100 protein-coding genes and 3 pseudogenes (1 of these 103 only partly in view) are annotated in these 112,125 nt (G+C 71.7%); 59 read left to right on the top strand and 44 right to left on the bottom strand.

Going from position 1 to position 112,125, the window contains the following annotated elements:
- From QMO56_RS12640 to QMO56_RS12595, 10 genes are all read left to right on the top strand, one after another.
- Positions 1-968: the 3' portion of an AMP-binding protein gene (locus QMO56_RS12640; RefSeq protein ID WP_283526202.1), read on the top strand. It extends 694 nt beyond the left edge of the window; 968 of the gene's 1,662 nt are visible here — the last part of the coding sequence; the start codon falls outside the window, past its left edge; its stop codon occupies positions 966-968.
- Positions 965-2,143: an acetyl-CoA C-acyltransferase gene (locus QMO56_RS12635; RefSeq protein WP_283526201.1), complete on the top strand. Its 1,179-nt coding sequence runs from the start codon at positions 965-967 to the stop codon at positions 2,141-2,143. The genes QMO56_RS12640 and QMO56_RS12635 overlap by 4 nt, the downstream gene beginning before the upstream one ends.
- Positions 2,144-2,157: 14 nt before the next feature.
- A complete protein-coding gene (locus QMO56_RS12630; RefSeq protein WP_283526200.1) occupies positions 2,158-3,348 on the top strand; it encodes an acyl-CoA dehydrogenase family protein in 1,191 nt (396 codons plus the stop codon).
- 76 nt (positions 3,349-3,424) lie between these two features.
- On the top strand, positions 3,425-4,567 hold the full coding sequence (locus QMO56_RS12625; protein WP_283526198.1) for an acyl-CoA dehydrogenase family protein: 1,143 nt from the start codon (positions 3,425-3,427) through the stop codon (positions 4,565-4,567).
- Positions 4,568-4,644: 77 nt separating this feature from the next.
- Positions 4,645-4,881, top strand: coding sequence for a hypothetical protein (locus QMO56_RS12620; protein ID WP_283526197.1), 237 nt, complete (start codon positions 4,645-4,647; stop codon positions 4,879-4,881).
- A gap of 383 nt (positions 4,882-5,264) precedes the next feature.
- The gene (locus QMO56_RS12615) at positions 5,265-5,723 is read left to right on the top strand and encodes a hypothetical protein (RefSeq protein WP_283526196.1); all 459 of its coding nucleotides are present in this window, start codon (positions 5,265-5,267) and stop codon (positions 5,721-5,723) included.
- Between the two features lie 3 nt (positions 5,724-5,726).
- Positions 5,727-6,272 carry a hypothetical protein gene (locus QMO56_RS12610; RefSeq protein ID WP_283526194.1) on the top strand — a complete coding sequence of 182 codons (546 nt, stop codon included), beginning with the start codon at positions 5,727-5,729 and terminating at the stop codon, positions 6,270-6,272.
- Positions 6,269-6,688 (top strand): outer membrane protein assembly factor BamE, encoded by a 420-nt coding sequence (gene bamE, locus QMO56_RS12605; protein ID WP_283526192.1) that lies wholly within the window; start codon positions 6,269-6,271, stop codon positions 6,686-6,688. The genes QMO56_RS12610 and bamE overlap by 4 nt, the downstream gene beginning before the upstream one ends.
- Positions 6,688-7,149, top strand: a complete 462-nt coding sequence (locus QMO56_RS12600; RefSeq protein WP_283526190.1) for a hypothetical protein — start codon at positions 6,688-6,690, stop codon at positions 7,147-7,149. The genes bamE and QMO56_RS12600 overlap by 1 nt, the downstream gene beginning before the upstream one ends.
- A 2-nt stretch (positions 7,150-7,151) precedes the next feature.
- On the top strand, positions 7,152-7,574 hold the full coding sequence (locus QMO56_RS12595) for a hypothetical protein (protein ID WP_283526188.1): 423 nt from the start codon (positions 7,152-7,154) through the stop codon (positions 7,572-7,574).
- A 129-nt stretch (positions 7,575-7,703) separates the two neighbouring features.
- Here the strand turns inward: QMO56_RS12595 and QMO56_RS12590 are convergent, their stop codons facing one another.
- Positions 7,704-8,348 (bottom strand): methyltransferase, encoded by a 645-nt coding sequence (locus QMO56_RS12590; protein WP_283526187.1) that lies wholly within the window; start codon positions 8,346-8,348, stop codon positions 7,704-7,706.
- A complete protein-coding gene (gene ubiA / locus QMO56_RS12585; RefSeq protein ID WP_283526185.1) occupies positions 8,345-9,280 on the bottom strand; it encodes a 4-hydroxybenzoate octaprenyltransferase in 936 nt (311 codons plus the stop codon). Before ubiA ends, QMO56_RS12590 begins: the two co-directional genes overlap by 4 nt.
- On the opposite strand from ubiA, the gene QMO56_RS12580 reads away from it, so the two are divergent.
- Positions 9,273-10,001 (top strand): 16S rRNA (uracil(1498)-N(3))-methyltransferase, encoded by a 729-nt coding sequence (locus tag QMO56_RS12580; RefSeq protein WP_283526184.1) that lies wholly within the window; start codon positions 9,273-9,275, stop codon positions 9,999-10,001. The genes ubiA and QMO56_RS12580 overlap by 8 nt on opposite strands.
- A gap of 54 nt (positions 10,002-10,055) precedes the next feature.
- Positions 10,056-11,399, top strand: a complete 1,344-nt coding sequence (locus QMO56_RS12575; protein ID WP_283526182.1) for a glutamate--cysteine ligase — start codon at positions 10,056-10,058, stop codon at positions 11,397-11,399.
- A 76-nt stretch (positions 11,400-11,475) separates the two neighbouring features.
- Here the strand turns inward: QMO56_RS12575 and QMO56_RS12570 are convergent, their stop codons facing one another.
- Positions 11,476-11,793, bottom strand: a complete 318-nt coding sequence (locus tag QMO56_RS12570; RefSeq protein WP_283526181.1) for a hypothetical protein — start codon at positions 11,791-11,793, stop codon at positions 11,476-11,478.
- A gap of 229 nt (positions 11,794-12,022) precedes the next feature.
- Here QMO56_RS12570 and uvrB point away from each other — a divergent pair, with 229 nt between their 5' ends.
- Both uvrB and QMO56_RS12560 read left to right on the top strand, forming a co-directional pair.
- Positions 12,023-14,221 (top strand): excinuclease ABC subunit UvrB, encoded by a 2,199-nt coding sequence (gene uvrB / locus QMO56_RS12565; RefSeq protein ID WP_283526180.1) that lies wholly within the window; start codon positions 12,023-12,025, stop codon positions 14,219-14,221.
- A 144-nt stretch (positions 14,222-14,365) separates the two neighbouring features.
- On the top strand, positions 14,366-15,529 hold the full coding sequence (locus tag QMO56_RS12560) for a putative sulfate/molybdate transporter (protein WP_283526178.1): 1,164 nt from the start codon (positions 14,366-14,368) through the stop codon (positions 15,527-15,529).
- A 108-nt stretch (positions 15,530-15,637) separates the two neighbouring features.
- Here the strand turns inward: QMO56_RS12560 and QMO56_RS12555 are convergent, their stop codons facing one another.
- Entirely contained in the window at positions 15,638-17,212 is a 1,575-nt protein-coding gene (locus tag QMO56_RS12555) for an FAD-dependent oxidoreductase (RefSeq protein ID WP_283526176.1), read from the bottom strand.
- Positions 17,213-17,417: 205 nt separating this feature from the next.
- Between QMO56_RS12555 and QMO56_RS12550 the strand changes: the two genes are divergently transcribed.
- Positions 17,418-18,410, top strand: a complete 993-nt coding sequence (locus QMO56_RS12550; protein ID WP_283526175.1) for an FkbM family methyltransferase — start codon at positions 17,418-17,420, stop codon at positions 18,408-18,410.
- Here QMO56_RS12550 and QMO56_RS12545 read toward each other — a convergent pair.
- Complete coding sequence (locus QMO56_RS12545; RefSeq protein ID WP_283526173.1) at positions 18,404-18,811, bottom strand: winged helix-turn-helix domain-containing protein; 408 nt, start codon at positions 18,809-18,811, stop codon at positions 18,404-18,406. The genes QMO56_RS12550 and QMO56_RS12545 overlap by 7 nt on opposite strands.
- Positions 18,812-18,885: 74 nt before the next feature.
- On the opposite strand from QMO56_RS12545, the gene modA reads away from it, so the two are divergent.
- The 5 genes and pseudogenes from modA to QMO56_RS12520 all read left to right on the top strand — a co-directional run bounded on the left by modA (position 18,886) and on the right by QMO56_RS12520 (position 24,595).
- Positions 18,886-19,653 (top strand): molybdate ABC transporter substrate-binding protein, encoded by a 768-nt coding sequence (modA, locus tag QMO56_RS12540; protein ID WP_283526170.1) that lies wholly within the window; start codon positions 18,886-18,888, stop codon positions 19,651-19,653.
- Between the two features lie 156 nt (positions 19,654-19,809).
- Positions 19,810-20,502 (top strand): molybdate ABC transporter permease subunit, encoded by a 693-nt coding sequence (modB, locus tag QMO56_RS12535; protein WP_283526169.1) that lies wholly within the window; start codon positions 19,810-19,812, stop codon positions 20,500-20,502.
- The gene (modC, locus tag QMO56_RS12530; protein WP_283526167.1) at positions 20,502-21,581 is read left to right on the top strand and encodes a molybdenum ABC transporter ATP-binding protein; all 1,080 of its coding nucleotides are present in this window, start codon (positions 20,502-20,504) and stop codon (positions 21,579-21,581) included. Before modB ends, modC begins: the two co-directional genes overlap by 1 nt.
- A 127-nt stretch (positions 21,582-21,708) precedes the next feature.
- Positions 21,709-22,080: pseudogene (locus tag QMO56_RS12525) on the top strand (YkvA family protein); the annotation flags it as partial.
- A gap of 394 nt (positions 22,081-22,474) precedes the next feature.
- Positions 22,475-24,595 carry an FUSC family protein gene (locus tag QMO56_RS12520; RefSeq protein WP_283526165.1) on the top strand — a complete coding sequence of 707 codons (2,121 nt, stop codon included), beginning with the start codon at positions 22,475-22,477 and terminating at the stop codon, positions 24,593-24,595.
- A 43-nt stretch (positions 24,596-24,638) separates the two neighbouring features.
- Here QMO56_RS12520 and QMO56_RS12515 read toward each other — a convergent pair whose 3' ends face one another.
- The 3 genes from QMO56_RS12515 to QMO56_RS12505 all read right to left on the bottom strand — a co-directional run bounded on the left by QMO56_RS12515 (position 24,639) and on the right by QMO56_RS12505 (position 28,618).
- The gene (locus QMO56_RS12515) at positions 24,639-25,910 is read right to left on the bottom strand and encodes an alpha-hydroxy-acid oxidizing protein (protein ID WP_283526164.1); all 1,272 of its coding nucleotides are present in this window, start codon (positions 25,908-25,910) and stop codon (positions 24,639-24,641) included.
- 284 nt (positions 25,911-26,194) lie between these two features.
- Complete coding sequence (locus tag QMO56_RS12510; RefSeq protein ID WP_283526162.1) at positions 26,195-27,481, bottom strand: MFS transporter; 1,287 nt, start codon at positions 27,479-27,481, stop codon at positions 26,195-26,197.
- Between the two features lie 3 nt (positions 27,482-27,484).
- Positions 27,485-28,618: a mandelate racemase/muconate lactonizing enzyme family protein gene (locus QMO56_RS12505; RefSeq protein ID WP_283526160.1), complete on the bottom strand. Its 1,134-nt coding sequence runs from the start codon at positions 28,616-28,618 to the stop codon at positions 27,485-27,487.
- Between the two features lie 82 nt (positions 28,619-28,700).
- Between QMO56_RS12505 and QMO56_RS12500 the strand changes: the two genes are divergently transcribed.
- The 4 genes from QMO56_RS12500 (at position 28,701) to QMO56_RS12485 (ending at position 33,855) form a co-directional block, all read left to right on the top strand.
- Entirely contained in the window at positions 28,701-29,435 is a 735-nt protein-coding gene (locus QMO56_RS12500) for a FadR/GntR family transcriptional regulator (RefSeq protein WP_283526158.1), read from the top strand.
- A gap of 107 nt (positions 29,436-29,542) precedes the next feature.
- A complete protein-coding gene (locus QMO56_RS12495; RefSeq protein WP_283526157.1) occupies positions 29,543-31,237 on the top strand; it encodes a M28 family peptidase in 1,695 nt (564 codons plus the stop codon).
- 80 nt (positions 31,238-31,317) lie between these two features.
- On the top strand, positions 31,318-32,124 hold the full coding sequence (locus QMO56_RS12490) for an IclR family transcriptional regulator (RefSeq protein WP_283526156.1): 807 nt from the start codon (positions 31,318-31,320) through the stop codon (positions 32,122-32,124).
- Positions 32,125-32,277: 153 nt separating this feature from the next.
- Positions 32,278-33,855 (top strand): ABC transporter substrate-binding protein, encoded by a 1,578-nt coding sequence (locus QMO56_RS12485; protein ID WP_283526154.1) that lies wholly within the window; start codon positions 32,278-32,280, stop codon positions 33,853-33,855.
- Positions 33,856-33,922: 67 nt separating this feature from the next.
- Here QMO56_RS12485 and QMO56_RS12480 read toward each other — a convergent pair whose 3' ends face one another.
- The 4 genes from QMO56_RS12480 to QMO56_RS12465 form a co-directional block, all read right to left on the bottom strand.
- Positions 33,923-35,332 (bottom strand): dipeptidase, encoded by a 1,410-nt coding sequence (locus QMO56_RS12480; RefSeq protein ID WP_283526153.1) that lies wholly within the window; start codon positions 35,330-35,332, stop codon positions 33,923-33,925.
- Between the two features lie 80 nt (positions 35,333-35,412).
- The gene (locus QMO56_RS12475) at positions 35,413-36,537 is read right to left on the bottom strand and encodes an ABC transporter substrate-binding protein (protein ID WP_283526152.1); all 1,125 of its coding nucleotides are present in this window, start codon (positions 36,535-36,537) and stop codon (positions 35,413-35,415) included.
- 243 nt (positions 36,538-36,780) lie between these two features.
- Positions 36,781-37,503: a TVP38/TMEM64 family protein gene (locus tag QMO56_RS12470; RefSeq protein ID WP_283526151.1), complete on the bottom strand. Its 723-nt coding sequence runs from the start codon at positions 37,501-37,503 to the stop codon at positions 36,781-36,783.
- Entirely contained in the window at positions 37,500-38,279 is a 780-nt protein-coding gene (locus tag QMO56_RS12465; protein ID WP_283526149.1) for a glycosyltransferase, read from the bottom strand. The genes QMO56_RS12470 and QMO56_RS12465 overlap by 4 nt, the downstream gene beginning before the upstream one ends.
- 129 nt (positions 38,280-38,408) lie before the next feature.
- Here QMO56_RS12465 and QMO56_RS12460 point away from each other — a divergent pair, with 129 nt between their 5' ends.
- The 6 genes from QMO56_RS12460 to QMO56_RS12435 all read left to right on the top strand — a co-directional run bounded on the left by QMO56_RS12460 (position 38,409) and on the right by QMO56_RS12435 (position 45,545).
- The gene (locus tag QMO56_RS12460) at positions 38,409-39,479 is read left to right on the top strand and encodes a COX15/CtaA family protein (protein ID WP_283526148.1); all 1,071 of its coding nucleotides are present in this window, start codon (positions 38,409-38,411) and stop codon (positions 39,477-39,479) included.
- Positions 39,476-41,713, top strand: coding sequence for a PAS-domain containing protein (locus QMO56_RS12455; protein ID WP_283526146.1), 2,238 nt, complete (start codon positions 39,476-39,478; stop codon positions 41,711-41,713). The genes QMO56_RS12460 and QMO56_RS12455 overlap by 4 nt, the downstream gene beginning before the upstream one ends.
- Complete coding sequence (gene tldD / locus QMO56_RS12450) at positions 41,710-43,137, top strand: metalloprotease TldD (RefSeq protein ID WP_283526144.1); 1,428 nt, start codon at positions 41,710-41,712, stop codon at positions 43,135-43,137. The genes QMO56_RS12455 and tldD overlap by 4 nt, the downstream gene beginning before the upstream one ends.
- Positions 43,138-43,145: 8 nt before the next feature.
- Positions 43,146-43,601 carry a GNAT family N-acetyltransferase gene (locus QMO56_RS12445; RefSeq protein WP_283526142.1) on the top strand — a complete coding sequence of 152 codons (456 nt, stop codon included), beginning with the start codon at positions 43,146-43,148 and terminating at the stop codon, positions 43,599-43,601.
- A gap of 158 nt (positions 43,602-43,759) precedes the next feature.
- Complete coding sequence (locus QMO56_RS12440) at positions 43,760-44,737, top strand: tripartite tricarboxylate transporter substrate binding protein (RefSeq protein WP_283526140.1); 978 nt, start codon at positions 43,760-43,762, stop codon at positions 44,735-44,737.
- Positions 44,738-44,762: 25 nt separating this feature from the next.
- Positions 44,763-45,545 carry an SDR family oxidoreductase gene (locus tag QMO56_RS12435; protein ID WP_283526138.1) on the top strand — a complete coding sequence of 261 codons (783 nt, stop codon included), beginning with the start codon at positions 44,763-44,765 and terminating at the stop codon, positions 45,543-45,545.
- Between the two features lie 64 nt (positions 45,546-45,609).
- Here the strand turns inward: QMO56_RS12435 and QMO56_RS12430 are convergent, their stop codons facing one another.
- The 3 genes from QMO56_RS12430 to QMO56_RS12420 all read right to left on the bottom strand — a co-directional run bounded on the left by QMO56_RS12430 (position 45,610) and on the right by QMO56_RS12420 (position 48,887).
- Positions 45,610-47,070 (bottom strand): amino acid permease, encoded by a 1,461-nt coding sequence (locus QMO56_RS12430; RefSeq protein ID WP_283526136.1) that lies wholly within the window; start codon positions 47,068-47,070, stop codon positions 45,610-45,612.
- A 126-nt stretch (positions 47,071-47,196) separates the two neighbouring features.
- Positions 47,197-47,934, bottom strand: a complete 738-nt coding sequence (locus QMO56_RS12425) for a TerC family protein (protein WP_283526135.1) — start codon at positions 47,932-47,934, stop codon at positions 47,197-47,199.
- Entirely contained in the window at positions 47,934-48,887 is a 954-nt protein-coding gene (locus QMO56_RS12420) for a lipid kinase (RefSeq protein WP_283526133.1), read from the bottom strand. The genes QMO56_RS12425 and QMO56_RS12420 overlap by 1 nt, the downstream gene beginning before the upstream one ends.
- Before the next feature lie 126 nt (positions 48,888-49,013).
- On the opposite strand from QMO56_RS12420, the gene QMO56_RS12415 reads away from it, so the two are divergent.
- Both QMO56_RS12415 and QMO56_RS12410 read left to right on the top strand, forming a co-directional pair.
- On the top strand, positions 49,014-49,733 hold the full coding sequence (locus QMO56_RS12415) for a phosphatase PAP2 family protein (RefSeq protein ID WP_283526131.1): 720 nt from the start codon (positions 49,014-49,016) through the stop codon (positions 49,731-49,733).
- A gap of 70 nt (positions 49,734-49,803) precedes the next feature.
- Positions 49,804-50,007, top strand: a complete 204-nt coding sequence (locus tag QMO56_RS12410) for a hypothetical protein (RefSeq protein ID WP_283526129.1) — start codon at positions 49,804-49,806, stop codon at positions 50,005-50,007.
- 72 nt (positions 50,008-50,079) lie between these two features.
- Here QMO56_RS12410 and QMO56_RS12405 read toward each other — a convergent pair whose 3' ends face one another.
- Positions 50,080-51,141, bottom strand: a complete 1,062-nt coding sequence (locus tag QMO56_RS12405; RefSeq protein WP_283526127.1) for an SDR family oxidoreductase — start codon at positions 51,139-51,141, stop codon at positions 50,080-50,082.
- Between the two features lie 89 nt (positions 51,142-51,230).
- The gene (locus tag QMO56_RS12400; protein WP_283526125.1) at positions 51,231-52,106 is read right to left on the bottom strand and encodes a LysR family transcriptional regulator; all 876 of its coding nucleotides are present in this window, start codon (positions 52,104-52,106) and stop codon (positions 51,231-51,233) included.
- Positions 52,107-52,237: 131 nt separating this feature from the next.
- Here QMO56_RS12400 and QMO56_RS12395 point away from each other — a divergent pair, with 131 nt between their 5' ends.
- The 5 genes from QMO56_RS12395 to QMO56_RS12375 all read left to right on the top strand — a co-directional run bounded on the left by QMO56_RS12395 (position 52,238) and on the right by QMO56_RS12375 (position 58,631).
- Positions 52,238-53,212, top strand: a complete 975-nt coding sequence (locus QMO56_RS12395) for a tripartite tricarboxylate transporter substrate binding protein (RefSeq protein ID WP_283526124.1) — start codon at positions 52,238-52,240, stop codon at positions 53,210-53,212.
- A gap of 178 nt (positions 53,213-53,390) precedes the next feature.
- Positions 53,391-54,389 carry a D-2-hydroxyacid dehydrogenase family protein gene (locus QMO56_RS12390; protein WP_283526123.1) on the top strand — a complete coding sequence of 333 codons (999 nt, stop codon included), beginning with the start codon at positions 53,391-53,393 and terminating at the stop codon, positions 54,387-54,389.
- Entirely contained in the window at positions 54,386-55,204 is an 819-nt protein-coding gene (locus tag QMO56_RS12385) for an enoyl-CoA hydratase/isomerase family protein (RefSeq protein ID WP_283526122.1), read from the top strand. The genes QMO56_RS12390 and QMO56_RS12385 overlap by 4 nt, the downstream gene beginning before the upstream one ends.
- Positions 55,201-57,297: an acetate--CoA ligase family protein gene (locus tag QMO56_RS12380; RefSeq protein WP_283526120.1), complete on the top strand. Its 2,097-nt coding sequence runs from the start codon at positions 55,201-55,203 to the stop codon at positions 57,295-57,297. The genes QMO56_RS12385 and QMO56_RS12380 overlap by 4 nt, the downstream gene beginning before the upstream one ends.
- Positions 57,294-58,631: an MmgE/PrpD family protein gene (locus QMO56_RS12375; protein ID WP_283526119.1), complete on the top strand. Its 1,338-nt coding sequence runs from the start codon at positions 57,294-57,296 to the stop codon at positions 58,629-58,631. Before QMO56_RS12380 ends, QMO56_RS12375 begins: the two co-directional genes overlap by 4 nt.
- 236 nt (positions 58,632-58,867) lie before the next feature.
- Here the strand turns inward: QMO56_RS12375 and QMO56_RS12370 are convergent, their stop codons facing one another.
- From QMO56_RS12370 to QMO56_RS12350, 5 genes are all read right to left on the bottom strand, one after another.
- A complete protein-coding gene (locus QMO56_RS12370) occupies positions 58,868-60,838 on the bottom strand; it encodes a TRAP transporter fused permease subunit (protein WP_283526118.1) in 1,971 nt (656 codons plus the stop codon).
- Between the two features lie 97 nt (positions 60,839-60,935).
- Positions 60,936-62,090 (bottom strand): TAXI family TRAP transporter solute-binding subunit, encoded by a 1,155-nt coding sequence (locus tag QMO56_RS12365; RefSeq protein WP_283526117.1) that lies wholly within the window; start codon positions 62,088-62,090, stop codon positions 60,936-60,938.
- 130 nt (positions 62,091-62,220) lie between these two features.
- A complete protein-coding gene (locus QMO56_RS12360; RefSeq protein WP_283526116.1) occupies positions 62,221-63,027 on the bottom strand; it encodes a hypothetical protein in 807 nt (268 codons plus the stop codon).
- A gap of 50 nt (positions 63,028-63,077) precedes the next feature.
- A complete protein-coding gene (locus QMO56_RS12355) occupies positions 63,078-64,796 on the bottom strand; it encodes an acyl-CoA dehydrogenase family protein (RefSeq protein WP_283526114.1) in 1,719 nt (572 codons plus the stop codon).
- 87 nt (positions 64,797-64,883) lie between these two features.
- Positions 64,884-65,552 carry a GntR family transcriptional regulator gene (locus QMO56_RS12350; protein WP_283526113.1) on the bottom strand — a complete coding sequence of 223 codons (669 nt, stop codon included), beginning with the start codon at positions 65,550-65,552 and terminating at the stop codon, positions 64,884-64,886.
- Positions 65,553-65,694: 142 nt separating this feature from the next.
- On the opposite strand from QMO56_RS12350, the gene QMO56_RS12345 reads away from it, so the two are divergent.
- The 9 genes from QMO56_RS12345 (at position 65,695) to QMO56_RS12305 (ending at position 76,249) form a co-directional block, all read left to right on the top strand.
- Positions 65,695-66,825 carry an ABC transporter substrate-binding protein gene (locus QMO56_RS12345; protein ID WP_283526111.1) on the top strand — a complete coding sequence of 377 codons (1,131 nt, stop codon included), beginning with the start codon at positions 65,695-65,697 and terminating at the stop codon, positions 66,823-66,825.
- A gap of 4 nt (positions 66,826-66,829) precedes the next feature.
- Complete coding sequence (locus QMO56_RS12340) at positions 66,830-68,560, top strand: iron ABC transporter permease (RefSeq protein ID WP_283526109.1); 1,731 nt, start codon at positions 66,830-66,832, stop codon at positions 68,558-68,560.
- Complete coding sequence (locus QMO56_RS12335) at positions 68,553-69,647, top strand: ABC transporter ATP-binding protein (protein ID WP_283526108.1); 1,095 nt, start codon at positions 68,553-68,555, stop codon at positions 69,645-69,647. The genes QMO56_RS12340 and QMO56_RS12335 overlap by 8 nt, the downstream gene beginning before the upstream one ends.
- A complete protein-coding gene (locus QMO56_RS12330; RefSeq protein ID WP_283526107.1) occupies positions 69,634-70,896 on the top strand; it encodes a CaiB/BaiF CoA-transferase family protein in 1,263 nt (420 codons plus the stop codon). The genes QMO56_RS12335 and QMO56_RS12330 overlap by 14 nt, the downstream gene beginning before the upstream one ends.
- A complete protein-coding gene (locus QMO56_RS12325; RefSeq protein WP_283526105.1) occupies positions 70,893-71,789 on the top strand; it encodes a CoA ester lyase in 897 nt (298 codons plus the stop codon). Before QMO56_RS12330 ends, QMO56_RS12325 begins: the two co-directional genes overlap by 4 nt.
- Before the next feature lie 384 nt (positions 71,790-72,173).
- Positions 72,174-73,190, top strand: coding sequence for a 2-keto-3-deoxygluconate permease (locus QMO56_RS12320; RefSeq protein WP_283526104.1), 1,017 nt, complete (start codon positions 72,174-72,176; stop codon positions 73,188-73,190).
- 10 nt (positions 73,191-73,200) lie between these two features.
- Positions 73,201-74,475 (top strand): four-carbon acid sugar kinase family protein, encoded by a 1,275-nt coding sequence (locus QMO56_RS12315; protein WP_283526102.1) that lies wholly within the window; start codon positions 73,201-73,203, stop codon positions 74,473-74,475.
- On the top strand, positions 74,472-75,482 hold the full coding sequence (gene pdxA / locus QMO56_RS12310) for a 4-hydroxythreonine-4-phosphate dehydrogenase PdxA (protein WP_283526101.1): 1,011 nt from the start codon (positions 74,472-74,474) through the stop codon (positions 75,480-75,482). Before QMO56_RS12315 ends, pdxA begins: the two co-directional genes overlap by 4 nt.
- An 8-nt stretch (positions 75,483-75,490) precedes the next feature.
- Positions 75,491-76,249 carry a DeoR/GlpR family DNA-binding transcription regulator gene (locus tag QMO56_RS12305; RefSeq protein WP_283526099.1) on the top strand — a complete coding sequence of 253 codons (759 nt, stop codon included), beginning with the start codon at positions 75,491-75,493 and terminating at the stop codon, positions 76,247-76,249.
- 225 nt (positions 76,250-76,474) lie between these two features.
- On the opposite strand, the gene QMO56_RS12300 is transcribed toward QMO56_RS12305, so the two are convergent.
- From QMO56_RS12300 to QMO56_RS12265, 8 genes are all read right to left on the bottom strand, one after another.
- Positions 76,475-77,572: a branched-chain amino acid aminotransferase gene (locus tag QMO56_RS12300; RefSeq protein ID WP_283526097.1), complete on the bottom strand. Its 1,098-nt coding sequence runs from the start codon at positions 77,570-77,572 to the stop codon at positions 76,475-76,477.
- Between the two features lie 166 nt (positions 77,573-77,738).
- Positions 77,739-78,920 carry a mandelate racemase/muconate lactonizing enzyme family protein gene (locus QMO56_RS12295; protein WP_283526096.1) on the bottom strand — a complete coding sequence of 394 codons (1,182 nt, stop codon included), beginning with the start codon at positions 78,918-78,920 and terminating at the stop codon, positions 77,739-77,741.
- A gap of 31 nt (positions 78,921-78,951) precedes the next feature.
- Entirely contained in the window at positions 78,952-79,890 is a 939-nt protein-coding gene (locus tag QMO56_RS12290; protein ID WP_283526094.1) for a 2-hydroxyacid dehydrogenase, read from the bottom strand.
- A gap of 31 nt (positions 79,891-79,921) precedes the next feature.
- On the bottom strand, positions 79,922-80,698 hold the full coding sequence (locus tag QMO56_RS12285; protein WP_283526092.1) for an SDR family NAD(P)-dependent oxidoreductase: 777 nt from the start codon (positions 80,696-80,698) through the stop codon (positions 79,922-79,924).
- Positions 80,695-81,810, bottom strand: a complete 1,116-nt coding sequence (locus QMO56_RS12280) for an ABC transporter ATP-binding protein (RefSeq protein ID WP_283526091.1) — start codon at positions 81,808-81,810, stop codon at positions 80,695-80,697. The genes QMO56_RS12285 and QMO56_RS12280 overlap by 4 nt, the downstream gene beginning before the upstream one ends.
- Before the next feature lie 68 nt (positions 81,811-81,878).
- A complete protein-coding gene (locus QMO56_RS12275) occupies positions 81,879-82,763 on the bottom strand; it encodes a carbohydrate ABC transporter permease (RefSeq protein ID WP_283526090.1) in 885 nt (294 codons plus the stop codon).
- The gene (locus QMO56_RS12270; RefSeq protein WP_283526088.1) at positions 82,756-83,757 is read right to left on the bottom strand and encodes a carbohydrate ABC transporter permease; all 1,002 of its coding nucleotides are present in this window, start codon (positions 83,755-83,757) and stop codon (positions 82,756-82,758) included. The genes QMO56_RS12275 and QMO56_RS12270 overlap by 8 nt, the downstream gene beginning before the upstream one ends.
- A gap of 3 nt (positions 83,758-83,760) precedes the next feature.
- A complete protein-coding gene (locus QMO56_RS12265; protein ID WP_283526087.1) occupies positions 83,761-85,074 on the bottom strand; it encodes an ABC transporter substrate-binding protein in 1,314 nt (437 codons plus the stop codon).
- 294 nt (positions 85,075-85,368) lie between these two features.
- Between QMO56_RS12265 and QMO56_RS12260 the strand changes: the two genes are divergently transcribed.
- The 3 genes from QMO56_RS12260 to QMO56_RS12250 all read left to right on the top strand — a co-directional run bounded on the left by QMO56_RS12260 (position 85,369) and on the right by QMO56_RS12250 (position 88,310).
- A complete protein-coding gene (locus tag QMO56_RS12260; RefSeq protein WP_283526086.1) occupies positions 85,369-86,109 on the top strand; it encodes a GntR family transcriptional regulator in 741 nt (246 codons plus the stop codon).
- A 290-nt stretch (positions 86,110-86,399) separates the two neighbouring features.
- The gene (locus QMO56_RS12255) at positions 86,400-87,605 is read left to right on the top strand and encodes an acyltransferase (protein ID WP_349362352.1); all 1,206 of its coding nucleotides are present in this window, start codon (positions 86,400-86,402) and stop codon (positions 87,603-87,605) included.
- 24 nt (positions 87,606-87,629) lie between these two features.
- A complete protein-coding gene (locus QMO56_RS12250; RefSeq protein ID WP_283526085.1) occupies positions 87,630-88,310 on the top strand; it encodes an SGNH/GDSL hydrolase family protein in 681 nt (226 codons plus the stop codon).
- 59 nt (positions 88,311-88,369) lie between these two features.
- On the opposite strand, the gene QMO56_RS12245 is transcribed toward QMO56_RS12250, so the two are convergent.
- Positions 88,370-89,485, bottom strand: a complete 1,116-nt coding sequence (locus tag QMO56_RS12245; protein WP_283526084.1) for a galactose oxidase — start codon at positions 89,483-89,485, stop codon at positions 88,370-88,372.
- A 205-nt stretch (positions 89,486-89,690) separates the two neighbouring features.
- Here QMO56_RS12245 and QMO56_RS12240 point away from each other — a divergent pair, with 205 nt between their 5' ends.
- On the top strand, positions 89,691-91,340 hold the full coding sequence (locus tag QMO56_RS12240) for an alpha-amylase family protein (protein WP_283526083.1): 1,650 nt from the start codon (positions 89,691-89,693) through the stop codon (positions 91,338-91,340).
- A 73-nt stretch (positions 91,341-91,413) separates the two neighbouring features.
- Here the strand turns inward: QMO56_RS12240 and QMO56_RS12235 are convergent, their stop codons facing one another.
- The 5 genes from QMO56_RS12235 to QMO56_RS12215 form a co-directional block, all read right to left on the bottom strand.
- The gene (locus tag QMO56_RS12235; RefSeq protein WP_283526081.1) at positions 91,414-92,340 is read right to left on the bottom strand and encodes a 3-keto-5-aminohexanoate cleavage protein; all 927 of its coding nucleotides are present in this window, start codon (positions 92,338-92,340) and stop codon (positions 91,414-91,416) included.
- A 3-nt stretch (positions 92,341-92,343) separates the two neighbouring features.
- The gene (locus tag QMO56_RS12230) at positions 92,344-93,270 is read right to left on the bottom strand and encodes a 3-hydroxyacyl-CoA dehydrogenase (protein ID WP_283526079.1); all 927 of its coding nucleotides are present in this window, start codon (positions 93,268-93,270) and stop codon (positions 92,344-92,346) included.
- Positions 93,271-93,469: 199 nt separating this feature from the next.
- The gene (locus tag QMO56_RS12225) at positions 93,470-95,977 is read right to left on the bottom strand and encodes a branched-chain amino acid ABC transporter ATP-binding protein/permease (RefSeq protein ID WP_283526077.1); all 2,508 of its coding nucleotides are present in this window, start codon (positions 95,975-95,977) and stop codon (positions 93,470-93,472) included.
- 5 nt (positions 95,978-95,982) lie between these two features.
- Complete coding sequence (locus tag QMO56_RS12220; protein ID WP_283526075.1) at positions 95,983-96,858, bottom strand: branched-chain amino acid ABC transporter permease; 876 nt, start codon at positions 96,856-96,858, stop codon at positions 95,983-95,985.
- Between the two features lie 90 nt (positions 96,859-96,948).
- Positions 96,949-98,187: an ABC transporter substrate-binding protein gene (locus QMO56_RS12215; RefSeq protein WP_283526074.1), complete on the bottom strand. Its 1,239-nt coding sequence runs from the start codon at positions 98,185-98,187 to the stop codon at positions 96,949-96,951.
- 125 nt (positions 98,188-98,312) lie between these two features.
- On the opposite strand from QMO56_RS12215, the gene QMO56_RS12210 reads away from it, so the two are divergent.
- Entirely contained in the window at positions 98,313-99,002 is a 690-nt protein-coding gene (locus QMO56_RS12210) for a GntR family transcriptional regulator (protein ID WP_283526072.1), read from the top strand.
- 109 nt (positions 99,003-99,111) lie between these two features.
- Positions 99,112-99,879: an SDR family oxidoreductase gene (locus QMO56_RS12205; RefSeq protein WP_283526070.1), complete on the top strand. Its 768-nt coding sequence runs from the start codon at positions 99,112-99,114 to the stop codon at positions 99,877-99,879.
- Positions 99,880-99,900: 21 nt separating this feature from the next.
- Here QMO56_RS12205 and QMO56_RS12200 read toward each other — a convergent pair whose 3' ends face one another.
- From QMO56_RS12200 to bla, 4 genes are all read right to left on the bottom strand, one after another.
- The gene (locus QMO56_RS12200) at positions 99,901-100,533 is read right to left on the bottom strand and encodes a hypothetical protein (protein WP_283526069.1); all 633 of its coding nucleotides are present in this window, start codon (positions 100,531-100,533) and stop codon (positions 99,901-99,903) included.
- Positions 100,534-100,594: 61 nt separating this feature from the next.
- Complete coding sequence (locus tag QMO56_RS12195) at positions 100,595-100,978, bottom strand: hypothetical protein (RefSeq protein WP_283526067.1); 384 nt, start codon at positions 100,976-100,978, stop codon at positions 100,595-100,597.
- 523 nt (positions 100,979-101,501) lie between these two features.
- The gene (locus tag QMO56_RS12190; protein ID WP_283526065.1) at positions 101,502-103,067 is read right to left on the bottom strand and encodes a D-aminopeptidase; all 1,566 of its coding nucleotides are present in this window, start codon (positions 103,065-103,067) and stop codon (positions 101,502-101,504) included.
- 338 nt (positions 103,068-103,405) lie between these two features.
- The gene (gene bla, locus QMO56_RS12185; protein WP_283526063.1) at positions 103,406-104,284 is read right to left on the bottom strand and encodes a class A beta-lactamase; all 879 of its coding nucleotides are present in this window, start codon (positions 104,282-104,284) and stop codon (positions 103,406-103,408) included.
- 102 nt (positions 104,285-104,386) lie between these two features.
- Here bla and QMO56_RS12180 point away from each other — a divergent pair, with 102 nt between their 5' ends.
- From QMO56_RS12180 to purQ, 6 genes are all read left to right on the top strand, one after another.
- A complete protein-coding gene (locus QMO56_RS12180) occupies positions 104,387-105,268 on the top strand; it encodes a LysR family transcriptional regulator (RefSeq protein WP_283526061.1) in 882 nt (293 codons plus the stop codon).
- Between the two features lie 103 nt (positions 105,269-105,371).
- Complete coding sequence (locus QMO56_RS12175) at positions 105,372-106,328, top strand: tripartite tricarboxylate transporter substrate binding protein (protein ID WP_283526060.1); 957 nt, start codon at positions 105,372-105,374, stop codon at positions 106,326-106,328.
- 140 nt (positions 106,329-106,468) lie between these two features.
- On the top strand, positions 106,469-107,233 hold the full coding sequence (gene purC, locus QMO56_RS12170; RefSeq protein ID WP_283526058.1) for a phosphoribosylaminoimidazolesuccinocarboxamide synthase: 765 nt from the start codon (positions 106,469-106,471) through the stop codon (positions 107,231-107,233).
- A 23-nt stretch (positions 107,234-107,256) separates the two neighbouring features.
- Entirely contained in the window at positions 107,257-107,499 is a 243-nt protein-coding gene (gene purS / locus QMO56_RS12165; RefSeq protein WP_283526056.1) for a phosphoribosylformylglycinamidine synthase subunit PurS, read from the top strand.
- A gap of 42 nt (positions 107,500-107,541) precedes the next feature.
- Positions 107,542-107,772, top strand: coding sequence for a hypothetical protein (locus tag QMO56_RS12160; protein WP_283526054.1), 231 nt, complete (start codon positions 107,542-107,544; stop codon positions 107,770-107,772).
- A gap of 58 nt (positions 107,773-107,830) precedes the next feature.
- The gene (gene purQ, locus QMO56_RS12155) at positions 107,831-108,529 is read left to right on the top strand and encodes a phosphoribosylformylglycinamidine synthase subunit PurQ (protein ID WP_283526053.1); all 699 of its coding nucleotides are present in this window, start codon (positions 107,831-107,833) and stop codon (positions 108,527-108,529) included.
- A 247-nt stretch (positions 108,530-108,776) separates the two neighbouring features.
- On the opposite strand, the gene QMO56_RS12150 is transcribed toward purQ, so the two are convergent.
- Both QMO56_RS12150 and QMO56_RS12145 read right to left on the bottom strand, forming a co-directional pair.
- Positions 108,777-109,070, bottom strand: coding sequence for a hypothetical protein (locus QMO56_RS12150; protein ID WP_283526052.1), 294 nt, complete (start codon positions 109,068-109,070; stop codon positions 108,777-108,779).
- Positions 109,071-109,376: 306 nt separating this feature from the next.
- Positions 109,377-110,492 carry a class I SAM-dependent RNA methyltransferase gene (locus tag QMO56_RS12145; protein ID WP_283526050.1) on the bottom strand — a complete coding sequence of 372 codons (1,116 nt, stop codon included), beginning with the start codon at positions 110,490-110,492 and terminating at the stop codon, positions 109,377-109,379.
- 482 nt (positions 110,493-110,974) lie between these two features.
- On the opposite strand from QMO56_RS12145, the gene QMO56_RS12140 reads away from it, so the two are divergent.
- Positions 110,975-111,388, top strand: coding sequence for a nuclear transport factor 2 family protein (locus QMO56_RS12140; RefSeq protein WP_283526048.1), 414 nt, complete (start codon positions 110,975-110,977; stop codon positions 111,386-111,388).
- Positions 111,389-111,563: 175 nt separating this feature from the next.
- Here QMO56_RS12140 and QMO56_RS12135 read toward each other — a convergent pair.
- Both QMO56_RS12135 and QMO56_RS12130 read right to left on the bottom strand, forming a co-directional pair.
- Positions 111,564-111,992, bottom strand: a pseudogene (locus QMO56_RS12135) (restriction endonuclease); the annotation flags it as partial.
- Between the two features lie 33 nt (positions 111,993-112,025).
- Positions 112,026-112,125, bottom strand: a pseudogene (locus QMO56_RS12130) (IS5/IS1182 family transposase); the annotation flags it as partial.

The raw sequence follows: 112,125 nt of genomic DNA, 5'->3' as shown, positions 1-112,125 counted from the left end.
AGCAGCGCGTGCTCGGCGTGCTGCCGCTCTTCCACATCTATGCGCTGACCGCCGTGCTGCTGCGCCAGATGGCCGACGGCAACTGCCTCTACCTCTACCCGCGCTTCGAGGCCGAGACGGCGGCGGCCGAGATCGAGCGCCACCGCATCACCGTCTTCCCCGGCGTGCCGACCATGTGGATCGGCCTGCTCAACCTGCCCGGCATCGAGGCGCGCGACCTTTCCTCGCTGAAGCAGTGCAGCTCCGGCGGCGCGCCGATGCCCTTCGAGGTGCAGCAGAAGCTGGAGGCGCTGCTCGGCCAGCGCATCGGCGGCGGCTGGGGCATGACCGAGACCAGCCCCGCCGGCGCCCGTCTGACCAAGAACGGCCCGCGCCGCCCCGGCATGATCGGCCTGCCGCTGCCGGGGATCGAGATGCGCGTCGTCGCCCTGGATGACCCGACCCAGGAGCTGCCGCCCGGCGAGCAGGGCGAGATCGCCATCCGCGGCCCCAACGTGTTCGTCGGCTACTGGAACCAGCCGCAGGAAAGCGCCGCCTGCTTCGACGACGGCTGGTTCCGCACCGGCGATATCGGCTGGATGGACGAACAGGGCTACTTCACCCTGGTGGACCGGCGGAAGAACATGATCATCTCCTCCGGCTTCAACGTCTATCCGGCGGCCATCGAGCAGGCGATCTACGAGCACCCGGATGTCGAGGAATGCATCGTCATCGGCGTGCCCGACGCCTATCGCGGCCAGGCGGCCAAGGCCTTCGTCAAGCTGCGCGACACCGCGCCGGTGCTGACGCTGGAGGGGCTGAAGCTGTTCCTGGCCGACCGCATCGGCCGCCACGAGATGCCCGCCGCGCTGGAGCTGCGCGGCGCATTGCCGCGCAGCCCGGCGGGCAAGCTGCTCGCCGCCCGGCTGCGCGAGGAAGAAGAGGAAGCGACGGCGCGAGGCGCCGGAACAGAGGGAACGCCCGCATGAGGGAAGCCGTCATCGTCTCCACCGCCCGCACGCCGGTTGGCCGCGCGGCCCGGGGCAGCCTGAACGTCACCCACGGCGCCGACATGGCCGCCCATGTCATCCGCCACGCCCTGCAGCGCGCCGAGGTGGCGCCGCCGGAGGTGGAGGAGGTCGTCATGGGCTGCGGCTACCCCGAGGGCGCCACGGGCGGCAACATCGCCCGCGCCGGCCTGCTGCGCGCCGGCCTGCCGGTGAGCACCGCCGGGCTGGTGGTCAGCCGCTTCTGCGCCTCGGGCCTGGACGCCATCGCTGCCGCCGCCCGCCGCGTGATGGTGGACGGCGTGGACGTCGCCGTTGCCGGCGGCGTGGAATCCATCAGCCTGACCGTGCCGAAGGTGGACCGCGCCGCCATCCGCAACCCGTGGCTGGTCGAGCACAAGCCGCATCTCTACGACAGCATGATCGAGACCGCCGACCTCGTCGCCGAGCGCTACGGCATCTCGCGCGAGGCGCAGGACGAATTCGCGCTCCTCAGCCAGCAGCGCACCGCCGAGGCTCAGAAGGCCGGCCGCTTCGACGAGGAGATCGCGCCGATGGAGGTGACCTGCGCCGTCACCGACAAGGCCAGCGGCGAGACGCGGATGGAGAAGCGCCTCTTCTCGCGCGACGAGGGCAACCGCCCCGACACCACCCTCGAAGGTCTCGCCAAGCTGAAGCCGGTGCGCGAGGGCCAGTACATCACCGCCGGCAACGCCAGCCAGCTCTCGGACGGCGCCAGCGCCTGCGTCGTCATGTCCGCTGACGAAGCGGCGCGGCGCGGCCTGAAGCCGCTCGGCATCTTCCGCGGCTTCGCCAGCGCCGCCTGCGAGCCGGAGGAGATGGGCATCGGCCCGGTCTTCGCCGTGCCCCGCCTGCTCAAGCGCCACGGCCTGACGGTGGACGACATCGGCCTCTGGGAGCTGAACGAGGCCTTCGCCTCGCAGTCCATCTACTGCCGCGACAAGCTCGGCATCCCGCAGGAGCGGCTGAACATGGATGGCGGCGCCATCTCCATCGGCCATCCCTTCGGCATGAGCGGCGCGCGCCTCACCGGCCATGCCCTGCTGGAGGGCCGCCGCCGCGGCGTCAGATACGCCGTCGTCACCATGTGCGTCGCCACCGGCCAGGGCGCCGCCGGCCTGTTCGAAATCCTCTGAAGCGAGGCAGCCCGATGGAACTCCGCTACACGCCTGAGGAAGTCGCCTTCCGCGACGAGCTGCGGCAGGTCTTCCAGACGAAGATTCCCGCCGAGATCCGCCGCAAGGTGAGCGAGGGACGCCACCTGGAGCGCGAGGACATCGCGACGGCGCACCGCATCCTGCACGCCGAAGGGCTCGCCACGCCGAACTGGCCGGTGCAGTGGGGCGGCAAGGACTGGACCCCCGTGCAGCGCTACATCTACACGGAGGAGATCCAGCGCAACGCGGTGCCGATGCCGCTCTCCTTCAACGTGGCGATGGTCGGCCCCGTCATCGCCAACTTCGCCCGCGAGGAGCAGAAGAAGAAGTTCCTCCCGGCGACGGCGAGCCTCGACATCTGGTGGGCGCAGGGCTTCTCCGAGCCCGGCGCCGGCTCCGACCTTGCCAGCCTCAAGACCAGCGCCCGCCGCGAGGGCGACCACTACGTCGTCAACGGCCAGAAGACCTGGACCACCCTCGGCCAGCACGCCGACTGGATCTTCCTGCTCGTCCGCACCGACCCGGCGGCGAAGAAGCAGCAGGGCATCTCCTTCCTGCTGGCGGACATGAAGACCCCCGGCATCACCGTCCGCCCGATCATCACCATCGACGGCGCCCATGAGGTGAACGAGGTCTTCTTCGACGAGGTGAAGGTGCCGGTCGAGAACCTGGTGGGCGAGGAGAACAAGGGCTGGGACTACGCCAAGTTCCTGCTCTCCAACGAGCGCACCAACATCGCCCGCATTGGCCTCTCCAAGGAGAAGCTCGCCCGCGTCAAGGAGCGCGCGAAGGAAACCCCCGCCGGCGACGGCACCCTCTGGGACGACCCCGATTTCCGCCGCCGCGTCGCCATCGCCGAGATCGAGCTGAAGGCGCTGGAAATCACCCAGATGCGCGTCGTCGCCGCGCAGCGCACGCGCGCGGCCGACAAGCCCGATCCGAACTCCTCGATCCTCAAGATCAAGGGCTCGGAACTGCAGCAGATGACCACCGAGTTGATGGTCACCGTCGCCGGGCCCTACGCCGCGCCGATGCCGTCGCATTCGCACAACGAGCCGCCGGTCGGGCCGGAATGGGCCGATGCCGTCGCGCCGCAGTTCTTCAACTTCCGCAAGGTCTCGATCTACGGCGGCTCGAACGAGATCCAGCGCAACATCATCGCCAAGGCCTTCCTCGGCCTCTGAGGGGGCTCCGCCCCCTCAAACTCCCCCGCCAGGAACCCCGGGGTTCCTGGACCTCCCATCAGAAGGAGACAACAACGTGGACTTCGACCTGACCGAGGAACAGCGCCTGCTCAAGGAAAGCGTCGATCGCCTGATGAGCGACGCCTACGGCGATTTCGAGAAGCGCAAGCACCACCAGGACCATCCGCAGGGCTACAGCCCCGAGCTCTGGGCCAAATACGCCGAGATGGGGCTGCTCGCCCTGCCCTTCACGGAGGAACAGGGCGGCTTCGGCGGCGGCCCGGTGGAAACCATGCTCGTCATGGAAGCCATCGGCCGCGGCCTCGCCGTCGAGCCCTACCTCGCCACCGTCGTGCTCGGCGGCGGCTTCCTCCGCCTCGCCGGGCGCGAGGACATGATCCCCGCCATCGCCGAGGGCAGCGCCACCCTCGCCTTCGCCCACACCGAACGCCAGTCGCGCGATGACCTCTTCGACGTCGCCACCACCGCCCGCAAGACCGACACCGGCTGGGTACTCGACGGCGCCAAGAGCGTCGTCCTGCATGGCGACACCGCCAGCCACCTGATCGTCTCCGCCCGCACCTCCGGCAGCCGGCGGGATCGCGAAGGCATCTCCCTCTTCCTGCTCCCCGCCGAGACCGCCGGCCTCAGCCGTCGCGGCTACCCGACGCAGGACGGCCTGCGCGCCGCCGAGATCACCCTGGAACAGGTGAAGCTCCCCGCCGAGGCTTTGCTCGGCGCGGAGGGCCAGGGCCTGCCGCTCATGGAGCGCGTGGTGGATGCGGCCCTTGCCGCCCTTTGCGCCGAGGCGGTCGGCGCCATGGAGGCGCTGCACGAGCTGACCATCGACTACCTGAAGCAGCGCAAGCAGTTCAACACCACCATCGGCAGCTTCCAGGCCGTGCAGCACCGCGCGGCGGACATGCTGGTGGCGCTGGAGCAGGCCCGTTCCATGGCGATGTACGCGGCGATGATGGCCGAGCACCCGGACGCGGCGGTGCGCCGCCCCGCCATCGCCGCCGCCAAGGCGCTGGTCAACCGCTCGGCCGACCTGATCGGCAAGGAGGCCATCCAGCTCCATGGCGGCATCGCCATGACCATCGAGTACAAGGCCGGCCACTACTTCAAGCGGCTGACCATGCTGGCCAACCAGTTCGGCGACACCGACCGCCACCTGCGCGTGGTGGCCGAGGCCGGCGGCCTGGACAACGCGGCCTGACGTGCCCCGGGGGAGGGCATGGCCCTCCCCTTCACGGAGACGTGACTTTCCCGCGCCGCCTGTGCCAGACTGCCGGCATGAGCAGCAGCTATCGTGCCCAGGCCATCTCCGGCCGCGTGGTCATCACCCACGACATGCCCACCGCCACCGTGATCTCCGAACTGGATGTCGAGCAGGCGGATCTTCTCCTGCAGCAGCTCCAGATCGCCGTCCGCAGAGTGTTGCGGGAGCGGGTTGCCGAGCCCCTGGCGGCCGACTCTTCGGCGCCGTTTCCCTGGCTGCCTGGCAGCGCTCCGGCGGCGCCTCTCGACTGATGGGTGGGACCCGGTCCTCGCCCCCCCGGCAAACAAGCGCCGGGCCGCGGGTGACGTTCCCGCTCACCCTGGCTGGAGCCTGCCGGGACGCGGGCGCGGAGCAAGGGCTGAGGCCTCAGCCCTTGCTCCGCGAGGCCCGCGGCAGCGCCTCGGCCACTCTCCAGGACCCTGAAAAGCCGCTTCCATCTTTGCCGAAGGTGGCGCGCCCAGAAGGCGAATGAGAGTTCGAATTTATTGACCCACGGTTGAATTCTCGTCATGTTTGTTCCGCTAATAACGTGGGTCGGTTTCCTGTGCGTGTACTGCGCCAAGTGATGCTGCTTCTTCCCCTCGCGGCCCTGGCGGCTGGTTGCCAGGACCCCGACTGGGCAAACCGGACGGCCTTGCAGGTCGGCGCCCCTCGCCCCGACGCGGCGGAGATCCGCGAGCGCCAGACCACGCTCTTCCCGGCGACCTCCGAGGAACGTCTTCTCGTCGAGGCCACCCAGGTCCTGCAGGATCTCGGCTTCACAATCGAGGAAAGCGCGCCGCGCTTTGGCGTCCTCGCAGGCTCCAAGGACCGGGATGCCGTCGAGACGCCACAGGTGGTCGGCCAGGTCGCGCTGATGGTGGCCTTCGCCGTGCTCGGCGCGCAGTACAACCCGGTCTGGGACACCGATCAGGTGATCCGCGCGACCCTCTCCACGCGGCAGGTGAGCACCCAGGAGACCAGCCTGCGGGTCTCCTTCGAGCGCATCGTGACGAACAACCGGGGCCTCAGCCGCGTTGAGGAACTCAACGCGCCCGAGTTCTCCAGCGGCTTTTTTGAAAAGGTCCGCGCGGGCCTCGCACAGCGGACCTGAACCATGCGCCAAGTTCTTCTTGCCCTTGCCCTCCTGGGGCCGGTGGCGGCCTGCGCCACGCCCGGAACGCAGTTCGTCCCCAGCCAGAAGAGCGCCGTCGAGCTGCGTGCGATGCAGGCGCGCACGGTGCCGGCCGACGCCGACGCCACGATGCGCGGCGTGATCGCAACCCTCCATGACCTGGGATACCGGATCACGCGCGTGGAACCGGAGGCGCGCACCGTGTCCGCCACACGGCGCACAAGTCTGCGGATGGCGGTGGTCGTGCAGCCGCGCGGTCCGGCTGAGAGCACGGTCCGCGCCAATGCCTCCATCGTCGCCCTCACCCGCGAGGCACAGGTGGACAGTCCGGAATTCTATCAGCGCGACTTCTTCGAGCCGCTTCAGGCCACGCTGAACCGCACGGTGGCGGCACTCCCCGCGGATGCGCCGCTGCCCGAGGCGCCGCGCCCCGTGGCTGAGTTGAACACCGCCCGGGAGCGCGAGGCCGCCGCCACCCGCGCCGCGGCCCCAACCGTCACGTCCCCTGCTGGAATGCAACTGCAATGAGCCTCCTCCACCGCCTCCTGCCGCTCGCCGCGGCCACCGTGCTGGCGGCGTGCACGCCGGCCAGCGAGCATGCCCGCGAGGTCGCCGCCGGCCGAGGCGCCGGCGACCGCCTGACCGTGGGGACCGTGCAGCGCGAGATCCGCCAGGGGATGAGCGGCGCCGAGGTCGCTGCGGTCCTCGGCTCGCCCAACATCGTCACCGGCGACGAGCATCGGCGCGAGACCTGGGTCTATGACCGGATCGCCACCGAGCAGGTTTATTCCAGCTCGTCCGGCGGGGTGAACGCGCTCTTCCTCGCGGGCGCGAGCGGCCGTTCGGGCGCCGCGCAGACCTCGCAGCGCTCGCTGACCGTCATCATCCGCTTCGATGAGAACGGCCGCGTGCGGGACTTCTCCTACCGGACCTCCTCCTTCTGATGCATCGGCGCAGGGCGGTTCTGGGCCTGGCGGCGCTTTCCGCCGCGGCGGGCGCCTGCGCGCCGACGGCCGAGCAGCAGGCGGCCGCCCTGGCCCCGGCCTCCTCGGCGGCGGCGGCCCGGTCGCGGCAATCGCGGCGTTTCGAGACCGGCGATCAGGCGCTGATGCTGCAGTCCGTCATCGGCGCCTTGCAGGATCTCGGCTTCACCATCGAGGAAAGCCAGGCGGCCACGGGCCTGGTCGTGGGCTCGAAGCTGGCCGGCGCGCGAGTTCGGGCGCAGGTTTCCGTCCGCTCCCTTCCCGGACAGGCCGGCACGTTGGTCCGGGCGACGTTCCAACGCAGCGTGGCCCGGCCCGGCGCGATGCTCGCCCTGGGCGAGACGCTGGATGATGCGGCGCTCTACCAGGGCTTTTTCGAGCGCGTCGCCCAATCTGCCTTTCTGACCGCCCACGAGATCTGACGATGCATCGCCCGGCTTTTGTTGCGCTCCTCACGCTGATACCTTTGCTCGGCGCCTGCCAGACGGACAGCCGACAGCAGGTCCTGGCGATGACGAACACCCAGGCAGCGCAGCGTGCGATCTCGACCCGCATGTTCGACACAGCCGACTGCCCGAAGGTGTTCCAGGGCGTTCTTGCTGCGCTCCAGGACCTCGGCTTCGTGGTGGACCGGGCCGACCCTGTGCTCGGCACCGTGTCGGCCACGCGCTTTGGCGAAGGGCTCGTGCGCCTCACCATCACGGTCCGGCCGGGCGAGGCGGGCAGGACGATCGTCCGCGCCTCGGGCCAGCTCAACCAGCATGAGCTCTCCGACCCGGCGCCGTTCCAGCGTTTCTATGAAGCGCTTTCGCAGGCGCTTTTCCTGCAGACCAACCAGATCGGCTGAGCCGGGCTTCCCCGGGGCGAGCGCCTGCGGCAGCGCGACAAACTGGCAGAAAAAGATGAGAGGGTCCGGGGGAGAATTCTTTCTCCCCTGGTTCTGAGCTCTGCCGGTCGAAGGGCAGGCCAGTGCCTCCTACTTCTCCACCCGATAGACTGTCACGTCCCGGCTGTCCCGGTCCTCCAGTTCCCGCGTCGTCGGCACGCTGAACCGCGCCAGTGCCACGAGCCCCGCCTTCGGCAGATAGGCCCGGCCCGGATCGGCCAGCAGCACCGCCGCCCCCTGGCCCGCGAGACCACGCAGCCAGGGCATGATGTGCCCGGTCATCGGCGCCTCGTAGCAGACGTCGCCGGCCAGCACCGTGTCCCAGCGGCAGGGCTGGCCGACCACATCGGCCACTGCCGTCTCCACCACCACCCCGTTATGCGCCGCGTTCAGCCGCGTTGCGGCGATGGCCAGCGGATCGATCTCCGCCGCCTCCACGACAGCCGCCCCGGCCCGCGCCGCGGCGATGGCGGCCAGCCCGCCGCCCGCCGCGAAGTCCAGCACCCGCCGGCCCGCCACCGGGATGGCGCCGTCCAGGACCAGCCGCGCCAGCGCCTGGCTGCCTGGCCAGGCGAAGGCCCAGAAGGGCGGCTCGATGTTGCGCTCGGCCAGCCAGTCCTCCGTCGCCTGCCAGATCGGCGTGATCTCGGTGGCGAGGTAGAGCTCGATCTCCGGCACCAGGGCGGGGCAGGCCAGCGCGGTATGGGCGGCGATGAAGCCTTCGGCCTCGCTCACAGCCGTCCCGCCAGGAAGGCCAGCGCCACCAGCAGGCCCACCTCGCGGTTGCGCTGGAACAGCCTCAGGCACAGCGCGGGGTCATGGATATCGAGTCGCCCGATCTGCCAGGCCAGCACGGCGGCGGGCAGCAGCATGGCCGGCCAGAACCACGGCCCCGCCCCGGCCAGCGCGCCGGCCAGCAGCATCAGCCCCACCATGCCGCCATAGCAGAACACCAGGAAGGGCCGGGTGCGCTCGCCGAAGCGGAGCGCCGTGCTGCGGACGCCGACCAGCGCATCGTCCTCGCGGTCCTGGTGGGCATAGATGGTGTCGTAGCCCAGGATCCAGAGGAAGGCGGCGGCGTAGAGCGCAAGGGCCGCCAGGTCCAGCCGCCCTGTCGCCGCCGCGTAGCCCATCGGCGCCGCCCAGGAGAAGGTCAGGCCCAGCACCGCCTGCGGGAAGTCGGTCACCCGCTTGGCCAGCGGATAGAGCGCCAGCGGCACCAGCGAGACCACGCCCAGCAGCCAGCAGAGCGGGTTGAGCTGCAGCAGGATGGCCAGCCCGATCAGCAGCAACGCCGCCAGGAAGGCCAGCGCCTGCTTCGGCCGCACCGCCCCGGAGGCCAGCGGCCGCCCGGCGGTGCGCGTCACCTGGCGGTCGAGATCGCGGTCCCAGAGGTCGTTCACCACGCAGCCGGCGCCGCGCATCACCACCGAGCCGATGCCGAACAGCAGCACGAGCCGCAGCCCCTCCCCCCAGCCCGGGGCCGCCATGGCGAAGGCCCAGAGGCCGGGGAGGAACAGCAGCCAGGAGCCGATCGGCCGGTCCAGCCGCATCAGCAGGGCATAGGGCCGCCAGCCCCGGGGGAGTTGCGCGACCCAGCCGCGCGCGCGGATATCGGTATGCGGAATCACCCCCCCATTAGCCCTGCCGGAGTGCCCGATGTCCATCCCACGCCTGTATGTCGAGGCCGATCTCAGCGACGGCGCCGAGGCCCCGGCCCTGCCCGGCCAGGGCCACTATCTCGGCCAGGTCATGCGCCGGCGGGAGGGCGACGCCGTGCTGCTGTTCAACGGACGGGACGGCGAGTGGCGGGCGCGCATCGCCAGCCTGCGCAAGGACCGCGCAGCCTTCCTGGCCGAGGCGCAGACCCGCCCGCAGCGGCCCGCCCCCGACCTCCGCCTGCTGCTCGCCCCGATCAAGCGGGACGCCATGGACTGGGTGGTGGAGAAGGCCACCGAGCTGGGCGTCCGGCGGATTCAGCCGGTCTTCACCGCGCGCTCCGTGGTCGGCCGGGTGAACGGGGACCGCCTGGCCAGCATCGCCCGCGAGGCGGCCGAGCAGTGCGAGCGGCTCGACCTGCCCGAGATCGCCCCGCCCCTGGACCTGCACGCCGCGCTGGACGCCTGGGACGGTGCCCCCCTGCTGGTCGGCGATGCGCGCGGCAAAGCACCACCGGTGGGCGTGGTTCTCGCCGGACAGTCGCTGCCGATCGGCCTTCTGGTCGGCCCGGAGGGTGGTTTCACGGAGCAGGAACTTGACGCGGTGCGCCGGCGCCCCTTTGTTTCACCGGCCGCGCTCGGCCCCCGGATTCTGCGGGCGGAGACGGCAGCGGTCGCGGGCCTCGCCGTGCTCCAGGCATTGGCGGGAGACTGGTCCGCTCCCACCTGAGTTCTTGAAGCCGCGCCGGGCCGCCGCCCGTGCGGGTGCGCACGGAAGGTTACGATGTCCAATCCCGGCGAGGCCGATCTCACGCCGATCACGTCCGTGCGGCAGCTGGCCGAGTGGTTCGCCCAGGGCAGCAAGCCCCGCTCCGCCTGGCGAATCGGCGTGGAGCACGAGAAGTTCGGCTTCCGCCGCGGCGATCTTTCGCCCCCGCCCTACGAGCCGCAGGGCATCCGCGCCATGCTGGAAGGCCTCCAGGCGCATGGCTGGACGCCGATTCTCGACAATGGCAACCCGATCGGCCTGAAGCGCGGCGAGGCCTCGGTCAGCCTGGAGCCGGGCGGCCAGTTCGAGCTGTCCGGCGCCCCCCTGGCCGGGCTGCACGCCGTCGCCGCCGAGCTGGAGAACCACCTGGAGGAGGTGCGCGCCGTGGCGGCGCCCCTCGGCCTCGGCTTCGCCCCGCTCGGTTTCCACCCGCTGGCGACCCGCGAGCAGATGCCCTGGATGCCGAAGGGCCGCTACACCATCATGCGCAACTACATGCCCCGCGTCGGGCGCATGGGGCTCGACATGATGCTGCGCACCTGCACCGTGCAGGTGAACCTCGACTTCGGCGACGAGGCCGACATGGTGGAGAAGCTGCGCGTCTCCCTGGCGCTGCAGCCCCTGGCCACCGCGCTCTTCGCCAATTCCCCTTTCCTGGAAGGCAGGCCGAACGGGCTGCGCAGCCTGCGCGGCCGCGTCTGGACCGAGACCGACCCGGACCGCACCGGCATCCCCGCCGTGGCCTTCGAGCCGGGCTTCGGCTTCGAGCGCTTCGCCGAGCACGTGCTCGACGTGCCGATGTACTTCATCATGCGCGAGGGGAAGTGGATCGACGCCACCGGCGCCACCTTCCGCCAGTTCATGGCGCGTGGCCTGCCCGGGCACCCGGAGATCACCGCCAACATGGGCGACTGGGCGGACCACGTGACCACTGTCTTCACCGATGTCCGCCTGAAGCGCTTCCTGGAGATGCGCGGCGCCGATGCCGGCAGCCCGGAGATGATGCAGGCCCTGCCCGCGCTCTGGGCCGGCCTGCTCTATGACGACGCGGCGCAGAAGGCCGCCTATGCCCTGGTACGGGACTGGACGGTGCCGGAGATGCAGGCGCTGCGGGTGGCCGTGCCGGAAGGTGCCCTCACCACCCCTTTCCGCGGCCGTCCGCTGCGCGACTGGGGCCGGGAGGTGGTGGACATCGCGCGGAGCGGGCTGCGCGCCCGTGCCCTGGACGAGGAACGCTACCTCGCGCCGCTGGAGGCCATCCTGGAAAGCGGCGAGACCCAGGCCGACCGATGGCTGCGCCGCTGCGCCACCGTCTGGGGCGGCGATGTCTCGCGTATCCTCGCCGAAGCGGCGGTCTGATCCGGAACCACCCTGGGAGGCGCTGCCTCCCCGGCCCCCGCGCTCCGTCCGGCCGTGAAGCCGGGCGACCGGCGTATCAGGCCACGCGCCATTGCCCCATGGCGGCGCTCAGGCCCGTTGCCCGCCAGGCGGCCTCGACCGCCGCCGTGGGATCGGCCACCGTGGCCCGCAGGGAAAGCCGGTCACCCTCGCTCAGCAGGACACGGATGCCTGCCGGGTCGCGCCGCAGCAGGATGGCCTTGTCCCCATCCTCCCAGGCGAGGGGGTTCAGCATCAGGATCACCTCGCCCGAGAAGTTGACATGCGGGAACACGCTCCATTCCCCCGGCAGGGCACGCGCGCCAGTGGTGATCTCGGCGATGTCCTGTTCGGTCAGGCTGGAAGCGTCAGGCAATTCGCACATTCTGTGCAGCTCCGCGGCGATGCAGTGGTCGATCGACTGGCTCACATCATGCCGGCTAATGGTGAATAACTCTTAAAGAAGGTAACCAGCTCACAAAAATATGCCCCACTGCCCGCCTCCCCGTGGCGGCGGCGGTAATGTTCCCTAAACGTCCCGGAGGGTGCTGGCGTTTCCGCGCCCCTGACCCCACATCCGGGCTCCGCCTTCCGGTAGGCACCGCATGAACCTGATCATCCCCGCCGCCACGCCCTTCCTGCCGCCCAAGCGCCCAGCCCCGCCGCCGACCCGGCGGCTGCAGGTCGTCTCGCCCTATGAGCCGGCGGGCGACCAGCCCACCGCCATCGCGCAAATGGTGGAAGGATTGCGGCAGGGCGAGCGGGACCAGGTGCTGCTCGGCGTCACCGGCTCGGGCAAGACCTTCAGCATGGCCAAGGTGATCGAGCAGGTGCAGCGCCCGACGCTGATCCTGGCGCCGAACAAGACGCTGGCCGCCCAGCTCTATGGCGAGATGAAGTCCTTCTTCCCCGAAAACGCGGTGGAATACTTCGTCAGCTACTACGACTACTACCAGCCGGAAGCCTATGTCCCGCGTTCCGACACCTATATCGAGAAGGACGCGCAGATCAACGAGCAGATCGACCGGATGCGGCACAGCGCCACCCAGGCGCTGCTGGAGCGCAGCGACGTCATCATCGTCGCCTCGGTTTCCTGCATCTACGGCATCGGCTCGGTCGAGCTCTACTCCAACATGGTCGTCAAGCTGCAGGTGGGCGGCCGCATCGGCCGCGAGCAGTTGCTGAAGGCGCTGGTCGAGCAGCAGTACCGCCGCAACGATGCCGGCTTCCAGCGCGGCACCTTCCGCGTGCGCGGCGAGACGGTGGATGTCTGGCCCTCGCACCTGGAGGACCGCGCCTGGCGCGTCTCCCTCTTCGGCGACGAGATCGAGTCGCTGCGCGAGTTCGACCCGCTGACCGGCGAGATCGCCGGCGAGATGGAAAACGTCGCCATCTACGCCAACAGCCACTACGTCACGCCGCGCCCCACCCTTCTCCAGGCGATCCGCGACATCCGCGTCGAGCTGAAGCAGACGCTGGAGAAGCTGAACGCCGAGGGCAAGCTGCTGGAGGCCCAGCGCCTGGAGCAGCGCACCACCTTCGACCTGGAGATGATGGAGACCACCGGCTCCTGCAAAGGCATCGAGAACTACTCGCGCTACCTCTCCGGCCGCGGCCCCGGCCAGCCGCCGCCGACGCTCTTCGAATACCTGCCCGAGAACGCCCTCCTTGTCGTCGATGAGAGCCACGTCACCGTGCCGCAGATCGGCGGCATGTACCGCGGCGACTTCGCGCGCAAGTCCATCCTGGCCGAGTTCGGCTTCCGCCTGCCCTCCTGCATGGACAACCGCCCGCTGAAGTTCGAGGAGTGGGACAGCTTCCGTCCCGACACGCTCTTCGTCAGCGCCACCCCGGGGCCGTGGGAGATGGAGCGCGCCGGCGGCACCTTCGCCGAGCAGGTGATCCGCCCCACCGGCCTGACCGACCCGGTCTGCGAGATCCGCCCCGTCGAGGGCCAGGTGGACGACCTGCTCGCCGAATGCCGCGACGTCATGGCCAGGGGCGGCCGCGTGCTGGTGACCACCCTCACCAAGCGCATGGCCGAGGACCTCACTGAATACATGACGGAAGCGGGCATCAAGGTCCGCTACCTGCACTCCGACGTGGACACGCTGGAGCGCATCGAGATCATCCGCGATCTGCGCAAGGGCGTCTTCGACGTGCTGGTGGGCATCAACCTGCTGCGCGAGGGGCTCGACATCCCGGAATGCGCGCTGGTCGCCATCCTCGATGCCGACAAGGAAGGCTTCCTGCGCTCCACCACCTCGCTGATCCAGACCATCGGCCGCGCCGCGCGCAACGCCGAGGGCCGCGTGGTGCTCTACGCCGACCGCATGACCAACAGCCTTCGCAACGCGCTGGAGGAGACCGAGCGGCGCCGCACCAAGCAGCAGGAATGGAACACCGCGCACGGCATCACGCCGCAGACCATCCGCCGGCAGATCAGCGACGTGCTGCAGTCCGTCTATGAACAGGACTACGTCACCGTCGCCCCCACCGGGGCGGAGGAGGCCGGCCCGGCCGAGTTCGTCGGCAAGGACCTGCGCGCCGCGATCGCCGAGCTGGAGCGCAAGATGCGCGCCGCCGCCGCCGACCTGGAGTTCGAGACCGCCGCCCGCCTGCGCGACGAGATCAAGCGCCTGGAAAGCCTGGAGCTCGGCCTCGACACGCCGCTGGAGCCGAACCGCGCCGGGCGCTCCATGCAGCCCTCCGCGCCGAAGAAGGACTGGAAGCCGAAGCCGCTCGGGCCGGGCGGCGGCGGCTATGACCCCGAGAAGAAGAAGGGGGGGCGGCGCAAGCGCTGAACCCCCGGGGAGGGCGCCGCCCTCCCCGGCCCCCTCCTGCCGGGGTGACAGTGTCACCCCGGACCCCGCCATCCCTGGAAGGGCGGAAACGCGGCATGCCAACTTCACAGTGGCACGGGTGCCAGCGGCGCGTTACGACGCCCCATGAGCGACAGCCCGCCTCCTGACGGCAAAAGCGCCCCGTGGCGGCGCCTGGCGCGCGAGTGCGCGGGGGCCTGCGGGGATCTCGGCACCTTCATCCCGCATGCCGTCGGCGCCATGACCGTGGCAGGGCTCGCTCCGGCGGGGGTTCTCTTCGGCTTCGGCCTGTCCCTGGTGGCGGCCGGGCTGTTCTACGGCCTTCCCATGGCGGTTCAGCCCATGAAGGCCATTTCCGCCGTCCTGCTGAGCGGCCAGCTCACCCCGGAGGCCACGGCCGCTGCCGGGCTCATCATCGGCGCCCTCCTCCTGGTTCTCGGCTCGACCGGCCTCATCGGCCGGGTGGCGCGGCTCATCCCGCAATCCGTCACCGCCGGCCTGCAGCTCGGCCTGGGCATCACCATGGGGTGGCTGGGCCTCGGGATGATCGCGGAGGCAGCCTGGATCGGCCTCCCGGCACTCGCCTTGCTGTTCGGCCTGCCGCGCCGGTGGCCAGAGGCGCCAGTGGCGCCGCTGGTGCTGCTGGCGGCCCTGGGCGCGGGCCTTGCCTCCGGCCTCACCGCCCTGCCGGAGGTACAGGGCTTCAGCCTGCACCTCCCGGCCCTGGTGCTGCCGGAGAGCTGGGAGGCGGTCTGGCAGGCGGTGGAGCAGGCGGTCCTGCCGCAGATGCCGCTCACCCTGACGAATGCCGTCATCGTCACCGCCGCCCTCTGCCGCGACCTCTACCCGGACCGGGCCGCCCGCGCGACGGCGCGGAACCTCGCCCTCACCTCCGGCGTGGCGAACCTCCTGCTCGCGCCCCTCGGTGCCATGCCGATGTGCCACGGCGCCGGCGGCGTCGCGGCGCAGCACCGCTTCGGCGCGCGCACGGGGCTGGCGCCGGTCCTTCTCGGCACGGCCCTGCTGATTCTGGCGCTCGGCTTCGCGGGCAGCGCCGCCGCTCTCTTTGCCGCCATTCCTCCGAGCGCCGTGGGAGCCTTGCTGCTGGTCGCGGGCAGCGACCTGGCGCTGTCGCGGCGCCTCTTCGACGCCCGCCCGAACTGCTGGCCGGCGATTGGCGTCGCGGCCGCCGCGACGGCCTTCCTGAACCCCGCTTTGGGCCTTGCGGCCGGGTGGGCGGTGGAGATCCTGCGGGGCGCCATGGGGAAGCCGCGCCGGCGCACGGCCTGAGCGCGCGGGCGGCTCCACTCCGCCCGGCCCCTCAGGGCCTGCTGGCGAGGCCTGGGGTGGCACTGCCATCCCAGCGGAGGTCCAGGGGGCGGTGCCCCCTGGCCATGCTCAGGCCATGGCCGGCGCCGTGCTTTCCTCGAACTCGCGCGGCCGGCGCGGCGCCATGCCGGCCTCGGGCGGCGGCATGAAGGGCAGGTTGGTCTCCAGGTGCCGGGCCAGGCGCAGGCCGATGGCCAGCGAGGTCAGCATCGGGTTGGACATGCCCGCGGTCGGGAAGACGGAGCTGCCGGCGCAGAAGCCGTTGCTCAGCCCGTGGATGCGGCAGTCGCGGTCCACCACGCCTTCTTTCGGCGTCAGGCTCATCCGCGTGGTGCCGAGATGGTGCGCGCCGTGGCCGACGATCCAGTCCTTCGTCGTCTTGGCGACATGGCCCTTGATGCGGAAGTGCGGCGCGGTGAAGACATGCTCGCCGAGCAGGGAGAGCGCGGTGGAGACGGTCTTGAAGTCCAGGTCGCCCACCTGCCAGTTGAGGTCGGCGCGCGGTATGCCGAAGAAGTCGGTTTCCGCCCCGAGCGTGACGCGGCTGTCGCGCGAGGGGAACTGCTCGGCCAGGAAGACGACGTAGTAGCGCTGCCAGTTGGCGGCATCGTCCACCGTCGCCTCCAGAGCGCGGAAATGCGGCTCGTACTGGTTCAGCTCATGCGGCTTCATGTTCACCGCGATGAGCTGGAAGATCATGTTCAGCAGACCGAGCTCGCGCTGCGTGTGGTCAGCGAGGCGGATGCGCCGATGGATCACCGCGTCGCCCACGCGGACGCCGGGGCTGAAGGGCCTGAGCGCCGGCACCTTGGACTTCTCGGCGATCAGGAAGGCCGCCAGCCCGTGCGGGTGCTCCATGAAGTAGCGGCCGAGTGAATCGCCCTGGTTGCCGATGCCCGCGGGCATGTCCTCGCGCGAGGCCAGCAGCAGCCGGGCCGTCTCGATGCCGCCGCAGGCGAACACATAGGCCTTGGCGCGCAGGTGCAGCTCCCGCCCCTGGAAGGTGAGCGCGTAAAGCTCGCGCACCGAGCGGCGGTCCTCGGTCAGGAAGATCTGCGTGACATTGGCACCGACCAGGATGCGCAGCCGGTCCGAGGTCCGCAGCTCCTCCGCGTGGTACTGCGCGAACTCGCCGAGGAAGGGCGCGTGGGTTCCCGGCACGAAGCGGGTGAGGCGGAACAGCGTCTCCTCGAAAGGCTGCGCCGGGCCGGGCTCGGTCACCAGGCTCGGCGCCTCCGGCCAGTAGGCGAACTCCTCCAGCCGCAGCAGCTTGTGGGCCGACTCGAAATAGGGCGCCATGTCGGCATAGGAGAGCGGCCAGCCGCTGTTCGGCACCCAGTCCCGCGGCTGGAAGTCGATCGGATCGAGCGGCCGGCAGTTGCCGCCCCAGAGATGCATGGTGCCGCCGAGCTGGCGCAGCCGGATGTCGCGCAGCCCGCCGGCATTGCGGCCGGACTGGGTGCCGATGTTGAGGTCCTGCGCCCGCTGGTTGGCCTCCTCCTCGCCGCTCTCGGCGATCATCACCTGCATGCCCGCGGCGGTCAGGTGGCGGGCCATCTGCAGCCCCACGGCACCACCGCCGACGATGCAGACATCGGCCTGGACGATTTCCCCATCGGGAATGGAATCAGCGTGAAGGATCAAGGGTTTCTCCCTGCCGCGCGGCATGCCTCGCCCGGCCGCCGGAGGTCGCGTGCCACCTCCGGCCGGCGGTGCCCTGCTTGCATAACCGGAAAGGGTATAGGAAGCATTTTCGGTTATGCCTTGCTCTGGCCGATCCTGGCGGGCACTGTCCACCGGCTCGATGCCCTCCCCTTTTAGGCGCAAAAAGGCGCCGCCGGAAATCTGAATGAGCGAGACGCAGACACCTTCCGACCACACCGCGCAGATGCTGGCGAGCGTCGAGGCCGGGATCCGGGCATTGCAGGATCGCCTCGCCGTGGGTGGCGGCACCTCGGCCGAAGCCGTCGAGACCGGCCTCAAGGCCGTCCAGAGCAAGCTGGCGGAGGTCGAGACCAACCTGGTGCGGCGCATCACCCGGCTGGAGTCCCAGCTGAACCAGCTCCGCAACGCCCACACCATCTATCTTGGCGACCACGAGGCGCTGACCCGGCTCCACACCGGCCACCGCGTCTATGTGGACACGCGCGACGTCGGCATCTGCTCGCACCTGATGCTGGAAGGCCGCTGGGAGCCCTGGATCGAGAAGATCATCGCCGAGGCGGTGAAGCCGGGCATGACCTTCCTCGATGTCGGCGCCAATTTCGGCTACTACACGCTGCTCGGCGCCGCCTGGGTGGGCGCCGCCGGCAAGGTCTATTCCTTCGAGGCCAATCCGCAGATCTACAGGCATTTGCGCAAGTCCGTCTCGATCAACGGCTTCGATGGGCACGTCACCCTGCACAACCTCGCCGTCCATTCCGAGGAGGCGACGCTGCGCTTCAGCTACACGGACGAGTATTCCGGCGGCGGCTCCACCATGGGCGGTCCGCAGGGCTCGCACCAGGTCGAGGTCAAGGCCGCGCCGCTCGACACGCTGCTGGCCAACGTGCCCCTGGTGAACGTGATGAAGGTGGATGTCGAGGGCTCCGAGCCCTACGTCTTCCAGGGCGCCCGGGCGCTGATTGGGCGCTCCCCGGACCTGACGCTGATCGTCGAGTTCCACGAGGGCAGCACCCGCCCGATCCTGCCGCCGCTCCAGTACCTGCAGAGCTTCATCGACCAGGGCTTCACCCTGGCGCTGATCGAGCCCAAGGGCCTGAGCGAGACGATGACGGCCGAGCAGTGCCTGCAGACCCTGCGGGGCCAGCTCGGCTATCTCTACCTCAAGCGCGGCTACTGATCACGCGCGCCGGCCTCGCCCTCGCGGGAGGCCGGCTCCGGAGCGGACTGCATGAGCAGCGCACGCAGCCCTTCCACCTCCGCCGCCACCGCCGCTTCCGCCTGCGCCTGCATGCGCCGGTAGGCGGCCAGCACCTGTTCGCCGAGCGGCGTGAGCCGCGCCCCGCCGCCGCCGCCGCCGCCGCGCGCGGCCTGCACCAGCGGCCGGCCGAAGCCCGCCTCCAGTTCGTTCACCAGCCGCCAGGCGCGGGCGTAGGACATGCCGAGCCGGCGCCCCGCCGCGCTGATCGAGCCTTCCTGTCCCACCGCCTCCAGCAGGTCGGCCTTGCCGGGGCCGAGCCGCGTGTTCGCCCCGACCGTCACGCGCAGATGCGCCACCAGCCGTTCCCGCCCTTCCGCCATCGGCCGAGCAAAGCACGCGGCCAGGGCCGAATCCAGGCTTGCCGTTATATCCGAAGAAACATAACGTCCGCCCCATGCAACGCCGCACCCTGCTCGCCGCCCTGCTGGCCGCCCCCGCCCTGCCGCGCGTCGCCCGCGCGCAGGCCCCGCTCACCATCTTCGCCGCGGCCAGCCTGCAGGATGCCCTGCGCGCCCAGGCCGCGGCCTGGGAGAAGGCGGGCCATCCGGCGCCGCGCATCTCCTTCGCCGCCTCCTCCACCCTGGCGCGGCAGATCGAGCAGGGCGCCCCGGCGGACCTCTTCGCCTCCGCCGACGAGCAGTGGATGGACTACCTCGCCAAGCGTGACCTCATCCTGCCGGACAGCCGCCGCGCCACCCTGAGCAACAGCCTCGTGCTGATCGCCCCGCCCGACCAGGCGCAGCCCCTGGAGCCCCGCGAGGGCGTCGACCTGCTGGCCCGCCTCGGCCCGGACGGCCGGCTCGCGGTGGGCGACCCGGCGCATGTCCCCGCCGGCATCTACGCGAAGCAGGCGCTGACCTCGCTCGGCCTGTGGGAAGGGCTGGAACCGCGCCTTGCCCGCGCCGACAACGTGCGCGCCGCGCTCCTTCTGGTGGAGCGTGGCGAGGCGCCGCTCGGCATCGTCTATGGCACCGATGCGCGCGTGGCGAAGGTGGCGGTGGTCGGCACCTTCCCCGCCGAGAGCCACCCGCCGATCAGCTATCCCTTCGCCCTGACCCGCCTCGCCAGGGGCCGCCCCGAGGCCGGTGCGCTGCTGGACTTCCTGACCGGCCCCGAAGCCGCTCCGCGCTGGCGGCAGTTCGGCTTCACCCTGCCGGGCTGAGGCGGTGCCGCGCGAGAAGGCCGGGGGGAATGAATTCCCCCCAGACCCCCCATCTTTTTTCTTCGAGTCCCCACGCGGGCGGCCCGCGCACCGCCAAACCGACAAAAAGAAGATGGGGGTCCGGGGGAATTCCTTCCCCCGGGCTTTTCCCCCCGCATGCACCTGACCCCCGAGGAGTGGCAGGCCCTCCGCCTCTCGCTCACCGTTTCCCTTCGCGCGGTGGCGGTCTCCTTGCCGCTGGCGGCCGCGATGGCGCTGCTGCTGGCACGCGGCCGCTTTCCCGGCCGCACCCTGCTGGATGCCGTGGTCCATCTGCCGCTGGTGGTGCCGCCGGTGGTCACCGGCTGGCTGCTGCTGCTGGTCTTCGGCCTGCGCGGCCCGGTTGGTGCGCCGCTCGCCGAATGGTTCGGCATCCGCCTCGCCTTCACCAGCGAGGGCGCCGCCCTGGCCACGGGCGTGATGACCTTCCCGCTGATCGTCCGCGCCATCCGCCTCTCGCTGGACGGGCTGGACCGCGGCCTGGAGGACGCCGCCGCCACCCTCGGCGCCGGCCGGCTGGACCGCTTCCTCACCGTCACCCTGCCGCTGATGGCGCCGGGCCTGCTCTCCGGCGCGGTGGTGGCCTTTGCCGCCGGGCTCGGCGAGTTCGGCGCCGTCATCACCTTCGCCTCCAACATCCCGGGCGAGACGCAGACCCTGCCACTGGCCATCTACAGCGCCACGCAGAGCCCGGGCGGCGAGGCGGTGGCGGCGCGGCTGGCGGCCATCTCCTTCGCCCTCGCCATCCTCGGCCTGCTGGCGTCGGATCTGCTGTCGCGCTGGCTCGCCCGCCGGCTCGGGCGGGGCTGATGCTGGAGGTCGCGCTGCGGCACCGCTTCCCCGGCCCCGCCGGCTTCCTGCTGGACGCCGCCTTCACCGCCCCCGCGCCCGGCGTCACGGTGCTGTTCGGCGCCTCCGGCAGCGGCAAGTCCAGCATCCTGGCGGCGGTGGCCGGGTTGCTGCGCCCGCAGGAGGGCCGCATCGCCCTGCACGGCCAGCCCCTGACCGACACCGCCGCCCGCCACTTCCTCCCGCCGGAGGCGCGGCGCTGCGCCATGGTGTTCCAGGAGGGCCGCCTCTTCCCGCACCGCTCGGTGGAAGGCAACCTGCGCTACGGCCTGCGCCGGGCACCACGCGGCGCCGAGGGCCCCGGCTTCGGGGAGGTGGTGGACCTGCTTGGCCTCGCCCCCCTGCTGGCGCGCCGCCCGGCCCGCCTCTCCGGCGGCGAGAAGCAGCGCGTGGCGCTCGGCCGCGCCCTGCTCGCCCGCCCGTCCCTGCTGCTGCTCGACGAACCGCTGGCGGCCCTCGACACGCCCCGCCGGGCCGAGGTCCTGCCCTTCCTCGAAGCCCTGCGCGACACCGCGCGCCTGCCCATGCTCTACGTCACCCATGCCATGGAGGAGGCGGATCGCCTGGCCGACACGCTGGTGCTGCTGCAGGGCGGCCGGGTGCAGGCCGCCGGCCCGCTGGAGGCGCTGACCGCCCGCACCGACCTGCCGCTGCTCGCCACCCGGCGCGACGCCGGCGTGGTGCTGACCTGCGAGGTGACGGGGATGGAGCGCGGGCTGGCCCGGCTCGCCTTCCCCGGCGGCACGCTGCTGGCGCCCTTGGGCGACCCCCTCCCCGGGCGCCATGTCCGGCTGCGGGTGCGGGCGCGCGACGTCGCCGTGGCACGCGGCGCCGCCCCGGCGCTCTCCACCGACAACACCCTGCCCGCCCTGCTGCAATCCATCGAGCCGGCCGGCGAGCGCGAATGCTTCCTCCGCCTTGGCATCGGTCCCAGCACCCTGCTCGCGCGCGTCACGCGCGATGCGGTGCAGCGCCTGGCCTTGCATCCCGGCGAGGCGGTGACGGCGCTGGTCAACGCCGTCGGCGGCGAACGCGGCTGAACGCTTCCGGGAAGCCCCTGCCCCCTTCGTCGCCTCCACGGCCGCCAGTCACCGGCGGCCGACCTTTTCCCGGGCCAGGTCGGCTACAAGGACGGCGGGAACGATCGGAGCGAGGCTGATGTTGCGGCGGATCAAGGGCTGGGCACGGGCGATCAGGCGGGACGTGCACGCGCTCTCCCTCGCGGCCCGCGACCCCCGCACGCCCTGGTACGCCAAGGCCTTCGCGCTGGCGATTGCCGCCTATGCCCTCTCGCCCATCGACCTCATCCCGGACTTCATCCCGGTCCTTGGCTACCTCGACGAGGTCATCCTCCTGCCACCGGCCATCCTGCTCGCCATCCGGCTGGTGCCGCCGGAGGTCATGGCTGAACACCGCGCGGCTGCCCTGAAGGCGGAGGGGCGGCCGGTCAGCCGTGCGGGAGCCGCCGTCATCGTGGCCCTGTGGCTGCTCGCGGGGGCGGCGCTGATCTGGTGGCTGTGGCCGCGCATCGCGCGGTGAGCCCGGCCGTCAGGGGAGGCCTGTGCCTGACCGCCCTCCCCCCGGCGGCGCCACCGCCGGGAAAAATGGCCCTGATGGCCGCCGCAAGGCGCCCTTGCACCGCCCGCCATTGTCCTGCCGCCACCTCCTGCGGGCGCCAACGGGCCGCAGCCAACGCCAGCGTTGCCGCTGCCATCACCGCGGCCTATTCCTCCCCGCCAAGGCTCGCAGGGCGCCATGGCCCTGGAACGGTCATCAGGGCGACGCCCCTTGCCGGCGCCCATCGGACCACTCCACCGCGGCGGGGGCCAGAGGCTCCGACACCCTGCCACGGCCGCTTCCGCGGCAAGCCGGACGGGGGATGCGGCACGCGGCGCGCACAACCGGGATGGACAGGGGACGTTGTAGCGCCTTGATGAAAGCCACGGCTTCCGGACCCTCCCCCGCCCCGCCCCGTCGCATCGGCACGCCCCGTGATCCGGGGGCGGACCTTTCCCGGGTGCCCTGGGGGTGGGACCTGCGCGCCCTGCGCGCCGTGGAGGGCATCCGCGCCGCGACGGCCTTCGCGCTCGTCATCCTGGCCCATGAGTGGCTGGGCCGGCCGGCGCTGCTCTACATGGCGATGGCCACCTTCTTCACCTGCCTCTGCGATGTCGGCGGCCCCATCCGCTTCCGCGTGCCGGCGCTGCTCGCCTTCACCCTGCTCGGCGCCGCCACCTGGGCCGGCTTCGGCCTGCTGCGGGAGGCCGGGCTCGCCGTCGTCCTGCCCCTGGCCTTCGCCGGCCTCTTCTGCCTGGGCTTCTCGCGCGTCTGGGGCCCGGGCGCCACGGTGGTGGGAAACATCCTCGCCATCGTGCTCATCATCGCCGCCAACCAGCCGCTGAGCGGGCAGGAGGCGCTGGAGATCGGCGGCATGTTCCTCGCCGGCGGGCTCTGGGCCACGCTGCTGACCATGGTGGTCTGGCGGCTCCATCCCTATCGCCCCGCCCGCACCGCCGTGGCCGAGTGCTGGCGCCGGCTGGCCACCCTGGCGGCCGACCAGCGCCGCCTGTTGCAGGCGGGCGAGGCGAGCACCGCAGTCTGGGATGCCCATAGCCGCGCCCACCGCCGCGCCGTGCGGGAGGAGATCGAGCATGCCCGCGTCATCGTGCTCGACCTGGTCAACATGCGCGGCCGGCTCTCGCTGCGCGGCTCGCAGGCGCTGCTCCGGCTGGAAGCCTGCGACCAGATCTTCGGCTCGCTGATCGCCCTGTCGGACCTGCTGGAGGGCATGCGGGACCCGGCGCGGCTGCGGGCGGCGGAGACGCTGCTGCGCGTGGTGCGGCCGATGCTGGTGGTGCTGGCCGATGCCATCGAGACGGATGTCGCCGTGCGCCCGCCGGTGCTGGACCGCGCCGCCGGGCGCGCCCTGGCCGCCGCCCAGGGCGATCCGCTGCTGCGCCCGCTGGCGGAGGCCATCATCGAGCGCCTGCGCATCGCCGCGCGGCTCAGCACGCCCGGCGGCTACCTGCCGGGCGGCCCGGTCGGCGCCGCGCAGGCCCAGCCCTGGCGGGAGCGCGTGCTGGGGCCGCTGCGGGCCAACCTGACCTGGCAGTCGGCCATCCTGCGGCATGCGCTGCGCATCGCCGTCATCGGCGCGCCCTCCCTGGCGCTCACGCTGGACTACGGCGCGCAGTTCGCGCACTGGCTGCCGATCACGGTGGTCGTCACGCTGCAGCCCTTCTTCGCCGTCACCTGGCAGCGGGCGCTGGAGCGGATCGGCGGCACTGTGCTGGGCGGGCTGGTCGGGGCGCTGCTCGCCTACTTCGTCCGCGCGCCGCTGGAACTGGCCGCGGTGCTCTTTCCCCTCTGCGCCCTGGCCTTCGGGGCGCGGCAGGTCAGCTTCACCGCCTGGATCGCCGGCATCACGCCGGTCGTGGTGGTTCTGATGGAGCTGATCCATCCCGGCCACAGCTCCTGGGAGGTGGCCGCGCTGCGCGCGCTGTTCACCCTGGCGGGTGGGCTGCTGGCCGTCATCGGCTGCCTGCTGCTCTGGCCGAGCTGGGAGCCGGGGCGAATGCGCCGGGAGCGCCGCGCCGCCCTGGCGGCCCATGCGGACTATGCCGGTGCCGTGCTCTCCGAAATCATCGGCGAGACGCCCTTCGGCGGCGCGGAGGCCGCCCGCCGCGCTGCCGGCATGGCGACCAACAACCTGGAGGCCTCCATCACCCGCGCCCTGCAGGAGCCACGCGGGAGCCGGCGCCCGGAGGTCAGCCGTGCGATCCTGGTGGACAGCATCCTGCGCCGCATCGCCGGGCGGCTTTCCGCGCTCCGGCACGACCCCGCCGCCCGGATGGCGCTGACGGCGGTGGAGGGCGCGGCCTGGCGCAGCTGGATCACGGCCTCGCTGCGCGGCCTGGCCGAGGGCGAGGGCCCCGTGCCGCCCCGGCCCGCCCCGCCGCTGGAGGCGGCCCTGCTGGACCCCCTGGCGCGGATCGCCCGGCAGATCGAGCTGCTGGAGGGCGCGCTGCGCCGGCCGGCTGCCGAGGCCGCCTGAGGCGGTCCGCGCCCCACCCGCGGCATTGCAGCCCCGGCCCCGCTCAGCCGGGCCGTGCCTGCGCCAGCACCGTGCCGTCCAGCTCATCCAGCCCGCGGCAGCCCATGAGGGCGAGGGTCAGATCCAGGTCGGCGGCGAAGCTCCTGAGCACCTCCCGAACCCCCGCCTCGCCGGCGAGCGCCAGGCCATAGACATAGGGCCGCCCGATCAGGACCGCCGTCGCACCCAGGGCCAGCGCCTTGATGACATCGGCGCCCGTGCGGATCCCGCCGTCGAAGAGCACCGGGACACGCCCCGCGACGGCGGCAGCAATGGGTGGCAGCATCTCGAGTGCGGCGACGGCCCCATCGACCTGCCGCCCGCCATGGTTGGACACGATGAGGCCATCCACCCCGGCCTCGAGGGCGCGGCAGGCATCCTCGGGGTGCAGGACGCCCTTCAGCAGGATTGGCAGCCGCGTCATCCGCCGCAGGGCGGGCAGGTTCTCCCAGGTCAGGTCCGGACGGGAATAGAGGCTGATGAAGCGCTGGACCGCCTGCACCACCTCCCGCCCGGCGGCCAGCGCCTTCAGCCTGCCGCCCGGCCAGGAGCGCAGAAGCTCAAGGACGGCCGGCAGGGAGCGCGGCCCGAGCGATGGCCGCTCCCCCGGCGCGACCGGCGGCGGAGGCAGGGCGCGGAACACCGGATCGGAGAGGTAGTTGGCCAGGCCGCGCCCGCGGAGAAAGGGCAGGTAGCCGCGATCCAGGTCGCGCGGGCGCCAGCCGAGCTGGGTGGTGTCGAGGGTCACGACGATCGCCTCATAGCCCGCCGCCTCGGCGCGCCGCACGAAGCTCTCCGCCAGGGCGTCACAGGCGGACCAGTAGAGCTGGAACCAGCGGGGACCGCCACCGGCCTCGGCGATCGTCTCCATCGGCCAGGAGGACTGGCTGGAGGTGATGAAGGGAAGGCCCTCGGCAGCCGCGGCGCGCGCCGCCGCCAGATCGGCCTGGCGATGCGCCATCTCCAGCACGCCGATCGGCGCCAGCAGCAGCGGCAAAGGCAGGGTGCGGCCGAAGAGGCGCACCGAAAGCTGCCGGGCGGTGACGTCGCGCAGGACGCGCGGGATAATCCGGTAGCGGTCGAAGGCCGCGCGGTTCGCCGCCATGGTGCGCTCGAGCCCGGCGCCGCCGGCGACATAGGCGGCCGCGTTGCGGCTCATCCGCGCCAGCGCCGCATGCTCCAGGGCCTCCGGCGCGCAGGGAACCGCCGGCCGCCGCCCGGCGAAGCCGGAGGTGAAGACCCGGGCCTGGTGTTGCCGGCCGATGCCTGCTGCCATCCTGCGAAGGCACCTCCTGTGCGCCAGCGCCGCCGGCCGCTTCTGCCAGCGCTCCGCCAACCGGCCATTCCTCCGCCGTCGCAGGCGGAGGCAGGTCACGAAGCGGCCGCGCGAAGCCTCGTCGATCAGGCAGATCCTAGGCCTGCCGCAGGAAGGCCGGCAAGCGTGCCGGAGGCGCGTCCGGATGAAGCGGGGGAAAACCGATCGCGGGGTCCGGCGAGGCCGTTGCCTCCCCGGCGGAGGGTCCGGGAGGCGGAGCCTCCCGGGGTGTTGCGGCGGTGCCTTCAGGCCGGCGAGGACTGGCCGGAGGGCGGGAGCGCCGTGGTGGTCCTGCCGCCCTTGCGCGGCGCCAGCCATCCATAGGCGAGCAGCGACACGCCGCCCAGGATCACCAGCCCGCCGAGCACGACGAAGCCGGACATGTAGGAGCCGGTCGCGCTGTAGAGCATGCCGACCAGGAAGCCCGCGATGGTGCCGCCGCCGCCCGCGCCAATGCCGTTGATGATGCCGGCGGCCGGCCCGACCGCCTCGGGCTTCGCGGTGGACTGCAGGATGGTCCAGATGTTGGGCGTGAAGCTGCTGGCGTAGTAGCCGAGCGCCACGGTGATGAGGGCGAGCTTCGCCGGCCCGCTCTCCACCAGCGGCAGCATGATCATCAGCAGTCCCGGGATCAGCAGGCCGAGCGCCGCGATCAGCACGCGCCGGTTCGTCCGGTCGCTGATCCTGGCGATGGGCAGCGCCAGCAGCACCGCGGCGAAGTAGGGCAGCGCGCTGGCGATGGCCTGCGAGAAGCCGGTGAAGCCGATGGAGCGCACCGCCAGCGGAATCCAGAGCGTGATGCCCCAGAACAGCATGCCCTGCGTGATGTAGCTGAACAGCAGCAGCAGGAAGGGCGGCCCGCCGAGCGCCGCCAGCGTCAGCTTCTGGCTCGCCGCCGCGCCGGCCGGCTCGCGGTAGGGCGCCTCCGCCTCGGGCCGCAGCGCGGCGAGGTAGAGCGGCACGATGACCAGCAGGCCTAGCCCGCCGGTGATGAAGAACAGCACCCGCCAGCCGAAGGCGTCGTAGATCGGCGTCAGCAGCATGAAGCCGAGGGCCAGCGCCAGGAATTGCCCGTAGTACTGGATCAGGCTGTTGGCGGTGGTGCGCTCCTCCGGCGCGAACCAGGCGCGCGCGAAGCGCGACTGCTGCGGCCAGTAGATCCCCTCGGTGACGCCGAGGATGAAGCGGCAGACCAGCAGCACGGCGACCGAGCCGGTGAAGCCGACGGCGATCGTCGCCAGCGACCAGATGGCGACGCACCAGATCACCACCGTCTTGGGATCGAGCCGCCGCGTCAGGATGCCGCCCAGGATGTTGGCGAAGGCATAGCCGATCAGGAAGATCGTCAGCGCCCAGCTCGACACCACGGCGAAGCGCTCGCCGGCGAAGCCGAGCTCCTGCGAGAGGGCCGGCAGGCCGACGGAAAGGTTGGAGCGGTCGAGATAGGCGACGAAGAGCCCGACCAGGAGCGAGCCGCCGATGCTCCACCAGGGGCTGCGGGCGGCGGAGGGCATGGTCTGCATGTCCGGCATCGGTCAGTTCACCTTGAAACGGGCCAGGGCCTCGCGATCGATCTCGATGCCAAGACCGGGACCGTCCGGAATGCGCACCGTGCCGCGATCATGCTCGATCGGCTGGCGCAGGATGGCCTGGCGGATCGGGTGCTCGGTGCGGTCGAATTCCAGGATGGGCTCAAGCGGGTTGAGCGAGGTGGGCGTATGCGTCGGCACCACGGCCAGCAGTTGCAGCGAGGCGGCGATGCCGATGCCGGTGCCCCAGACATGCGGGTTGTAGCGAACCCCGAAGGCGGCCGACATGTCCGCGATCTTCTTGCATTCCGAGAGACCGCCGGCCGCGCAGGTGTCGGGCTGGACGATGTCGAGCGCCTGGGTCGCCAGCAGGTCGCGGAAGCCGAGGCGGGTGAACTCGCACTCGCCGCCGGCGATCGGGATGTCCAGCGCCGCCTTCACCGCGCGGTAGCCGGCCAGGTCCTCCGGCGGCACCGGCTCCTCGAACCAGCCGATGTCGAGCGGCTCGATCAGCCGGCCGAGCCGGATGGCGGCGACGGCGTCATAGGCGTGGTTGGCGTCCACCATCAGCGCCACCTCGGGGCCGATGGCCTCGCGCACCGCGCGGGTGACGGCCACGTCCTCCGCCACGCCGAAGCCGACCTTCAGCTTCACGGCGTGGAAGCCCTCGGCCACGTAGCCGGCGGCCTCCTCGGGGAGGTATTGCAGCGGGTCGCCGCTCTCGCGCCGGTAGAGGCCGGTGGCATAGGCCCGCACCTCGGTGCGCAGCGGGCCGCCCATGAGCTGGTGCACCGGCGCGCCGAAATGCTTCCCCTTGATGTCCCAGAGGGCGATGTCGATGCCGCTCAGCCCCTCGATCACCAGGCCCTTCTGCCCGTGGTCGCGCAGCCGGGCATAGATGTCCTGCCAGAGATGCTCCGTGCGGAGCGGGTCCTGGCCGACCAGCCAGGGGGCGACATTGCGGACCACCGCCTCGGTCATCCAGGCCGGCCCGTAGCACTCGCCCCAGCCGGTCAGGCCGGTGTCGGTCTCGATCTCCACCAGCATCGCCATGCGCGTGCCGTACCAGGCGCGCGAATAGGCGAAGGGCTGGGAGAGCGCCGCTTCCAGGACGTGCGTGTGAACGCTCGCAATCCGCATGCTTCCTCCACATTCTTGTTCCTGCCGCCGAACGGCCCGTCAACGGCGTTGACGGTGCTCCAGCCGCTATAAAGAATATCATATGACTTTTTCAGCAGCCATCAAGCGCACCCTGTCCGACCAGCTGGTGGACGACCTCGGCCGCAAGATCGTGCAGGGGATTCTCCGTCCGGGGGACACCCTGCCCGGCGAGGACGTCCTGCTCGCCCGCTACGGCGTCAGCCGCACGGTGCTGCGCGAGGCGCTGCAGGTGCTGGCCGCCAAGGGGCTGCTGGACGCGCGGCCGCGGCGCGGCACCACCATCCGCCCGCGCGCGGCCTGGAGCCAGCTCGACCCGCTGCTGCTGCACTGGCACGGCGAACTGCCGGCGGACGATCCCGCCCTGCAACAGCTCATGGAGGTCCGGCGCATCGTCGAGCCGCCGGCCGCGGCGCTGGCCAGCCGGCGCGCCACCGAGGCGGACCGCGCCCGCATCGCCGCCGCCTATGCCGCCATGGAGGCGGCGGGCGAGAACGTGGAGGCCTTCATCCAGGCCGACCTCGAATTCCACACGGCCCTCCTGGAGGCCAGCGGCAACCAGTTCCTGATCCCCATCGTGCATGCCATCCGCACCACGCTGCTGGCCTCGCTGCACGTGACCAACACCGAGGCGGAGCAGAACCGGCGCGTCTCGCTGCCGCTGCACGCCACCATCCTGCGCGCCATCCTGGAGGGCGACCACGAGGGCGCGGCGGCCGCCATGCAGCAGCACCTGGACGACACCGAACGCCTGCGCGTCCAGGCCAGCCAGGGAAGCCCGAGGCCGCAGCCCTCCTGACCCACCCCTCCCCGGTCAAGCCGGTTCTCATGACAAGCCGGCCCGGTTCGTTTATCAGACCAGCAGGGCATTCACCCGGCGGCGCCGGACGGCATGGGGCAATGGTGATGGATCAGCAGGCGGTCTTGCAGGAACTGTGCGACGGCGTCTCCGCCGCCGGGATGATGGGCACGCTGGAGCGCCTGCAGCACTGGGTGAAGCTCTCCGGCTCGGCGCAGGAGATGGAAAGCCTGCGCTTCGTCGAGCAGCGCATCGCCGCCCATGGCTACCGCACCGAAATCCTGCTGCACGACGCCTTCATCAGCCTGCCCGGCGCCGCGCGCGTGGTGGTGGAGGGGCGCGACCTCACCTGCATCACGCATTCCTTCTCCCGCCCCTCCCCCGCCGGCGGGCTCACCGCGCCGGTGGTCTATGTCGGAGCCGGCGGTGACGCCGACTTCGCCGGGCAGGACCTGCGCGGGAAAATCATCCTGGTGGACGGCATGGCCACCCCGGCGGTCGCCGCGCGCGGGCTGCGCGCCGGCGTCGCCGGCCAGATCCACGCGACGCAGGACGACCATATCCACGAGATGTGCATCTCCCCGGTCTGGGGCAGCCCCTCGGCGGAGACGCTGGAGGAACTGCCGCAGGCCGTGGTCTGCACCATCTCCCGCGCGGATGGCGCGGCGCTGCGCGGCCGCCTGCAGGCCGGCGCGGCGCTGACCGCCACCCTGCATGCCGAGGTGGACACCGGCTGGCGCAAGACCCCGATCCTGGTGGCGGAGATGGACGCGCCCGGCGCCACCGGCGACGACGCCCCCTTCGTGCTGTTCTCCGGCCATCACGACACCTGGTACCACGGCGTCATGGACAATGGCGCGGCGAACGCCACCATGCTGGAGGTGGCCCGCCTCGCCGCCACGCGCCGCGCGGACTGGCAGCGCGGCCTGCGCTTCTGCTTCTGGTCCGGCCACTCGCATGGCCGCTACTCCGGCTCCGCCTGGTATGCCGACGCCTTCTGGGACGAGCTGGAGCGCCGCTGCGTCGCGCATGTGAACACCGATTCCACCGGCGGGCGCGGCGCCACCGTGCTCACCGGCTCCGGCTGCGCGGCCGAGCTGCGCGCGGTCGCGCGGGCCGCGATCCGCGACGTCGCCGGCCAGGACTACACGGGCAAGCGCTTCGGCCGGCAGGGCGACGAATCCTTCTGGGGCATCGGCATCCCCTCCATCTTCAACAGCCTCAGCCACCAGGCCGAGAATGTCGGCGCCGTGCATGGCGCGGTGAAGCTGGGCTGGTGGTGGCACACGCCGCAGGACACGCTCGACAAGATCGACCCGGACAACCTCGTGCGCGACACCCGCGTCTTCGTGCATGTGGTCTGGGCGCTGCTCTCCGCCGAGCGGCTGCCCTTCGACTACACGGCCCATGCGCGGGAGCTTTCCGGCCTGCTCGCCGAACTTGCCGGGCAGCTCGGAGACCGCCTCTCGCTCGCCCCGCTCAACCATGCGCTGGCGGCCTTCGAGGCCGCCGCCGCCCGCATCGCGGCCGCGCCGCTGCCGCCGGCCGCCGTGAACGCCGCGCTGCTGCGGGTTTCCCGCGCCCTGGTGCCGATGGACTACACCCGCGGCGACCGCTTCACGCATGACCCGGCGCTGGCCCAGGCCCCCTGGCCCGTGCTGGAACCGGTGCGCCGCCTTGCCGCGGCCCCGGCGGGCAGCGCGGCGGAGCCCTTCCTGCGCGTCAGCGCGCAGCGCGCCGCCAACCGCGTCGCGCATGCCCTGCGCCAGGCGCGCGAGGCGCTGGAGGCCCTGCACGCCTGAACCGGCGCCGGCCTGTCGCTTAGGCAGTGGGCTGGCCGGGTGCTATCCTGGCCCGGCCACCAAGAGCGCAGTCACCCGGAATGCCGAAACAGACAGCGATACCCGCAGACGCCGAGACCGCCGCCAAACCGGCGCAGGACTACACCGTCGCCGCCGTCGAGCAGGCGCTGAAGCTGCTCGCCCAGGTCGGCGAGACGCCGGGGCGCGGCCTGTCCGAGCTGGCGCGCGCCGCCGGCTGCACCAAGCCGCGCGCCTATCGCCTGCTGCAGACGATGGAGGCCTCCGGCTTCCTGATGCGCCGCGCGCAGGAGCCGCGCTACTGGCTCGGCTTCCGCGCGCTGCAGCTGGCGGGACGTGCGGGGGGCCAGGTGGACCTCGTCGGCGCCGCCACCCCGGTCCTCGCCCGCATCGGTGCGGCCTGCGACGAGACGGTGCAGGTTCGCGTGCGCGAAGGCACCGAGTCCGTCTGCGTCGCCGCCTGGGAAACGCCGCGCATCGTCCGCTTCCACGCCGCGCCGGGCAACCGTGCGCCCATCCATGTCGGTTCCAGCAAGCTCCTGCTGGCCTATGCGCCGGCCCGCCTGCAGCAATCCGTGCTGGGCGGCGAGCTCGTCGCGCGCACGCCGCAGACCCTGACCGATCCCGGGAAGCTGGCCGCCGAGCTCACCCGCATCCGCGCGCAGGGCTCCTGCGTCAGCAAGGGCGAGAACGACCCCGAGGCGGTCGCCGCCGGCGCCCCTATCCATGACCCGTCCGGCGAGGTGATCGCCGTGCTGGTGGTGGCCGCGCCGCTCGCCCGCGTGCCGCGCGCCAAGCTGCAGCAGATGCAGGCGCTGGCCATCGAGGGTGCGGCGGAGATCAGCCGGGCGCTCGCCGCGCCAGGCTGAGGCAAATCACCGCAGTTCTTTCAGTGAAACGCTCTGGACCGGCAGATGATCTGCTTGCAATGATGCACGGGACTTCCGAGACCGCAGCCAGGCGCGCCCCATGCTTCCGGTCGTCGCGTGCCCGGCTCCCAAGGAGAAGGGGAACCGCACCCGATGATCCATACCCGAAGGCCCGCCCGACTGTCCGCCGCGCTGGCGCTGCTCGCCTGCCTGGGGAGCGCGGCGCAGGCGCAGGACCTGCGCATCGCCATGAAGGCGGCGGTGGATGGCGCCGACCCGCACCAGCTCTTCACCCCCAACCGCAATGTTCAGCTTCATGTCTACGAGGCGCTGGTGGCACAGGACACCAAGCTGCGCCCGCAGCCCGGCCTGGCGGAATCCTGGCATGCCACCAGCCCGACCACCTGGGAGTTCCGCCTGCGCGAGGGCGTGCTGTTCCAGGACGGCACGCCGCTGACAGCGGAAGACGCCGCCTTCTCCATCCGCCGCGCGCAGACCGCCGAGGGCGTGCGCACCTTCCGCGCCTATGTGAAGGACATCACCGCCGTCGAGGTGGTGGATGCCCGCACCCTGCGCATCCGCACCAACGGACCGCAGCCCGAGCTGCCCGCCAACCTCGCCACCATCGCCATCGTCTCCGCCAAGGCGGTTGAAGGCGCCTCGGCCGAGGAATTCAACGGCGGCCGCGCCGCCATCGGCACCGGCCCCTATCGCTGGGTGCGCTGGACGCCGGGGCAGGACGTGGTGCTGGAGCGCAACCCGCGCTTTCGCGGCGAGGCGCCGCCCTGGGCGCGCGTCACCTTCCGCTTCGTGCCGAATGACAGCGCCCGCACGGCGGCGCTGCTGGCCGGCGACGTGGACATGGCCGATGCCATCCCCGCCGGGCTGCACCAGCGCGTCCGCGAGAGCGACAACGCGCATCTGCAGACCGGCACCTCGCTCTTCATGCTCTACATGACGGTGGACCGCCGCCCCACCTCGCCCTTCGTGCGCGACAAGGAGGGCCGGCCGATGACGGTGAACCCCTTCAATGACGCCCGCGTGCGCCAGGCCTTCACCCACGCCATCAACCGGCAGGCGCTGGCCGAGCGCGCCATGGAAGGCGCCGCCGAGCCGGCCGGCCAGTTCATGCCGGAGGGCTTCGACGGCCACGACCCCGGCCTGAAGCCCGCCGCCTACGACCCCGCCCTCGCCCGCCGCCTGCTGCGCGAGGCCGGCTATCCCGAGGGCTTCAACTATACCATCCACTGCCTGAACGACCGCTTCACCGGCGACGTGCGCACCTGCCAGGCCGTCGGGCAGATGCTCACCGCCGTCGGCATCCGCACGCAGGTCGAGGCGATGCCCTCGGCGCTCTTCTTCAAGCGCGCCACCGGGCCGGAGCCGGAATTCAGCAGCTACATGGCGATCTTCGGCAGCGCCGCGGGGCTCGCCAGCAACGCGCTGAACGTGCTGGTGCAGCGCTGGGACCCCAAGGCCGGCACCGGACGCAGCAACAGCGGCCGCTACGAGAACCCGGCGCTGAACACCCTCATCGAGAAGGCCGCCGCCACGCTGGATGACGACACGCGGCAAAGCCTGCTGCGCCAGGCCACCCGCACCGCGGTGGAGGATCAGGCGGTGCTGCCGATCTTCTTCCTCAAGGGCGCCTGGGGTCTGCGCAACGGCCTCACCATGCAGACCCGCGGCGACATGTACACCATGGCCACCGCCATCACGCCGGCACAGTGAGGAAGCGCCAGGGGGCGCTGCCCCCTGGACCCCCGCCGGGGGGATCGTATCCCCCCGGACCCCGCCGTCAGCCCACCGCCCGCCGGAACGGCGCGAAATCCTCCGACTTCAGCCGCCCCAGCTCCGCCAGCATCATCGACCAGGCGCGCAGCCCCTCCTCCAGCGAGGAAAGGCGGAAGAACTCGTTGGGCGCGTGCACATCCTCGTCCGGCATGCCGAAGGCGAAGCGCAGCGTGTCGATCCCCAGCGTCTCCTTGAACACGCTGGTGATCGGCAGCGTGCCGCCACCCCGCGCCCGCACCGGCCGCCGGCCGAAGATCTCGCCCATCACCTTCTCCGCCGCGACCAGCAGCGGATGCTCATCCTCCAGCGTCGAGGCGGCCGACTGGCCCTGGAGCGCCTGGAAGTCGAGCGAGACGCCCGCCGGGCAGCGCGCCAGCAGATGCGCCTTCACCGCCCCGGCCGCGCGCGCCGGGTCCTGCCCCGGCGCCAGGCGCATGGTGATCTTGGCCTGCGCCTCACAGGGGATCACCGTCTTGCTGCCGGCACCCTGGTAGCCGCCCCATAGCCCGTTCACCTCGATGGTCGGCCGCAGCGTCAGGCGCTCGCGCAGGGTGAAGTCCGGGTCGCCATAGGGGCTGCCGCCGAAACCCTCATAGAAGTCGGCATCGTCGGCGGCCAGTTCGGCGGCATCGGCGCGGTCCCGTTCGCTGAGCGGCCGCACGTCGTCGAGGAAGCCGGGAACGAGGATGCGCCCCTCGTCGTCATGCAGCGAGGCGACCAGCCGCGCCATCTCGTGCAGCGCGTTGCGCGCGGCGCCGCCATAGCGGCCGGAATGCAGGTCCTTGCGCGCCGTGCTCAGGCGCATCTCCATCTTCGCCATGCCGCGCGTGCCCGTGCTGATGGTGGGCAGCCGCACGCTGGCGCGCGAGCCATCGGCGGAGAGCACCGCATCCGCCTGCAACCGCTCCCGGTTGGCGGCAATGAGCGGACGCAGGCTCGGGCTGCCCACCTCCTCCTCGCCTTCCAGGAACAGCTTCACGTTCACCGGGCAGACGCCCGCCGCCAGACAGGCCGCGATGGCCTCGATGGCGATGGTCACGGTCGCCTTGGTGTCGGAGGCACCGCGGCCATAGAGGCGCCCGTCGCGGATCTCCGGGGCGAAGGGCGGCGAGTGCCAGGCCGCCAGCGGATCGGGCGGCTGCACGTCATAGTGGCCGTAGATCAGCAGCGTGGGCCGCCCCGGCGCGCCGAGCCACTCGGCATAGACCGCCGCATGGCCGCCCGGCGCCTCCAGTTCCTGCACGGCCTGCAGCCCCGCCTCGTGCAGCCGCCGCATGAGCAAGGCCCGCGCGCCGGCCATGCCCTCGGCGAAGGCGGGGTCGGCGCTCACGCTGGGCTGCCGCACCAGTTCCATCAGCCGCTCCAGGATGCGCGCCTTGTCGTCCAACAAGGATTGCGTCACGCGATCGGTCATCACCTCTCCCTCCACGCTCTTCGCTTCCGGGATGCTAGAGCAGATCCCGTTCCGATGATGCCGCCGGAACGCGATCTGCTTTAGTTGCGCCCGGACTGACTCACCCAGTAGGTGCCCTCGAAGGGCACCGCGGCGAAGCGGCGGTTGATCTCGGCCAGGGTGGCGCCGGGGTCGAGATCGCCGAACAGGTCGGGCCGCACCCAGCGCGCAACGGCCTCCAGCGCCGCGATGTTGATCGCCGTGCCCGCGAAGTAGTTCCACAGCCCATGCGCCCGCCCGGCCTGCACGGCCGGCAGGCTGGCCAGTTCCGGCGCCTGCAGCACCCGCGCCAGGCTGGCCTGCGCGGCTTCCGCCGGCGCCCCGGTGCCGAGTTGCAGCCCGGTGTCGTCGCCCGGCCGGAACAGCCCGGTGCCGACATACACCTCCGGCTGCAGCATCAGCACCTGCTCCAGCCCGAGCGTGCCGCCGCGCGGGTTGGGCAGCAGGCCCTCCGCCACGTTGCGCGCGCCGAGCGCCGTGAGGAACTCGCCCCCGCCCCCGCCCCCGGCCGCCCAGCAGCAGGCCCAGCGGCCGGGAAAGGCCGTGAACAACACCTTCGGCCCCGGTCCCGGCGCCGCCGCCACCCGCGCGCGGATATGCGCCACCCGTTCCTCATAGAAGCGGGCATAGGCCTCCGCCTGCGCCTGCCGCCCGAGCGCGGCGCCCAGCAGGCGGATGGTCTTCGGCGTATTGGCCAGCGGCTGCTGGAAGGTGTCCACGAAGATCACGGGAACGCCGAGGGTACCGAAATGCTCGAGGCTGCGCCTGGTCTCCTCGGCGGCGGCCTGCCAGGCGCTCAGGATCACCAGGTCGGGCCGCAGCGCCAGCGCCGCCTCGGCCGGCAGGGTCTGGCCGATGCTGGCGGTCAGCCGCGGCACCTTCGCCAGCGCCGGGAAGGCACGCTCAAAGGCGGCGTAGCTCTGCGGGTCCACCTGCCGCAGGTCGCCGCCGATCCCCACCAGCAGCGAGACGGGGTCGGGATGCACCAGCGCCATGTTGAGGAGCTGGAAGCCCTCGCCGAGCAGCACCGCATGCGGTTCCGCCGGGATGGTGACCTCCCGGCCCAGCACGTCGGTCACGCTGCGCGGCCAGGCTTGCGCCCGCGCCGGCCCGGCCAGCCCGAGCAACGCCGCGAGGAGGAGAACGAAGATACGGCGTCGCGGCACGGCAGCCCATCCCGAAATTGCGAACCGTTCGCAATATCGGGAGCAGTCGGCCGCGGACAAGGCCGTTTCGGAGCGCCGTATGAAAAAGGTCGGGAAGAAGGAATTCCTCCCGAACCCTCCATCTTTTTTCTGCCAGCTTGGTGCCGCGCTCCCGGCCAGCCTGGCGCGGCGAAAAGGACAGAAAAAAGAAGAGGGGGTCCGGGGGAGAATTCTTTCTCCCCCGGCTCTTCCCCCCGGTCTGGGTCAGTCCTCGGTCGCCATGGCCTGCCCGGCGCGGTGGCGCCGCAGCAGCCAGAGCCCGATCGCCGCCGAGCCCAGGAACAGCCCGCCCGCCAGCCAGAGCTGCGCCGCGTGGTCCACCGCCACGCCGCCGCCGGCCAGGGCGAAGATCGCCGTCTGCGGCAGGTAGCCGACCAGCGAGCCCGCCAGGAAGGGCAGCGCGGGGATGCCGGAGAGCCCGGCCAGCAGGTTGAGCGCCAGATTGTTCCCCACCGGGAGCAGGCGCAGGGCCAGGGTGGCGCCGAAGGGGCTGGCGGCCAGTGCGTCGCGCAGCCCGCGCAGCCGGCGCCCGAAGCGCCCGGCCAGCCGCCGTTCCGCCCAGCGGCGCCCGACCAGCCGCGCCCAGCCATAGCCCAGCACGCAGCTCAGCCCCTGCGCCACCATCGCCAGCGCCCCACCCCAGAGCGGCCCGAAGGCATAGCCGCCGAGGAAGGCGACACCCTGCCGCGGCACGCCCACGGCGGCGGCGAGCGTGCCCACGGCCAGGAAGGCGGCCTCGCCCCACAGGGTCTGCTGCAGGCCGAAGCGGCGCACCCAGGCCTCGGCCTGCGTGCCGCCCGGCGCCCCGCCCAGCTCGCGCAGCAGCCAGCCGCCCAGCGCCAGGCCGGTGGCCAGCAGCAGCAGCTTGCCCAGCGAGGCCAGCGGGCTCCTGCGCCGTGCGGTGCCCTCCTGTCGCGGGCCCCTCATGGCCGGAGCTGGGGCCGCTTCCATCGCCGCTGCAGCCAGATCACGCCGAACAGGTCCACCACGCCCACCGCCAGCCGGTCGAGCGTGCCGTAGTTGGATTGCCCGCGCATCCGCGGCCGGTGGTTCACCGGCCGGCTGACCACCCGGCCGCCCTGGCGCAGCACCAGCGCCGGCAGGAAGCGGTGCATGTGGTCGAAGGCCGGCAGGCTGAGGAACAGTGCGCGCGGGAACAGCTTCAGGCCGCAGCCGGTATCCGGCGTGGCATCCCCGAGCAGCCGGGCGCGGATGCGGTTGGCCAGCCGGGAGGAAAGCCGCTTCACCTGGGTGTCCCGCCGGTTCACCCGCCAGCCCGCCACCATCAGCGGCGGACCGCCGGCGGCCGATTCGGCCTGCGCGAAATCCCACAGCGCCGGAATGTCGGCCGGGTCGTTCTGCCCATCGCCGTCCAGCGTGGCGATCCAGCCGCCGCGCGCCGCGCGCACGCCGGTGACGATGGCGGCGGATTGCCCGCAGGAGGCGACATGGCCGAGCACCCGCAGCGTCGGCGTGCGGCGGGCCAGCTCGGCCAGCGTCGCCGCCGTGGCGTCGGTCGAGCCATCGTCCACGTAGATGATCTCGTGCGGGATGGCGGCGAGCGCGGCGCCGATCTCGGCGACGAGCGGCGCGATGTTGGGTGCCTCGTTGCGCACCGGCACGACGACGGAGAGCAGCGGGGCAGGCCCGGCGGCGGCGATGCCGGGGCTCTCGGCGGCGGCGGGGCGCGAATGGTCCGGCATGGCGGCGCGGGGTAGCAGGCGCCGCCGGGGCGGACAAGATGAGACCTTGCCCGCCCCGCCCGGACCGCATTGCCGATGCGGCGCACCCACTCCACCTCCGCAGCACACGCTGTGCTAGAAGATCCTCAAATGCCCTTCGATCCACACCCCCCTGGTTCCGACCGCCTTGCCGGCCGCCGCGCCATCGGCGTCTGGCTGCTCATCGTCGCCGGGCTGACCTGGGCCATGGTCGCGCTCGGCGGCGCGACGCGGCTCACCGGCTCGGGCCTCTCCATCATGGAATGGGCGCCGCTCTCCGGCGCCCTGCCGCCGCTGTCCGAGGCCGAGTGGCAGCGGCTCTACGACCTCTACCGCACCATCCCGCAATACGCGCTGGTCAATCAGGGCTTCGGCATCGAGGGCTTCAAGCAGATCTTCTGGCTGGAATGGACCCACCGCCTCTGGGGGCGGATGATCGGCCTCGCCTTCCTGCTGCCGCTGGTCTGGTTCTGGCTGCGCGGCCGTATCCCGCCTGGGCTGAAGCCACGGCTCGTGGTGCTGTTCCTGCTCGGCGGGCTGCAGGGCGCGGTCGGCTGGTTCATGGTCGCCTCCGGCTTCGAGGCCGACCGCACCGCCGTCTCGCCCTACCGGCTGGTGGTGCATCTGGGCCTGGCGCTGCTGCTCTACGGCGCCATCCTCTGGACCGCGCTCGGCCTGCTGCGGCCGCAGCGCAGCGGGCCGCGGGCGCCGGCCGGACTGCGCCGGCTGGTGCATGCCACCGCCGGGCTGGTGGTGCTGACGCTGCTGGCCGGCGGCTTCGTCGCCGGGCTGCATGCCGGCTTCACCTACAACACCTTCCCGCTGATGGATGGCGCGCTGGTGCCGCCCGGTTATGCCCAGCTCAGCCCCTTCTGGCGCAACTGGGTGGCCAATATCGCCGCCGTGCAATTCAACCACCGCCTGCTGGCCACCCTCGCCGGCGCGGCGGCGCTGGCAGCCGCCATCTGGGGCGCGCGCGCCCTGCCCGCCGGCTTCGCGCGGGGCGCCCTGCTGGCGCTGGGCGGCACGGTGGCGCTGCAATACGTGCTCGGCGTGGCTACGCTGCTGCTGGTGGTGCCGGTCTGGCTGGGCACGCTGCACCAGGCGGTGGCGGTGGGCGTGCTCACCGCGGTGCTGGTCGCGATGCACGCCCTGCGCCCCCCCCGGAACAGCACCACGTGAAGACCACCGGGGCGCTTTCCGAGGCGGCCCTGCAGGCACTGCCCTCGGCCGCCTGCGTCTTCGATGCCGCGGGCCGGGTGGTGCTGGCGAACGAGGCCGCCCGGCAGATGCTGAACCTCGCCTCGGCGAGCGAGCTCCTCGGGCGCAGGGAAGCGGAGCTGGCCCGCCTCCTCGCCTTTCGCGGCCTCTACGGCCCCGGCGACCCGGAGGCGCAGGCCCGCGCCGCCCTGGCGGTGGATCGCAGCAGGCCGCAGCACCGCACCGTGCGCAGCACCGGCGGCCGCTGGTTCGAGATCAGTTCCGTCCCGCTGCAGGGGGGTGGCTGGCTCGGCCTCGTCACCGACGTCACCTCGCACCGGCAGGCCGAGGCGCTGGCGCTGGAGCGCCTGCGCGTCTCCAGCCTGGCGCTGCAGCAAACCCCCACCGGCCTCGGCCTCTACGATGCCGGGCGCCAGCTCTGCCTGTTCAACCAGGCCTATGAGCACCTGCTCGGCCTGCCACAGGGAACGCTGCGCACCGGCCTCAGCTTCGAGGCGATCACCGAGATCATGATCGCCCACAACCCGCTGGACGAGGAGGCCCGGAAGATCTTCGCCACGCGCCGCCTGCAGGACCGCAGCCGGCCGCACAGTTCCGTCCGGGTGCGGCTGGACGGCACCGCCATCCGCTCCCTGAGCCAGCCCGTCCCCGGCGGCGGCTTCCTCGTCGCCCTGGAGGACGTCACGCCGCTGCGCCAGGCGGAGGACGAGGCGAAGCGCCGCGCCGCCCTGCTGGACGGCGTGCTGGCGGCGCTGCCGCACGGCGTCTGCGTCTACGGGCCCGACCACCGGCTGCGCATGGTCAACGCCGCCTTCCAGCGCATCATGGCCGGCAGCGAGCTGGCGATCGGCGAGCATCTGCTGGACATCTGCCGCCGGCGCGAGGCGGCGGAGGAATTCGAAGACCGGGAAATCCCGGAAGAGGTCTTCCGCCGCCAGTTCGACTTCGACCGCCCGCCGGTCACCCGCATCCGCCGCAACGGCACCGTCCTGACCGGCCGCAGCGCCCCGCTGCCGGATGGCGGCCATCTCTCGGTGGTCACGGACGTGACCGCCCTGCACCGCGCCGAGGCGGAGGCGCAGCGCCGCGCCGACCTGCTGCAGGCCATGCTGGACAGCATGCGCCACGGTGTCTGCCTGTTCGACAAGGACAACCGCCTGGTCGCCGCCAACCAGCTCGCCTCCCGCATGATCGGACTGACGCCGGAGGAGCTGGCGCCGGGGGTGCATCTCGACACCCTGCGCGAGCTGCAGTACCGCCGCGGCGAGTTCGGCACCGGCCTGGAGGCGGAGCGGATCTATCGCGAGCGCGCCGCCGGCGCCGTGCCGCGGCGTGACCGCTTCAGCCGCACCCGCACCGACGGCACGGTGATCGAGGTCAGCACCGACCCCACTCCGGATGGCGGCTTCGTCCGCACCTACACCGACGTGACGGAGGAACGCCGCGCCCGTGCCGAGATCGAGCGCGCCCGCAGCGCGGCGGAGGAGGCGAACGCCGCTAAGAGCCGCTTCCTGGCCACCATGAGCCACGAGCTGCGCACGCCGCTGAACGCGGTGATCGGCTTCTCGGAGGCGCTCGCCAGCGAGTCCGGCCCGCCGCATGTCGTGGAATTCGCCGGCAGCATCCTGGAGGCCGGGCGGCACCTGCTCTCGCTGATCGACGAGGTGCTGGAAGTGGCGCAGGCCGGCACCGGCGCGGTGCCGGTGGAAACCCGGCCGCTCTACCTGCCCAGCGTCCTGGGCGGCGTGCTGCGGCTGATGCGCAGCACCGCCGAGGCGGCGCAGGTGACGCTGACCCTGGATCCGCTGCCCGCCCTGCCGCGCGCCCTCGCCGACGAACGGCGGCTGCGCCAGGTGCTGCTCAACCTCCTCGCCAATGCCGTGAAGTTCACCCCGGCCGGCGGCGCCGTCCGCCTCGCCGCCGCCACCCTGCCGGACGGGGTGGTGGAGATCAGCGTGGCCGATACCGGCATCGGCATCGAGAGCGGGCAGATCGAACGCGCCTTCGAGCCCTTCGTGCAGTTGGAAACCAGCCACGCGCGCCGATATTCAGGATCGGGGCTCGGTCTCTATCTCGCCCGGGCCCTGGCCCAGTCCATGGGGGCGACCCTGACTCTGGAAAGCCGGCGCGGCGAGGGCACCACCGCCCGGCTGCGCCTGGCCGCCGCCACACAACCGCAGGAGCAGACGGCATGACCGCTCTCGACACCACTGACCGGCTGTTCTTCCGCGACCTCGACCGCGGCGCCGCCGAGCGCATTCTCTCCGGCGCGCTGACCGGCGCCGAGGATGGCGAGCTGTTCCTGGAATATGTCGAGAGCGAGGCCATCAGCCTCGATGACGGCCGCATCCGCTCCGCCAGCTTCGACGCCACGCGCGGCTTCGGCCTGCGCGCGGTGCAGGGCGAGGCCGCCGGCTACGCGCATGGCGGCGAGATCTCCGAGGCCGCCCTGAACCGCGCCGCCGACACGGTGCGCGCCGTCGCCGCCGGCCGCTCCGGCAAGCTGGCGGTCGGCCCGCGCGCCACCAATGCCCGCCTCTACGACGACGCCAACCCGCTCGCCGCCATGGCCTTCCCGGCCAAGACGGCGCTGCTGGCCGAGATCGACGCCTATGCCCGCGGCCGCGACAGCCGCGTGACCCAGGTGATGGCCAGCCTCACCGGCGAGTGGCAGGCGGTGCAGGTGATCCGCCCGGACGGCCAGCGCGTCGCCGACCTGCGGCCGCTGGTGCGCCTCTCCGTCAATGTGGTGGTCGAGGCCAACGGGCGGCGCGAGAGCGGCAGCCATGGCATGGGCGGCCGCTTCGCCTATGACCGCGTGATCTCCGAGGCCGCCTGGAAGGGCGCGGTGGACGAGGCGCTGCGCCAGGCCGTGCTGAACCTGGAGAGCGTCCCCGCCCCCGCCGGCGAGATGGAGGTGGTGCTCGGCCCCGGCTGGCCCGGCATCCTGCTGCACGAGGCGATCGGCCACGGGCTGGAGGGCGACTTCAACCGCAAGCAGACCTCCGCCTTCGCCGGCCTGCTCGGCCAGCGGATCGCCGCCCCGGGCGTGACGGTGGTGGATGACGGCACCATCCCCGACCGCCGCGGCTCCCTCACCGTGGATGACGAGGGCACCCCCTCCGGCCGCACCGTGCTGATCGAGGACGGCATCCTGACCGGCTTCCTGCAGGACCGGCAGAACGCGCGCCTGATGGGCACGGCCCCTACCGGCAACGGCCGCCGCCAGAGCCACGCCCATGCGCCGATGCCGCGCATGACCAACACCGTCATGCTCGGCGGCGACAAGGACCCGGAGGAGATCCTGCGCAGCGTCAAGCGCGGCATCTGGGGCGTGAACTTCGGCGGCGGGCAGGTGGACATCACCTCCGGCAAGTTCGTCTTCTCGATGTCCGAGGCCTATCTGGTGGAGGATGGCAAGGTGGGCGCCCCGGTGAAGGGCGCCATGCTGATCGGCAACGGGCCGGAGGCGCTGACCCGCGTCACCATGATCGGCAACGACATGGCGCTCGACCCCGGCATCGGCACCTGCGGCAAGCAGGGCCAGGGCGTGCCGGTCGGCGTCGGCCAGCCGACGCTCAAGATGACCGGCCTGACCATCGGCGGCACCGCCGTCTGAGCCGCGCCATGATCCGCCCCGCCCGCCTGGAGGAGGCCCCCGCCCTCGCCGCGCTGGTGGAGCGGGCCTATGCCCATTACGTCCCCGCCATCGGCCGCCGCCCGGCGCCGATGGACGACGACTACGCCGCCCGCATCGCCGCCGGCGAGGCCTGGGTGCTGGAGGAGGATGGCGGCATCGCCGGCCTCCTCGTCCTGGAGGCACGGCCGGACCATCTCTGGCTCGACAACATCGCCGTGGACCCCGGCCGCCAGCATGCCGGCGCCGGCCGCCGCCTGATGCGCTTCGCGGCCGGGGAGGCGCTGCGCCGCGGCCTGCCCGGGCTGCGGCTGCTGACCAACGAAATGATGACCCGCAATCTCGACTTCTACCGCCGCCTCGGCTTCACGGAAATCGAGCGGCGGGAGGAGAAGGGCTTCCGCCGCGTGTTCTTCGCCATTCCGGCGGCGCGCCTCGCCGGCTGAACGGCGCCAGGCGCGACCGTATGCCGGTGTATCCCCTTCCATACTGTTGACAGTCGCCAAATCTCGGCGCCAGCATGCCCCGGGACTGACCCGCAGCCGGCCCCCCCCCGCCTCCGGGCGAAGCCAACAACACCGGCGCGGCAGAGGAAGGAAACGCCATGTTGCAGCGTCGGGCCGTGCTCGGTGCCGCGCTCGCCCTCCCGGCCCTGGCCCGGACGGCGCGCGCGCAGGTGGACTACCCGGATCACGCGATCCGCCTCATTGTCGGCTTCGCTCCCGGCGGCGCCACCGACATCACCACCCGCCTGCTGGCGCCGCGGCTGCAGACCGCGCTGGGCGGCATCGCGCCCGTCGTGGTCGAGAACAAGCCGGGCGGCAGCGGCAACGTCGCCACCCAGGCGGTCGTCAACGCCGCGCCCGACGGCTACACGCTGCTGATGGGCACCATCTCGGCGCTCGCCATCAATCCCAGCCTGTTCAGCGACCTCCCCTTCAATCCGCAGACCGACCTGACGCCGATCGGCCTCTTCGCCGACGTGCTGAACATCCTGGTCGTGCCCGCCGACCGGCCCTGGCAGAAGCTGGAGGACCTGATCGCCACCGCGCGCCAGAAGCCGGGCGCGCTGAACTACTCCTCTTCCGGCATCGGCGGCGCCGGGCATCTCGGCGGCGCGCTGCTCGACCACCTCGCCGGCATCCAGACCGTGCATGTCCCCTATCGCGGCGGCGGCCCGGCCATGACCGACCTGGTCAGCGGCAAGGTGGACTTCTCCTTCGCCACCGCCCCCACCGCCCTGCCGCTGATCGAGGCCGGCAAGCTCCGCGCCCTGGCCGTGCCCACCGCCCGCCGCAGCGCGCTGCTGCCCAAGGTCCCCGCCGTGGGGGAGACGGTGCCGGGCTTCGAGGTGGCCAACTGGTACGCCATGCTCGGCCCCAAGGGCCTGCCGCAGCCCATCGTCACCAAGCTCAGCGCCGCCCTGCAGGAATGCCTGCGCGAGCCGCAGCTGGCCTCCGACCTGGCGCAGCACGGCGCCGAGGCCCGCCCCTCCACGCCGGAGGAACTGGCGACCTTCCTGAAGGCCGAGACGGAGAAATGGCGCCCGATCCTGAAATCCTCCGGCGCCAGGGCGGAATGAACCGCGAAGGGGAAGCGAGCGAGCGATGGACCTGCAACTGAACGGCCGCGAGGCGCTGGTGATCGGCGGCTCCTCCGGCATCGGCCTCGCCACGGCGGCGGCGCTGCTGCGCGAGGGCGCCCGCGTGACCATCGCCGCGCGGGACGCCGCCCGGCTCGCCGCGGCAGCCGAGCGCCTCGCCGCCGAGACCGGCGCCATCCCCGAGACCGCCCGCTGCGACCAGGCGGACCCCTCCCAGGTGGCCGCCCTCGCCGCGCGCTATGAGGAACGCCCGCTGCATGCGCTGGTCTGCGCCGCCGGCGGCAGCCACCGCTCCCCCTTCGAGGCGCTGACCGACGCGCAGTGGCTGGCGAACTACGAGTTCAACATCCTCGGCACGGTGCGCGCCGTGCGGGCCATGCTGCCCGCGCTCCGCCGCGCCGGCGGGGCACGGGTGGTGCTGCTCGGCGCCGTCTCGGCCCGCCAGCCGACGGCGCACCAGGTCGTCTCCAACACCCACAAGGCGGGGCTGCTCGCCCTGGCCAAGACGCTCTCCCTCGAACTGGCGCCGGAGGGCATCGGGGTGAACAGCGTCTCGCCCGGCCGCGCCCTGACGCCGCTCTGGCAGAGCCGCGCCACCACCATGGCGCAGGATGAGGGCATCACCGAGGAGGCCGTGCTCCAGCGCGTCGCCGCCGACATCCCGATGGGCCGCCTCGCCGCGCCGGAGGAAGTGGCCGCCATGGTCGCCTTCCTGGCCGCGCCGGTCTCGGCCTATGTCACCGGGCAGGCCGTCGCGGTGGATGGCGGGCTGCAGCGCGGGGTCTGAGCCGCGCAAGGGAAAAGCCCGGGGGAAGGAATTCCCCCCCGGGCCTTCGGACCCCCATCTTTTTTCAGGCCTGCCGCGCCGGGTGCCGCAGCGCCGAGTGGTGCCGCCCGTAGAGGGCATAGACGGCCAGGCCGACCGCCATCCAGATCACCAGGCGCAGCCAGGTGTCCAGCGGCAGGCCCGCCATCAGCAACAGGCTGAAACCCATGCCCAGGATGGGCACGAGGGGAACGCCCGGCGCGCGGAAGGGGCGGACCCTCCCCGGCTCGTGCCGGCGCAGGTGGAGCACGGCGCCGCAGACCAGCACGAAGGCGAACAGCGTGCCGATGCTGACCATCTCGCCGAGAATGCCGATCGGCACCACGGCGGCGATGACGGCCACCACCGAGCCGATCATCATCTGGCTGACCCAGGGCGTCTGCAGGCGCGGATGAATGCGCGCGAAGGCCGGCGGCAGCAGCCCGTCCCGCGCCATGGTGAGGAAGATGCGGGCCTGCCCGTAGAGCAGGACGAGGATCACCGTGGTGAGCCCGGCCAGCGCGCCGAGCTTGATCAGGCCGGAGAGCCAGCCGAGCCCGATCATGTCCACCCCCCGGGCGATCGGGTCGGCCACGTTCAGCTCGGGATACGGCACCAGCCCGGTGAGCACGCCGGCAACCAGCACATAGAGCACCGTGCAGATGGTGAGCGATGCCAGGATGCCGATCGGCATGTCGCGCTGCGGCGTGGCCGTCTCCTGCGCCGCCGTGGAAATGGCATCGAAGCCGATGAAGGCGAAGAACACGACGCCCGCGCCGCGCAGCACGCCGCTCCAGCCGAAATGGCCGAACTCCCCGGTATTGGCGGGCAGGAAGGGATGCCAGTTGGCCGGCGTGACATAGGCCGCGCCGATCAGGATGAAGAGCAGCACGACGGTGAGCTTCACCACCACCATCGCGTTGTTCAGCCGCATCGATTCCCGCGTGCCGAGGATCAGCAGCGCCGTCAGCGCGAGCACGATCAGCGCGGCCGGAAGGTTGAGCAGCGCCACCGCCTCCCTCCCGTCGGCGAGTTGCACGCTGCTGCCCGTCGCCTGCGTCAGCACGGGCGGGAGATGGAGGCCGAGGCTGGCCAGCAGGCTGCGCATGTAGCCGGACCAGCCGACCGCGACGGTGGCCGCGCCCATGGCGTATTCGAGGATGAGGTCCCAGCCGATGATCCAGGCCATCAGCTCCCCGAGCGTCGCATAGGTGTAGGTGTAGGAGCTGCCGCTCACCGGGATCATCGCCGCCAGCTCGGCGTAGCAGAGGCCGACGAAGGCGCAGGCGATCCCGCCGAGCACGAAGGAAAGGACCAGCGCCGGCCCGGCATACTGCGCGGCGGCGGTGCCGGTCAGCACGAAGATGCCCGCTCCGATGATGGCCCCGATCCCCAGCGCCGTGATGCTGAACGGTCCGAGAGACTTCCGGAGCCCGACCTCGCCCCCATCGGCCGCCGCGATGATCTCGGAAATGCTCTTGCGCGCGGCATAGGGCGCTCTGTTCATCGAAGATCTTTCGGGTCTCGGGCCGGCTGTCACACCCTAATGCCCCCCTCCGGGCATCGGTTGCGGAAGGAGGGGCCGCCGTCCGGGGGGAAAGGGCGCCCCCTTTCCCCCCCCCCGGCCTTTTCCTCACCCCTGCCGCCGCCTCGCGCGCCGCGACAGGATGTTCAGCCCCTCCACCAGCGTCGAGAAGGCCATCGCCGCGTAGATGTACCCTTTCGGCACATGCGCGCCGAAGCCCTCGGCGATCAGCGTCATGCCGATCATCAGCAGGAAGCCCAGCGCCAGCATCACCACCGTCGGGTTGCCCTGGATGAAGCGCGCCAGCGGGTCGGCGGCCAGCAGCATCACCGTCACGGCGGCGAGCACCGCGATCACCATGATCGGCACATGCGGCGTCATGCCCACCGCGGTGATGATGCTGTCGATCGAGAACACCAGGTCCAGCACCAGGATCTGCGCGATGGCGGCGCCGAAGCCGAGCCGCGCGCCCTTGCCGGCGAACATGTCGCCCTCGGCCGGCGGGTCCACGTTGTGGTGGATCTCCTTCGTCGCCTTCCACACCAGGAACAGCCCGCCGGCGATCAGGATCAGGTCGCGCCAGGAGAAGCCGTGCCCGAAGGCCTCGAAGACCGGCGCCGTCAGCCGCACGATGATCGCGACGGTGCCCAGCAGCGCCAGGCGCAGCACCAGCGCCAGCCCGATGCCGATGCGCCGCGCCCGCCCCTGCTGCGCCGCCGGCAGCTTGTTGGTGATGATCGAGATGAAGATCAGGTTGTCGATGCCGAGGACGATTTCCATCGCCACCAGCGTGGCGAGGGCGATCCAGGCGGCCGGGTCGGCGGCCAGGGCGAGCAGCGCCTCCATCAGCCGGCCACCGCGCCGGGGATCACCTCGGGCGCATAGACCCGCACCGCCCGCGGCAGCAGCCGGAAGCGCGCGGGCGTGTAGGTGTTGATCTCGCCATCGGTGTTCACCGGCATCGGCCTGCGGGTGCGCACCTCGCATTCGGTGGTGGGAAAGGCGCGCACGTCCCGCCACTGGCCATGCGTGCCGCGCCGCAGATAGGGCACCAGCGCCAGCAGCCGCCAGCGGTGGTCCAGCTCCAGGCTGTAGACGTCGAGCTTGCCGTCGTCCGGGCGGGCCGTGCTCTCCACCGTCATGCCGCCGCCGTAATGCCGCCCGTTGCCCACCGCCACCTGGATGGTCCGCACCTTCTCGGTCACGCCGTCATGCGTGAGCCAGGCGGTGAAGGGGCGCACCTCGCGCAGCAGCCGGAAGGCGGCCAGGGCATAGCCCAGCTTGCCCCAGCGGCGCTTCTCCTTGCGCCCCAGTCGTTGCGCCAGCGTGGCGCTGAAGCCGATACTGGCCACGTTGAAGAAGGGCAAGCCGTTCACCTCCCCAAGATCGATCGGTCGCACATGCCCGGCGGCGATCACGCCCGCCGCCGTCACCAGGTCGGGCTCGATGCCCAGGCTGCGCGCCAGGTCGTTGGCGGTGCCGAGCGGCAGGATGCCGAAGGGCAGGCCGGTTTCCATCAGCGCCGGCGCGGCGCCGTTCAGCGTGCCGTCGCCACCGCCGAGGATGACGGCGGCGAAGCCCTCCGCCGCGCGGGCGCGGATCACGTCGGCCGCGTTCTGCTCGGGCGAGCAGCGGTGCTCGACCAGGATCCAGCCGGCGCCGCGCAACACCTCCAGCGCCATCTCGATGCCCGCATTGCCGTTGCGCGCCCGGCCGTTGACGACCAGCAGGGCACGGCGCGCGGCGCCCTGGGACACCGGCTCCGCCGCGATGACTATCTCGCCCGCCCTGTCGTTCATCCGGCCCCTCTCTCCCTTCCGGCAGTCGCGCCGCTGTGAAACACATGAAGGGCCGGAGAGATGCGCGGCCGCCCGCAACCCCGGCGAAAAAGCTGCGTCTCTGCCCTATTGCGCACGGAACCCGGCATGATGCTCCCTCTCTTCCTCTCCCGCCTCGCGGCCCGCTTCAGCTGGGGCCAGTTCGCCACCCTGGCCGCCGTCTCGGTCTGCGCCGGCGGGCTCTGGGCCTTCGCGGCCCTGGTGGACGAGACCATGGAGGGCGAGACCCGCGCCTTCGACGAGGCCGTGCTGCTGGCGCTGCGTCGTCCCGGCGACGCCGCCGAGCCGATCGGCCCTCTTTGGCTGAAGATCATGATGCGCGATTTCACCTCGCTTGGCAGCTACGCCGTGCTGCTGCTGATCGGGCTGCTGGCGCTCGGCTACATCCTGATGCTGCGGAAATGGCTCTCGGCGCTGCTGCTGGCGGGCTCCTTCAGCGGCAGCATGCTGCTGAACAACCTGCTGAAGCAGGGCTTCGAGCGCCCCCGGCCCGAGCTGGTCTCCCACCTCGCGGATGTCTACACGGCCAGCTTCCCGAGCGGCCACGCCATGCTCTCCGCCACCTGCTACCTGACGCTCGGCACGCTGCTGGCCGGCGTGACGCATCCTCGCCGGCTGAAGGCCTATATCCTGGGCTGCGCCATCGTCATCGTCCTGGTGGTGGGCCTCAGCCGCGTCTATCTCGGCGTGCACTGGCCGACCGACGTGCTGGCCGGCTGGTCCCTCGGCGCCGCCTGGGCCATGGCCTGCTGGCTGCTGCTGCGCGCCTGGATCAGCTACCATGCCCCGCGCCAGAAGCAGGGCTGACCCGGGAAGCACGCAACCCGCCGGGGGCGGCGGGGGTTGCCTTGGTGTCACCGCAGAGGAGAGGGAGGCCATGCCCTATCTGATCAAGCTCATCTCCCCCAACGGGGCCGTGCTCTACGGTGCCCGCCGCGAGCCGGAGGGACGGCGCGCCGGGGTGGGCAGCCCCACGGCCGCCGAGCACTTCGTCTCCCGCAAGGTCGCCGAGGAAGCCCTGTCCCAGCTGCGCCGCGAGCCGCAGTTCCAGAGCTATTCCTTCGCCGTCGTCGAGCCGTGAGCGCCCGGCCGGCCGCCCTCCCCCCGCGCTGAGGAAGGCGGCGCGGCGGGCAGGCGCCGCCGCCCGGCCTCCTCAGAGCGGTGGGATGACCCGCTCCCGGCGGAGCCGCTCGAAGAAGGCGGTGAACATGTCCTCGGTGTCGATGCAGGCCTGGAAGCCCGCGCGCCGCGCCTTGATCGTGCTGCTGATGTTGTCGAAGCCGCTGTTGAAGATGAAGTCGCCGAAGGCCCAGGAGACGAGCGCCTCGTAGGGGATCGGGCGCAGGCCGTACTTCTCCGTCATGCGCGCCCAGAGCGGGCCCTTGTCGGCCATGTAGGTCACGAGCGGCATCGGCACCGGCTCGGCGGTCTCCATCCCGAAGGCGCGGGCGATCCGCGGCCACATATGCTGCCAGCGGAAGTAATCGCCGTTGGTGATGTTGAAGATCTCGTTGCGCGCCGCCTCGCTCTGCCCGGCCCAGTCGGCGGCCTCCGCGAGGATCTCGGCCGAGGTCACCTGATAGAGCGCGCGATAGGCGGCCTCGGTGCCGGGGAAGCGCAGCGGCAGGCCAAGCTCCTTCGAGATGGCGGCATAGACGGCGATGACCATGGTGAGGTTCATCGGGTTGCCGAGCGCGAAGCCGCAGACCGCCTCCGGCCGCAGGCCCGTGAAGCTCCAGGCCTTCCCCGCGCTGCGCTCGCACAGCAGGTCCTCCTGGTCGTAGTAGAAGTTCGGCGGCATCAGCCGGGGGTCATCCTCCCGCGCGGGCGTCTTGAACGGCCCGAGATCGGCGCCATAGGCCTTGCCGCCCTGGTAGAAGGTGATGTGCCGCAGCCCCGGCGCGCGCTCCTCGACCACGTCCAGCAGGTTCCGCAGCAGGGCCAGGTTGACCTCGCTCTTCTCGGCCGCCGTCGGCCTCTCGATATAGGCGCCGAACACGACATGCGTGACGTCGCGGATGCCCCCGAGCTTGTCGCGGACATCCTGGGGCTTCAGCAGATCCACCGGGATCGCCTCGACACCCGGCAGGTCGCCGCCGGCGCGGCGGGAGAGGCCATAGACCCTGGTGCCGGCCTGCGCGGCGAGGCGGCTTGCGGCCGCACGGCCGATGACGCCCTGCGCGCCGGCGACCAGGACGGTGCGATTTGCCGGCATCAGTTCTCTCCTCATTCGGGTGAGCCTGTAGAACAGCAGGCCGCCCTTCAGGTTCGCCCCGGATGTGTCGCGGCGCCTGGCCGCTCCCGCTACTCCGCCACCGCCGCGCGCAGCCAGTCGCGGAAGGCCAGCGCCTCCGGCCGCGGCGCCGGCGGCAGGATCAGCCAGTAGTGGTCGCCGCTCGGCACGGCGCCGTGCGTCGTTCCGGGGGCCAACGGCACCAGCCGCCGGCGCCGCACGTCCTCCGCCACGAAGGCCGGCGCGCAGATCACCGCCCCCAGCCCCTCCAGCGCCGCCTGGATCGCCAGGCTGGTGCTCTCGAAGAGCAGCGGTGGCGTGGCAGCGGCGCGCCCCTGGGCCGCCAGCCAGACGGCCCAGTCCTGCGGCCGCACCCGGCTGCCGAGAAGCCGCATCTCCCCGAGGTCCCGCCGGTGCCGCGCCGGCCCGGCCAGCGCCGGGGCGGCGAAGGGCGCCACCAGCAACGGCTGCAGCCGCAGCGCGCCGGGCGCTGGCGGGCTCTCCGCCGGGGCGCTGCGCACGGCGGCGTCCATTCCCTCACGGGCGAAGTCCACCAGCGCGGTGGAGGTCGCCAGTTCCACCTCCAGGCCGGGATGGCGGGCGCGGAAATCCGGCAGTCGCGGGATCAGCCAGCGCAGCGCCCAGGTGGTGTAGGCGCGCAGCCGCAGCGGCGCCGGACGCGCATCCAGCGCCGCCGTCGCCGCGCGCAAACGGGCAAAGGCGGCGGTCACCTCGGCCGCGTAGCGCTCGCCCGCCTCGGTCAGCGCCACCGCATTGGCGCCGCGCCGCAGCAGCGCCACGCCGAGCGTCGCCTCCAGCAGGCGCAGGCGCTTGCTGATGGCGGGCTGCGTGACGTTCAGCGCCGCCGCCGCCGCGGTCAGGCTGCCGGTTTCGGCGACCAGCGCGAAGGCGCGCAGCGCCCCGAGCGGGGGCAGGGTTCCCTCCATGCCGGCAGACTAACCTGAGGTTGGGGTGGTGCAAGAATTCTTCTCTGGGCCGCCGCCCGCATCGGCCGCATCCTCCGCGCCGACGAGCGACCGGCCCGCCACGAGGCCGGCCCAATGGAGGAAACACGCCCATGCGCCGCCGCACCGCCCTGATGCTGCCATCCCTGCTGCTGCCCGCGCTTGCCCGGCCGGCGCGCGCGGCGGCCTTCCCCGACCGCCCGCTGCGCATGATCATTCCCTTCACCGCCGGCGGCAGCAACGACATCGTCGGCCGGCTGGTGGCCGAGCGCATGTCCGAGCAGCTGGGCCAGACCATCGTGGTGGAGAACAAGGGCGGCGCCGGCGGCCTGATCGGCACCGACCTGGTCGCCAAGGCCGACCCGGACGGCTACACCTTCCTGCTCGGCGGCAGCGGCAGCTTCCTGATCTCCTCGCTGGTGCAGCCGAACGTCCCCTACGACATCATCAAGGACTTCACGCCGGTCGGCTTCATCGGCAACGCGCCCAACGTCATCACCGTGAACCCCAAGGTGCCGGTGCGCGACATGAAGGAGCTGCAGGCCCATGCCCGCCAGGCGAAGCCGCCGATGTCCTTCGCCACGCCGGGCGTCGGCACCACCGGCCATGCGCTGGGCGCGATGATCGCGCAGGTGCTGGACGTGCCGATGGAGTTCGTCCCCTATCGCGGCACCGGCCCGGCGCTGACCGACGTGCTGGCCGGCCGCGTGGACATGATCACCAACGCCGCCGCGCCGCTGAAGCCGCATATCGAGGCCGGCCGGCTGCGCGCCATCGCGCTCGCGGCGCCGAAGCGCTCCGAGATCCTGCCCGACCTGCCGACCACCGTGGAGCAGGGCTTCCCCGGCGTTCAGTCCGCTACCTGGTACGCGCTGCTCGGCCCCGCCGGCATGCCGCAGGAGCGGGTGGCCAAGCTGCACGCCGCGCTGAACACCACCCTCGCCGACAAGGCCGTCCAGAAGCGGATGATCGAGGAAGGCGTCGAGATCGAGCCGAGCCCCACGCCCGCCGATTTCGGCAGGTTCCTGCTGGAGGACCGCGAGCGCTGGAAGCAGGTGGTGGACCGCGCCGGCATGAAGGTCGAATGAGCGCGATGCGCCGGAATGACGCAACGCGGCCAGGCGGGGCGCTGCCCCTCCTGGACCTCCCCGCCGGGGAGGCTGAGCCTCCCCGGACCCCTGCATCCGTCGGCGGGGTCCGGGGTGACACTGTCACCCCGGCGGGGTCCAGGGGCGGCGCCCCTGGCCCGTCCCCGGAGTACCGCGCATGACCGCCCGCCCACCCCTCCGCCGCATCGCCCTGCTGGACGATTTCGGCGATGCCGCCCGCGCCGCCGCCGACTGGTCCGGCCTGCCGGTCGAGGTCTTCACCGACCACGTCACCGGCTCCGCCCTGACGGAGCGCCTGCGCGGCTTCGACGCCGTGGTGCTGATCCGCGAGCGCAGCCCCTTCCCCGCCGAGCTAGTCGAGGCGCTGCCCGACCTGCGCCTGATGGTGACGACGGGCATGCGCAACCGCGTGCTGGACCTCGCCGCCTGCCAGGCGCGCGGCATCGCCGTCTGCGGCACGCCCTCCGCGGCCGCGCCGACGGTGGAACTGGCCTGGGGCCTGATCCTCGGCCTCGCCCGCCGCATCCCCGCGCAGGAGGCCGCGCTGCGCCAGGGCCGCTGGCAGGCGCAGCCGCCAGGGCTTGAGCTGGAAGGCGCCACCCTCGGCGTCGCCGGCCTCGGCCGCATCGGCGTGCGGGTGACGGCCATCGCGCTGGCCTTCGGCATGAAGGTGCTGGCCTGGAGCCCCAACATGACGCTTGAGCGTGCTGCCGCCGCCGGCGCCGAGCTGGTCTCCAAGCAGGACCTCTTCGCCCGCTCGGACATCGTCAGCCTGCATCTCGGCCTCGGCCCCACCACGCGGGGTATCGTCGGCGCGGCGGAGCTGGCGGCGATGCGGCCCGGCGCGCTGCTGGTGAACACCGCCCGCGGCGCCCTGGTGGATGAGGCGGCGCTGCTCGCCGCGCTGCACGAGGGCCGGCTCGGCGGCGCCGCCATCGACGTCTTCGAGGAGGAGCCGCTGCCGCCCGGCCACCCGCTGCTGGCAGCCCCCAACACCCTGCTGACGCCGCATCTCGGCTACGTCTCGGCGCGCAACTACCGCGCCTATTTCGAGGGCGCCACGGCCTGCCTGCGCGCCTGGAATGCCGGCGCCGCGCTGCCCAACCCGCTGAACGCGGCCGCCGGCGCCACAACCGCACAGGACCCCCACGCATGACCCCCGACCAGCCGGCGAGCGACACCATCCTGCTGACCGTGGACGGCCCCGTCGCCACCCTGACGCTGAACCGCCCCGAGCGCCGCAACGCCATCGACGACGCCATGCGCGGCGACCTGATGGCCGCCCTCGACCGTGTCTCGCGCGACGACGCCATCCGCGCCCTCGTCGTCACCGGTGCGGGAAAAGGCTTCTGCGCCGGCGGCGACGTGCGCGGCATGAAGGAGCGCCTCGCCGCGCCGCATGGCCAGGTGGCGCTGAACGGCTGGCGCCGGCAGCAGCGCACGCACCACGCCATCGCCATGCTGCACGCTTTGCCCAAGCCCACCATCGCCGCGGTGAACGGCGCCGCCACCGGCCTCGGCTGCGACGTCGCGCTGTGCTGCGACTTCGTCATGGCCGGCGCCTCGGCGCGCTTCGCCATGAGCTATGTGCAGCGCGGCCTGATCCCGGATGGCGGCGGCATGTATTTCCTGCCGCGCCGCGTCGGCCTCGTGCGCGCCAAGGAGCTGATCTTCACCGGCCGCACGCTGAAGCCGGAGGAGGCGCTGAAGCTCGGCGTCGCCGACCGCGTCACCAGCGACGAAGCCCTGCTCGGCGATGCCCGCGCCTGGGCCGCCGAACTGAGCCAGGGCGCCCCCGCCTCGCTGGCGCTGGCCAAGTCCATCCTCGACCAGAGCTTCGAGCTTTCGGTGGAACAGGTCTTCGCCATGGGCAGCCAGGCGCAGGCGATCTGCTACAGCACCCAGGAGCACCTGGACTCGGTCGCCGCCTTCCTCGCCCGCAGCGAAGCGAAAAAGGCCGGCCGCGCATGAACGCCGCCACCGACACGGGCGCGTTGCAGAAGCTGCTGCGCCCGAAAAGCGTCGCCGTCATCGGCGCCTCGGCCGACCCGTCCAAGATGACCGGCCGCCCCGTCGCCTACCTGCAGAAGCACGGCTTCACCGGCGCCATCTGGCCGGTGAACCCGCGCGCGACGGAAATCGGCGGCCTGCCCTGCTTTCCGGATGTCGCCGCGCTCCCCGACGCGCCGGACGCCGCCATCGTGCTGCTCGGCCCCGAGCGGGCGGAGGCGGCGGTGCGCGACCTCGCCGCGCGCGGCTGCGCCGCCGCCATCGTGCTGGCCAGCGGCTATGGCGAGGCCTCGCCCGAGGGCGCCGCGCGCCAGGCCGCGCTGAAGCAGGCGGCGGGGGGCATGCGCCTCCTCGGCCCCAACACCATCGGCCTGGTCAACCTGACCGACGCCATCACCCTCTCGGCGACCGGCGCGCTGGAGATCGGCGGCCTGCCGCGCGGCCGCCTCTCCGTCATCTCGCAGAGCGGCGGCATCCTGGGCTCGCTGCTCTCCCGCGCCGCCGACCGCGGCATCGGCTTCGCCAAGCTGGTCGCCACCGGCAACGAGGCCGACCTCGACAGCACCGACTTCCTGGACGCCCTGCTGGACGATCCCGAGACCGACACCGTCGCCCTCTATCTCGAAGGGCTGCGTCGCCCGCAGGCCTTCCGCGCGGCGGCGCGCCGGGCGGCGGCGCTCGGCAAGTCGATCGTGGTCTACAAGGTCGGCCGCTCGGAATCCGGCGCCCGTTCCGCCGCCTCGCATACCGGCGCCCTGGCCGGCGCCGACCGCGCCTATGACGCGCTGTTCCGGCAATGCGGCGTGATCCGCGCCGAGAGCTTCAACGACCTGCTCGACATCCCCGCCGCCCTGGCCCCTGGCCGCCGCGCCCGGGGCCGCCGCGTCGCCGTGCTGACCTCGTCGGGCGGCGCCGGCACGCTGCTGGCCGACAATCTCGGCCTCGCCGGCTTCAGCCTTCCCGTGCCCGACGCCGCCACCGACGCCCGCCTCGCCGCCCTGCTCGACGGCGACCAGACCGCCGCCGGCCGCAACCCGGTGGACGTGACGCTCGCCGGCCTGCGCCCCGACCTCTTCCGCGGCGCCATCACCGCCCTGCTGGAAAGCCCGGGCTACGACGCGCTGATCACCGTCGTCGGCTCCTCCGCCCTGGCGCGGCCGGACATCGTCGCCGAGGCCATGCTGGAATGCCAGCGGACGAGCGAGAAGCCGATCCTCGCCTATGTCAGCCCGCATGCGCCGCATATCGTGCGGCTGCTGAACCAGCAGGGCATTCCCGCCTTCGCCACCCCGGAAAGCTGCGCCGCCGTGCTCGCCGCATTGCAGCCGCGCGTCCTGCCGGAGGTGGCCACCCCCGCCGCGCCGCCGCCCGGGGCCGCCGAATTGCTGACCTCCCCCCCCCCCGGCCCGCTGAACGAGGCCGAGAGCAAGGCGCTCTTCGCCGCCTTCGGCGTCCCCGTCGCGCGCGAGATCGCGGTGGCCGATGCCGGGGGGGCCGCCCAGGCGGCACGGACCCTGGGTGGCGAGCTGGTGCTGAAGATCCTGGCCCGCCACATCGCCCACAAGAGCGAGCTGGGCGGCGTCCGCGTCGGCCTCACGCCGGAGGAGGTTCCCGCCGCCTGCGCCGCCATGCAGGCGCGCGTCGCGGAAGCGGGCCTGCCGCCTCCCGAGGGCTTCCTGATGCAGGAGCGCGTTCGCGGCGGCGTCGAGATGATCCTTGGCGTGCACCGCGACCCGCAGCTCGGCCCGATGCTGCTGCTCGGCCTCGGCGGCGTCACCGCCGAGCTGTTCGAGGACACCGCGCTGCGCCCCCTTCCCGTCACCCGCCCGGAGGTGGAGGCGATGCTGGAGGAGTTGCGCGCGGCGAAGCTGCTGCGCGGCTTCCGCGGCGCCCCGCCGGCCGACATCCCGGCACTGATCGACGCCGTGCTGGCCTTCGCCGCCATGGCGATGGCCGCCGGCGAGCGGCTGCAGGAGGCGGAGATCAACCCGCTCTTCGTGCTGCCCGCGGGCCAGGGCGTGCGCGCCGCCGACGGGCTGGCGGTACTGGCATGAGCGCGACGGCGAACCCTCTCCTGGCCCTGGCCGGACATGCCGCGAGCTGGCGCGACCGGCCGCTGCCGCCCGATCTGGCGCACCACGCCCGCCGCGCCCTGGTGGACTGGTTCGCCGCCCTGCTCCCCGGTGCCCGCCAGGCCCCGGCCAGCCTGATGGCCGCCGCCCTGGCCGCCGAGCGCGGCGAGGGCGGCGCCCTCTGCTACACGGACGGCAAGCGCGGCGCCCCGCGCCATGCCGCCCTGCTGAACGCCACCGCCGCGCATACGGTGGAGTTCGACGACATCCACCGCGATTCCGGCCTGCACCCCGGCGCCCCCACCATCGCCGCCGCGCTCGCCGTGGCGCAGGACCGGGGCCTCGCGATGGAGCCACTGCTGCGCGCCGTCATCGCCGGCTACGAGGTGGGCTGCCGCATCGCCCTCGCCGTGCAGCCCAGCCACTACCGCCACTGGCACACCACCGGCACCGTCGGCACCTTCGGCGCCGCCGCCGCCGGCGCGCTGCTGCTGGGCGCGGACGCGGCGCAGATGGGCAACGCCCTCGCCACCGCCGCCACCATGGCCAGCGGCCTTCAGCAGGCCTTCCGTGGCGAGGGCATGAGCAAGCCGCTGCACCCCGGCCACGCCGCCGATGCCGGGCTGCTGGCCGCGCGCATCGCCATGGCCGGCGTCACCGGTGCGCCGGACGTGCTGCACGGCCCGGTCGGCTTCGCCGCCGCCACCAGCGACAGCACCGGCGACTGGGCGAAGGCGCTGGACGGGCTGGACCGCGACTTCGCCATCGCCGCCATCACCTTCAAGAACCATGGCTGCTGCGGCCATATCTTCCCGGCGCTTGACGGGCTCGGCGCGCTGCGCGCCGCGCACGGCTTCGGCCCGGGCGAGGTCGAAAGCATCCATGTCGGCGGCTACCGCGCCACCCAGGAGCTGTGCGACCGCCCGCAGGCCGCCAGCGAGCAGGAGGCGCGCTTCAGCGTGCAGTACTGCGTGGCGGCGCTGCTGCATCGGGGCGGCGTCCGCCTCGCCGCCTTCACGCCCGAGGCCCTGGCCGACCCCGCCCTGCGCGCCACCATGCCGAAGGTGAGCGTCAGCATCGCGCCCGATCTCGCCGACGCCTATCCCCGCCGCCGCGCCGCCCATCTGCGCGTGGTGCTGCGCGACGGGCGGGTGCTCACCCATACCCAGCCCAACCGCAAGGGCGACCCGGAAGACCCGCTCTCCGACGCCGAGCTGTCCGACAAGTTCCGCGAACTGGTCACGCCTGTGCTGGGCAGCGCGGAGACGGCGGCGCGGCTGGAGGCGCTCTGGCACGGCACCGCGCTGCCGGGCTGACGCCACAGGAAAAGTCCGGGGGAAGGAATTCCCCCGGACCCCCATCTTTTCTCTGTCAGTTCGGGTCAGGCCCGTGACCAGGACGGCTCACGGGCCATGGTCGCCGGGGCTGAAACAGCCCCGGCGCGGGCGCGCTCCACCCACGCTGCGGAACTGGCAGGAAAAAGATGAGGGGGTGCGGGGGAGAATTCATTCTCCCCCGGCTTTGCCCGCCGGCCGGATCGCGGCACGGCCCTTCATTCTCCCAGCCTTTTCCCGCCCGCCACCGGCGCCGCCACCGGACGCAGCAGCAGCATCGCAACCACTGTCACGCCCGCCAGCGCAATCCCCACCAGGTCCGTCCGGCCTTCCGGCACCAGCAGCAGCAGCCCGGCGGCGCCGAGCCCGACCCGTGCCCAGGCCGGCAGCCGCCCCATCCCGTAGAGATGCCCCTCGAAGGAGGAAGCCAGCAGCAGGATGGCGGCCAGCGCCGTCGCCACGGCCTGCAGGATGGTTGGCAGGTCGCCCTTCAGGATCAGCGCCGGCTGGAACACGAAGAGCACGGGCAGCAGCATCAGCAGGATGCCGATGCGCAGCGCCGTCATCCCCGTGACCATCGGGCTCGACTTGGCGATCGAGGCGGCGGCGATGGCGGCCAGCGCGACAGGCGGCGTGATGAAGGAGACCACGCCCCAGTAGAGCACGTAGAGATGCGAGGCCATCGGGTCGAGCCCGGCCTGCACCAGCGCCGGCGCCAGGGTGATGGCGAGGAAGATGTAGCAGGCCGAGGCGGTCATCCCCATGCCCAGCACGAAGCTCGTCACGGCGCCGAAGAACAGCAGCAGCCCGACATTGCCGCCGGCATAGAGCACCAGCTCGCGCGAGAAGGAGTTGGCCACGCCGGTGACGGAGAGCGCGCCGATGATCAGCCCGATGCCGGCGATCAGCGCGACGAGATGCGCGACGGTGCGCCCCGCCTCCACCACCAGCCCGGCGAAGCGGCTCCAGCCGAAGCCGGTCTGCTTCCGCCTGATCACCGCGACGGCGAGCAGGAACAGCGCCACCCAGAAGGGCGCCTCCGCCTCGATGCGGAACATCAGCAGCATCAGCGTCAGCCCGACGATGGCCAGCAGGTAGTACCAGCCGCCCTTCAACGTCGGCAGCAGGGCCGGCACCTCCTCGCGCGGCACGCCGCGCAGGTTGTGCGCCACGGCGTAGAGGTCGGTCTGCACGAACAGCGCGAGGTAGTAGAGCAGCGAGGGCAGCGCCGCGGCAATGACCACCTCGGAATAGGGAACATTGAGGAAGTTCGCCATGATGAAGGCGGCGGCGCCCATCACCGGCGGCATCAGCGCGCCGCCGGTCGAGGCGCAGGCCTCCACGGCGCCGGCATAGTGCGGCGCGTAGCCGCAGCGCTTCATGGTCGGGATGGTCAGCGTGCCGGTCGTCAGCACGTTGGAGGTCGGGCTGCCCGAGAGCATGCCGAACAGCGCCGAGGAGACCACCGCCACCTTGGCCGGCCCGCCGCGGCTGGTGCCCATCAGCGAGAGCGCGAAGTCCATGAAGAAGCCGGCGCCGCCGGTCGCCGCCAGCACCACGCCGAAGACGAGGAAGCCGATCAGCGTATCCGCCACCACCTGCATGGGGATGCCGATGATGCTCTCGGTGCCGAAGACATGCTCCTGGATGGTGGCCGGCAGGTCCAGCTCGACGCCCCAGAGGAAGCCCGGCATGTGCCCGGCGAAGAGCGGGAAGGCGCCGAAGACGATGCAGGCGATGAAGAGGATGGCCTCGCCCGTGCGCCGCGTGCATTCCAGCACCAGCAGCACGAACAGGCCGGCCAGGGCCGCCGCCCAGTCCGGCGCGGTGGCGCTCCAGCCACGCAGCTGGATGGTGAGCGCCTCGCTGCCGAGCCAGAGGCCGAGGGCCAGGATGGCGGCGGCCAGCCCCCAGTCATACCACGGCACCCGCGCCTTCTGGCCCCGGCTGCCGGGAAAGGCGAGGAAGGCGAGGGCGCCGAACAGGCCGATCAGCGCGTAGTAGTAAGCCGTGCTGATCGGCCGGAAGCCGAACAGGCCGAGGTTGAAGATCTGGTTCACCGACATCAGCAGGCCGGTGGCGGAAAGGCCGAAGGCAGCCCAGAAGGCTGCGCCGCTGGCGAGCCTTCCGGATTGCGCCTCGGGCTCCTGCGGCGGCGGCGGGGTATCGGGCAGCGCGGCGGCGCTCATGGGATGGGCTCCCGGGAATGGCGGGGTCCGGGGGGACACGGTCCCCCCGGCGGGGTGGTCCAGGAGGGGCGGCGCCCCTCCTGGCCGCGCCTGGGCCTCAGAGCGCCGCGATCGCCTTGGCGCGCACCGGCATCCAGGCCTTCTCTAGCGCTTCGCCGCTTTCCTTCCCGCCGGGGCCGCCCATGAACTCCTTCCAGGCCGCCTGCAGCGCCTGGTGCCGCTTCAGCGTCCTGTCCTGCCACTGCTGGTGCGCGTCGGACCAGATGCCCGCCTTCTTCAGGTAGCGGATGGCGCCGTCGTGGAAGGCGGCGTCCATCGGCGGCGTGCCGGCGTCCTTCATCTTCCAGCGGGTCATGATGCCGCTGACGTCCTTGTAGAGGTCGTAGCTCTGGTCGAGCGCCTGCATCATGGCAAAGACCTCGTCCGGGTCGGCGTCGGCGTTCACCGTCACCATCGGGTAGCGGTAGCCCATGACATTGGCCGGGTTCTGCTCGGACATGCCGGCGCCGACGGTCTCCGCGAAGGGATCGACGAAGGGCACCGCCTTGCGTGCCGCCTCCCAGCCCTTGGCGTTGTCGGGGTCGAGCTGCACCCAGGAGATGCCGCGGGGGCTGGCATCCAGCTCGCGCAGCACGGCGGCGGCGGGGGCGGCGCCGGCAGCGTCGGCGCGCCCCTCGATCAGCGCGCGCAGGCTGGCGCCGTAGGAGGGGAACTGCACGATCTCCACGTCGTTCAGCGTCAGCCCGGCGAAGGCCAGGATCGGCTCCACCTTGAGGTTCACCGAGGTATTGGCCGGCACATAGGCGAGCCGCTTGCCCTTCAGGTCCTCGGGCCTGGTGATGCCGCTCTCCTTGGTGGCGACGACGGAGAAGGCGTTCTTGCGGCCGCACAGCGTGCGGAAATCCTGTGGTCCCCATTGCGGGTCGGCGTATTCGTAGAGGCCTTCGACGGCGAAGTAGAGTTCGTTGGCGAGCCAGGCATGGCTGGCGCGGCGCTGCTTCAGCGGCAGCACGCGCCCGATCGAGGTGCCGGAGGGCTGCAGCCGCACGCGCGTGCCATAGGCCTTGCCCATCGCGTCGGCGATGGCCGAGGCCTCGACATAGCCGGTGGAGCCGACGTCATAGACCGACCAGATCTGCGTCGCCGGCAGGTGGTCGATCTTCTTCGTCTGCGCGGCGGCGCTGCTGATCAGCGCCGGGCGCGCGAGCAGCGCGGCGCCGCCCAGGGCAAGGCTCTGGCGTCGGGTGATCATCTCGGACTGCTCCCAATTGTTACTTTTTTGCAAAGTTTTCCGGGCATCTGCGACCTTCGTCGCCCCGCGCGGCAGGCTTCCGGATTGCGGCGCCGGTGTCAAACGCAAACCTTGCCGGCTGCGCCCCGCCTCAGCCCTGCCGGCCGGCGGCGCGCAGGAGCAGGCCGAGCACCGCCATCTCCGCGATCAACTGCCCGGCGAAGGTGTCGAGCGCCGCCAGCACGGCCTGCCGCTGCTCTGCCGGAAAGGCGGCCGGCGGGCGCAGCGCCGGCAGCATCCGGCCGGAGAGGGCCTGCGCCTCGGCCAGCAGCGCGTCACGCCCGCGCGGCAGGGTGCCGTCGGCCATCAGCGCGGCGCAGGCCGCGTGCAGCGGCGCCAGCAGTTCGGGCCAGAGCGCCAGGTGGCGATAGAGGCTCGGCACCGCGGCGGCGACGGCGGCTCCATGCAGCGCCGCGAGGTTCCGGACCTGCGCGCGGACCGCCGGCTCCAGCGCCTCCAGCCGTGGCATGGCGGGCGTCGGCGGCAGCGGCGGTGGCGGCGGCGCGGCCTCCGGCGGGCTGCCCCCGCCCGCCGCTTCCCCGGCGAGGACCCGGCGCAGCGCGGTGAGCAGTTGCAGATTGGTGCAGTTCCCGCGGTTGTAGATCTCGACCACCGCCAGCGCCTCGTCCGGCAGCACCGGCAGCACCGGCAGGGCCACGGCGGCGGCGCCGCCCGCGCCGAGCGCCGCCGCTTCCAGCCGGGCGATGCCCTCCGCCAGCAGCGCCGAGCCGGCGACCGGCCGCACCGTCGCCCAGGCCCAGGGCAGCACGCCCGGCAGCGCCGCGAAATGCCGCCAGATCAGGTTGACCACGGGAATGCCGGCCGCCGCGCGCAACGCGGCATAGATGCGGGCGGTCTCGCCATCCGCCTCCGTCTCGGCCACCTCGGGAAAGGACATCCCGGCGCTTCCTTGTTGCCTGTCGCGCTGGGCTGCCTGTCGCGCGGGCCTCAGGCGAAGCCCGCCTGCCCCGCCGCCGGATCGGCCAGCAGGGCGGGCGGCAGGGGCGCCTCCTCCTCCACCGCCAGCGGGTCGCGCGGCAGCACGCGGTGGCGCATCACCATCCCGGCCAGCGCCAGCCGCGCCGCGCCGAGTGCAGGCGGCAGTTGCGCCGCCTCCCAGGCCATCGCGGCGGCGGCGGTGAGGTTGTAGAGGGCCGTCGCCGCCTGCCGCGCCAGGGCCGCATCGCCTTCCGCCGCCTCGGCCAGCCGCAGCGCCCGCTGCAGCGCGGAAGGCAGCTCCGGCAGCGCCTGCGCCACGCCCTCCAGCCCCTGCAGGTGCTCTTCCAACGCCGCCAGCGAGCCCTCCCGCCGCGCCGCGCGCAGCACGTCGAGCGCGACGATGTTGCTGGTGCCCTCCCAGATCGAGCCGAGATGCGCGTCGCGCAGCAGCCGCGCGTCGGCGAACTCCTCGATGTAGCCGCAGCCGCCGCGCACCTCCATGGCGTCGCCGGTGACCACCCGCGCGTCGCGGCAGGCGCGGAACTTCAGCAGCGGCGTCAGGATGCGCAGCAGCGCATAGGCGCCGGGCTCCCCGGCATCGCTGCGCGTCAGCGCCGCCGCCGTCTGGAACACCATGCTGCGCGCCGCCTCCGCGCGCACCAGCATCTTTGCCAGCTGCCGCCGCATCAGCGGCATCTCGACAAGCTTCTTCCCGAAGGCGACGCGCCGATGCGCGATGAACAGCGCCTCCGTCGTCGCGCGGCGCATCATGCCGGCGGCGCGCACGCCGTTGGAGAGGCGCGAGTTGTTCACCATGTCGGCCATCTGCCGCATGCCGGCGCCCGGCTCGCCGACCAGCCAGGCAGTGGCGCCCTCCAGCGCGATCTCGCCGCTGGCCATGGACTTCGTGCCGAGCTTGTCCTTCAGCCGGACGATCCGGTAGCGGTTGCGGCTTCCATCCGGCAGGTCGCGCGGCAGGAGGAACAGGGAAACGCCCTTGATGCCCGGCGGCGCATCCTCCGGCCGCGCCAGCACCATGGCCAGCGCCGCGTCGGGGTTGCTGCAGAACCATTTCTGCCCCGTCAGCGCCCAGCTTCCGTCCGGTTGCCGCGCGGCGGTCACGCTGGTGGCGGCGATGTCGCTGCCCGCCCCCTGCTCGGTCATGAACATCGCGCCCTGCGCCAGCGCGTCGAGGTCCTGCGTGGTCAGCGCGTCGCGATAGCGCGCCACCAGCGCCTCATCCCCGAAGCGGCGCAGCGTGCGCGTCAGGCTGTCCGTCATGCTGACCGGGCAGCACAGCCCGAACTCGGCCTGCACGAAAAGATAGGTCAGCGCATACTTCGCCGCCGCCGGCAGCGGCTCCGGCCAGCCCAGCACGCCGCCGCGATGCGACATCGCCGCCAGCCCGAACTCGCCGAAGGCCAGTTGCTCCATGGCGCGATAGGCCGGGTGATAGGCGATGCGCTGGATGTCCTCGCCGCGCCGGCTGCGGTGGTGCAGCACCGGCGGGTTGCGGTCCGCCTCGGCCGCCAGCGCCGCCAGCTCGCCGCCCGCCAGCTTTCCCAGCCTTGCCAGATGCGGCTCCAGATGCGCCCGCAGCGCCGGCGGCAGATAGAGGCCGAGCAGCGCGCCCAGCATCGGGTCGGCGCGATAGAGGTCGAGGCCCTGGCTATCAGGGATGGCCTCCGCACCGGTGGGCGCGGCGGTGACGACGGGGCGCGGATGCATGGCGCGTCTCCTCGGGCGGTTTCCTCGCGCCCCTGGCCGCTCTTGGCGCGACGGCCTGCGGGGCGCACGGGCAGGATAGGCCGCGCCTCAGCGCGAGGCCACCCCTTCCCCTTCCGCCGTGTCGAGCGCCGGATCATTCGCCGCCGAGCCCAGGATATGCGCCCGCACGCTCTCCCTCAGCGCCGCCGCGTCGCGCGCCCGCAGCGCGGCCAGGATCTCCCGGTGCCCCTCCGCACTGCGCCGCAGCGCGCGCATTGAGGGCCAGAGCACCAGCGGCCAGAGCCGGGCGCGGTCGCGCGTCTCGGTCGCCACCTCCACCAGCGCGCGGTTGGGCGCGAAGCCGTAGAGCGTGTCATGGAAGTCGAGGTTGGTGGCGCTCTGCTCGGTCATCGTGCCCTCGGCCACGGCGTGGTCGAAGGCATCGGCCTTCCCCTCCAGCAGGCGCAGCGCGGCGGCGTCGATGCGCGGCAGCGCGCTCACCGCCGCCTCCGCCTCCAGCAGCGCGCGCACCTCCAGCATGCCGCGCAGCCGTTCCCGGTCGGGCGTGGCGACGCGGAAGCCGCGGTTCGGCACATGCTCCACCGTCCCGCGCAGCGCCAGCTCGGCCAGCGCCGCGCGCACGTCGAAGCGCGTGGCGCCCAGCCGCTCCTCCAGGTCCACCTGCCGCAGCCACTCGCCCGAGCGATGGGCGCCGGCGCGGATGGCGGCGGCGATCTCGGTGGCGAGGTGGCGCTTGGGGCGGGCGGGACGGGCCATGCGATGATCGTTCCCCGGCTGAAAAGGGGTTGCGCCGGGACCGGACCCCAGCCTAGCGTATTGGCGCCAATAATTGCGCCAAAGCGCGCCGGGGTCGAGGGCAGGAAGCGCCGCCGGCCTCCATCGGGGAAGGAAACGCAGCATGATCCGGATCGGTCGCCGCTCCGCCTTGGCCATTCCTGGCCTCATCCTGGCGGACCGCGCCTTCGCACAGGGAAATGGCGGGCAAGGTGCGCCCGCCAACTACCCGCAGGGCTACCAGGAGGTCGTCAGCGCCGCCGAGAAGGAGGGCAGCCTTCTCGTCTATTCCATCATGTCCGCCGAGAACTGGCGGCCGGTGCTGGAAGGCTTCAACCGCCGCTACCCGAAGATCAAGGTGGAGACGCTGGACCTGCCGAACTCGCGCGAGGTCTTCGAGCGGTATCTCGCCGAGCGCGGCACCAACAGCCGCAGCGCCGACCTGCTCGCCACCGCCGATCCCTCGGGCTGGATCGAGTTCCAGCGGCGCGGCGAGGTGATGCCCTACGAATCCCCCGAGGCCGCCGCCTGGCCCGCCTGGGCCAAGCCCTGGCCCGGCGTCTACACCATCTCGGCCGATCCGCTGGTCTTCATCTTCAACAAGATGCTGGTGCCCGAGGCGCAGCAGCCCAAGAGCTTCGCGCAGTTCGTCCAGCTCGCGCAGGAGAACAAGAGCCGCTGGCGCAACAAGATCACCAGCTACGGCGCGCACAACGGCGGCTTCGGCTACTCGGCCAATTTCGGCTTCGTGCAGAAGCACGGCGACCAGGCCTGGGACTGGTTCAAGCAGCTCGCCCCCGTGCAGCCGCGCTGGGAGCGCTCCGGCGGCCCGATGACGGAGAAGGTCACCTCGGGCGAATACGTCGCCGGCTGGTTCGTCTCCGCCATCACCTTCTGGCCGCGCCTGGATGACCCGGCGCGCGCCCGCATCCTCGGCTGGAACTTCATGAATGACGGCCAGCTCGTCATCCTGCGCGGCATGGCCATCCCGAAGGGCGCCCGGAACGTCAACGCCGCCAAGCTGATGCTGGACTATCTCGCCTCGCCCGAGGGCTCCGCCGCCTTCGGCCGCGGCGGCCTCACCCCGGCGCATCCGAAGGTGGAGCCGGGCAACGGCATCCGCCACACCTACAGCTCGATCGCCAAGGCGGTGGGCGGCGAGCAGAACATCGCCTTCATCGACTACAAGCCGGAGATGCTCAGCGGCTACGACGCCTTCATCGACCGCTGGAAGCAGGTCTACGGGGTGAGCTGAGCCGATGGACGCCGCCGTGCCGCGGGTGGAGGCGGCTCCCGCCCCGCCGCCCGCCTTCCCGCGCGAGATGCCGATCCAGTACGGCACCGCGCTGCTGGTGCTCGTGCTGGTGGTGGCGCCGCTGCTGCCGGTGCTGCTGCAGTCGCTGCTCGACGGCGCCCTCTACGAGGAGCACTACAACCTCACCCTCGGCAACTTCATCCGCCTCGCCCGGACCGACGGCTTCGGCCTGGTGCTGCTCAACACGGTCATCCTCGCCGGGCTCACCACACTGGTGGCGCAGGGCTTCGGCACCGTCGCGGCCATCCTGTTCGGCCGCACCGACCTGCCCTTCGCCCGCCTGCTCGGCGAGTTCTTCCTCTGGCCGCTCTACCTCTCGGCGTTGGTGCTCTCCTTCGGCTGGTACTCGGTCTATGGCCCCTCGGGCTACCTGACGCTGCTCTGGCCCTCGGACTGGTTCGGCGACGCGCCCTGGAACCTCTATTCCCTCGGCGGCATGGCGGCCATCGCCGGCGTCTCGCAGGCGCCGCTGGCCTATATCTACTGCCTCTCCTCCGCCACCCTCACCGACCCGACGCTGGAGGAGGCCGCGCGCGTCTCCGGCGCCGGCACCGGGCGCACGCTCTGGCGCGTCACCCTGCCGCTGATGAAGCCGGCCATCGCCTACAGCGCCGTGCTGAACTTCACCATCGGCCTGGAGCTGCTCTCCGTGCCGCTGATCTTCGGCGACCCGGCGGGCATCACCGTGCTCACCACCTTCCTGTTCAACAACGGCGTCTCCTCGCCGCGGCCGGACCACGGCCTCGTCGCCACCGCCGCCGGGCTGATGCTGATCGTGGTCTGCGGCCTCGTCTGGCTGCAGAACCGCATGCTCGGCAACACGCGGCGCTTCATCACCCTCGGCGGCAAGGCGACGCGCCCGCGCCCCTTCCGCCTCGGCGCGCTGCGCTGGCCGCTCTTCGCGCTCGCCGCGCTCTACATCTTCGCCACCGTCATCGCGCCGATCGGCATGCTGGTGCTGCGCGCCTTCACCAGCTTCCTCTCGCCGATGATCCCGGTCTCCGAGGTGCTGACGCTCGGCAACTTCGCCAGCATCTTCGACTATCCCGTCTATTCCCGCGCAGTGTGGAACTCCTTCGTCGTCAGCCTCGTCGGCGGCGCGCTGGCGACGGCTCTGATCGGCCTCGTCGCCGTCATCGTCCACCGCTCGGAGTTCCGCTTCCGCGGCGCGCTGCACTACCTCGCGCTCTTCCCGCGCGCGGTGCCCGGCGTGGTCGCCGGCATCGGCTTCTTCTACGCCTTCGCGCTGCTGCCCGGCCTGGGCGCCATCCGCAACTCCATCTGGATCCTGGTGATCGCCTTCACCATGCGCTTCATCCCGACCGGCATCGGCGCCGTCGCGCCCATGCTGCTGCAGGTGAGCCCGGATCTCGACCGCGCCGCCCGCGTGCAGGGCGCGGACTGGTGGACCACCAGCCGCCGCATCGTGCTGCCGCTGATGCGCCCGGCGCTGGTCGGCTGCTTCACCGTCCTCTTCATCTCCTTCTTCAAGGAGTATTCCACGGCGATCTTCCTCTTCGCGCCCGGCAGCGAGGTCATCGGCACCGCGCTGCTGCAGCTCTGGGTACAGGGCGAGGTCGGCATGGTCGCGGCGCTCGCCACCATCCAGGTGGTGGTCATCGCCGTCTGCGTCGCCGCCGTGCGCGGCCTCTTCGGGGTAAAACTGCATGGCTGACCTGGTGATCGAGGGCCTGACGAAGCGCTTCGGCGGCGTCACCGCCGTGGACGACGTCAACCTCCACGTGGCCGACGGCGAGTTCGTCACGCTGCTCGGCCCCTCCGGCTGCGGCAAGTCCACCACCCTCGCCGCCGTCGCCGGTCTCGACCGCGCCGATGGCGGCCGCATCCAGGTGGGCGGCACGGTCTATTTCGACGCCGCGCGCGGCATCTATCGCCCGCCCGAGGCGCGCAGCTGCGGCCTCGTCTTCCAGAGCTACGCGCTCTGGCCGCACATGACGGTGGCTGACAACGTCGCCTTCCCGCTCTCCCTGCGGAAGGTGCCCGGCCCCGAGCGCAAGCGCCGCATCGAGGAGGTGCTGGCGCTGGTCGAGATGGAGCCCTACGCCGCGCGCTACCCGCACGAGCTTTCGGGCGGCCAGCAGCAGCGCGTCGCCCTCGCCCGCACGCTGGTCTATCACCCCGCCATCCTGCTGCTCGACGAGCCGCTCTCCAACCTCGACGCCAAGCTGCGCGACCGCGCCCGCGCCTGGCTCGGCGAGCTGCGCACACGCCTCAAGCTGACCACCATCTACGTCACCCACGACCAGATCGAGGCGCTTGCGCTCTCCGATCGCATCGTGGTGATGAATGGCGGCCGCATCGCCCAGGTCGGCGCACCGCAGGAGATCTACGACCATCCCGCCGACCCTTTCGTCGCCGACTTCATCGGCACCACCAACTTCCTCCCCGCCCGCGTCGTCGATGGCGCTCCGGAAGGCGGTCGCGCCCTGCTGGAACTGGCCGATGGCCAGCGCCTGGAAGTCCAGGCCGAGCGCGCCGCCAGCGCCGGCAGCCGCGTCACCCTGGCCTACCGCCCGGAGCAGATGCGCATCGCTGATGGCGTGACGGAGGGCGGCGCGGTGCTGAGGACGCGCATCACCAGCCGCGCCTATGTCGGCGGCCTCTGGCAGGTCGGGCTCGACCTTGCCGGCGCGTCGCTGCGCCTGGAGACCCGCCAGCCGCCGCGCGGCGAGGAGTTGCACCTGTGGCTGCCCCAGGCGGGCGGCATCCTGTTCCGAGGAGGCGCCGATGTCGCCGCTTGATACCCCCGGCGAGGGCCTGCCCCGCGCCGACTACACCCCCGGCCTCCGTGGCCCGCTCACCGGCCTGCGCGTGCTGGACCTCTCCCGCCTCGTCGCCGGCAACACGCTGACCCAGCACCTCGCCGATTTCGGCGCCACGGTGGACAAGGTGGAGCCGCGCGACGGCGACACGCTGCGCGGCTGGCGCGTCAAGGGCGTGGAAACCGCCTGGAAGGTGCATGGCCGCGGCAAGCGCAGCCTCTGCCTCGATTTCCGCCACAAGGACGCCATCCCGCTGATCCGCCGCCTCGTCCCCGGCGCGGCGATGCTGGTGGAGAGCTTCCGCCCCGGCACGCTGGAGGCGATGGGCCTCACCCCCGAGGAGCTGCTGCGCATCGAGCCCAGCCTGATCATCGTGCGCATCTCCGGCTGGGGCCAGGACGGCCCCTATTCCCGCCGCCCCGGCTTCGGCACGCTGGTGGAAGGCTTCGCCGGCTTCGCCGAGATGAACGGCTTCGCCGATCGCGAGCCGGTGCTGCCGCCGATGTACCTGGCCGATACCATCGCCGGTCTCACCGGCGCCTTCGCCGCCATGGCCGCGCTGCGCGAGGTGGAGATCAATGGCGGCCAGGGCCAGGTGATCGACCTGCCCCTGCTCGACCCGCTCTTCACCGCCCTCGGCCCCCAGGCGGCCAACTACCGCCTCACCGGCAAGACCAAGCCGCGCACCGGCAGCCGCTCCACCGGCGCCGCGCCGCGCAACGTCTACCGCACCTCCGACGATGGCTGGGTCTGCCTCTCCGCCTCCACCCAGGGCATGGCCGAGCGCGTGCTGCGCTCCATCGGCCGCGGCGACCTGGTGGACGACCCGCGCTTCCGCACCAACGAGCAGCGCGTGGCGCATGGCGAGGAGCTGGACGGCATCATCGGCGCCTTCGTCGGCCAGCGCACGCTGGCGGAGAACGTCGCCTTCTTCGAGGCCGCCGAGGTCACCATCGGCCCGGTGAACGACATCACCCGCTTCATGGCCGACCGCCACGTCAAGGCGCGCGCCCTGCTCGCCGACTACCCCGACGAGGACATGGGCAGCTTCCCCATGCACGCCGTCTCCTCCCGCCTCTCCGGCACGCCCGGCGCCATCCGCGGCCCGGCGCCCCGCCTCGGCCAGCACAGCCGCGAGATCCTGGCCGAGCACGGCCTCGCCACCGCCGAGATCGAGGCCGCCCTCGCCTCCGGCCTTGTCACCACCCCCCAGGAGGCCACGCGATGAATCCCGCCCCGCACCCCGTCTGGCGTTCCGGCCTTTTCGTCCCCGTCAATGTCGAGCGCTTCCTGGCCAAGGCCGGCGAGCGCGGCGCCGATGCCATCCAACTCGACCTGGAGGACAGCATCGCCCCAGCCGACAAGCCCGAGGCCCGGCGCAAGGTGGAGGCCGCCGTCGAGCGCCTGCGCCGCGAGGCCCGCTCGGACATCCTGGTGCGCATCAACCAGCCGCTGGAGGACGCGGTGCGCGACCTGGAGGCCGCCGTGCTGCCCGGCGTCGCCGCCATCATGGTCACCAAGGTCGAAGGCCCCGACCACCTCCGCCTGCTGGACGAGCTGGTCGCCCGCCTCGAACAGAAGCGCGGCCTGCCCGAAGGCGGCATCCGTTTCGTCGCGCTGATCGAGGCCCCCGGCCCGCTCGCCCAGGCCCATGCCATCGCCCGCGCCACGCCGCGCACCGTGGGCCTCTCGCTCGGCGCCGAGGACTACGCCACCGCCATCGGCGGCGAGCCCACCCCCGACGTGCTGCTGATGCCCAAGCAGCAGATCCTGCAGGCCGCCACCGCCGCCGGCCTGATGCCGCTCGGCACCATCAGCACCGTGGCCGACTATTCCGACATCGCCGCCTATACCGAGGTGGTGCGCCGCTCCGCCGCCTTCGGCTTTGTCGGCGCCTCGGCCATCCACCCCGCGCAGGTGCCCGCGCTGAACGCCGGCTTCAGCCCCTCGCCGGAGGCGGTGGCAAAGGCCGAGCGCATCGTCACCGCCGACCGCGAAGCCGCCGCCCAGGGGCGCGGCTCCTTCGCGCTCGACGGCAAGATGATCGACATCCCGATCGTCCGCCGCGCCGAGGCGCTGCTCGCCCGGGCACGGGCCATCGCGGCGCGGGAAGCGAAGTAGGCCAAGGCCGGGGGAGAATGAATTCTCCCCCGGACCCCCTCTTCTTTTCTCTGCCGGTTTTCCAGCGCGGATGAAGCGCGCGCGCCAGGGCCGAAACCGCCCCGGCGACTGCGACAGGAAGCACCAAGGGGGCCGGCGCGCTGCGTCCGGCCCCCTGGTGCTTTCTGCGGGGCCGCACGGAAGGCGGGGGCCTGGGGGAACTCAGTTCCCCCAGCAGGGAGGGCGTGGGAGGGGCGGCGCCCCTCCCACATGCCTGAAACACGCGCATTTCGCGCAAAATTGCGATTGCTTTCCGGCGTATTTGCGCGAATTAAGCGCCGAAATCTGCGCATTCCGCGCAGTCCGAAAGACCCGCACCCCCCGGTGCGAAGCGAGGAAGCCTTCATGCAGCTCCCCATCAAGCGCGCCATCGAGCGGGTGCCGGGCGGGATGATGGTCGTGCCCCTGGCCCTGGGCGCGCTCATCGCCACCTTCTTCCCGGACACCCCGAAGTTCTTCGGCTCCTTCACCGGCGCGCTGTTCAGCGGGGCGCTGACCATCCTGGCGGTGTTCTATGTCTGCATGGGCGCCAGCATCGATTTCCGCGCGACGCCCTACATCCTGAAGAAGGGCGGCACGCTGTTCGGCGTGAAGATCGGCATGGCGATCCTGCTGGGCGTCGTCTTCGGCCAGATCCTGGGCGAGGCCCCGGTCACCGCCGGCGCCTTCGCCGGCCTTTCCACCCTGGCCATCGTCGCCGCGATGAACGACACCAATGGCGGCCTCTACATGGCGCTGATGGGCCAGTACGGCGACGCGCGGGACGTCGGCGCCTATACCGTGATGACGCTGGAATCCGGCCCCTTCCTGACCATGGTGACGCTGGGCGTGGCCGGCCTCTCGGCCTTCCCCTGGCCGACGCTGGTGGGCTCCATCCTGCCGCTGCTGGTGGGCATGCTCCTCGGCAACCTGGACCGCGAGATGCGCGCCTTCCTCAGCCGCGCCATCCCGGTGATGATCCCCTTCTTCGCCTTCGCGCTGGGCAGCGGGCTGGATCTCAGCAAGGTGTGGCAGGCCGGCCTGCTGGGCCTCGGCCTCGGCGTGGCGGTGGTGGTGGTCACCGGCATTCCGCTCTTCCTGGCCGACCGTGCCATCGGCGGCAGCGGCGTCGCCGGCGTCGCCGCGGCCTCCACCGCGGGCAATGCGGCGGCGGTGCCGGCCATCGTGGCGGCCGCCAACCCGGCCTATGCGGCCGCCGCCGCCCCGGCCACCATCCTCGTCGCCGCCGCCGTCATCGTCACCACGGTGCTGGTGCCGCTGCTGACCGCCTGGGTGTCCCGCCGCACCGGCGGCCCTGCTCCCCAGCCCGCGCCGGTGCCCGCGTCCCCCCATCCGGCCACCGCCCCCGCGCGGCAGGGCTGAAAGGTCCGCTATGTCCTCCCGCTGGCTGATCCTGGCCGATGACCTGACCGGCGCCGCCGATTGCGGCATCGCCTTCGCGCGGCGCGGGCTCTCGGCCTCGGTCGGCTGGCACGGCGCGCCGATGGCGGAGGAAGCGGGCGCGGTGCTGGCGATCGACGCCGACAGCCGCCGCCTGCCGCCCGAGGCCGCCGCGGCGCGCCATGTCGCCCTGCTGCGGGCGCGGCACCGGCCCGGCCAGGGCCTGATCAAGAAGATCGACTCCACCCTCCGCGGCCAGCCGGCGGCGGAGCTGGCCGCCACCTGCCGCGCCTTGCGCGCGGCCGGCCAGCCGGCGCTGGCCATCGTCGCCCCCGCCTTCCCGGCCACCGGCCGCACCACCGAGGGCGGCCGCATCCACCTGAACGGCACGCCACTGGAGGCCACTCCCCTCTGGGCGCGCGACCACAGCTACGCCTCCGCCCACCTGCCCACGGTGCTGGCGGAAGCCGGCCTCGCCACCCGCCTGCTGCCGCTGGAGGCCCTGCGCGCCGGCGAGCCGGCGGTGGGTGCCGCCCTCGCCGCCCTGACCGATGGCACCGAGGCCCTGGTCTGCGACGCCACCACGGCCGAGGACCTCGCCCTGCTGGCCCGCGCCAGCCTGCCGCTCGCCGGCCGTGTCTTCTGGGTGGGCTCCGGCGGCATCGCCGCCGCCCTGGCCGCCGCCCTGCCCGAAGCCGCCCCGGAGCACGCCGCCCCCGCCCTCCCCGCCGCGGCCGGCGGCGTGCTGGTCGTGGTCGGCAGCGTCGCCGAGGCCTCCCGTGCCGCCGCCGCCCGCCTGGTGGCCGAGGGCGCGGCCCACCCCTTCCTGATCCCGCCCGAGTTGCTGCGCGCTGGCCCGGCCGACCCGCGCTGGGCGTCGCTCGCCGCCGAGATCGCCGCCTCCCTCGCCGCCGGGCGGGACACGCTGGCCGAGATCGCCGACGACCCCGCCGCCGACCTTGCCCAGGGCGCCGCCCTGGCCGGACGGCTGGCTGCCCTGCTCGCCCCCGCCGCCGGGCGCATGGGCGGCCTCTTCGCCACCGGCGGCGAAACCGCCTGCGCCCTGCTGACCCATCTCGGCGTGCACGGCATCCGCCTGATCGAGGAGGTCGAGCCCGGCGTGCCGCTCGGCCTCACCCAGGGTGCGCTGTGCCTGCCCGTGATGACCAAGGCCGGCGCCTTCGGTGACGAGGGCACCCTGCTGCGCAGCCTGGCCCGCCTGCACGCGATGCCCGCCCCGCACCCGCTTCCTGGAGCCACCCCATGACCGCCACCCCCGACCATCGCCCCATCGTGGCCATCACCATGGGCGACGCCTCCGGCATCGGCCCCGAGATCATCATGAAGGCCCTGGCCCGCCCGGAGGTCTACGACCTCTGCCGCCCGCTGGTGGTCGGCGACGCCAACCGCCTGCGCGAGGCCGGCGCCATCACCGGCGGCAAGCTGGCGGTGGCCGCCCGCGCCACCCCCGCCGAGGCGGCTTTCACCCTCGGCACGGTGGACTGCATCGACCTCGGCCTGATCCCCGCCGGCCATCCCTGGGGCAAGCTCTCCCCGGTCTCTGGCGAGGGCGCCTACCGCTTCATCGAGCGCGCGACGCAGCTCGTCCAGGCCGGCGAGGCCGACGCCATCTGTACCGCGCCGCTCTCCAAGGAGGCGCTGCACGCCGCCGGCCACAAGTATCCCGGCCATACCGAGTTGCTGGCCCACCTGACCGGCACGCCCGAGGTTTCGATGATGCTGGTGGCGCCCAAGCTGCGCGTCATCCACGTCACCACGCATATCGGCCTGATGGACGCCATCCGGAAGATCGAGCCGGGGCTGGTGGAGCGCGTCATCGCCCGCGGCCACGCCACGCTGCAGAAATCCGGCATCGCCGATCCGCGCATCGGCGTCTGTGGCATCAACCCGCATGCCGGCGAGAACGGCCTCTTCGGCCAGGGCGAGGAGGAGGAGAAGATCATTCCCGCCGTGCAGGCCTGCCGCGCGAAGGGCTGGAAGGTGGAAGGCCCCCTCCCCGCCGACACCCTCTTCTTCCGCGCCGCCCGCGGCGACTTCGACCTGGTGGTGGCCATGTACCACGACCAGGGCCACGGCCCGGTGAAGGTGATGGGGCTGGAGGCCGGCGTGAACATCACCGTCGGCCTGCCGGTGATCCGCACCTCAGTGGACCATGGCACCGCCTTCGACATCGCCGGCAAGGGCATCGCCGACGACGGCAGCCTGATCGAGGCGCTGAAGCAGGCCGCCGACCTCGCCCCCAGGCGCGGCTGAGCCGCCCCATGCGGCAGAGCCGGAGCCGCCGCGACGCCATGCTGGAGGCGCTCGCCGGCGGCGCGGCGGATGTGGACGCGCTGGCCGCCCGCTTCGGCGTCTCCGCCTCCACCATCCGGCGCGACCTGCAGGCGCTCTCGCGCGAGCGGGCCATCACCCGCACCTACGGCGGCGCCCTGCTGGCCCATCCGGAGCCCGAGGAAAGCCTGGACGCCCGCACCCAGCGGCACGGCGCGGCCAAGGCGGCCATCGCCCGCGCCGCCGCCGCGCTGATCCACGCGGAGGACACGCTGATCCTGGACGGCGGCTCCACCGTCGCCGCCCTCGGCCCGCTGCTGCGTGGCGGCCAGCACCGTGTGATCACCAGCAACCTGCCGCTGATCGCGACGCTGGCCGGCGCCCCCGGCATCGAGCTGGTGCTGCTGGGCGGCGAGCTGCGCCCCATCAGCATGAGCACCACCGGCCCGCTCGCCGAGCAGGCCCTGCGCTGCATGACCGCTGACAAGGCCTTCATGGGCGCCGACGGCGTGGTGGCCGAGCGCGGCCTGTGCGAGGCCACCCTGCCGCAGATCGCGCTGAAGCGCCTGATGATGGAGCAGGGCGCCGAGGTCTTCGTGCTGGCCGACGCCTCCAAGCTGGGCCGCGCCTCGCAGGCCAACTGGGCGCGGCCGGCGCGCCCCTACACGCTGGTCACCGATGCCGGGGCGACCGAGGCGCAGCTCGCCCCCTTCGCCGCCGCCGGTATCCGCGTGGTGGTGGCCTGCTGAGGAACCGGGGGAGAATGAATTCTCCCCCGGCCCCCTCTTCTTCTTTTCTATCCGTTTTGTCGCGCTGACCGCAGGCGCTCACGCCGGGGCTGAAGCAGCCCCGGAGACTGCAACCCGCAAGGCCGCCCGGGACGGACATGGCCCCAGGCGGAACCGAAACCCAACAGAAAAAAGAAGCAAGGTCGGGGGAATTCATTCCCCCGACCTTGCTTCAGCCCTGCCTGCTCAGGCCGTGACCGGCGTCTTCACCACACTGGTCCAGCCATGCGGGTCCGGCGCGCGGCCATACTGGATGGCGGTGATGGCGTCATAGAGCTTCTGCGTCAGCGCGCCGGTCTGCCCCTGGCCGATGCGGATCGTCTCGCCCTTGTAGCCCAGTTCGCCCACCGGCGAGACCACCGCCGCCGTGCCCGTGCCCCACATCTCGCGCAGCGTGCCGTCGCGCCCGGCCTGCATCACCTCGTCGATGCTGATCTTGCGCTCGGAAACCTTCATCCCCCAGTCGCGCAGCAGTTGCAGGATGGAGTTGCGGGTCACGCCGTCCAGGATGGTGCCGGCCAGCGGCGGCGTGATCACCTCGTCGCCGATCTGCATCATGATGTTCATGGTGCCGACCTCGTCGATCCACTTCCGCTCGACGCCGTCCAGCCACAGCACCTGGGTGTAGCCGAGCCGCTCCGCCTCCTGCTGCGCCGAGAGCGAGGCCGCGTAGTTGGCCGCCGTCTTGGCCTCGCCGAGCCCGCCCTGCACCGCGCGGACATGCGTGTCGGTGGCGAGGATGCGCACCGGCTTCACGCCCTCCTTGTAGTAGGCACCCACCGGCGAGCAGATCACGAAATAGGTGTAGCTGTGCGCCGGGTGCACGCCGAGCATCACGTCCGTCGCGATCACCGTCGGGCGGATGTAGAGCGAGGTGCCGGGGCTGGAGGGCACCCATTCATGGTCGGCCGCGACGATCGCCTCGAAGGAGCGGCGCACCAGATCGGCGTCCATCTCGGGGATGCAGAGCGCGCGGGCGGACTTGTTCAGCCGCTCGGCATGGCGCTGGGCGCGGAACAGGCGGATGGTGCCGTCGGCGCCGCGGAAGGCCTTCAGCCCGTCAAAGATCGCCTGGCCGTAATGCAGCACCGAGGTTGCCGGGTCGAGCGTCAGCGGCCCATAGGGCACCACGCGCGGGTCGTGCCAGCCCTTCCCCTCGATATAGTCCATGACGAACATGTGGTCGGTGAAGACCTTGCCGAAGGAGAGCGAGGCATCCGCCGGCCGCGTATTGGGCGTCCGGGTCGGGGTCACGCTGATCGGCGTTTCGGTCGGTGCGGTCATTGCGCTCGGGCTCGCAGTTTTGTTGCGCGTTGACCCTATCCTACCGCAACAGCCGTTCGCCTTGGAGCCCTCGCACTTAACATTCCACCCATGCGCCCTGGTTCTGATAGGTCAGCCTTGCTGCCGGTTGCAGCAGGCGGGGGCGGCGTCCCCGCCGGGCGGCGCCTCAGTGCCGCGGCGGCCGCGCCTTCACCGCCGCCTCGTTCACCTCCATCCCCCAGCCCGGCCCGCTGGGCAGCAGCATGGCGCCATCCTCGATCACCGGTGCGCTGGTGAAGAACTCGTCCCGCCAGGCCACGCTGTCGATGTCGATCTCCATCACCCGGAAATTCGGCACGGCGGCGCAGAAATGCGCGCTCATGACGCTGGAGAGATGTCCGTAGAAGTTGTGCGGCGCCACGTTCATCTCATAGACATCGGCCATGGCGGCGATCTTCAGCGACTCCCAGAAGCCGTTCCAGACCACGTCGATGATCGCCACGTCCATCGCATAGGCCTCGAAGAAGGGCTTGAAGTCGCGCCGCTCGCAGAGCGTCTCGCAGGAGGCCACGGGGCAGGGCGCGGCGCGGCGGATCAGCGCCAGCGAGGCCGGGTCATGCGTGTCCACCTCCAGCCAGGCGAGGCGCACGGGCCCCAGCGCCTCGGCGATGCGCAGCACGCCCTCGGTCTTGAAGTGGAAGTTGACGTCCAGCATCACGCCCATCTCCGGCCCGGCGCCCTCGCGCAGCGCCATGGCCGTGTCATAGGCGGCGCGCACCACGCGCGGGTCCCAGTTCAGCTCCGGGAAGCCAGGCCCGTGCCCGAAGCCCGGCCGGTAGCTGGCCATGCCTCCCTGCCCGTCCGGCATCAGCGTGTTGGTCTTGAGGCCACGGAAGCCGCGCCGCCGCACCTCCTCCCCCAGCCGCGCGAGGTCGTCATAGCTGCGCACCTGCGGCACCCCCGTCATGGCCTCGGGCCAGCGCGCGCGGTAGCTGCCGCAATGCGACCAGTAGACCGGAATCCGCTCCCGCACCGCGCCCCCGAACAGGGCATGGACCGGCACCCCCAGCGCCTTGCCCTTGATGTCGAGCAGCGCGTTCTCGATCGCCGCCAGGGCCTGCCGGTTCAGCCCGCCACGCGACTGCACGGTCTTCACATGCAGCGTGCGGCCGATCCACTCCACCCGCATCGGGTCCAGGCCGATGATCGCCGGCGCCAGCGCCTCGATCACCTGGCTCAGCCCGGCGCTGCCGAAGTCCTGGTTGTACTCCGACCAGCCCACGATGCCGTCCGCGGTGGTGATCTTCAGGAAGGAGAAGGTCCGCCATCCCGCATCGCAGGACATCGTCTCCACGCGCTCGATCCTCATGCTTTCCTCCCCCTTCGTTGTTGTGGCGCCGTCAGACCACGGCGGTCGGCGGCTCCCGCCCGTCGAAATGCGCGGCGAGGTTGGCCAGCACCAGCTCGCCCATGGCGATGCGCGTCTCCACCGTGGCGCTGGCGCGGTGCGGCTGCAGCACGACATGGTCCATCCGCCACAGCGCCTCCGGCACATGCGGCTCGTCCACGAAGACGTCGAGGCCCGCGGCGCCGATGCGCCTGCCCTCCAGCGCCGCCACCAGCGCCGCCTCGTCCACGATGCTGCCGCGCGCCACGTTCACCAGGATGCCCTCCGGCCCCAGCGCCTCCAGCACCGCCGCGTTGATGATCCCGCGCGACTGCGGCCCGCCAGCCGCCGCCACCACCAGGATTTCCGCCCACTCCGCCAGCGCGAGGAGATCGGGAATGCGCCGGTAGTGCACGCCCGGGATCTCGGTCACGTCGGTATAGGCGATCGGCATGCCGAAGCCCTCGGCGCGCCTGGCGACGGCCCGGCCGATCCGCCCCAGCCCGACGATGCCGAGCTTCTTCCCCGTCACCTTGCGCGCCAGCGGCAGGCCCTGCCTGCCCCAGAGCCCTTCGCGCACATAGCGGTCGCCCTGGCAGATCTGCCGCGAGGCCGCCAGCAGCAGCGCCATGGCCATGTCCGCCACGTCGTCGGTCAGCACGTTCGGCGTGGTGGTGACGCGGATGCCCTGGGCGCGGGCATAGCCCAGGTCCACCGCATCCGTGCCGATGCCGTTCACCGCGACGATGCCGAGCTGCGGCAGCTTCTCCATCAGCGCCCGGCTGGCCCCGGTGACGCCGCCGGTCACGATGCCGCGAATGCGTGGTCCCACCTCGGCCAGGAAGGCCTCCCTGTCCTTTGCCTGGGCCAGGCGATGCACCGTGTAATCGGCGTCCAGCCGCGCCTCCAGCTCCGGCATCATCGCGCCGGTCAGCAGCACCTCACACTTCATCGCTCGTCCCTTTCTTCCGGCCGGCGCCCGCTCAGCGCGAGCCGCCATTGACCATGAAGCATTGCTTGGTGATCAGCCGGCTGTCATCCGAGGCGAGGAACAGCGCGAGCCGGGCGATATCCTCCGGCGTTATGCCGTCGGGCAGGCATTGCCGCGCCCGCATCTCGGTGATCCGCCGCTCGTCCGGGTACCACAGCGCCCGCTGCCGCGGCGTGATGACCATGCCGGGCGCGATGGCGTTCACCCGGATGCGGTCCGGCCCCACCTGCCGTGCCAGCGAGTTGGTGAAGCCCACCACCGCCGCCTTGGCCGCGCTGTAGGCCTGCATCTCGGCCGCCCCGTTCATCCAGGCGACGGAGGACATGTTGACGATCGCCCCGCCGCCGAGCTCGCGCATCTGCGGCACCACCGCCTGCGCGGCGAAGAAGGCGTGGCGGAAGTTCACCGCCATCATCCAGTCGAAGCTCTCTTCCGTCACCTCGGCGAAGTCCTGCCGCTGGTCGTTGGCGGCGTTGTTCACCAGCACGGCGGCCGGCCCCCGCGCCTCGCGGATGCGCGCCATGGCCGCCTTCAGCGCCGGAATGTCCGTCAGGTCGCAGGCCACGAAGAGCGGCTCCGCCGCCCCCTCGGCCGCCAGTTCGGCGGCCAGCGCCGCTCCCTCCTCCGCCTGCCAGTCCAGGAAGGCCACCCTTGCCCCCTGCTCCGCGAAGCCGCGCACGAAGGCGGCTCCGATGCCGCTCGCCCCGCCCGTCACGATGACGAGCTTTCCCTCGATCCCCGCGTAGCGCGAGGCGCTCACCCCGGTCATGCGATCAACTGCTCCGTCGCTGGGTCGAAGAGGCAGATGCGGCGCGTGTCCACCGCGAAGCGCGCGGCGCCCCCCACCGCCGGCCGCACATCCGGCGCCACCCGGCCGAGCACCGGCTCGCCGCCGAGCCGCATCATCACGATCGTCTCCGCCCCGGTCGGCTCGGTCATCTCCACTGGCGCCTCCAGGGTGGAGAAGCTTCCCGCCTCCTCCCCGAAGCGCCGCCCGGCCTCGGCGATGGCCTCGGGCCGGATGCCCAGCACCACCTCGCGGTCCCGCCAGCCCGGCGGCGGACCGCCCTGGAGCGGCAGCGGCAGGCGGATCTCGTCCGGCCGTCCCGCCCCGATCACCGCCACCGGCCGCTCACCCCCCACCAGCCGCGCGGCCACCGTGTTCATCGGCGGCGCCCCCATGAAGCGCGCGACGAAGAGGTTGGCCGGCCGGTTGTACACCGTGTCCGGGTCGGCGAACTGCTGCACCGCCCCCTGGTGCATCACCGCGATGCGCGTCGCCATCGTCATCGCCTCGATCTGGTCATGCGTGACATAGACCATGGTGGCGCCGATCCGCCGGTGGAGCTGTTTGATCTCCATCCGCATCTCGACGCGCAGCTTGGCGTCGAGGTTGGAGAGCGGCTCGTCGAACAGGAACAGCAGCGGATCGCGCACCAGCGCGCGGCCCATCGCCACGCGCTGCCGCTGCCCGCCCGAAAGCTGCGAAGGCCTGCGCTCCAGCAGCGCCTCGATCTGCAGCAGCCGCGCCGTGCGCGCCACCGCCTCCGCCTGCTGCCGCTTCGGCACGCCGCGGCACTCCATGCCGAAGGTGATGTTCTGCCGCACCGTCATGGTCGGGTAGAGCGCGTAGGACTGGAACACCATGGCGATGTCCCGGTCCTTCGGCGGCACCTGCGTCACCACCCGCCCGGCGATCTCCACCTCCCCCGCATCCGGCTGCTCCAGCCCGGCGACGATGTTGAGCAGCGTGGACTTGCCGCAGCCGGAAGGCCCGACCAGCACGATGAACTCGCCGCTCCCGGCCTCGATGTCGATGCCCTTCAGCACCTCCTGTGCGCCGAAGCGTTTTCGCACCCCCCGGATCACCAGCGCGGACATTCCGCCCCCCCTGTTCTCTGGTGGACCGATTCACGGCGACGCCGAAGCCGGCGCCGCCGATCGGGCCACTACTTCACCGCGCCGGCCGTCAGCCCGCGCAGGAAGTACTTCCCGCCGAAGAGATAGACGAGCAGCGTCGGCAGCGCCGCCAGCAGCACCGCCGCGCTCTGCACCCCGTATTGCGGCGCCTCGCTGACCGAGACGCTGAGCGCGATCAGCGCCGCCGTCACCGGCTGCTGCGTGCCGGAGGTGAAGGTCACGCCGTAGAGGAACTCGTTCCAGATATGCGTGAACTGCCAGATCACCGTGACGATCAGGATCGGCGGCGAGAGCGGCAGCACGATGCGCCAGAAGATGCGGAAATAGCCGGCGCCGTCGATCCGCGCCGCCTTCAGCAGCTCGGGCGGAATGGCGACGTAGTAGTTGCGGCAGAACAGCGTGGTGAAGCTGATGCCCTGCACCACATGGATCAGCACCAGGCCGCCGATGCTGTTGGTCAGCCCGAGCTCGCGCAGCACCAGCACCCAGGGGATCAGCTTCATCTGCTCCGGCAGGAAGACGCCGAGCGTCACCAGCCCGAAGACCCAGTTGTCCCCGCGGAAGCGCCACAGCGCGATGGAATAGCCGTTCAGCGCGCCCAGCAGCGTGGAAATGATGGTTGCCGGCACCACCAGCAGGAAGGAGTTCCACATATAGGGCGCGATGCCCGCGCAGCTCTGCGCGATGCAGTAGCTGCCCCAGGCACGGCTGAAATTGTCCAACGCCAGCGCGCGGGGCCAGCCGATGACGGAGGTGGCGCCGATGTCCTGCGCCGTACGTACCGAGTTCAGCGCCACCACCACCAGCGGCGCCAGGTAGAAGGCGGCGAAACCCGCCAGCAGCGCATAGACCACCGCGCGCCCGAGCCGGCTGCGCACCCCCGGCGCCAGGGCGGCCGCATTCGCCTCAGCCATGCCGCGCCTCCTTCCGCCTGCGCCAGCGCGCATAGGCGAAATAGGGCAGCAGCACGACCAGCAGCGAGAGCAGCAGCATCACCGCCGCCGCCGCGCCGCGCCCGAGCAGCCCGCGCTGGAACATCAGGTCATAGACGACAAGCGTCGGCAGCTGCGTCGCCAGCCCCGGCCCGCCGCCGGTCAGCGCCCGCACCAGGTCGAAGGTCTTGATGGCGAATTGCAGCAGGATCACCAGCACGGCGATGAAGATCGGCCCGATGCAGGGCAGCACCACCCGCCGGTAGATCCGCCAAGGCCCGGCGCCGTCGATCTGCGCCGCCTTGTAGAGGTCGGCGTCCACCGCGCGGATGCCGGCCAGGAACAGCGCCATGGCGAAGCCCGAGGCCTGCCAGGCGCCCGCGATGACGATGGTGTAGATCGCCATCTCCCGGTCCACCAGCCAGTCGAAGCGGAAGCCCTCCCAGCCGAAGCCCCGCACCAGGTGCTGGATGCCGATGCCGGGATTGAGCAGCCAGGCCCAGACCGTGCCGGTGACCACGAAGGACACCGCCATCGGGTAGAGGAAGATGGTGCGGAACAGGTTCTCCGCGCGGATGCGCTGGTCGATCAGCACCGCCAGCAGCAGCCCGAGCGCCGTGGTCAGCAGCACGAAGCCGCAGCCGTAGATCACGAGGTTCGTGTAGGCGATCTTCCAGTTCCGCGAGTTCAGCACGGAGACGTAGTTCTGCACCCCCACCCAGTCGTACTGCGGCAGCAGGGTCGAGGGGGTGAAGGAGATCCATGTGGTGTAGAGCGTGAAGCTCACCACATGCAGCACGCTGACCAGCAGCGGCGGCCAGAGCACCAGATGCGGCGCCCAGCGGCCCAGCGCGCCGCGCCATCGCGCGGGCGTGGCGCGCGCCGCCGGGCGAGGCAGGGCGGAGGCGGTGCCGGCCGGCATCGCCGCCGCCCCCACGCCCGGGCGCCGCGCCAGGGGTTCGGCTTCCGCCCGCATGGCTCAGCGCGCGCCTTCCACCGCCTCGGCGAGGCGCTGCCGGCCCTGCTCGGGCGTGATGGCCTTGTTGTGCACGAACTCCGTCAGCACGTCGATCATCGCCGCGCTGAGCTGGTTCGACTGCGCCATGTTGTGGGCGAGGCTGAGCACCGCCTGGTTGGCCTTCACCGCCTCCCCGAGCGAGCGCGAGGCTTCCCGCTGCCCCTCCGACCAGCCCTCGCCCGAGAGATCCATATCGGTGCGCACGGGGATGGAGCCGGTATGCTTGGAGTACATCTCCTGCACCCGCTTGCTCATCACCAGGTTGGCGAAGAGCCGCTGCCCCGCCTGCAGGTCCGGCTCCTTGCTGCGCCAGAAGATGAAGGCGTCGGCGTTCAGCACGAAGCAGGGCCTGCCGTTGTCCACCGGCGCCTGCCCGATCATGTAGTCCCCGGCGTCGAAGCCGTTATGCCGGATGACGCCCTGCGCCCAGCCGCCCATCATGAGCATGCCCATCTCGCCCTTGATGAAGCGCGGCAGGAACACGCTGTAGTGCTGGCCGGCGACGGCCGGGTCCATCCAGTCGGCGAAGCGGCGGAGCTGCCGGAAGGCGGCCAGCACCTCCGGCCCGCGCAGCGCGTCGTCGTCCAGCTCCATGATTGCGCGGCGATAGGCGGCGGGGCTGATGCCGGCCAGCGCGATCTCGAACTTCATCCCGTCATCCCAGCGGATGCCGCCATTGGCGACGGGCGTGATGCCGGCGGCCTGCATCTTGCCGGCGAGCGTGTTGAACGCCTCCCAGGTCGTCGGCAGCTCGGTGGCACCCACCTTGGCCATCGCCTTGCTGGAGACGAAGAGCGTGTTGGTGCGGTAGATCTGCAGCGGCAGCGCGATCCACTTGCCCTGGGGCTTGTGCAGCCTCGCCAGGTCCGGCGCCACCACCGTCTCGTAGCCCGCCGCGTCCACCAGCTCCGTCAGGTCCACCGTCGGCGCGATGCGCGACCAGGCCGCGATCTCCGGCCCCTTGAGCTGCGAGGCCGCCGGCGGGTTGCCGGCCAGGATGTCGGCCCGCAGCTTGTTCATCATCTCGGTGGTGAAGCCGGGCACCGGGCTGTGCTGCCAGACGCCGCCCTCCTCCTCGAAGACGCGCCCAAGCGCGGTGATGGCGGCGCCGTCGCTGCCCGCGCTCCATTGCGAGATCAGCGTCAGGCGCGGCTTCGGGCCGCCTCCCTGGCTCTTGTCCCCCTGGCCCTTATCCCCCTGGGCGCGCGCCAGATGCGGTGCGGCCAGCAGCGTGGCGGCGCCGGCGAGCAGGCCGCGGCGATGGATGGTGATCATGCTTCCCTCCCCTTCAGCCGGCCTGCCTTGCGGCCGGCGGTGCTGGTCGCGCAGAGCGGCCCGCCAGCCGGCACGAAGCCGGCCCGGCGGGTCCGGGGTGGTCACGTATCGGGGGCGCTGCCGGGCATGGCCGTTCCGTCTCCCTGATGGCCCCGCGGCGGCCTTGCGCCGCGGCGGTCCTTGTTTCTTGGTTTGTTACGGGATAGATTTGATCATATCGACGATCGGGTCAAGGCCGGAATGACCCCGCCGCGCGGGAGGCCGCGCCCCGGTCCGAGCAGGAAGGACGCCCCCGTGTCCAGCGCGCCCCCGCCCGAGGCCGCGGAAACCGACCTCGCCCTCGGCCGCACCATCTACCAGCGCGTCCATGAGCGCCTGCGCAACGACATCCTGGCCGGGCGCATCCCGCCCGGCGGGCGGCTGAAGATCGCCGATATCGCCCGCCGCCACGGCCTCAGCCAGATGCCGGTGCGCGAGGCGCTGCAACAGCTCCAGGGGGAGGGCCTCGTCATCCTCTCCCCCAACCGTGGCGCCCGCGTGCGGGCGATGGACGCCGCCTTCATCCGCAGCCTCTTCGACATCCGCGAGGCGCTGGAGGGCTTCCTGACGCGGCAGGCGGCCGCCTGCCTCACGCCGGCACTGATCGAGCAGTTGCGCGGCCTGCAGCGCCGCTACGACGCCGCCGTGGAATCGGGCGACCTGCGCGCCTGCAGCCCGCTGAACCGCGAGTTCCACGAGGCCATCCTGCGCGCCACCGGCAATCACGAGGCGATCCGTCTGCTCAACCAGCACACGGCGCTGATCGCCGCGCTGCGCGGGCGCGCCGGCTACGCGCCCGGGCGCCTCGCCACCATCCGGCAGGAGCACTGGGCGCTGATCGAGGCGCTGGAGCGTGGCGACGGGGCGGCGGCGCAGCGCGTCCATGCCGCCCATGTGCGCCGCGCCGCCGAGGACATGCTGGCCATGCTGCGCGCGGCCGCTCCCGTCCTGCTGCCGGAAGCCCGAACCCGAGCCGGGCTCCTTCGCCGGGCCTGAGCGCCCGCCGCGCTTCCCGGCGCCTGCCTTTCCGGCCCTGGATCAGCGCGCGCGTGGCAGAATGATGCCCGCCGCGCAATCAACCCATGGTTCCAGGCAGGCCAGGCGCGGAAATTTCCTGCCCGGGCGCCTCCGCGCGGTTTCCAGGGCAATTCCGGGGCAGAACAGCCGGGAAGCCGCAAGCCTGCAGGTACCGGCGTCTTGGAGCGGCCCTTTGGTATCATCCAGAATGCCTCAATATCATTACTACTTCAGCATAAAATTGACTGGTTTTCATTTTTGGTACGAACATGAACCGAGGCATTTCGGATCGGTTCGTTTCGATGAATCATGTTGGACAGGCGCCCTCGCCCGGCTGCATGGCCGCAGAAGGGCGGTACGGATCAGGCAGGGCTGACGCCGCGCCGTCCTTGCGCGGAAACATCCCCGCCCTCACCGGTGCCCGCGGCCCCGCGGCCCTGGCGGTCATGGCCTACCACACCGCGATGGACCCTTCGGTCGCCCAGCCGCAGGCCTGGCTGGGCCTGGACACGGTCTTCGCCCGCGGCAGCCTCGGCGTCGACTTCTTCTTCCTGCTCAGCGGCTTCATCATCCATCACGCCCACCGGACGAGCTTCGCGGAGGGACTCTCCGCGGGAAGCTGGCTCCGCTTCGTGTGGTATCGCTTTGCCCGCATCTGGCCGCTGCACCTGGTGACCCTGCTGGGCGCCCTGGGGCTTTACGTCATCGCGGTGCAGGTCTTCCGGCGCGTTCCTGCCGAGCCCGGCGCCTACGAGCCCCTGGCGGTGGTCCATAACCTGCTGATGACGCAGACATGGTTCGGCTATGGCTCGCCCAATGTCCCGGCCTGGTCGATCTCCGCGGAATGGGGCGCCTACCTGGCCTTTCCGGCCCTCTGCTTCACCTTGCTGCGCATGCCGGCGGCCGCATGGCTGGTCCTGTGCGGCGTGGCGCTGCTGCCTTACGCCCTGCTCGACATCACGCTCAACCCGATGCTGCGGATCGCCTGCGGCTTCTTCCTCGGCATGTGCCTGCGCGAGGCCGAGGAACTCTGGCAGCCCTCGCGCCATCTCGGGCGATGGGCGGGAATGCTCCTCCTCGCCGCCGCCCTGGCCGGATGCTGGATCCTGCCCGAGGGCGCCACCCTGCCCTTCGTCATCGCCTTCGCGGCCATCATCATCGCCCTCTCCGGCGGGGCCGATCGGCTCGGCCACATCGCGGCGCATCCCGTCCCGGTCCTGCTCGGGGAGATCAGCTTCGCCATCTACATGTGCCATGCCGTGGTCTGGTCGGCCGTGAAGAACCTCGCGCGCATCACCCTGCCGGCCAGCGCGATCGGCAGCCCCCCGCTGGCCCTGGCGGGAATGGTGCTTTCGGTCGGCGTCGCCTACCTGCTCTACCGCGGGATCGAGATCCCCGCCCGCAACGCGCTGCGCGGCAAGATGCGCACCGCGCTGCCGGATCTGCTCCCCCGCACCCCCGCCCTTCGCCCCTAGCGCCGCTTCCCCAGGAGAGCAGTCATGCACCAACTTCTTGCCGGCTTCGCCATGCTCATCATCGGCGACAGCCATCTGTCGCTGCCGGGCTACCTGATCTCCTCGCTCCAGGACAGGCTGGTGGCCCAGGGCGCCCGGGTTGCGACCTACTCCGCCTGTGGCGCGCCGGCGGGCGCCTGGGTCGTGCCGCAGCAGGTCGCCTGCCGCACGGCGGAGCGCGTGCAGTCCGGTCCCATCGCGGTCCATACCGGCCCGCGGGCGCGCAGCTGGAACATCGACAGCCTGATCGCCCGGCACCGCCCGAACCTGATCGTGGTGGAACTCGGCGACACCATGGCGGGCTATGGCGGCGACCTGCCCCGCGCCTGGATGACCGAGCAGGTCACCGCGCTGACCGCCCGCATCCGGGCGGCGGACATCCCCTGCATCTGGGTCGGCCCGCACTGGGGGACGGAAGGCGGCCAGTACGGCAAGACCTATGCGCGCGCCACCGAGGCGGCCGCGCTGCTGAAGGAGATCGTCACCCCCTGCCGGTATCTCGACTCGACCACCCTGTCGGAGCCCGGCGCCTGGCCCAGCTTCGATGGCCTGCATTACACGACGGAGGGCTATCGCCTCTGGGGCGAGGCGCTGGCGAAGGCCCTCCCGCAGATGGCGGTCACCATGCGGGTCGCGGAGCAGGCCCCGGCCACCGGGCCCCGGTAAGCCGCCCACGGGGTGAGCGGCCACGGGGTAAACGCCGGGGGCAGAAGCGCCCCGCCCGCTCAGCCGAGCGTGAAGGCCTCGTGCACCGCCGACTGCACGGCGCCGCCCAGCACCGCGCCGCCGCCCGCCACATGCATCCAGTCGCCGATCGCCACCGCCGCCACCGCATGGCGCGGCGTCGGCATCGGCGCGTGGCTCAGCCAGGTGTCGGCTGCCGGATCGTAGCTCTCCATCTGGCCATGGACCCGCGCCTCGACGGTGCGTCCGCCCTCGATGATGCCGCCCTCGCCCCCCATGCAGAAGAAGCGGCCGCGATAGACCACCATGCCGTGGCCGGAGCGCGCTGTCGGCAGCGGCGCCCGCTCCTCCCAGGTGTCGCGCTGCGGCAGATAGGCGTGGTGCAGCCCGGTATTGTACTGGAAGGTGTTGAACCGCCCGCCGGCGACATGGATCCGCCCGTCATGCGCCACGCAGCCGACATGGTCGCGCGCGCCGGGCAGTGGCCGCCGCAATTCCCACCGGTCGGCCGCCGGATCGTAGGCCTCGTGCCAGCCGATGCTGGCGCGCTCCGCCGCCGGGTCGGTGGCGCCGCCGATCAGGTGCAGCGTCTCGCCCAGCATCACCGCCGCCGCCGCGCCGCGCGGCCGCATCAGCGGCGCGACGGCGCGCCAGCGGTCCTCCGCCACGTCATAGGCGAAGGCGCGGTCGTCGCAGGCGCGGTTCTGCTCGATGAAGCCGCCCAGCGCATAGACCACGCCCCGATGCGCCACCACCGCCACATGGTTGGCCCCCCGCGGCAGCGGCGCCGCGTCGTACCAGCGGTCCTCACCGGGGTCATAGACCGTGTGGTAGGCACGGTTGACGCGCCCCTCGCCATAGCCCCCCACCACATGCATCCGCCCTTCCCAGGCGGTGGCCCAGGCCATCTCGCTGCGCGGGATCGGCATCTCCGCCCGGGCCTCCCAGCGCCCGGGCGGCCCTGCCGGCGCCGGGCTCGCGGTCACCCGCTGGGCCTCCTGCTGCGGCGTCAGGTGGTGCGGCGCGCCCCCTTGCGAGAGGGCGTGGAACCGGTCCGGCGAGGGCGGCAGCGGCCGCAGCCCCGGCTGCTGGGCGCGGAGCGGCGCCGGCGCCCCCAACAGGGCGGCCCCGGCACCGAGCAGATGGCGGCGCTTCATGTCGTGTCCCTCCCGCAACGGAAGCGCCGACGGTAGCGCAGCCACCGGGCTGGCGGAACTGCGATGGCGGCCGCCACGCCACGGGCGGGCCCGAAGAGGGAAAATGCGGGCCTGGGAAACTCTTTTCCCCGCCTCTCCTCCCGCTCCGACAACGCTTGCGCCGCTCAGGCGCTATAGCGGTTGCACAGACAGGGAGCCGCGTCCGATGCTCAACCTCTGGTACAAGAACGCCGTCATCTACTGCCTCGATGTTGAAACCTTCATCGACTCCAACGGCGATGGCGTCGGCGACTTCCGTGGCCTCGCGGACCGGCTGGACCATATCGAGAGCCTCGGGGCCACCTGCATCTGGCTGCTCCCCTTCTATCCGACGCCCAACCGTGACAACGGCTACGACGTCGCCGACTACTACAACGTGGATCCCAAGCTCGGCACGCTCGGCGACTTCGTCGAGTTCATGAATGCCGCGCAGGATCGCGGCCTGCGCGTCATTCTGGACCTCGTGGTCAACCACACCTCCATCGACCATCCCTGGTTCCAGGAGGCCCGGCGCGACCGCAACTCGCCCCGCCGCAACTGGTATGTCTGGTCCGACACCAAGCCCGAGAATGCCGATGAAGGCATGGTCTTCCCCGGCGTGCAGGAGAGCACCTGGACCTATGACGAGATGGCCGGCGCCTGGTACATGCACCGCTTCTTCAAGTATCAGCCGGACCTCAACATCACCAATCCCGAGGTGCGCGAGGAGATCGAGCGCATCATGGGCTTCTGGCTGCAGCTCGGCGTCTCGGGCTTCCGCATCGATGCCGCGCCTTTCCTCATCGAGTACCGCGGCGTGCAGCCACCGCCCGGCCGGCAGGACCCGCACCACTACCTCACCGAGATGCGCGAGTTCCTCTCCTGGCGCCAGGCGGAGGCCATGATCCTGGCGGAGGCCAATATCCCCGACGAGGAGATCGACGAGTATTTCGGCGACGGCGACCGCCTGCACATGATCTTCGATTTCATGCTGAACCAGAACACCTTCCTCGCCCTCGCCCGGCAGAGCGCGGCGCCGGTCGCGGCGCGCCTTGCCAAGGCGGTCGAGATCCCGGCCACCGCGCAATGGGCCACCTTCCTGCGCAACCATGACGAGGTGGACCTCGGCCGTCTCTCGGAGGCCGAGCGGCAGGAGGTCTTCGCCGCCTTCGGGCCGGAGCCGGGCATGCAGCTCTATGGCCGTGGCATCCGCCGGCGCATGGCCGCCATGCTGGGCGGCGACCAGCGCCGCCTCGCCATGGCCTACAGCCTGATGTTCTCCCTCCCCGGCACGCCCGTGCTCTGGTACGGCGACGAGATCGGCATGGGCGAGGACCTCTCCCTGCCCGATCGCCAGCCCGTCCGCACGCCCATGCAATGGAGCGACGAGGCGAATGGCGGCTTCTCCGAGGCTCCGCCGGACAAGGTGGTGCGCCCCGTCATCTCCGGCGGCGCCTTCGGCCACGAGCAGGTCAACGTCATGCAGCAGCAGCAGCAGGCCGGCTCGCTGCTACAGCACATGCAGCGTCTGATCCGCACCCGCCGCGCCTGCCCCGAGATCGGCTGGGGCCGCTGCGAGGTGCTTCCCGCGGAGCCGGAAGGCATCCTGCTGCTGCGCTACACCTGGCGGAAGAACACGCTGGTGGCGGCGCACAACTTCACCGCCGGGACCCTCTCCACCCCGCTGCCGCTCGACAAGCCGGGCTCGCGCGTGGTGCCGCTGCTCAGCAGCGCCGGTGGCGAGACCCTGTCCGGCACCGCCATCGACCCCCGCGCGCCACTGGAACTGGAGCCCTACGGCTTCCGCTGGTTCCGCCTCGACGGCCAGCGGCGCTGAACGGAAAGCAGAGCAGTTCGGGGGAAGGGACTTCCCCCGAACCCCCGTCTTGTTCCTGCCCCCTTGCCGCGCCTCAGAAGCCGACCTTGTCGCCGCCCTTCAGCGCCAGCATCTCGCGCGCCTCATCGGGGGTCGCGACCTCCAGCCCCAGCCCCTCGATGACCTGCCGCGCCAGCCGCACCTGCTCGGCGTTGGATTCCGCCAGCTTCCCCGGCCCTGCCCAGAGGCTGTCCTCCAGGCCGACGCGCACATTGCCGCCCATCGCCGCCGCCATCGCGGCGATCGGCAACTGGTTGCGCCCGGCGCCAAGCACCGACCAGCGGTAGTCGTCGCCGAACAGCCGGTCCGCCGTGCGCTTCATGTGCAGCACATCCTCGGGATGCGCGCCGATGCCACCCTGCAGCCCGAACACCGTCTGCACGAAGAGCGGCCCCTTCACGATGCCCTGGTCGAGGAAATACTTCAGGTTGTAGAGGTGCGCCGTGTCATAGCACTCGAACTCGAAGCGCGTGCCGTTCTCCGCGCAGGTCGTCAGGATGTACTCGATGTCGGCGAAGCTGTTGCGGAAGATGATGCCCTTGTCGGAGAGGTAATCCTTCTCCCACTGATGCTTGAACTCCTTGAACCGGTTCAGCATCCCGAACAGGCCGAAATTCATGCTGCCCATGTTGAGGCTGGCGACTTCCGGCTTGTGCGTCGCCGCGGGCCGCACCCGCTCCTCGATGGTCATGGTCGGCGCGCCGCCGGTGGTGATGTTCACCACCGCGTCGCAGCGCTGCTTGATCACCTGCAGGAAGGGCGCGAAGCCCTCCGGCGTCTGATCCGGCCGCCCGTCCTCGGGGTTGCGCGCGTGCAGGTGCACGATGGCCGCCCCCGCCTCCGCCGCGCCGATCGCCGCCTCGGCGATCTCCTGCGCCGTCACCGGCAGATGCGGCGACATGCTCGGCGTGTGGATCGCGCCCGTCACGGCGCAGGTGATGATGACCTTCCGCTTCGCCATGGTTCAGTCCTTTGCTTGAGAATTCTTGTGCGCCCGCAGCGCCGCCAGCCGGCGGTCGCGCCAGCGCATCCGCGCCGGCAGGTCGTCCGCCGCCTGCCATTGACCGAGGATGCGCCCCACCGCCGCCGCCTCATAGACCTCCGGCCCCGCCGGCTCCGCCGCCAGCCGCTTGTAGAAGCCGGTGTAGCGCGCGCAGTAGTCCGGGATGCCGCCCGGCGCGTTCAGCTCGATGGTCTCGAATGGCCCCATGAAGGACCAGCGCAGCCCCAGCCCGTCCTTCACCGTGCTGTCCAGGTCCTGCGGCGTGACATAGCCTTCCGAGACCAGCTTGAAGGCCTCCGCCAGCAGCGCGCCCTGCAGCCGGTTGAGCACGAAGCCCTCGATCTCCTTGAGCACCGTCACCGGCACCTGCCCGATCCCCGCATAGATCGCCCGCGCCCGCTCGATCACCTCCGGCGCCGTCCATTCCGCGCCGGAAAGCTCCACCAGCGGGATCAGATGCGGCGGATTGACGGGATGCGCGACCAGGCAGCGCGCCCGCCCCTTCAGCCCCTCGGTGAAGGTCGAGGCGCGGATGGCCGAGGAGGAGGAAGCCAGGATCGCGTCCTCCGGCGCCAGCGTGTCGAGCGCATTGAATAGCGCGATCTTCACTTCCAGCCGCTCCGGGCCGTTCTCCTGCACCAGGCTGGCGCCCTCGGCCGCCTCGGCGAGCGAGGCCGCCGCGCGGATGCGCGCCGCGGCCCCTTCGGGGTCGTCGCACAGCCCCTCGCCGGCGAGGTCGCGCAGCCCCTCGGCGCAAAGCCCGACCGCCGACTGCGCCACGCCCTCCACCGAATCATGCAGCGCCACATCCCAGCCCGCGCGCGCGAAGATCATGCCCCAGGCGCGGCCGATCAGCCCGGCGCCGACAATGCCAACCTTGGACGTCATGCCCCTGCACCCTTTCCCCTGTCCGACCCGGCCCTGGGGAGGGCGCCGCCCTCCCCAGCCCCCTCCCGCCGGGGTGACAGGGTCACCCCGGACCCCGCCACCGACGGCCTGGGTGAGCCACGCCGCAGCACACGCTGCCGAAACCGGCAGAAATAGATGGGGGCCTGGGGGAATTCCTTCCCCCAGCCTTTTCCTTCGCTCAAAGCCACAGCACCTTCCGCCGCAGTTCCAGATCCTCCCGCAGCACCCGCGATTCCCCGGTCCAGGCCACCGCCCCGCGCTCCAGCGCCACGGTGCTGTCCGAAAGGGCCAGGGCGAGGTCGAGGTTGTGGTCCACGATGATGATCGAGATCTCCTGCCGCAGCTTGTCGAAGGCCTCGAACAGTTCCTCGGTCACCGCCGGCGAAAGTCCTTCGAAGGGCTCGTCCAGCAGCAACAGCCGCGTGTCGCCCGAGAGCGCGCGCGCCACCGCCACCATCTGCTGCTCGCCGCCCGAGAGCGCATCCGCCGGCGTGCGCCAGCGCTGCTTCAGGCGCGGGAAGAACGCCAGCACCTTCTCCTCGTCCCAGTGCTGCCCCGCGCCGGTCAGCCGCTTCAGGCGGCCGAGCGCCAGGTTCTCCGCCACGCTCATGCCCGCGAACAGCCCGCGCCCCTGCGGCGCGAAGCCGACGCCTCGGCGCGCGATCTGGTCGGAAGCCAGCCCCGCCACCTCCTCGCCGGCCAGCTGCATCGAGCCGCTGGCCGGGTGGGTGATGCCCATGATGGACTTCAGCAGCGTGGACTTGCCCGCGCCGTTGCGCCCGAGCAGCGCGGTGATCTCGCCCTGCCGCACCTGCATGGTCACGCCCTGCAGGATATGGCTCTTGCCATAGAAGGTGTTGATCCCCTCCAGCTTCAGCAGCGGCGTCTCCACCACCGCCGAGGCGCGCGGCTTGGCGGCGATCGCGCTTGCCCCCGAGCCGAGATAGACCTCCTGCACGCGCGGATCGGTGCGCGCATCCTCGACACTGCCGTCCACCAGAACCTCGCCGTCGTTCATCACCGTCACCCGGTCGGCGAGGGCGAAGACGCGGTCGATGTCATGCTCCACCAGCAGCACCGGAATGTCGGCCGAGACACGCTTGATCAGCTCCCCCACGCGCGTCCGCTCGGCGGTGGCCAGCCCCGCCAGCGGCTCGTCCAGCAGCAGCACGCGCGGCCTTGTGGCGACCGCCACGGCCATGTCCACCAGCCGCTGCCCGCCATAGGAGAGCGCCCCCGCCTCCGCCTTCTCCATGCCGGAAAGGCCCATCCAGCGCACCAGCACCTCGGTGTCGTCGGCCATGTCGGCGTAGCTGCCGGCGCTGCGCCAGATGCCGAAGCGGGCGGGATGCCGCGCCTGGACCGCCAGCCGCAGGTTCTCGGCGATGGAAAGGTCCGGGAAGAGGTTGGTGATCTGGAAGGAGCGCCCGATGCCCGCCCGGGTGATGCGCTCCGGCGAGAAGCCCGTCGCGTCCTTGCCATCCAGCATCACGCGCCCCGCATCGGGCGGGAACATGCCGGAGAGCAGGTTGAAGGCACTGGTCTTGCCTGCGCCGTTCGGCCCGATCAGCGCGTGCAGCGTGCGGTCGCCGACGGCGAAGCTCACGCCCTGCACGGCCTGGATGCGCCCGAAGCTCTTGCGCAGCCCCTCCGCCGCCAGGACCGGCCCGCTCGCCGTGCCCGGGCGGATGAAGCGCGGCGGCACCGGCGCTGGCGTCGTCGCCCGGCGCGCCGACATCGCCGCCTCCTCCACCTGCTTCTTGCGGAAGGGCGCCAGCAGCCGTTGCCCGACGCCCACCAGCCCGTCCGGCGAGAAGACGATGAAGCCGACGAAGAGCAGCCCGAAGAACAGCAGCCAGTTCGGCGTGTAGATCGAGAGGAACTCGCGGAACAGGATGTAGAACAGCGCCCCGAGCGCCGGCCCGAGGAAGCTGCGCATGCCGCCGATCACCACCATCGCCAGCAGCTCGCCCGAGAAGGCGATGGCGATCGGCTCGGCCGAGGCGAAGCGGTGGTTGTAGGCCGAGAGCACGCCGGCCAGGCCGGTGACGCTGGCGGAAAGCACGAAGGCCAGCAGCTTGTAGCGGTCGGTCGAATAGCCGATGAAGCGCGCGCGCTGCTCATTCTCGCGGATCGCCACCAGCACGGTGCCGGCCGGCGCATGATGGAAGCGCCACAGCAGGAAGACCACGCCGAGCCCGATCGCGGCGGCCAGGATGTAGTAGGACAGCGTCTCCTGCAGGAAGCCGTAGCGGGTGATGCCGCCGAAGCCGTTCTCGCCGCCGGTCAGCGACGTCCAGCGGAAGGCGATGGTGTAGAGCATGGCCGTCAGCGCCAGCGTCAGCAGCGAGAAATACACGCCGCGGCGGCGCAGGATCAGCACCCCCGCCACGGCGGCGAGCGCCGCCACCACCAGCACCGCGCCGATCGCCGGCAGGATCATGTCGCCGGGGAAGACGGCGCGCTGGATGATGCCCACGGCATAGGCGCCGATGCCGAACCAGGCGCCGTGCCCGAAGGAGACGAGGCCGGTATGCCCGACCAGGATGTTCAGCCCCATCACCGCGATGGCGTAGATCACCACATCGGTCGCGGAGATCAGCGTCAGCCCGAAGAAGGGCAGGACGAAGGGCAGGAGGATGACCGCCGCGAGCGCGACGAGCAGGGGCCGGATGTCGCTTCGCATGGCGCTCACTCGAACTTCGCGATGCGCTCGCCGAACAGGCCGCGCGGGCGCAGCAGCAGGACGAGCAGCATGAGGAGATAGACGGAGGCCTCGGTGGCCGGCGGGAAGTAGAAGGCGGCGACGCCGCGCACCACGCCCACGATGATGGCCGCCACCACCACGCCCCAGAAGGAGCCGAGCCCGCCGATGACGACGACGACGAAGGCGAAGGTCAGGATCTCGGCGCCCATGGCCGGATGCACGCCGGTGATCGGCGCCAGCATCACGCCCGCCAGCGCGGCGAGCCCGACGGCGATCGCCACCACCGCCGACATGTAGGGCGCGAGCGAGATGCCGAGCGCGCCCACCATGTCCGGGTTCTGCACCCCGGCGCGCACCACGCGGCCGAAATAGGTCCGCTGCAGCAGCAGCCACAGCCCGAGCACGCAGAGCGCCGCGACGCCCAGGATCATCAGCCGGTACTGCGAGAGCAGGAAGTCGCCGATGATGATCTGCCCGCGCAGCATGGCCGGAATGGAGAAGGGCACCGGCGCGGCGCCGTAGATCATGCGCAGCGACTGCTCCGCCACCATCGCGAGGCCGAAGGTCAGCAGCAGCGAGAGGATCGGGTCGGCGCGGTAGAAGCGGCGCAGCAGGAAGCGCTCGATCAGCATGCCGAGCAGCCCGACCAGCACCGGCGCCACCACGAAGGCGCCACCGAAGCCGATATGCGGCGCCAGCGTCACCGCCAGATAGGCGCCGATGGCATAGAAGGCGCCATGCGCCAGGTTGACGATGCCGCCCAGGCTGAAGATCAGTGACAGCCCGAGCGCGATCAGCAGGTAATAGGCGCCGATCAGCAGGCCGTTCAGGACCTGCTCGAACAGAAAGACGAATTCCAAGGCCTGACCTCCTGGACGAGGGCTCCCGCGGTACGAAAGGGCGCGCGCCACACGGGCGGCGCGCGCAACCGGTTCGGCGTCAGGCCGCGCTTAGCTCGGGAAGGTGCAGGTCGCCTCTTCCGGCGTGGAGGCAATGGCCTCCAGCTCCTCGTCCGGCCCGGGGATCGGCCCGGAGGAGGTGAAGATGTCGAAGGGGTCCGTCTGCTGGTCCGCCGGCAGCGCGGTGATGGCGTACATCGGCGTCATCAGCTGGTGGTCGCGCGCGCGGAAATAGCTCTCGCGGCCCTTCAGCACGTCGAACTTGGCGCCCTTCTCCAGGTGCTCCACCACCTTCATCGGATCGGTGCTCTTCAGGTCGTTCATCGACTTCGCGATGATCTTCACCGCGTTGTAGTCGCCCCAGGCCTGGTTCTCCGGCGGCTTGCCATAGCGCTTGCGGAACTCGGCGGTGAACCGCTTGGCCTCCGGGTTGTCGATCTTGTGGTGCCACATGGTCGGCCAGGTGCCGAGGAAGTTGCCGCGGCCCGCGCCCCAGGCCAGCGCCGTGTCGAAGCCGAAGCCCGCCAGCGGAAAGCGCAGCCCGTATTCGGAAAACTGCTTCAGGAAGTTGGTGATCTGCGCGCCCGCCAGGTTCACCACCACCACATCCGGCCGCGCCTGCCGCAGCTTCAGCATGAAGGGCGAGAAGTCGGTCAGGTCGGTGGGAACGAGGTCCTCGTTCGCGATGCTGCCGCCGTTCTGCTCGATGAAGCGCTTCGCCACCTTCAGCAGGTCGTGGCCGAAGGCGTAGTCGGCGGTCAGGGCATAGGCCTTCTTGTCCTTGAGCAGCCCCTTCTCCAGCAGCGCGCGCCCGACCGCCTTCACATACATCGAGTTCTGGCCCTCGACGTGGAACATGGTCTTGCGGCAGTCGCTGCCGCGCAGGGCGTCGGAATTGGCGCCGGTGTTGATGAACAGCGCACGCTCGCGCTGCACCACCTGCCCGATCGCCAGCGCCGAGGCCGAGTTGATCTCGCCGACGATGCAGGAGACGTTGTCGCGCCGGATATAGCGCTCCGCCTTGGAGCTGGCGGTCTGCGGATTGACGCTGTCCTCGTAGAGCATCTCCAGCTTGCGGCCGTTGATGCCGCCCGAAGCGTTGATCTCCTCCGCCGCCAGCTGCGCCGCCTGCACGGCGAACTCGCCGAGCGGCCCGAGGAAGCCGGTGCGCGGCGTCAGATGGCCGATGCGCACCACGTCGGACTGCGCGCGGGAAATGGCGGGGGCGGCCAGCACCGCGGCGGCGCCCAGCAGGGCGCCGCGCCGCGTGATGCGGGGAAGCTCGGTCATTCGCGTGTTCCTCTCCTCGATCGGCGGGGCCTGTTTCTGCCCCTTGGCCGTGATCCGATCCCTTGTCGTGATCTGTGATCACAGGCAGACTTGCCGAACCGTGCCGGATTGTCCAGAGGGAATACGTGAACCACGCCCTCACCACCCTGCCGCTGCTGGAGCGCCGCACGCTGACGGATGCGGCCTATGCGCATCTTTGTGACCTGCTGGTCTCGGGCCGCGTCGCCCCCGGCGAGAAGCTTTCCCTGCGCGACCTGTCCGAGGCGCTCGGCGTCTCCGTCATGCCGGTGCGCGAGGCGGTCAGCCGGCTGATCGCCGACCGTGCGCTGGAGGTCGCGCCGAACCGCGCCGTGCGCGTGCCGATCATGACGCGCAGCCAGTTCCATGAATTGTCGGTCGTTCGTGCGGAAGTGGAGGGCTGGGCTGCCGCGCTTGCCGCCGCCAACCGCAATGCGGCGCAGCTTGAGGCCATCATGGCGGCCGAGGCGGTGCTGCGCCGCGCCAGCGCCGGCCCCGATGCCGGGGAAGTGGTGCCGCTGAACCGCGACTTCCATTTCGCCATCTACGCCGCCGCCGGCCTGCCGACGCTGGCGGCCATGATCGGCAGCCTCTGGCTGAAGGCGGGCCCGGTGATCAACCTCGACCTGCGCCACTCGCGCGACCGGCTTTCGGCCGGCCACATGCTGCGCTGCCATGCCGCCGCGCTGGCCGCCATCCGCGCCGGCGACGCGGCGGCCGCGCGTGCCGCCGTCGCCGAGGACATCACCTGCGCCGCCGACTTCATCATCGAGCGCGGCGGCCTGCCGCGCGGCTGATCGCTTTTCCCGCGCTGACCTCCCGCCCAGCGCCAGACTGACAGAAGAAAGAAGGGGGGTTCGGGGGAATTCCTTCCCCCGATCTTTTCAGGAAAGGAAACGGACGGTCATGGATCTCCAGCTGAACGGCCTGCGCGTTCTCGTCACCGCCGGCGCGGCGGGCATTGGCCGCGCCATCGCCGAGGCCTTCGCCGCAGAAGGCGCCAAGGTCTTCACCTGCGACGTGGATGCGGCGGGCCTCGCCACCCTCCCCGCCGGCATCGGCCATCGCCGCACCGACGTGGCCGACCGCGCCGAGGTGGCCGCGCTCTTCGATGCCGCCCTGGCGGAACTCGGCGGCCTGGACGTGCTGGTCAACAATGCCGGCATCGCCGGCCCCACCGGCAAGCTCGACGAGATCAACCCGGAGGACTGGGACCGCTGCCTCGCGGTCTGCCTGACCAGTCAGTTCAACTGCGCCCGGCTGGCCATCCCGCATCTGCGCAAGAGCGCCAACCCGAGCATCGTCAACCTGTCCTCGGCGGCGGGGAAACACGGCTTCGCGCTGCGCGCGCCTTATGCGGCGGCGAAATGGGGCGTCATCGGCCTGACCAAGTCGCTTGCCATCGAGCTGGGCGATGACGGCATCCGCGTCAACGCCATCCTGCCCGGCCTGGTCGCCGGGGACCGCCAGCGCCGTGTGCTGGAGGCGAAGGCGCAGCAGCGCGGCGTCGGCTTCGCCGAGATGGAGCGCCTGGCCTTCTCCTTCACCTCGATCAAGGAATACGTCACGCCGCAGCAACTGGCGGACCAGATCCTTTTCCTCGCCTCGCCGCGCGGCCGCACCATCTCCGGCCAGGCGATCAGCGTGGATGGCGACACCCGCATGCTCTCCTGAGCGCGGCGCGCCGCGGCGGCTTCAGCCGCCGCAGGCCGCCCGGGTCCGCGCCACTTCCATGGCGTTGTTCACGTCCACGGTCTCGCACCAGTCCGGCCGGATGAAGGCGGTGCGGGCATTGCGCGGACCGGCGATGACGGTGGTGGCGTTGCTGGCGGCCGGCGGGAGCGGCGCGGCCGCGGCCATCGGGGCGGGCGGCGATGCCGCGGCGACCACGCCGCCCGGCAGATCGATCGCGCAGGGCTGCCGCACGCGGATGAAGGCGGTGCGCACCTCGTCATTGGCGCAGAGCACTTCCTTGGCCGCCGCAGCCAGCCCCATCGTGTAGAGCGCGCCGGCCATGTTGCGGCGCTCGCATCCGGAATCCGAGAAGGTCGCGCCGCCACCGATGCCGAAGCCCGGCAGGCCGATGCCGCCGGAGACGCCGACCGCGCAGGGATTGGTGCCGGCGAACAGGCCCGGGCCGCTCGCATCCGGCGTGTTGCGCACGGTCTGGCTGGTGTGGGTCGCGCTGGAGGAGTTGAAGTTGATCGAAGGCGCGGCGATCGCCTGCGCGGCGGAGTCCGTCTGCGTGGTGCTGGTGCTGGACATCTGCGCGAAGGCCGAACCGCCGGACACAAGCAACAGCAGGGAGGCGGCAAGAAGCTTCTTCATGTGACTTGGCCCTTGGCGGTTTGCGGGATTGGCGGCGGGTCGCCCCGCCGCCAGGGCCGGCTCAGCGGCTGAACAGCGAGCCGTTGCCGAAGCCGGTCAGGCCGGCGGCGAACTGGCCGGAGAAGCCGGAGGCGGTGCCGCTGAAGTGGCCGCCGCCCCAGGACTCGCCGGTGGCGCCGAACTGGCTCTGGGTGTTCACCGCGGCGGAGCCGTTCTGGTAGCCGACGCCCCAGGACTGCTGGGTGCCGAACTGCGTCGTCACCGAGCCGTAGGTCTCGCTGGTGGCGCCCGCATTGCCGAAGCCACCGGCATGGGCGGAGCCTTCCTGGAAGCCACCCCCCACGAAGCCGGAAGCGCCGGCGCCGAGGTTGGCGCCGAAGTCGGCGGCGGAAGCGGTGCCGGCGATCATGGTCATGGCGGCAGCAGCGAGCAGGAACTTACGCATGTTTATTTCCTCATTTATTATTAGCGCCCAAGAATTCCGCATGAACGGCCCTTCGCCGACATGGTGAAATCCAAGGCGAGACCGGGGACTGCACAGAAGCGCCAGGTTTGTTCGTTGAGGCGCCCGTTCGTTACTCCGCCGTGTCTGATAGGTTGATAAATCCGCTCAAAAACACCGTCAACGTATCCTTAATGATACGAAGAGCCATTTTCTGGAACGTTTCTGTGAGGAAGTTTAACCGCGGGCCATGGCTTACCGGCCGCAGCCCCTCTTCCACCGGGAAAATTTTGGAATTCCAGTCAACTAGCTGGTTCATCCTGAGGGACGGCGCGCCTCGCCCGGCGCACTCCCGCCCTGCGCAGCCGCCAAGGGGCAGCGCCCGCTGCTCCCAGGCTATTTCACACGTTAAGGTTGCCCGCGGCCGGGATTAATCTCTGCCTGTTTGCAAGTCAGGACAGGCCGCGGGCCCCGGGCAGGCCGAGCCCGCCCCCTCGCCGTCCCGCCCGGGTGCGGAACGGCCGGCTCAGCCCGCCCCGATCCGGGCATAGGGCAGGCGCCGCGCCAGCCAGCAGCCGACCTCCACGCCCGCCACCCGCCCCGCCGCATCGCGCCGGAAGGCCAGCGTCCAGTCGCCGGGCGGGGTGTGGTCCAGCGCGCGCGGGCAGGGCAGCGCCCAGACATCCGGCCCGACCGGCTCCAGCAGTTCCATCCGTCCCTGGCCGAGGAAGCCGGAGAAGCCGCCATAAGGCACACCGCCGGCCTCGGTGACGAGCAGCTCCGCCTCCAGCTCGGCGCAGCGGTAGCGCCCGGCAAGGCCGCCGGCGGCCGCGCCCTCCAGCCGGCGCAGGCAGCTGCTCTGGTTCTCCTGCGGCCGGTCCATCCACAGCCCGCCCTCGCCCGGCCGCAGCCGGGTGCGGCCGTTGTCGGCGCTGCCGTCGGCGCGCAGCTCCAGCCACTCGGCCGAATGCCCGTAGCGCAGCCGCACCCGCCCCTCGGCGAAGTCGGCCCGCAGCGCCAGCCCGCTCTCCGGCTCCAGGAAGGCGCCGAGCCAGCCCGGCGCCGTGCCGGCCAGGGCGGGCTTCGGCCGGTCCTCGCCGAGCGCGGCGGCGAGCAGGTCCAGCGCTGCCTCCTGCGCGTCGGCGAGGTGGTTGAACAGCACCACCACCGAGATCCGCTCGCCCGGCAGGTGGAAGCGGTGGCTGCGCCAGCCGCGCAGCGCGCCGCCATGCCCGCTGGCGGCGCGCCCCAGCGCCCGCGCGCGGTTCAGCCCGAAGCCGTACTCGGCCGGCCGCCCGTCGGCGAAGCGCACCGGCGCGGAGAGCCGCCGGTAGAGCGAGCCCTCCTCCTCCCGGGTGGCGTCGATATGCCGCTCCCAGGCGATCATGTCGTCCAGGCTGGCGCCGAGCCCGGCATCGCCGGTCCAGAGCACGCGGTTCTCGGCCGCGCGGAAGCCGCTGGCCAGGCTGCCCTCATAGCCCTCGGTGCCGTCGGGCATGGCGCGCGTGTCGGCGGCGAGCAGCGCGCCCTCCATTCCCGCGCGGTCGAAGATGCCCGCGCGCAGCAGCTCGCCGAAGCCGCGCCCGGTGCGCTCCTGCAGGATGTCCGAGAGGATGCGGAAGTTCTGGTTGACGTAGGAGTAGCGCGTGCCCGGCGCGAAATGCAGCCGCCGCGTGCCGCCGATCACCCGCGCCGCCTCCGCGTCGCCAAACGGCGCCTCCGCCGGCGAGCCGTGCAGCATCGCCACCGCCCAGTAGTCGCGCAGGCCGGACTGGTTGTGCGCGAGGTGCAGCGCCCCCGGCGCCGGCCCTTCCAGCAGCGGCAGCCGCGCGCGCACGTCCTCGTCCAGCACCGTGGGATCGGGGAAAGCGTCCAGCAGCACCCCGCAGGTGAACTGCTTGGTGATCGAGCACATGCGGAACAGCGTGCGCGGCGTGAAGGGGATGCGCCGCTCGGCATTCGCCCAGCCCCAGGCGTGCCGGGCCAGCACCTCCCCCTCCCGCAGCACGGCGACGGCGCCGCCCGGCCCGGGATAGGCGCGCGGCAGGGTTTCGAGGGCATGCTCAAGCCGGGCGGCGAGGGTCTTCGTCATGCCCGCCACTCTCGCTCCGCCGCCCGCGCCCCGTAAAGCCCGGCGCGCCGCGGCCCCCCCCCCCCAGCGGCTCGCCTGGATGGGCCGCCTTGCCCCGCGCATGGCCGGGCATGCCGGGTTCGCGGGGAAGCTCCGCCGCCTCCCGTTCCGGTTCCCCGGCGGGGAGCGCGATACCCGGCTTCAGCGCCGCCCCGCGCGCCATCGCACCCCTGCCGGCAGGCGCCACGGCCGGCCCTGGCGCATTTTCCGGTCGCCCTGGCTCACAGAAAATGCTCCAGCCGTTTGTTTTGACGAGCATCTTCACCCGTCCTGATGATGCCATCGGAACGGGATCTGCTCTAGCCCATCGCCACGGCGACGGCGGCGCCGACCTCCGCCAGCACCGCGTCCCGCCCCGCGCTCTCCGCCGGGCTGCCCGTCAGATAGGCCGCCACCAGGACAGGGGCGCCGCCGTCCGGCGGGCAGAGCAGCCCCACATCGTTCCGCGTGCCGTTGGCGCCGGCGCCGGTCTTGTCCTCCACCTGCCAGCCGCGCGGCAGCCGGGCGCGCAGGCAGGCATCGCCCGTCCGGTTGGCGCGCAGCCAGGCCCGCAGCTGCGCCCGCGAGGCGTCGGAGAGCGCCTTGCCCGATGTCAGCGCCCGCAGGTCCGCCAGCATGGCGGCCGGGCTGGTGGTGTCGCGCGGGTCGCCCGGGCGGGCCTCGTTCAGCGCGGTTTCCATCCGGTCCAGCCGGGTCACGCCGTCGCCCAGCCGGCGCAGCCAGTTCGTCAGCCCCGCCGGGCCGCCGAGGCTGTTCAGCATCAGGTTGCCGGCGGTGTTGTCGCTGAGGGTGATCGCCGCCTCGCAGATCTCCGCCATTGTCATCCCCGCGCCCCCGGCATGTTTCCCGGTGACGGGGGAATAGGTCACCAGCGCCTCCCGCGCGAAGCGGATGCGCCGGTCCAGCCGCTCCTGCCCGGCATCCACCCGCGCCAGCACCGCGCCGGCGGCCAGCAGCTTGAAGGTGCTGGTGAGCGGGAAGCGCTCCTCCTGCCGGTGCCCGGCGCGCCGGCCGCTGCCGGTGTCGAGCACCGCGACGCCCAGCCGCCCGCCATGCGCCGCCTCGATGCGGGCGAAGGTTTCCGCCAGTTCCGCGAAGCCGTCCGCCGCGCGGGCGCGCCCTGCCCAGCCGCCCAGCGCCGCCGCCGCGCCGCCCATCCACTGCCGCCTGCCGATCATGCCGTCTCTCCTCTGCTGGCGGGCGCAAGCTGCGCGGCGCAGGCGGCGCGGACAAACGATCATCCTTCGCAAGAGCCCCCAGGAAAACTAATGCTGGCGGGCATGACCCTGAGCCACCTCCCGCTCAACGCCCTGCGCGCCTTCGAGGCGGCGGCCCGCCAACTCAGCTTCACCCGCGCCGGGCTGGAACTGCGCGTCACCCAGGCGGCGGTCAGCCACCAGGTCAAGGCGCTTGAGGAAATCTTGGGCGTGCCGCTGTTCCGCCGCCTCCCCCGCGGCCTCGCCCTCACCGAGGAGGGCGAGGCCCTGCTGCCGGTGCTGACCGACGCCTTCCGCCGCATCGCCGGCACGCTGGAGCGCTTCGAGGGCGGCCGCCTGCGCGAGGTGCTGACGCTCGGCGCCGTCGGCACCTTCGTCACGGGCTGGCTGCTGCCGCGCCTGCCGGAGTTCCGCGCCGCGCATCCCTTCGTGGACCTGCGGCTGATGACCAACAACAACCGCGTGGACCTCGCCGGCGAGGGGCTGGACGCCGCCATCCGCTTCGGCGACGGCGCCTGGCACGGCACCGAGGCGACCCGCCTCCTCGCCGCGCCGCTCTCGCCGCTCTGCGCCCCGGCGCTGGCCGCCCGCCTGCGCCAGCCCGCCGACCTGCTGGGCGAGACGCTGCTCCGCTCCTACCGGCTCGACGAATGGGAGCGCTGGTTCGCCGCCGTGGACCTCGCCGCCCCCGCCATCCGCGGCTTCGTCTTCGATTCCTCGCTGACCATGGCCGAGGCGGCGGCGCAGGGCACCGGCGTCGCCCTGCTGCCGGCGCGGATGTTCGAGCACGACCTGCGCCAGGGCCGGCTGGTGCGCCCCTTCGCCGCTGAAGTGACGCTCGGCGCCTACTGGCTCACCCGCCTGAAGTCCCGCCGGGAGACCCCGGCCATGGCCGCCTTCCGCGCCTGGCTGCTGGCCGAGGCCGGGATCGCCGCCGGGGCATGAGCCGGCGGCTCGGCCGCCGTCCGCGGCAGTCCCGCGGCGGGCGCGCTTGACACCGCCCCGCGCCGGCGCAACGAAACGGCAAACATCAGGAAACGCCAGGCTCATGCTCCGTCGCCCGCTGCTCGCCACCGCCCTCGCCCTGCCCTGGATCGCGCGCGCCGCCCGCGCCCAGGCCGCCCCGCTGCGCATCATCGTCCCCGCCCCGCCCGGCGGCCCGACCGACATGCTGGCCCGCGTCCTCGGCGAGAAGGCCCAGGCCGCGCTCGACCGCCCCGTGGTGGTGGACAACCGCGCCGGCGGCGGCGGCGTCATCGGCACCGAGGCCGCCGCCCATGCCGCCCCGGACGGCAACACGCTGGTGCTCGGCCACAACCAGACCCATGCCAGCAACCAGGCGCTGATGCCGCAGCTGCCCTATGACGTGGTGAAGAGCTTCACCCCCGTCGCCAAGCTGGCCACCGTGCACCATGCCCTGGTGGTGCCCGCCAACTCCCCCGCGAAGACGCTGCGCGGCCTGATCGAGCGCGGCCGGCGCGAGCACCTGAGCTACGCCTCCTCCCAGGCCGGCTCCGCCAGCCACGTCATCTCCGAGACGCTGGTGCGGCGCGAGAAGCTGGACGCCACCCACATCCCCTACCGCGGCGCCGCCCCGGCGGCGACCGACACGGTCTCCGGCGTGGTGGACTTCTACACCGCCACCTTCCCCTCGGTCGCCAGCCTGATCCGCGACGGCCGCCTGCGCGCGCTGGAGGTCGGCGCCCCCGCCCGGCTGGCCGACTTCCCGGAGATCCCGACGGCCGCCGAGGCCGGCGCCCCCTATCTCGCGGTGGACGCCTGGTTCGGCCTCTTCGCCCCCGCCGGCACCGCGCCCGAGGCGGTGGAGCGCATCGCCCGGGCCATGCTGGACGGGCTGAACGACCCCGCCGTCGAGGAGCGCCTGAGCGCCGCCGGCTTCACCGCCGACCCGATGCTCCCCGGCCCCTTCGCCGCCTTCCAGAAGGAGGAGGTGGACCGCTGGGCCGAGATGGTCCGCCTCACCGGCGTCAAGATCGAGGGCTGACGCCTGCCTTCCTCCTGCCGCCCGGGCCTCGCGCATGCGTAGAATGCAGGCCTGGGCGGTGGCGCCCCCCGCCTCGCTTTGCTATAGCCCCACCGGCACCGCCGGCCCCCGCTTTCGGCGGCGAGAGGGATTCGTGAATCATGGCGCGACGCCGGCAGCTCTATGAAGGTAAGGCAAAGGTCCTGTTCGAGGGACCGGAGCCCGGCACCCTGGTTCAGTACTTCAAGGATGACGCCACCGCCGGCAACGGCGCCAAGAAGGGCATCATCACCGGCAAGGGCGTGCTCAACAACCGCATCAGCGAATACCTGATGACGCGGCTGAACGAGATCGGCATCCCCACCCACTTCATCCGCCGCCTCAACATGCGCGAGCAGCTGATCCGCGAGGTCGAGATCATCCCGCTCGAAGTGGTGGTCCGCAACGTCGCCGCCGGCTCCCTCGCCACCCGCCTCGGCCTCAAGGAAGGCACCCGCCTCCCCCGCTCGATCATCGAGTACTACTACAAGAACGACGCCCTGCAGGACCCGATGGTCTCCGAGGAGCACATCACCTGCTTCGGCTGGGCCTCCACCCAGGACCTGGACGACATCGTCTCCCTCACCCTCCGGGTGAACGACTTCCTCTCCGGCCTGTTCCTCGGCGTCGGCATCATCCTCGTGGACTTCAAGCTGGAATTCGGCCGCCTCTACGAGAACGACGAGATGCGCATCGTCCTCGCCGACGAGATCTCGCCCGACAACTGCCGCCTCTGGGACGCCCATACCGGCGAGAAGATGGACAAGGACCGCTTCCGCCGCGACCTCGGCAAGGTCGAGGAAGGCTACCAGGAAGTGGCCCGCCGCCTTGGCATCCTGCCCGAGGCCGGCGCGCGCGACATGAAGGGCCCGGAGGCCATGCAGTGATGACCCCCTCCGCGGAGCCGAAAATGACCAAGGCGCTCGTCACCGTCATGCCCAAGGCCGGCGTGCTCGACCCCCAGGGCAAGGCCATCGGCCACGCCCTCGGCACCCTCGGCTTCGAGGGCGTCGGCGAGGTCCGCACCGGCAAGGTCATCGAGCTGGAGCTGGCCGAGGCCGACCCCGCCAAGGCGAAGGCCCTGGCCGAGGAAATGGCCCGCAAGCTCCTCGCCAACACCGTCATCGAGAGCTTCCGCGTCGAGCTGGCCTGACCGCCCGCCCCGCGAGGCCCGCCACCCGGAGCGCCGCGCCGCATGATCAAGGTCTCCCTCCTCATCATGCTGCTGCTCACCGTGGTGATCGGCATGGGCCTCCGCTGGCGGCAGGACCGCCTCCCCCAGGTCGCCGCCGCGCGCCGCCGCAGCGGCCTCGTCGCCCGTGGCAAGGCCCGCATCGACCTCTGGGTCACCGCCGCCGCCATCGCAACCGTCGGCACCATCCTGCTGGTCGGCGGCCTGCACTGGCTCCGCGTCTGGTTCGAATGAACCGCCCCGCCCTCCCCTCCTGCCCCGTCGCCCCCCGCCCGCCGAGGACGCACCAGCCATGAACGCCGTCATCCTCCTCTTCCCCGGCACCAACCGTGAGCGCGACATGGCCATCGCCCTCGAAAAGGCGACCGGCCGCAAGCCGACCATCCTCTTCCACCGGGAATCCGCCCTCCCCCCCGGCACCGACCTCGTCGTGCTCCCCGGCGGCTTCTCCCATGGCGACTACCTGCGCTGCGGCGCCATGGCCGCCCGCTCCCCCATCATGCCCGCCGTCCATGATTTCGCCGCCCGCGGCGGCCACATCCTCGGCGTCTGCAACGGCTTCCAGATCCTGGCCGAAGCCGGCCTCCTCCCCGGCGCCCTGCTCCGCAACGCCTCGCTGCGCTTCCTTTCCATGGACTGCCACCTGCGCGTCGAACGGACCGACACCCCCTTCACCAACCGCTGGCAGCAGGGCGAGGTCTTCCGCGCCCCCATGGCCCATGGCGACGGCAACTACTTCGCCGACGGCGCCACGCTGGAGCGCCTGGAGAAGGACGGCCGCGTCGTCTTCCGCTACGTCACCCCCGAGGGCGAGGCCACCGAGGCCGCCAACCGCAACGGCGCCTGCAACAACATCGCCGGCATCGTCTCGGAGAACCGCCGCATCCTCGGCATGATGCCCCACCCGGAGGACCTGGTGGACCCGCTGATGGGCGGCACCGACGGCCTCCCCCTCTTCGAGAGCATCGCCGAGACCTTCGCCACCGCCTGAACGCGCCGGAGGGAAGAATCCGGAAGGGCGCAGCGCCCCCGCGCCCCGCCCCTCCCGCGTCTTCCGGCACGCCTGGAGCGCTGCAGGGGAGCGCGAAATGCAGGCCCCCTCCGGCAGGGCGCCGCCCCCGCACCTCCCGGCAGCTAGAGCGGCTTCCGTTCGCTACGGCTCACGGAAACCGCTCTAGCCAGTTGTTCTGATGAGCATCTTCACCCGTTCCGATGCTTCCCTCGGAACGGGATCTGCTCTAATAGCCCGTGTCCTCGTCCGGCGCGCCCGGCGCATCCGCCACCTCGAAGGCAGCGACGATATGCGCCAGGTTCACCGTCGCCCGCACCCGCCCGGTCGGCGCCACCAGCACCCCACCCGGCGCGGCGAAGCCCTCGGCCTCCCGCAGCATATCCACATCCATCAGCACCACCCCATGCGGGGAAAGATGCACCGCCTCGATACGCTGGATCAGCATGACCTGCCCCGTCGAAAGCAGCAGGCCGAACCGCCAGTCGTCCGCCATCATCCGCCCGCTGAACCATGCGGGCATCAACTCACCCAGGCGGAGATCGTCCGGGCTGTCTAGGGTTGTCCAGCTCTCATCCATAAACAACCTTAACGCGGGCTGAATGGGGGGTTCAATGGCTGAAGACGCCACCCGTTAAGCACTCCAAGGTGAAAGCCCGGCCAGCAGCCGGTACCCGGAGGCCCGCCGCCCGGCCGTGAGCAGCGCCTGCGACCGCCCGCCAGCAGGCCCGCCACCCATTCCCGGCACCCCCCCAGGCGCAACGGCCGGCACCGCCCCCCGAGACAACTTGCCGGCGCCGGCGCCCCACCGCCACACCTTGCGGCGGCATCACGCCAGAGGCCCCGTCTGGAACAGCGACACCCGCAGCCCGCCATGCGGGACCGGCGCGCCCGCCGGCAGGAACGGCAACCCCGTCGCCTGCGCCAGCCTGGGCTCGGCCGCGATGATCCCGACGCGCCAGCCCGCGAAACGGCGCATCAGCGTCTGCCCGAGCGCCTGGTACAGGGCAGAGAGCTTCCCCCTCTCCCCGATGCGCGTGCCATAGGGCGGATTGACGATCACCAGCCCCGGCGGCCCCTCCGGCGGCACCGCCTCGCTGATCGTGCCCTGCCGGAACTCGGTCCACGCGCCGACCCCCGCCCGCGCGGCATTCGCGCGACTCATGGCGACCGCCCCCGCATCCCGGTCGCTGCCATGGAACCGTACGGCCGGAACCCGCCCGCTCCGCACCGCCCGCATCCGCTCCCAGGCCTCCGCGTCGAAGGTCGCAAGCTGCTCGAAGGCGAAATGCCGCCCCCGCCCCGGATTGAGCCGCGCCGCGATCTCCGCCGCCTCGATGACGAAGGTGCCGGACCCGCACATCGGGTCGAACACCGGCTCGCCGCCGTCATAGCCGCATTGCCGCAGGAACAGCGACGCCATGGTCTCCCGCATCGGCGCCGCGTTGACCGCCTCCTTGTACCCGCGCTTGTGCAGCAGCTCGCCCGAGGTATCGACGCTGATCGTGCAGAGGTCCTGCTCGATCCGCGCCCGCACGACCACCCCGGCCTCCGCCGAATGCGGCGCCCCCAGCGTCTCCCGGATGGCGCCCTCGATCCGCTCCGCCGCCGCCCCGGAGTGATAGATGCGCGACCCCGCGCAGGTGGCCTCCACCCGGAACGGCACGTCCGCCCGCAGCACGCTGCCCCAGGGCACCCGCCGCGCCCGGCTGTCGAGCTGCGCCAGATGCACCACATGGAAGGCGTCGATGCGCGCCAGCACCCGCCCGGCGCCGCGGACCCACAGGTTCGCGCGCCAAACCTCCGGCCAGCCGCCGGTGATGACGACGCCGCCGGGAACCGCCCGCGGCCGCTTGAAGCCCTTGCCGCGCACCTCCTCGCACAGCACCGGCTCCAGCCCCGGCACCGTCGCGAGGAAGATCTCGAACCCCTTGTCGCGCGTCATCGCGTCAGCCCGGCGGGAGGCGCGGCCCACGGCGGCACCCCTGTCTGTCCGGCCTGGGCGGGAATTCCGACGCGATCATGCCGGCGCCTCATACCATCCCCCGCGCGGGACGGCCATGGCGGCGGGCCAAGGGGCTGGGCGCCGCCCGCCGCCCTTGTGCGAAGGCCCCGCGCCTCAGGCTGATACCACCGCCGCGCAGGGGCTCTGCCCCTGCACCCCGGCAGGAACCTGAGGTTCCTGCACCTCCATTCCGCTTGGCCGCGCCCCAGGGTGCAGGGCCGGCCTCCCCATGATGGGCCGGATCGGCATCACCGGCCCGATGGAGGGCAGCACCGCGAGCCGCCCGTCACTCACCGCCATCCGCCCGGCGCACGATGCCGGGAGTGCGGCGCCTCCCCTTTGCCCCCGCCCGCCCTGCCGGTCCATATTCATTTCACTTAAGCAACTTTTACCATCCCATCCGCCCCGCTGAAGGAACCGCCATGCAAGCCGAACTCGAAACGGCCAAAGCCTTCTTCACCGCCTGCGAAACCGGCCAGGGCTGGGAGGCCTGCCGCCCCCACTGCACGCCCGACGCCACCTTCGCCGCCCAGTCGGACGCGCTGGCCGAGATCCACACCCTCCAGCAATACACGGAATGGATGTGCGGCATCCTGGCGGCCCTGACCGACGGCACCTACGAGCTGAAGTTCTTCGCCGCCGATCCCGCCCGCAACGCCGTCTGCGCCTGTGCCACCTTCATCGGCACGCACCTGGCCGGCGGCCCCTGCCCGCCCACCGGCCGCACCACCCGCACCGACTACGTCTATGTCATGCAGTTCCAGGACGGCCGGATCGCCCACATGACCAAGATCTGGAACTCTGGCTATGCGTTGAAGGAATTGGGGTGGGGGTGAGCGCTTAGGCGCATCGTCCGCACGCGCACTTCGGGACTTACGCGCGGCCATCCGCCGGGCTTCACCCGCGGCAAGCGCCCGAGATCTACGCCCAATGATTAAGGCTGGATTTGTAGCGGCTGCTCTTACCGGGCGCACATGCAGCGCAGCGGACTTTACTCAACCAACTCCAGTATCATTCTTCGACGAAATAATCCTCGTCAAGGCGCTTTACTACAACACTGCGACTTATTCGCACACCCACTTCGTACTCTACAATTAATTCCGAGAATCTTTCGCCATCAATCAAAATGACGCGCTGCGGAAGATGCCGAACGTAATCGACAGCTGGTGCACTAAAGCTAGACGTTGTAACAAATACACCTTTATTCGCACCTAGACCGACTAGGCTTCCCACAAAGCTCTGTATTTCTGGCCTGCCTACGCTTACGTGCGAAGCGTAGCGCTTTGCTTGAACGTAGATACGATCTAGTCCAAGCCGATCTTCATCTATAACGCCGTCGACGCCGCCGTCGCCACTCCGCCCAAGCTTAAGGGCTGCACGATCATGGCTCCCGCCGTAGCCCATAGCCACCACAAGATCGACGATCATGCGTTCGAAGAATGACGGGCTTTGTGCTAGGCGGTGGTGACGATTTCAGCGGAGTAGGATGGCGATTGAGGCGAGCAGAACGAAGCCGCGGAAGTTGGCGAGGAGCTTGTCGTAGCGGGTTGCGACGCGACGGAACTGCTTGAGG

Source organism: Roseomonas sp. E05 (assembly GCF_030063475.1).
GTDB lineage: Bacteria > Pseudomonadota > Alphaproteobacteria > Acetobacterales > Acetobacteraceae > Pseudoroseomonas.
Note: the sequence above shows the minus strand (reverse complement) of the source record. Positions and strands in the feature narration are given on the sequence as shown.

Bases quoted from the DNA above. Each gene is read 5' to 3' on its own strand.
- uvrB (WP_283526180.1), top strand. From the start codon at position 12,023: ATGAACCTGATCATCCCCGCCGCCACGCCCTTCCTGCCGCCCAAGCGC.
- purC (WP_283526058.1), top strand. From the start codon at position 106,469: ATGGCGCGACGCCGGCAGCTCTATGAAGGTAAGGCAAAGGTCCTGTTC.
- QMO56_RS12485 (WP_283526154.1), top strand. From the start codon at position 32,278: ATGATCCATACCCGAAGGCCCGCCCGACTGTCCGCCGCGCTGGCGCTG.
- QMO56_RS12430 (WP_283526136.1), bottom strand. From the start codon at position 47,070: ATGAACAGAGCGCCCTATGCCGCGCGCAAGAGCATTTCCGAGATCATC.
- QMO56_RS12600 (WP_283526190.1), top strand. From the start codon at position 6,688: ATGCATCGGCGCAGGGCGGTTCTGGGCCTGGCGGCGCTTTCCGCCGCG.
- QMO56_RS12270 (WP_283526088.1), bottom strand. From the start codon at position 83,757: ATGCGGGCGGAAGCCGAACCCCTGGCGCGGCGCCCGGGCGTGGGGGCG.
- QMO56_RS12490 (WP_283526156.1), top strand. From the start codon at position 31,318: ATGCCGAAACAGACAGCGATACCCGCAGACGCCGAGACCGCCGCCAAA.
- QMO56_RS12275 (WP_283526090.1), bottom strand. From the start codon at position 82,763: ATGGCTGAGGCGAATGCGGCCGCCCTGGCGCCGGGGGTGCGCAGCCGG.
- QMO56_RS12390 (WP_283526123.1), top strand. From the start codon at position 53,391: ATGACCGCCCGCCCACCCCTCCGCCGCATCGCCCTGCTGGACGATTTC.
- QMO56_RS12145 (WP_283526050.1), bottom strand. From the start codon at position 110,492: ATGACGCGCGACAAGGGGTTCGAGATCTTCCTCGCGACGGTGCCGGGG.
- QMO56_RS12370 (WP_283526118.1), bottom strand. From the start codon at position 60,838: ATGAGCGCCGCCGCGCTGCCCGATACCCCGCCGCCGCCGCAGGAGCCC.
- QMO56_RS12140 (WP_283526048.1), top strand. From the start codon at position 110,975: ATGCAAGCCGAACTCGAAACGGCCAAAGCCTTCTTCACCGCCTGCGAA.
- QMO56_RS12320 (WP_283526104.1), top strand. From the start codon at position 72,174: ATGCAGCTCCCCATCAAGCGCGCCATCGAGCGGGTGCCGGGCGGGATG.
- QMO56_RS12630 (WP_283526200.1), top strand. From the start codon at position 2,158: ATGGAACTCCGCTACACGCCTGAGGAAGTCGCCTTCCGCGACGAGCTG.
- QMO56_RS12150 (WP_283526052.1), bottom strand. From the start codon at position 109,070: ATGCCCGCATGGTTCAGCGGGCGGATGATGGCGGACGACTGGCGGTTC.
- QMO56_RS12240 (WP_283526083.1), top strand. From the start codon at position 89,691: ATGCTCAACCTCTGGTACAAGAACGCCGTCATCTACTGCCTCGATGTT.
- QMO56_RS12375 (WP_283526119.1), top strand. From the start codon at position 57,294: ATGAGCGCGACGGCGAACCCTCTCCTGGCCCTGGCCGGACATGCCGCG.
- QMO56_RS12610 (WP_283526194.1), top strand. From the start codon at position 5,727: ATGCGCCAAGTTCTTCTTGCCCTTGCCCTCCTGGGGCCGGTGGCGGCC.
- QMO56_RS12265 (WP_283526087.1), bottom strand. From the start codon at position 85,074: ATGATCACCATCCATCGCCGCGGCCTGCTCGCCGGCGCCGCCACGCTG.
- QMO56_RS12355 (WP_283526114.1), bottom strand. From the start codon at position 64,796: ATGCATCCGCGCCCCGTCGTCACCGCCGCGCCCACCGGTGCGGAGGCC.
- QMO56_RS12495 (WP_283526157.1), top strand. From the start codon at position 29,543: ATGGATCAGCAGGCGGTCTTGCAGGAACTGTGCGACGGCGTCTCCGCC.
- QMO56_RS12230 (WP_283526079.1), bottom strand. From the start codon at position 93,270: ATGACGTCCAAGGTTGGCATTGTCGGCGCCGGGCTGATCGGCCGCGCC.
- QMO56_RS12505 (WP_283526160.1), bottom strand. From the start codon at position 28,618: ATGCGGATTGCGAGCGTTCACACGCACGTCCTGGAAGCGGCGCTCTCC.
- QMO56_RS12325 (WP_283526105.1), top strand. From the start codon at position 70,893: ATGAATCCCGCCCCGCACCCCGTCTGGCGTTCCGGCCTTTTCGTCCCC.
- QMO56_RS12460 (WP_283526148.1), top strand. From the start codon at position 38,409: ATGCCCTTCGATCCACACCCCCCTGGTTCCGACCGCCTTGCCGGCCGC.
- QMO56_RS12315 (WP_283526102.1), top strand. From the start codon at position 73,201: ATGTCCTCCCGCTGGCTGATCCTGGCCGATGACCTGACCGGCGCCGCC.
- QMO56_RS12180 (WP_283526061.1), top strand. From the start codon at position 104,387: ATGACCCTGAGCCACCTCCCGCTCAACGCCCTGCGCGCCTTCGAGGCG.
- QMO56_RS12225 (WP_283526077.1), bottom strand. From the start codon at position 95,977: ATGCGAAGCGACATCCGGCCCCTGCTCGTCGCGCTCGCGGCGGTCATC.
- QMO56_RS12190 (WP_283526065.1), bottom strand. From the start codon at position 103,067: ATGACGAAGACCCTCGCCGCCCGGCTTGAGCATGCCCTCGAAACCCTG.
- QMO56_RS12385 (WP_283526122.1), top strand. From the start codon at position 54,386: ATGACCCCCGACCAGCCGGCGAGCGACACCATCCTGCTGACCGTGGAC.
- QMO56_RS12465 (WP_283526149.1), bottom strand. From the start codon at position 38,279: ATGCCGGACCATTCGCGCCCCGCCGCCGCCGAGAGCCCCGGCATCGCC.
- QMO56_RS12515 (WP_283526164.1), bottom strand. From the start codon at position 25,910: ATGGCAGCAGGCATCGGCCGGCAACACCAGGCCCGGGTCTTCACCTCC.
- tldD (WP_283526144.1), top strand. From the start codon at position 41,710: ATGACCGCTCTCGACACCACTGACCGGCTGTTCTTCCGCGACCTCGAC.
- QMO56_RS12510 (WP_283526162.1), bottom strand. From the start codon at position 27,481: ATGCCGGACATGCAGACCATGCCCTCCGCCGCCCGCAGCCCCTGGTGG.
- modA (WP_283526170.1), top strand. From the start codon at position 18,886: ATGCAACGCCGCACCCTGCTCGCCGCCCTGCTGGCCGCCCCCGCCCTG.
- QMO56_RS12160 (WP_283526054.1), top strand. From the start codon at position 107,542: ATGATCAAGGTCTCCCTCCTCATCATGCTGCTGCTCACCGTGGTGATC.
- QMO56_RS12285 (WP_283526092.1), bottom strand. From the start codon at position 80,698: ATGACCGGGGTGAGCGCCTCGCGCTACGCGGGGATCGAGGGAAAGCTC.
- QMO56_RS12250 (WP_283526085.1), top strand. From the start codon at position 87,630: ATGCACCAACTTCTTGCCGGCTTCGCCATGCTCATCATCGGCGACAGC.
- QMO56_RS12335 (WP_283526108.1), top strand. From the start codon at position 68,553: ATGGCTGACCTGGTGATCGAGGGCCTGACGAAGCGCTTCGGCGGCGTC.
- QMO56_RS12380 (WP_283526120.1), top strand. From the start codon at position 55,201: ATGAACGCCGCCACCGACACGGGCGCGTTGCAGAAGCTGCTGCGCCCG.
- modC (WP_283526167.1), top strand. From the start codon at position 20,502: ATGCTGGAGGTCGCGCTGCGGCACCGCTTCCCCGGCCCCGCCGGCTTC.
- purS (WP_283526056.1), top strand. From the start codon at position 107,257: ATGACCAAGGCGCTCGTCACCGTCATGCCCAAGGCCGGCGTGCTCGAC.
- QMO56_RS12255 (WP_349362352.1), top strand. From the start codon at position 86,400: ATGAACCGAGGCATTTCGGATCGGTTCGTTTCGATGAATCATGTTGGA.
- QMO56_RS12440 (WP_283526140.1), top strand. From the start codon at position 43,760: ATGTTGCAGCGTCGGGCCGTGCTCGGTGCCGCGCTCGCCCTCCCGGCC.
- QMO56_RS12405 (WP_283526127.1), bottom strand. From the start codon at position 51,141: ATGCCGGCAAATCGCACCGTCCTGGTCGCCGGCGCGCAGGGCGTCATC.
- bamE (WP_283526192.1), top strand. From the start codon at position 6,269: ATGAGCCTCCTCCACCGCCTCCTGCCGCTCGCCGCGGCCACCGTGCTG.
- QMO56_RS12425 (WP_283526135.1), bottom strand. From the start codon at position 47,934: ATGGAGGCGCTGCTCGCCCTGGCCGCCGACCCGGCCGCCTGGATCGCC.
- QMO56_RS12550 (WP_283526175.1), top strand. From the start codon at position 17,418: ATGAGCGAGACGCAGACACCTTCCGACCACACCGCGCAGATGCTGGCG.
- QMO56_RS12500 (WP_283526158.1), top strand. From the start codon at position 28,701: ATGACTTTTTCAGCAGCCATCAAGCGCACCCTGTCCGACCAGCTGGTG.
- QMO56_RS12420 (WP_283526133.1), bottom strand. From the start codon at position 48,887: ATGAACGACAGGGCGGGCGAGATAGTCATCGCGGCGGAGCCGGTGTCC.
- QMO56_RS12520 (WP_283526165.1), top strand. From the start codon at position 22,475: ATGAAAGCCACGGCTTCCGGACCCTCCCCCGCCCCGCCCCGTCGCATC.
- modB (WP_283526169.1), top strand. From the start codon at position 19,810: ATGCACCTGACCCCCGAGGAGTGGCAGGCCCTCCGCCTCTCGCTCACC.
- QMO56_RS12410 (WP_283526129.1), top strand. From the start codon at position 49,804: ATGCCCTATCTGATCAAGCTCATCTCCCCCAACGGGGCCGTGCTCTAC.
- QMO56_RS12300 (WP_283526097.1), bottom strand. From the start codon at position 77,572: ATGACCGCACCGACCGAAACGCCGATCAGCGTGACCCCGACCCGGACG.
- QMO56_RS12350 (WP_283526113.1), bottom strand. From the start codon at position 65,552: ATGGCCCGTCCCGCCCGCCCCAAGCGCCACCTCGCCACCGAGATCGCC.
- QMO56_RS12305 (WP_283526099.1), top strand. From the start codon at position 75,491: ATGCGGCAGAGCCGGAGCCGCCGCGACGCCATGCTGGAGGCGCTCGCC.
- bla (WP_283526063.1), bottom strand. From the start codon at position 104,284: ATGATCGGCAGGCGGCAGTGGATGGGCGGCGCGGCGGCGGCGCTGGGC.
- ubiA (WP_283526185.1), bottom strand. From the start codon at position 9,280: ATGGACATCGGGCACTCCGGCAGGGCTAATGGGGGGGTGATTCCGCAT.
- QMO56_RS12560 (WP_283526178.1), top strand. From the start codon at position 14,366: ATGAGCGACAGCCCGCCTCCTGACGGCAAAAGCGCCCCGTGGCGGCGC.
- QMO56_RS12295 (WP_283526096.1), bottom strand. From the start codon at position 78,920: ATGAGGATCGAGCGCGTGGAGACGATGTCCTGCGATGCGGGATGGCGG.
- QMO56_RS12365 (WP_283526117.1), bottom strand. From the start codon at position 62,090: ATGATCACCCGACGCCAGAGCCTTGCCCTGGGCGGCGCCGCGCTGCTC.
- QMO56_RS12195 (WP_283526067.1), bottom strand. From the start codon at position 100,978: ATGCGTAAGTTCCTGCTCGCTGCTGCCGCCATGACCATGATCGCCGGC.
- QMO56_RS12280 (WP_283526091.1), bottom strand. From the start codon at position 81,810: ATGTCCGCGCTGGTGATCCGGGGGGTGCGAAAACGCTTCGGCGCACAG.
- QMO56_RS12575 (WP_283526182.1), top strand. From the start codon at position 10,056: ATGTCCAATCCCGGCGAGGCCGATCTCACGCCGATCACGTCCGTGCGG.
- QMO56_RS12330 (WP_283526107.1), top strand. From the start codon at position 69,634: ATGTCGCCGCTTGATACCCCCGGCGAGGGCCTGCCCCGCGCCGACTAC.
- purQ (WP_283526053.1), top strand. From the start codon at position 107,831: ATGAACGCCGTCATCCTCCTCTTCCCCGGCACCAACCGTGAGCGCGAC.
- QMO56_RS12175 (WP_283526060.1), top strand. From the start codon at position 105,372: ATGCTCCGTCGCCCGCTGCTCGCCACCGCCCTCGCCCTGCCCTGGATC.
- QMO56_RS12635 (WP_283526201.1), top strand. From the start codon at position 965: ATGAGGGAAGCCGTCATCGTCTCCACCGCCCGCACGCCGGTTGGCCGC.
- QMO56_RS12200 (WP_283526069.1), bottom strand. From the start codon at position 100,533: ATGAAGAAGCTTCTTGCCGCCTCCCTGCTGTTGCTTGTGTCCGGCGGT.
- QMO56_RS12290 (WP_283526094.1), bottom strand. From the start codon at position 79,890: ATGAAGTGTGAGGTGCTGCTGACCGGCGCGATGATGCCGGAGCTGGAG.
- QMO56_RS12435 (WP_283526138.1), top strand. From the start codon at position 44,763: ATGGACCTGCAACTGAACGGCCGCGAGGCGCTGGTGATCGGCGGCTCC.
- QMO56_RS12545 (WP_283526173.1), bottom strand. From the start codon at position 18,811: ATGGCGGAAGGGCGGGAACGGCTGGTGGCGCATCTGCGCGTGACGGTC.
- QMO56_RS12400 (WP_283526125.1), bottom strand. From the start codon at position 52,106: ATGGAGGGAACCCTGCCCCCGCTCGGGGCGCTGCGCGCCTTCGCGCTG.
- QMO56_RS12595 (WP_283526188.1), top strand. From the start codon at position 7,152: ATGCATCGCCCGGCTTTTGTTGCGCTCCTCACGCTGATACCTTTGCTC.
- QMO56_RS12580 (WP_283526184.1), top strand. From the start codon at position 9,273: ATGTCCATCCCACGCCTGTATGTCGAGGCCGATCTCAGCGACGGCGCC.
- QMO56_RS12445 (WP_283526142.1), top strand. From the start codon at position 43,146: ATGATCCGCCCCGCCCGCCTGGAGGAGGCCCCCGCCCTCGCCGCGCTG.
- QMO56_RS12395 (WP_283526124.1), top strand. From the start codon at position 52,238: ATGCGCCGCCGCACCGCCCTGATGCTGCCATCCCTGCTGCTGCCCGCG.
- QMO56_RS12415 (WP_283526131.1), top strand. From the start codon at position 49,014: ATGATGCTCCCTCTCTTCCTCTCCCGCCTCGCGGCCCGCTTCAGCTGG.
- QMO56_RS12205 (WP_283526070.1), top strand. From the start codon at position 99,112: ATGGATCTCCAGCTGAACGGCCTGCGCGTTCTCGTCACCGCCGGCGCG.
- QMO56_RS12215 (WP_283526074.1), bottom strand. From the start codon at position 98,187: ATGACCGAGCTTCCCCGCATCACGCGGCGCGGCGCCCTGCTGGGCGCC.
- QMO56_RS12480 (WP_283526153.1), bottom strand. From the start codon at position 35,332: ATGACCGATCGCGTGACGCAATCCTTGTTGGACGACAAGGCGCGCATC.
- QMO56_RS12360 (WP_283526116.1), bottom strand. From the start codon at position 63,027: ATGTCCTTTCCCGAGGTGGCCGAGACGGAGGCGGATGGCGAGACCGCC.
- QMO56_RS12245 (WP_283526084.1), bottom strand. From the start codon at position 89,485: ATGAAGCGCCGCCATCTGCTCGGTGCCGGGGCCGCCCTGTTGGGGGCG.
- QMO56_RS12235 (WP_283526081.1), bottom strand. From the start codon at position 92,340: ATGGCGAAGCGGAAGGTCATCATCACCTGCGCCGTGACGGGCGCGATC.
- QMO56_RS12470 (WP_283526151.1), bottom strand. From the start codon at position 37,503: ATGAGGGGCCCGCGACAGGAGGGCACCGCACGGCGCAGGAGCCCGCTG.
- QMO56_RS12345 (WP_283526111.1), top strand. From the start codon at position 65,695: ATGATCCGGATCGGTCGCCGCTCCGCCTTGGCCATTCCTGGCCTCATC.
- pdxA (WP_283526101.1), top strand. From the start codon at position 74,472: ATGACCGCCACCCCCGACCATCGCCCCATCGTGGCCATCACCATGGGC.
- QMO56_RS12340 (WP_283526109.1), top strand. From the start codon at position 66,830: ATGGACGCCGCCGTGCCGCGGGTGGAGGCGGCTCCCGCCCCGCCGCCC.
- QMO56_RS12620 (WP_283526197.1), top strand. From the start codon at position 4,645: ATGAGCAGCAGCTATCGTGCCCAGGCCATCTCCGGCCGCGTGGTCATC.